This window comes from Polyangium sp. 15x6 (assembly GCF_029960785.1).
In the GTDB taxonomy this organism is placed as follows: domain Bacteria; phylum Myxococcota_A; class Polyangia; order Polyangiales; family Polyangiaceae; genus Polyangium.
On the sequence record NZ_JASBQE010000004.1, the window covers coordinates 1 to 115,343 of the forward strand.

Annotated in this window: 93 protein-coding genes and 2 pseudogenes (1 of these 95 running past the window's edge); 43 read left to right on the top strand and 52 right to left on the bottom strand. The window is 68.1% G+C overall.

Annotated elements, in window-relative coordinates:
* A partial coding sequence (locus tag QHF83_RS04350; protein WP_282416486.1) for a transposase occupies positions 1-354 on the top strand: 354 nt, incomplete at its 5' end.
* A 25-nt stretch (positions 355-379) separates the two neighbouring features.
* Here QHF83_RS04350 and QHF83_RS04355 read toward each other — a convergent pair.
* Positions 380-655 (bottom strand): hypothetical protein, encoded by a 276-nt coding sequence (locus QHF83_RS04355; protein ID WP_282416487.1) that lies wholly within the window; start codon positions 653-655, stop codon positions 380-382.
* Between the two features lie 136 nt (positions 656-791).
* Here QHF83_RS04355 and QHF83_RS04360 point away from each other — a divergent pair, with 136 nt between their 5' ends.
* Positions 792-1,211 carry a hypothetical protein gene (locus tag QHF83_RS04360; RefSeq protein ID WP_282416488.1) on the top strand — a complete coding sequence of 140 codons (420 nt, stop codon included), beginning with the start codon at positions 792-794 and terminating at the stop codon, positions 1,209-1,211.
* Between the two features lie 169 nt (positions 1,212-1,380).
* On the top strand, positions 1,381-2,631 hold the full coding sequence (locus QHF83_RS04365) for an alkaline phosphatase PhoX (RefSeq protein ID WP_282416489.1): 1,251 nt from the start codon (positions 1,381-1,383) through the stop codon (positions 2,629-2,631).
* 29 nt (positions 2,632-2,660) lie between these two features.
* On the opposite strand, the gene QHF83_RS04370 is transcribed toward QHF83_RS04365, so the two are convergent.
* The 4 genes from QHF83_RS04370 to QHF83_RS04385 all read right to left on the bottom strand — a co-directional run bounded on the left by QHF83_RS04370 (position 2,661) and on the right by QHF83_RS04385 (position 9,091).
* Entirely contained in the window at positions 2,661-5,309 is a 2,649-nt protein-coding gene (locus QHF83_RS04370) for a hypothetical protein (protein ID WP_282416490.1), read from the bottom strand.
* A gap of 62 nt (positions 5,310-5,371) precedes the next feature.
* Positions 5,372-6,688 (bottom strand): PEGA domain-containing protein, encoded by a 1,317-nt coding sequence (locus QHF83_RS04375; RefSeq protein WP_282416491.1) that lies wholly within the window; start codon positions 6,686-6,688, stop codon positions 5,372-5,374.
* A 58-nt stretch (positions 6,689-6,746) separates the two neighbouring features.
* Entirely contained in the window at positions 6,747-8,330 is a 1,584-nt protein-coding gene (locus QHF83_RS04380; RefSeq protein WP_282416492.1) for a serine/threonine-protein kinase, read from the bottom strand.
* 89 nt (positions 8,331-8,419) lie between these two features.
* Complete coding sequence (locus QHF83_RS04385; protein WP_282416493.1) at positions 8,420-9,091, bottom strand: START domain-containing protein; 672 nt, start codon at positions 9,089-9,091, stop codon at positions 8,420-8,422.
* Positions 9,092-9,771: 680 nt separating this feature from the next.
* Between QHF83_RS04385 and QHF83_RS04390 the strand changes: the two genes are divergently transcribed.
* A complete protein-coding gene (locus tag QHF83_RS04390) occupies positions 9,772-10,263 on the top strand; it encodes a hypothetical protein (protein ID WP_282416494.1) in 492 nt (163 codons plus the stop codon).
* 19 nt (positions 10,264-10,282) lie between these two features.
* Here QHF83_RS04390 and QHF83_RS04395 read toward each other — a convergent pair whose 3' ends face one another.
* Both QHF83_RS04395 and QHF83_RS04400 read right to left on the bottom strand, forming a co-directional pair.
* Positions 10,283-10,621 carry a helix-turn-helix transcriptional regulator gene (locus tag QHF83_RS04395; RefSeq protein ID WP_282416495.1) on the bottom strand — a complete coding sequence of 113 codons (339 nt, stop codon included), beginning with the start codon at positions 10,619-10,621 and terminating at the stop codon, positions 10,283-10,285.
* Positions 10,622-10,920: 299 nt separating this feature from the next.
* Positions 10,921-14,109 (bottom strand): amino acid adenylation domain-containing protein, encoded by a 3,189-nt coding sequence (locus QHF83_RS04400; RefSeq protein ID WP_282416496.1) that lies wholly within the window; start codon positions 14,107-14,109, stop codon positions 10,921-10,923.
* A 245-nt stretch (positions 14,110-14,354) separates the two neighbouring features.
* Between QHF83_RS04400 and QHF83_RS04405 the strand changes: the two genes are divergently transcribed.
* Together QHF83_RS04405 and QHF83_RS04410 are read left to right on the top strand one after the other, a co-directional pair.
* Positions 14,355-14,867 (top strand): DUF1993 domain-containing protein, encoded by a 513-nt coding sequence (locus QHF83_RS04405; protein ID WP_282416497.1) that lies wholly within the window; start codon positions 14,355-14,357, stop codon positions 14,865-14,867.
* Positions 14,868-15,058: 191 nt separating this feature from the next.
* On the top strand, positions 15,059-16,000 hold the full coding sequence (locus QHF83_RS04410) for a phosphotransferase (protein ID WP_282416498.1): 942 nt from the start codon (positions 15,059-15,061) through the stop codon (positions 15,998-16,000).
* Positions 16,001-16,022: 22 nt separating this feature from the next.
* On the opposite strand, the gene QHF83_RS04415 is transcribed toward QHF83_RS04410, so the two are convergent.
* The 3 genes from QHF83_RS04415 to QHF83_RS04425 are packed head-to-tail and all read right to left on the bottom strand — an operon-like array spanning position 16,023 to position 21,348.
* Positions 16,023-17,219 (bottom strand): PEGA domain-containing protein, encoded by a 1,197-nt coding sequence (locus QHF83_RS04415; protein WP_282416499.1) that lies wholly within the window; start codon positions 17,217-17,219, stop codon positions 16,023-16,025.
* Entirely contained in the window at positions 17,216-19,780 is a 2,565-nt protein-coding gene (locus tag QHF83_RS04420) for a VCBS repeat-containing protein (RefSeq protein WP_282416500.1), read from the bottom strand. The genes QHF83_RS04415 and QHF83_RS04420 overlap by 4 nt, the downstream gene beginning before the upstream one ends.
* The gene (locus QHF83_RS04425) at positions 19,780-21,348 is read right to left on the bottom strand and encodes a serine/threonine-protein kinase (RefSeq protein WP_282416501.1); all 1,569 of its coding nucleotides are present in this window, start codon (positions 21,346-21,348) and stop codon (positions 19,780-19,782) included. The genes QHF83_RS04420 and QHF83_RS04425 overlap by 1 nt, the downstream gene beginning before the upstream one ends.
* A 321-nt stretch (positions 21,349-21,669) precedes the next feature.
* Between QHF83_RS04425 and QHF83_RS04430 the strand changes: the two genes are divergently transcribed.
* Positions 21,670-22,233, top strand: a complete 564-nt coding sequence (locus QHF83_RS04430) for a hypothetical protein (RefSeq protein WP_282416502.1) — start codon at positions 21,670-21,672, stop codon at positions 22,231-22,233.
* A gap of 20 nt (positions 22,234-22,253) precedes the next feature.
* On the opposite strand, the gene QHF83_RS04435 is transcribed toward QHF83_RS04430, so the two are convergent.
* Entirely contained in the window at positions 22,254-22,457 is a 204-nt protein-coding gene (locus QHF83_RS04435; RefSeq protein WP_282416503.1) for a hypothetical protein, read from the bottom strand.
* Positions 22,458-22,562: 105 nt separating this feature from the next.
* On the opposite strand from QHF83_RS04435, the gene QHF83_RS04440 reads away from it, so the two are divergent.
* Entirely contained in the window at positions 22,563-23,405 is an 843-nt protein-coding gene (locus QHF83_RS04440) for an endonuclease/exonuclease/phosphatase family protein (protein WP_282416504.1), read from the top strand.
* A 66-nt stretch (positions 23,406-23,471) separates the two neighbouring features.
* Here the strand turns inward: QHF83_RS04440 and QHF83_RS04445 are convergent, their stop codons facing one another.
* Both QHF83_RS04445 and QHF83_RS04450 read right to left on the bottom strand, forming a co-directional pair.
* Complete coding sequence (locus QHF83_RS04445; RefSeq protein ID WP_282416505.1) at positions 23,472-24,047, bottom strand: L,D-transpeptidase family protein; 576 nt, start codon at positions 24,045-24,047, stop codon at positions 23,472-23,474.
* A gap of 26 nt (positions 24,048-24,073) precedes the next feature.
* Positions 24,074-25,027, bottom strand: a complete 954-nt coding sequence (locus QHF83_RS04450) for a PfkB family carbohydrate kinase (protein ID WP_282416506.1) — start codon at positions 25,025-25,027, stop codon at positions 24,074-24,076.
* A 62-nt stretch (positions 25,028-25,089) separates the two neighbouring features.
* Here QHF83_RS04450 and QHF83_RS04455 point away from each other — a divergent pair, with 62 nt between their 5' ends.
* Positions 25,090-25,389 carry a hypothetical protein gene (locus QHF83_RS04455; RefSeq protein WP_282416507.1) on the top strand — a complete coding sequence of 100 codons (300 nt, stop codon included), beginning with the start codon at positions 25,090-25,092 and terminating at the stop codon, positions 25,387-25,389.
* A 99-nt stretch (positions 25,390-25,488) separates the two neighbouring features.
* Here the strand turns inward: QHF83_RS04455 and QHF83_RS04460 are convergent, their stop codons facing one another.
* Positions 25,489-26,595: a putative sensor domain DACNV-containing protein gene (locus tag QHF83_RS04460; protein ID WP_282416508.1), complete on the bottom strand. Its 1,107-nt coding sequence runs from the start codon at positions 26,593-26,595 to the stop codon at positions 25,489-25,491.
* A gap of 299 nt (positions 26,596-26,894) precedes the next feature.
* Positions 26,895-27,743: a hypothetical protein gene (locus QHF83_RS04465; protein ID WP_282416509.1), complete on the bottom strand. Its 849-nt coding sequence runs from the start codon at positions 27,741-27,743 to the stop codon at positions 26,895-26,897.
* Between the two features lie 202 nt (positions 27,744-27,945).
* On the opposite strand from QHF83_RS04465, the gene QHF83_RS04470 reads away from it, so the two are divergent.
* From QHF83_RS04470 to QHF83_RS04500, 7 genes are all read left to right on the top strand, one after another.
* On the top strand, positions 27,946-31,122 hold the full coding sequence (locus tag QHF83_RS04470; RefSeq protein WP_282416510.1) for a serine/threonine-protein kinase: 3,177 nt from the start codon (positions 27,946-27,948) through the stop codon (positions 31,120-31,122).
* Positions 31,123-31,174: 52 nt separating this feature from the next.
* Positions 31,175-32,797: an amidase gene (locus tag QHF83_RS04475; RefSeq protein WP_282416511.1), complete on the top strand. Its 1,623-nt coding sequence runs from the start codon at positions 31,175-31,177 to the stop codon at positions 32,795-32,797.
* Between the two features lie 490 nt (positions 32,798-33,287).
* Entirely contained in the window at positions 33,288-35,603 is a 2,316-nt protein-coding gene (locus tag QHF83_RS04480) for a family 2 encapsulin nanocompartment cargo protein terpene cyclase (protein ID WP_282416512.1), read from the top strand.
* A gap of 21 nt (positions 35,604-35,624) precedes the next feature.
* A complete protein-coding gene (locus tag QHF83_RS04485) occupies positions 35,625-37,034 on the top strand; it encodes a family 2B encapsulin nanocompartment shell protein (protein ID WP_282416513.1) in 1,410 nt (469 codons plus the stop codon).
* 98 nt (positions 37,035-37,132) lie between these two features.
* Complete coding sequence (locus tag QHF83_RS04490; RefSeq protein ID WP_282416514.1) at positions 37,133-38,533, top strand: family 2B encapsulin nanocompartment shell protein; 1,401 nt, start codon at positions 37,133-37,135, stop codon at positions 38,531-38,533.
* A 14-nt stretch (positions 38,534-38,547) separates the two neighbouring features.
* Positions 38,548-40,233 carry a mechanosensitive ion channel family protein gene (locus tag QHF83_RS04495; RefSeq protein ID WP_282416515.1) on the top strand — a complete coding sequence of 562 codons (1,686 nt, stop codon included), beginning with the start codon at positions 38,548-38,550 and terminating at the stop codon, positions 40,231-40,233.
* Between the two features lie 91 nt (positions 40,234-40,324).
* Positions 40,325-40,732 carry a hypothetical protein gene (locus QHF83_RS04500; protein WP_282416516.1) on the top strand — a complete coding sequence of 136 codons (408 nt, stop codon included), beginning with the start codon at positions 40,325-40,327 and terminating at the stop codon, positions 40,730-40,732.
* A 50-nt stretch (positions 40,733-40,782) separates the two neighbouring features.
* Here QHF83_RS04500 and QHF83_RS04505 read toward each other — a convergent pair whose 3' ends face one another.
* The 4 genes from QHF83_RS04505 to QHF83_RS04520 all read right to left on the bottom strand — a co-directional run bounded on the left by QHF83_RS04505 (position 40,783) and on the right by QHF83_RS04520 (position 48,803).
* A complete protein-coding gene (locus QHF83_RS04505) occupies positions 40,783-41,865 on the bottom strand; it encodes an aldo/keto reductase (RefSeq protein ID WP_282416517.1) in 1,083 nt (360 codons plus the stop codon).
* 78 nt (positions 41,866-41,943) lie between these two features.
* Complete coding sequence (locus QHF83_RS04510; RefSeq protein ID WP_282416518.1) at positions 41,944-42,528, bottom strand: TetR/AcrR family transcriptional regulator; 585 nt, start codon at positions 42,526-42,528, stop codon at positions 41,944-41,946.
* Positions 42,529-42,581: 53 nt separating this feature from the next.
* Positions 42,582-46,253 (bottom strand): hypothetical protein, encoded by a 3,672-nt coding sequence (locus tag QHF83_RS04515; protein WP_282416519.1) that lies wholly within the window; start codon positions 46,251-46,253, stop codon positions 42,582-42,584.
* Between the two features lie 93 nt (positions 46,254-46,346).
* Entirely contained in the window at positions 46,347-48,803 is a 2,457-nt protein-coding gene (locus QHF83_RS04520; RefSeq protein ID WP_282416520.1) for an FAD-dependent oxidoreductase, read from the bottom strand.
* 456 nt (positions 48,804-49,259) lie between these two features.
* On the opposite strand from QHF83_RS04520, the gene QHF83_RS04525 reads away from it, so the two are divergent.
* The 4 genes from QHF83_RS04525 (at position 49,260) to QHF83_RS04540 (ending at position 53,637) form a co-directional block, all read left to right on the top strand.
* Positions 49,260-50,645 (top strand): PAS domain-containing protein, encoded by a 1,386-nt coding sequence (locus tag QHF83_RS04525; protein WP_282416521.1) that lies wholly within the window; start codon positions 49,260-49,262, stop codon positions 50,643-50,645.
* Between the two features lie 199 nt (positions 50,646-50,844).
* Positions 50,845-52,272: a PAS domain-containing protein gene (locus QHF83_RS04530; RefSeq protein WP_282416522.1), complete on the top strand. Its 1,428-nt coding sequence runs from the start codon at positions 50,845-50,847 to the stop codon at positions 52,270-52,272.
* Between the two features lie 59 nt (positions 52,273-52,331).
* Positions 52,332-52,679, top strand: a complete 348-nt coding sequence (locus QHF83_RS04535; protein ID WP_282416523.1) for a hypothetical protein — start codon at positions 52,332-52,334, stop codon at positions 52,677-52,679.
* 4 nt (positions 52,680-52,683) lie between these two features.
* Positions 52,684-53,637 carry an NAD(P)-dependent alcohol dehydrogenase gene (locus QHF83_RS04540; RefSeq protein WP_282416524.1) on the top strand — a complete coding sequence of 318 codons (954 nt, stop codon included), beginning with the start codon at positions 52,684-52,686 and terminating at the stop codon, positions 53,635-53,637.
* Between the two features lie 7 nt (positions 53,638-53,644).
* Here QHF83_RS04540 and QHF83_RS04545 read toward each other — a convergent pair whose 3' ends face one another.
* The 15 genes from QHF83_RS04545 to QHF83_RS04615 all read right to left on the bottom strand — a co-directional run bounded on the left by QHF83_RS04545 (position 53,645) and on the right by QHF83_RS04615 (position 71,335).
* Positions 53,645-54,520, bottom strand: coding sequence for a hypothetical protein (locus QHF83_RS04545; RefSeq protein ID WP_282416525.1), 876 nt, complete (start codon positions 54,518-54,520; stop codon positions 53,645-53,647).
* Positions 54,521-54,524: 4 nt separating this feature from the next.
* Entirely contained in the window at positions 54,525-55,136 is a 612-nt protein-coding gene (locus QHF83_RS04550) for a hypothetical protein (protein ID WP_282416526.1), read from the bottom strand.
* 116 nt (positions 55,137-55,252) lie between these two features.
* Complete coding sequence (locus QHF83_RS04555) at positions 55,253-56,899, bottom strand: DUF255 domain-containing protein (RefSeq protein ID WP_282416527.1); 1,647 nt, start codon at positions 56,897-56,899, stop codon at positions 55,253-55,255.
* Positions 56,900-56,937: 38 nt separating this feature from the next.
* Positions 56,938-58,107, bottom strand: a complete 1,170-nt coding sequence (locus tag QHF83_RS04560; protein WP_282416528.1) for an HAD-IA family hydrolase — start codon at positions 58,105-58,107, stop codon at positions 56,938-56,940.
* Between the two features lie 20 nt (positions 58,108-58,127).
* Positions 58,128-58,766 carry a sugar O-acetyltransferase gene (locus QHF83_RS04565; RefSeq protein WP_282416529.1) on the bottom strand — a complete coding sequence of 213 codons (639 nt, stop codon included), beginning with the start codon at positions 58,764-58,766 and terminating at the stop codon, positions 58,128-58,130.
* A 26-nt stretch (positions 58,767-58,792) separates the two neighbouring features.
* Entirely contained in the window at positions 58,793-59,644 is an 852-nt protein-coding gene (locus tag QHF83_RS04570; protein ID WP_282416530.1) for a hypothetical protein, read from the bottom strand.
* Positions 59,645-59,664: 20 nt separating this feature from the next.
* A complete protein-coding gene (locus QHF83_RS04575) occupies positions 59,665-60,660 on the bottom strand; it encodes a methyltransferase (RefSeq protein WP_282416531.1) in 996 nt (331 codons plus the stop codon).
* Positions 60,661-60,680: 20 nt separating this feature from the next.
* Entirely contained in the window at positions 60,681-61,880 is a 1,200-nt protein-coding gene (locus QHF83_RS04580) for a hypothetical protein (protein WP_282416532.1), read from the bottom strand.
* Between the two features lie 8 nt (positions 61,881-61,888).
* A complete protein-coding gene (locus QHF83_RS04585; protein WP_282416533.1) occupies positions 61,889-62,515 on the bottom strand; it encodes a DUF1349 domain-containing protein in 627 nt (208 codons plus the stop codon).
* Positions 62,512-63,357, bottom strand: a complete 846-nt coding sequence (locus tag QHF83_RS04590; protein WP_282416534.1) for an SDR family NAD(P)-dependent oxidoreductase — start codon at positions 63,355-63,357, stop codon at positions 62,512-62,514. Before QHF83_RS04590 ends, QHF83_RS04585 begins: the two co-directional genes overlap by 4 nt.
* Positions 63,358-63,369: 12 nt before the next feature.
* On the bottom strand, positions 63,370-64,767 hold the full coding sequence (locus QHF83_RS04595) for a glycosyltransferase (protein WP_282416535.1): 1,398 nt from the start codon (positions 64,765-64,767) through the stop codon (positions 63,370-63,372).
* Complete coding sequence (locus QHF83_RS04600) at positions 64,748-66,538, bottom strand: 1-deoxy-D-xylulose-5-phosphate synthase N-terminal domain-containing protein (RefSeq protein WP_282416536.1); 1,791 nt, start codon at positions 66,536-66,538, stop codon at positions 64,748-64,750. The genes QHF83_RS04595 and QHF83_RS04600 overlap by 20 nt, the downstream gene beginning before the upstream one ends.
* Positions 66,535-67,857, bottom strand: coding sequence for an aminotransferase class III-fold pyridoxal phosphate-dependent enzyme (locus QHF83_RS04605; RefSeq protein WP_282416537.1), 1,323 nt, complete (start codon positions 67,855-67,857; stop codon positions 66,535-66,537). The genes QHF83_RS04600 and QHF83_RS04605 overlap by 4 nt, the downstream gene beginning before the upstream one ends.
* Positions 67,858-67,885: 28 nt before the next feature.
* Complete coding sequence (locus QHF83_RS04610) at positions 67,886-68,923, bottom strand: phosphotransferase (protein WP_282416538.1); 1,038 nt, start codon at positions 68,921-68,923, stop codon at positions 67,886-67,888.
* Positions 68,924-69,541: 618 nt separating this feature from the next.
* Positions 69,542-71,335 carry a hypothetical protein gene (locus QHF83_RS04615; protein WP_282416539.1) on the bottom strand — a complete coding sequence of 598 codons (1,794 nt, stop codon included), beginning with the start codon at positions 71,333-71,335 and terminating at the stop codon, positions 69,542-69,544.
* 96 nt (positions 71,336-71,431) lie between these two features.
* Between QHF83_RS04615 and QHF83_RS04620 the strand changes: the two genes are divergently transcribed.
* The 3 genes from QHF83_RS04620 (at position 71,432) to QHF83_RS04630 (ending at position 73,383) form a co-directional block, all read left to right on the top strand.
* Complete coding sequence (locus QHF83_RS04620) at positions 71,432-71,818, top strand: DUF423 domain-containing protein (RefSeq protein ID WP_282416540.1); 387 nt, start codon at positions 71,432-71,434, stop codon at positions 71,816-71,818.
* A gap of 55 nt (positions 71,819-71,873) precedes the next feature.
* Positions 71,874-72,926 (top strand): hypothetical protein, encoded by a 1,053-nt coding sequence (locus tag QHF83_RS04625; protein ID WP_282416541.1) that lies wholly within the window; start codon positions 71,874-71,876, stop codon positions 72,924-72,926.
* 76 nt (positions 72,927-73,002) lie between these two features.
* Positions 73,003-73,383: a hypothetical protein gene (locus tag QHF83_RS04630; RefSeq protein ID WP_282416542.1), complete on the top strand. Its 381-nt coding sequence runs from the start codon at positions 73,003-73,005 to the stop codon at positions 73,381-73,383.
* Here QHF83_RS04630 and QHF83_RS04635 read toward each other — a convergent pair whose 3' ends face one another.
* A complete protein-coding gene (locus tag QHF83_RS04635; protein WP_282416543.1) occupies positions 73,384-74,082 on the bottom strand; it encodes a phospholipase in 699 nt (232 codons plus the stop codon). It abuts the gene before it with no gap.
* Between the two features lie 132 nt (positions 74,083-74,214).
* On the opposite strand from QHF83_RS04635, the pseudogene QHF83_RS53440 reads away from it, so the two are divergent.
* From QHF83_RS53440 to QHF83_RS04665, 7 genes and pseudogenes are all read left to right on the top strand, one after another.
* Positions 74,215-74,424 (top strand): annotated as a pseudogene (locus QHF83_RS53440) (SUMF1/EgtB/PvdO family nonheme iron enzyme); the annotation flags it as partial.
* Positions 74,425-74,549: 125 nt separating this feature from the next.
* Entirely contained in the window at positions 74,550-74,888 is a 339-nt protein-coding gene (locus QHF83_RS04640) for a helix-turn-helix transcriptional regulator (RefSeq protein WP_272458504.1), read from the top strand.
* 75 nt (positions 74,889-74,963) lie between these two features.
* Positions 74,964-75,797: a Sir2 family NAD-dependent protein deacetylase gene (locus tag QHF83_RS04645; RefSeq protein WP_282416544.1), complete on the top strand. Its 834-nt coding sequence runs from the start codon at positions 74,964-74,966 to the stop codon at positions 75,795-75,797.
* Positions 75,798-75,841: 44 nt separating this feature from the next.
* A complete protein-coding gene (locus tag QHF83_RS04650; protein WP_282416545.1) occupies positions 75,842-76,474 on the top strand; it encodes a hypothetical protein in 633 nt (210 codons plus the stop codon).
* Entirely contained in the window at positions 76,474-77,052 is a 579-nt protein-coding gene (locus QHF83_RS04655) for a hypothetical protein (protein ID WP_282416546.1), read from the top strand. The genes QHF83_RS04650 and QHF83_RS04655 overlap by 1 nt, the downstream gene beginning before the upstream one ends.
* Before the next feature lie 93 nt (positions 77,053-77,145).
* Positions 77,146-78,384: a hypothetical protein gene (locus QHF83_RS04660; RefSeq protein WP_282416547.1), complete on the top strand. Its 1,239-nt coding sequence runs from the start codon at positions 77,146-77,148 to the stop codon at positions 78,382-78,384.
* A 10-nt stretch (positions 78,385-78,394) separates the two neighbouring features.
* Positions 78,395-79,615 carry a PLP-dependent transferase gene (locus QHF83_RS04665; protein ID WP_282416548.1) on the top strand — a complete coding sequence of 407 codons (1,221 nt, stop codon included), beginning with the start codon at positions 78,395-78,397 and terminating at the stop codon, positions 79,613-79,615.
* On the opposite strand, the gene QHF83_RS04670 is transcribed toward QHF83_RS04665, so the two are convergent.
* On the bottom strand, positions 79,597-80,457 hold the full coding sequence (locus tag QHF83_RS04670; RefSeq protein ID WP_282416549.1) for a phytanoyl-CoA dioxygenase family protein: 861 nt from the start codon (positions 80,455-80,457) through the stop codon (positions 79,597-79,599). The two genes, QHF83_RS04665 and QHF83_RS04670, sit on opposite strands and share 19 nt — an antisense overlap.
* 117 nt (positions 80,458-80,574) lie before the next feature.
* On the opposite strand from QHF83_RS04670, the gene QHF83_RS04675 reads away from it, so the two are divergent.
* From QHF83_RS04675 to QHF83_RS04690, 4 genes are all read left to right on the top strand, one after another.
* The gene (locus QHF83_RS04675; protein ID WP_282416550.1) at positions 80,575-80,901 is read left to right on the top strand and encodes a hypothetical protein; all 327 of its coding nucleotides are present in this window, start codon (positions 80,575-80,577) and stop codon (positions 80,899-80,901) included.
* Positions 80,902-81,028: 127 nt separating this feature from the next.
* Positions 81,029-81,151 carry a hypothetical protein gene (locus QHF83_RS04680; protein ID WP_282416551.1) on the top strand — a complete coding sequence of 41 codons (123 nt, stop codon included), beginning with the start codon at positions 81,029-81,031 and terminating at the stop codon, positions 81,149-81,151.
* A gap of 65 nt (positions 81,152-81,216) precedes the next feature.
* A complete protein-coding gene (locus tag QHF83_RS04685; protein ID WP_282416552.1) occupies positions 81,217-82,716 on the top strand; it encodes a M14 family metallopeptidase in 1,500 nt (499 codons plus the stop codon).
* A gap of 84 nt (positions 82,717-82,800) precedes the next feature.
* Positions 82,801-85,854: a DEAD/DEAH box helicase gene (locus QHF83_RS04690; protein WP_282416553.1), complete on the top strand. Its 3,054-nt coding sequence runs from the start codon at positions 82,801-82,803 to the stop codon at positions 85,852-85,854.
* A gap of 15 nt (positions 85,855-85,869) precedes the next feature.
* On the opposite strand, the pseudogene QHF83_RS04695 reads toward QHF83_RS04690, so the two are convergent.
* From QHF83_RS04695 to QHF83_RS04715, 5 genes and pseudogenes are all read right to left on the bottom strand, one after another.
* Positions 85,870-86,253 (bottom strand): annotated as a pseudogene (locus tag QHF83_RS04695) (deiodinase-like protein); the annotation flags it as partial.
* Positions 86,254-86,265: 12 nt separating this feature from the next.
* A complete protein-coding gene (locus tag QHF83_RS04700; RefSeq protein ID WP_272419802.1) occupies positions 86,266-86,520 on the bottom strand; it encodes a hypothetical protein in 255 nt (84 codons plus the stop codon).
* Positions 86,521-86,855: 335 nt separating this feature from the next.
* Positions 86,856-88,043: a tetratricopeptide repeat protein gene (locus QHF83_RS04705; RefSeq protein ID WP_282416554.1), complete on the bottom strand. Its 1,188-nt coding sequence runs from the start codon at positions 88,041-88,043 to the stop codon at positions 86,856-86,858.
* A 58-nt stretch (positions 88,044-88,101) separates the two neighbouring features.
* Positions 88,102-88,575 (bottom strand): hypothetical protein, encoded by a 474-nt coding sequence (locus QHF83_RS04710; RefSeq protein WP_282416555.1) that lies wholly within the window; start codon positions 88,573-88,575, stop codon positions 88,102-88,104.
* A complete protein-coding gene (locus QHF83_RS04715; RefSeq protein ID WP_282416556.1) occupies positions 88,568-90,325 on the bottom strand; it encodes a hypothetical protein in 1,758 nt (585 codons plus the stop codon). Before QHF83_RS04715 ends, QHF83_RS04710 begins: the two co-directional genes overlap by 8 nt.
* 796 nt (positions 90,326-91,121) lie before the next feature.
* Here QHF83_RS04715 and QHF83_RS04720 point away from each other — a divergent pair.
* The gene (locus QHF83_RS04720) at positions 91,122-91,325 is read left to right on the top strand and encodes a hypothetical protein (protein WP_282416557.1); all 204 of its coding nucleotides are present in this window, start codon (positions 91,122-91,124) and stop codon (positions 91,323-91,325) included.
* Positions 91,326-91,728: 403 nt separating this feature from the next.
* Here QHF83_RS04720 and QHF83_RS04725 read toward each other — a convergent pair whose 3' ends face one another.
* The 3 genes from QHF83_RS04725 to uvsE all read right to left on the bottom strand — a co-directional run bounded on the left by QHF83_RS04725 (position 91,729) and on the right by uvsE (position 95,518).
* Positions 91,729-93,105, bottom strand: coding sequence for a hypothetical protein (locus tag QHF83_RS04725; protein WP_282416558.1), 1,377 nt, complete (start codon positions 93,103-93,105; stop codon positions 91,729-91,731).
* Positions 93,106-93,153: 48 nt separating this feature from the next.
* Positions 93,154-94,332, bottom strand: coding sequence for a hypothetical protein (locus QHF83_RS04730; protein WP_282416707.1), 1,179 nt, complete (start codon positions 94,330-94,332; stop codon positions 93,154-93,156).
* 256 nt (positions 94,333-94,588) lie between these two features.
* Positions 94,589-95,518, bottom strand: a complete 930-nt coding sequence (uvsE, locus tag QHF83_RS04735) for a UV DNA damage repair endonuclease UvsE (protein ID WP_282416559.1) — start codon at positions 95,516-95,518, stop codon at positions 94,589-94,591.
* 76 nt (positions 95,519-95,594) lie between these two features.
* Between uvsE and QHF83_RS04740 the strand changes: the two genes are divergently transcribed.
* The gene (locus QHF83_RS04740; RefSeq protein ID WP_282416560.1) at positions 95,595-96,677 is read left to right on the top strand and encodes a hypothetical protein; all 1,083 of its coding nucleotides are present in this window, start codon (positions 95,595-95,597) and stop codon (positions 96,675-96,677) included.
* 65 nt (positions 96,678-96,742) lie between these two features.
* On the opposite strand, the gene QHF83_RS04745 is transcribed toward QHF83_RS04740, so the two are convergent.
* The gene (locus QHF83_RS04745) at positions 96,743-98,569 is read right to left on the bottom strand and encodes a right-handed parallel beta-helix repeat-containing protein (RefSeq protein ID WP_282416561.1); all 1,827 of its coding nucleotides are present in this window, start codon (positions 98,567-98,569) and stop codon (positions 96,743-96,745) included.
* 207 nt (positions 98,570-98,776) lie between these two features.
* Between QHF83_RS04745 and QHF83_RS04750 the strand changes: the two genes are divergently transcribed.
* The gene (locus QHF83_RS04750) at positions 98,777-101,740 is read left to right on the top strand and encodes a kelch repeat-containing protein (RefSeq protein WP_282416562.1); all 2,964 of its coding nucleotides are present in this window, start codon (positions 98,777-98,779) and stop codon (positions 101,738-101,740) included.
* Between the two features lie 267 nt (positions 101,741-102,007).
* Positions 102,008-103,576 (top strand): hypothetical protein, encoded by a 1,569-nt coding sequence (locus QHF83_RS04755; protein ID WP_282416563.1) that lies wholly within the window; start codon positions 102,008-102,010, stop codon positions 103,574-103,576.
* 25 nt (positions 103,577-103,601) lie between these two features.
* On the opposite strand, the gene QHF83_RS04760 is transcribed toward QHF83_RS04755, so the two are convergent.
* The 3 genes from QHF83_RS04760 to QHF83_RS04770 all read right to left on the bottom strand — a co-directional run bounded on the left by QHF83_RS04760 (position 103,602) and on the right by QHF83_RS04770 (position 105,293).
* Complete coding sequence (locus QHF83_RS04760) at positions 103,602-103,901, bottom strand: KTSC domain-containing protein (RefSeq protein ID WP_282416564.1); 300 nt, start codon at positions 103,899-103,901, stop codon at positions 103,602-103,604.
* A 94-nt stretch (positions 103,902-103,995) separates the two neighbouring features.
* Positions 103,996-104,322, bottom strand: coding sequence for a hypothetical protein (locus tag QHF83_RS04765; RefSeq protein WP_282416565.1), 327 nt, complete (start codon positions 104,320-104,322; stop codon positions 103,996-103,998).
* A 560-nt stretch (positions 104,323-104,882) separates the two neighbouring features.
* Complete coding sequence (locus QHF83_RS04770; RefSeq protein WP_348980425.1) at positions 104,883-105,293, bottom strand: helix-turn-helix domain-containing protein; 411 nt, start codon at positions 105,291-105,293, stop codon at positions 104,883-104,885.
* Positions 105,294-105,506: 213 nt separating this feature from the next.
* Between QHF83_RS04770 and QHF83_RS04775 the strand changes: the two genes are divergently transcribed.
* From QHF83_RS04775 to QHF83_RS04790, 4 genes are all read left to right on the top strand, one after another.
* Positions 105,507-106,850, top strand: coding sequence for an erythromycin esterase family protein (locus QHF83_RS04775; protein ID WP_282416567.1), 1,344 nt, complete (start codon positions 105,507-105,509; stop codon positions 106,848-106,850).
* A 185-nt stretch (positions 106,851-107,035) separates the two neighbouring features.
* Positions 107,036-108,160, top strand: a complete 1,125-nt coding sequence (gene glf, locus QHF83_RS04780; protein WP_282416568.1) for a UDP-galactopyranose mutase — start codon at positions 107,036-107,038, stop codon at positions 108,158-108,160.
* Between the two features lie 243 nt (positions 108,161-108,403).
* Positions 108,404-109,837, top strand: coding sequence for an alkaline phosphatase family protein (locus tag QHF83_RS04785; protein ID WP_282416569.1), 1,434 nt, complete (start codon positions 108,404-108,406; stop codon positions 109,835-109,837).
* Positions 109,838-109,842: 5 nt separating this feature from the next.
* On the top strand, positions 109,843-110,619 hold the full coding sequence (locus tag QHF83_RS04790) for a hypothetical protein (protein ID WP_282416570.1): 777 nt from the start codon (positions 109,843-109,845) through the stop codon (positions 110,617-110,619).
* Positions 110,620-110,641: 22 nt separating this feature from the next.
* Here QHF83_RS04790 and QHF83_RS04795 read toward each other — a convergent pair whose 3' ends face one another.
* Positions 110,642-111,034: a hypothetical protein gene (locus QHF83_RS04795; RefSeq protein WP_282416571.1), complete on the bottom strand. Its 393-nt coding sequence runs from the start codon at positions 111,032-111,034 to the stop codon at positions 110,642-110,644.
* A 123-nt stretch (positions 111,035-111,157) separates the two neighbouring features.
* On the opposite strand from QHF83_RS04795, the gene QHF83_RS04800 reads away from it, so the two are divergent.
* Positions 111,158-112,903 (top strand): hypothetical protein, encoded by a 1,746-nt coding sequence (locus QHF83_RS04800; RefSeq protein WP_282416572.1) that lies wholly within the window; start codon positions 111,158-111,160, stop codon positions 112,901-112,903.
* Here the strand turns inward: QHF83_RS04800 and QHF83_RS04805 are convergent.
* The 3 genes from QHF83_RS04805 to QHF83_RS04815 all read right to left on the bottom strand — a co-directional run.
* Positions 112,900-114,108, bottom strand: a complete 1,209-nt coding sequence (locus QHF83_RS04805; RefSeq protein WP_282416573.1) for an acyltransferase — start codon at positions 114,106-114,108, stop codon at positions 112,900-112,902. The two genes, QHF83_RS04800 and QHF83_RS04805, sit on opposite strands and share 4 nt — an antisense overlap.
* A 28-nt stretch (positions 114,109-114,136) precedes the next feature.
* The gene (locus tag QHF83_RS04810) at positions 114,137-114,889 is read right to left on the bottom strand and encodes a hypothetical protein (RefSeq protein ID WP_282416574.1); all 753 of its coding nucleotides are present in this window, start codon (positions 114,887-114,889) and stop codon (positions 114,137-114,139) included.
* A gap of 66 nt (positions 114,890-114,955) precedes the next feature.
* Positions 114,956-115,343, bottom strand: the 3' end of a protein-coding gene (locus tag QHF83_RS04815) for a hypothetical protein (RefSeq protein ID WP_282416575.1). 3,500 nt of this gene lie beyond the right edge of the window; 388 of the gene's 3,888 nt are visible here — the last part of the coding sequence; the start codon falls outside the window, past its right edge; the stop codon is at positions 114,956-114,958.

Genomic DNA, 115,343 nt, shown 5'->3' on the forward strand with positions numbered 1-115,343 from the left:
CGCATTCGCTGCTTTGCGGAGACGACGTCTGTCGTGCCCGGCAGCAGCCTCGACAAGGCAATCCGCTACATGGTCGGGATGTGGAGCGGGCTCACGCGATTCCTGGAGGATGCGCGGATCCCGATCGACAACAACCATACCGAGAGAGCCGAGCGCGGCATCGTGGTGGGACGGAAGAATCACTATGGCTCACGGTCCCGTCGAGGGACCGAGGTCGCGGCGCTCTTCTATTCCTTCATCGAGAGCGCGAAGCTCTGCGGGCTCGAGCCGAAGGTCTACCTGCGCAAGGCGATTGGAGCTGCCTTGCGTGGGGAGCGCATTCCGCTGCCACACGAGGTCGCGGCTCGGGCGTAGGTCGCCAGCCTGACTGAGCGAGGGTCTATTTGTCCGCGCCGATCGCCGGCGTGAAGATGGCGATCGTGTGCACGGTTATTGTGCGGCTGCGACGAACCCGCCGAGCGCACGCCGGCGCGGCGAGCATGCGCGTGCCGCGCACGTGGCGCCTGCCATGGGCGCGGATGGTCGTCCAGACGGTGGTGGGCGAGGACTTACAGTGCTGCTCCATCTCGAGTCGTTTCGCGACGGCATCCTCAAGGTCGTCGAGGCCGGAAAAGAGCGCGGCAGCGTGGACCAGCAGCTTGTTGCGGAGCGCCATTGCGGCTATCATCCCGCCGCGCGAGTAGCGAGCAAAAACAGGTCATTCGCGTCCACCAACGGAAGCAACCGTGCAAGGTCCACGTTCCAAACGTTAAAGAGCACTCTTGGTACGTGGAACTCACAAAGGCCAAAAGATGACGCCGTACCGGGACCTGCCAGCAAACAGCGAGCAACCCATGCCGGACCGTTGGCAGCGAGCGCGTGCGGTCGCGGCGGACTACGGGCGTGACGAGGGATGGTTCGTGGAATGGCAAGGACGCCGCGTTGCCGAGCTGACGGACCCACGCTGGGAGGACATGTTCTGGGTGTCCTATCGATTCACTCTCCTGACGGATGAGCCGGAAACCGTCAGGGCAATTCAGTCGAGCGGCACGTGGGACCCCCGCGAGGTGAAGTTTCGAACACGAAACACAGACCTGCCGGCCCCCAATGCGTTCGCCAGTCACGCACCAAGAAATGGGCGAGTGACGATGCGCGCGCTGTACGTGGACCCAAACCTCACGCTGATGGAGCGGGCCTTCCTTCTGCTCCTTCGTATCGGTATCGTGAAGTGAGTCCAGGCCGGTCGCTGGACGCTCATCCCCAACATCGAGATCGTGGCGAAGCGCCGTGACAGGGAGATCCCGGTCGAGGACTTTTACGGTCTCATCACAAGAAAGCGACGATCCCTTTACGCATACGCAAGACTCGAACATCCCCTCCCAAGCCGGGTATCCTCCGCCCATGAACAAAACCCTCCCTCTCTTCTCTCGACGCGTGATCCTGCGGGGAGGCCTCGCTGGCCTCGCCGCGATGATGAGCCCCTCCCTGCTCGCGAGCTGCTCCTCGGAGGGCGGCGCTCCAGCTCCGCCGGCGACCCCCGGCGAGCCGCCGTTTGGCGTACCCATCGACGGGCCCAAGCTCGTCTCGCGCATCGCCGAGATCGGGCCGCTCGGCGATCCGGACGCGAATGGCGTCAAGCTGCCGCCTGGTTTCTCCGCGCGGATCGTCGCGCGAACGAACGCGAAACCCCTCGAGACCTCCGATTACGTTTGGCACATCGCGCCGGACGGCGGGGCGACCTTCCTCCTCGAGGATGGCGGTTACGTGTATGTATCGAACTCGGAGGTCCCCATCGCCGGCGGCGTGGGCGCGCTCCGCTTCGACGCCGCGGGAAAGCTCGTGGACGCTTATCCGATCCTGAGCATGACGAACATCAACTGCGCCGGAGGGCCGACGCCCTGGGGCACGTGGCTCTCGTGCGAGGAGGCCTCGCGGGGGCGCGTCTTCGAGTGTGATCCGCGCGGCGAACACGAGGCGATCGTCCGCCCAGCCCTCGGCATCTTCAAGCACGAGGCGGCCGCGATCGATCGGGTCAAGCACCACGTCTACCTGACCGAGGACGAGAACGACGGGTGTTTTTATCGATTCGTACCGGACAAGCTCAATCGACTCGGCTTCGCGGACATCTCGAGCGGCAAGCTTCAGGTGGCCGAGGTCGCGATGGACGGGAGCGTCAAGTGGCTGGATGTGCCGGATCCGCTCTTCGAAGGCCCGACCCCCACGCGAAAGCAGGTCGCGAGCGCGACGCTCTTCGACGGCGGAGAGGGAATCTGGTACCACCAGGGGATCGTGTACTTCTCGGCCAAGGGCGAGGGACGCGTGTACGCCTACGACACGATGACCGAGACGCTCGCCGTGATCTATGACGCGAGCCAAGCGGCGACTCCCATTCTGACGGGCGTCGACAACATCACCGTCTCGTGTTGCGGCGATGTGCTCGTGGCCGAGGATTCGGGTGACATGCAGATCGTGGCGATCTTGCCGAGCGGCGAGCTCAAGCCCATCGTGCAGGTGATGGGGCACGACAAGAGCGAGATCACGGGACCGGCGTTCGATCCTTCGGGGACGCGTCTCTACTTCAGCTCGCAGCGTGGCGATGGGAGCGGCGGCGTCACGTACGAGGTCACGGGGCCGTTCCACGCGCCTGCATAGCCGCGCGACCTCGCCGCGATCTGGCGTATTCAGCGTCGCGTACGGCGACGGCTTCGCGCGAGGGCGAGGAGAATGCCGCCCATGGGAATCAAGGCAGCGCCCGTGCCGGGGGCGGTAGAATCGCCCGCGGCCGAGCAGGTGCAGTCGCCCTCCGCGGATTCGGACGGGTTGGAAGGCGTGCCGCCACCGCTGCCGCCTTCGCCGCCCGCGCCACCGCTGCCGCCCTCGCCGCCCTCGCCGCCCTCGCCGCCCGCACCACCGCTGCCGCCCTCGCCGCCCTCGCCGCCCGCGCCACCGCTTCCGCAGGTCGGATGGGGGGTGCCCGGTTTGCAAACGCCGAGCTGGCAGGAATCGCCCACCGTGCACATATCGCTGTCATCGCACGGCGATCCATCCGGCGCCGAGGCATCGACAGGACAAGCGTCGGTGGCGCCGTCGCAGCTCTCGGCGACGTCGCAAGCACCCGCGGACACCCTGCATTCGGTGCCCGCGGCGACCTTCATATCGACGGGACAATCCGCGCTTGCCCCGTCGCAGCTCTCGGCCACGTCGCAAGCGCCCGCCGACGCGCGGCATTCGTTGCCCTGCGCCGCCTTCCCGTCCGCGGGACATGCCGTCGAGCTGCCGTCGCAGCTCTCCTCCACGTCGCAAACACCGGCCGATGCGCGGCATACGGTGCCCGCCGCGATCGCGCCGCACGTCCCATCCACCGCCGCCCCTGCAGCCACGCTGCAGGCTTGGCAGTCGCTCTCGACGCCGCCACCACAAGCGCTGTCGCAGCACACCCCATCCACGCAGAAGCCGCTCGCACACGTGGCGCCCGATGCGCAGGACGAGCCGTTGCTCGGGCCGAGTACGAACACGTAGGCCGAGCCGACGTAGTTGTCGTCCCACTTCGCCCCCACGAGTGCCGTGCTCCCCGACAGCGCGACGGAAGTGCCGAAGTTGTCGTACGACGCCCCGTCGCTCGCCAGGAGCTTCGTCTGCTGGGTCCAGGTGGCCCCGCTGCGCACGAATACATAGGCCGCGCCGGCGCCGCTCCCCTTGTCGTCGTCCCCGTACGCCCCCACGAGCGCCGTGTCCCCCGACAGCGCGACCGAATGGCCGAAGTAGTCGCCCTCCGCCCCGTCGCTCGCCAGGAGCTTCGTCTGCTGGGTCCAGGTGGCCCCGCTGCGCTCGAACGCATAGACCGAGCCGGAGCTGGTCCCCTTGTCGGCGTCATTGTACGCCCCCACGAGCGCCGTGTCCCCCGACAGCGCGACGGAATAGCCGAAGTAGTCGGCCCCCGCCCCGTCGCTCGCCAGGACCTTCGCCTGCTGGGTCCAGGTGGCCCCGCTGCGCACGAACACATAGGCCGAGCCGGAGTCGGTCCCCTGGTCGTCGTCATGGGGCGCCCCCACGAGCGCCGTGTCCCCCGACAGCGCGACCGAAAGGCCGAAGTAGTCGACCGCCGTCCCGTCGCTCGCCAGGAGCTTTGCCTGCTGGGTCCAGGTGGCCCCGCTGCGCACGAACACGTAGGCCGAGCCGGCCGAGGGCGCCTGGGTATCGTCCGCCCATGCCCCCACGAGCGCCGTGTCCCCCGACAGCGCGACCGAATTGCCGAACCCCCCAACAAGGCTCGCTCCGACGAGCTTTGCCTGCTGGGTCCAGGTGGCCCCGCTGCGCACGAACACGTAGGCCGCGGAGGCGGAGGGCGCCCCCACGATCGCCGTGTCCCCTGACAGCGTGACCGAAGCGCCGAACCGGTGCTCCGTTGCCCCGTCGCTCGCCACGAGCTTCGCCTGCTGGGTCCAGGTGGCCCCGCTGCGCACGAACACGTAGGCCGAGCCGGAGTCCTTCCCGTAGGCGTCGTCCGCGTCTGCCCCGACGATCGCCGTGTCCCCGAACAGCGCGACCGAACTGCCGAAGTAGGAGAAGAAGTCGTTCGGTTTATGATCGCTCGCCACGAGCTTCGCCTGCTGAACCCCGATCAGCGGATCGATCTCCACCGGATACGCCGCCCCCTCATCGTCGACGTGCAGCGTGATCTCCCCCGCCTCCACGGTCATCCACGCCGTGAGTGGCTTCCCCTTTGCGTCCTTTGCGAACAGGTCCGTATACGACAGCGCCACCCGGCCCTCGGCATCCAACAGCCGAATCGCCTCGCCGCGCCCGTCTCCGTCCGCGTCGTCGAGCTCCGCGCGCAGCGCGCCGCCGAGCGCGAGCTTCACCTCCTTCGTCCCGACGCACCCAGGCGCGCGCTCGAGGACAAACCCTTGCTCGAGTCCCAGCGGGCCGTTCAGATACCAGGCGGAGAGCTCGGGGTGCGTGTACGAAATCCGATTCCCCGACGCCACCGGCTCGACCTCGGAGACCGGCGCCGCCACCCCCTCGCAGCCGAGGGACGCCGTGCGCATTTCGAGCGACCAAGGTTTTTCCTTGGACGAGAGCACCACGCCTCCGCGGGAGAGCGTCGTCACGAAGCCCGAAGCCTCGTTCTCTGCCGCGATACGCCCCGGCTCCGCCACCCTCGCCCCATACGCCGCCGAAGCTCCCGACTGCACCGCCGCGATGTACGCCGCGCGCAGCTCCTTCGGGACGACGGTCGACGTCGCCTGTGCGGGCTTCGTCGATGGTTCGGATGGGCTATCGGGAAGGGTGTCGGAGCCGCAGGACGCGACGACCGTCGAGAAGGCCACGGCCGTGATAGGCCGGAGCCACGGAGTGGACAAGACCGTAGAGCTGCGCATTCTTTTTGGGATCAATCGAGCGAGAGGTACGTGAACGTCACCGATTGGTGGAAATCATTCCGGGCGTGCCCGAACCGTAGCCCCTGATTGAACGAGATCTCGTATTGACGTCGATCCCCGGCGCACATGGAGAGGAGCGACCATTCCGGGCCCACGGACGCCCCGAAGAGCACCGGGTCCTGCTGCAGATCCGCCACGAACCCAGCCGAGAGCCCCGCGGCCGACGAGAACCACGGGCTCCAGTTGACACGGAGCATCGCCGGCACGACGACGGAGACCTGGGTCACCTGATACTCCGGATCTTCGACGAATCGGTGCATGACGGTCAGCGTGCCGCCCGTCCGGAAATCGAACATCGGCGTGATGCCGATGTTCATCACGAAACCCGCCGCCGCGCCGAACATGAGCGCGCCGCCTTCGGTATACACCGCCATCCCGGGGCTGAACGACCCACCGAAATGGAGGCCTTTGCGGTGCCGCGCCACCTCATCCATGGGAGACGGCCGAAACTCCACGCGTTCGGTCTTGCCGGCGGCGACGGTCGCCTGCTTTTTTTCGTTCGTGCCGCCCGGATATTGGATCTCGACGTCGTGCACGCCCGCCGTGACGGGCACCTCCAGCGGCGTTGCGCCCACGGCTTTCCCGTCGATGAAGACGTTCCCCTCGTGCGCGGTGCTCTCGATGCGGAGCTTCCCGCCGCCCTGGATCGCCTGCGTGGGCAAGGCCGGCGGCGGCGTCTTGCCATCGGCCGGGACGAGCTTGAGCGTGACCTTCTCGTTCGCGCCTTCCTTCACGTTGACCGTCGTGCTCGCGGGATGAAATCCGCTCGCGGAGACGGTAATCGTATGGGAGCCCGGATTGACCTTGCGTGGAGCGGAGAGCGCCGCGGCCGGTATCGACGCGCCGTCCACGGCCACGGTGGCAACGTCGCTCGAGGCGCCGTCCAGTACGATGAGCAGGGACGGGATCCGCGGCGTGAGCTTCTGCGCGAGATCCGCGGCCTCTTCACGGGCTTTCGCGAATGCCGCCGGCTCCTTGTCGTCCTTGGGGTGACGTGACACCTGCAATAAAGTGTCGCGTGCCTCGACCAGCAGCCCGCGCTCGATCTGGGCTTTGGCGAGCGGAAGGCCCGTGGACGGGACCTGCATGATCGCGTGCGCCGCCTGATAAGCCTTGAGGGCGCCTGCGTAGTCCCTCGTGGCAAACTTCGCGTCGCCCTCTTTCATGAGGTTTCGGGCGGTCTCCTTGTCCGCCGAGGAGGGCTCCGCGGCCGCGAGGGGCGAGGCGAGGAGCGCCGTCGTGGCGAAAAACGCCGCGGCTCTCGACACCCTCGCAAAACCCCTGAAGAAACGTACCAGCGTGACGCGACTCGAAATCACCGACCGTTCAGAATCCATAGTCCTTCTCGGGTAGCGGAGTGCTTCGCGGCGTGCCGCCCGGCTTCGCCGACGGCTTCGGGCTTGCCGCCGGCGCGGACGCACTCGGAGCGGAGGCATTGGGCGCGGACGCGCTCGGCGCGGACGCACTCGACGCGGACGCGCTTGGCGCGGGCGTACTCGGGGCGAGCTCCACGCGGCTCGAGACCGGCGTGACCACAGGCGGGACCTTGTTGTCATTCGTGGTCGCGCTCGCGGGCGCCGCGGTCACACCGGGGTCGCTTTCAATGGCCGGCGTCGACCCACCGGCGAGCGGTGTCACGGGGCGCTTCAGGTAGACAAACCCCAGCGCGCCCGCACCAACGAGGCTCACCACCGCCGCGGCGATCACGGCCAGGCGCCGCCCCGAACCCTGCCGCCCCGACCCGTGGGCGGGAGCCTCACCGACGTACGTCGTCGCCGATGCGGCCCCCCCGATCGAGCTCGGATCCTTCTCCGTGTGTCGGGGGCTCGCGCCTTTGACGTCATGCGAGGAAGCCCCCGTGGAGAGGCTCTCGTCGTCGCCCGATGCTTCGCTCGTCGATGAAAACGTCCTGTAGTCGTGCTCGAGGACGGTAACTTTTTCTTCCTGCCGTACGCTCCCTCCGACCATGGATCCACCCGCGGTCGATTCTCCACGGGTGATGTGGCGCGAAGGCGGATCGCCCGCGTTGTGAGGAGCACGCGTGAGGGAAGGCGACGACGTCCTGCCGAGGGCGCCGTAGAGCGCGTTTGCCATCTCCCGGGCCGAGCCGAAACGCGCCGCGGGGTCGTGCGCCAAGGCCTGCTTGCACCATTCGTCGACCTCGGCCGGGATGGTGCCCACGATCTTGCTCGGCGGAACGAAGCGCCCCGCTTGCATGGCCAGGAACAATGCGCCGATCCCGTTTTCGTCCGTGAACGGGAGCTTCCCCGTCATCGCGCGGTAGGCGACGACCCCCAAGGACCAGAGATCGGCGCGGAAATCCACGCTCTTGGCGTTGAGAAGTTGCTCGGGGCTCGCGTAGAGGATCGTCCCCACGATCATCCCGGTGCTCGTCACGTCGCTCGATTCCCCGCCACCCGGCTTCGCAATGCCGAAGTCGAGCACTTTGACGAACAGATCTCCCTCCGTGTCGAGGAGGAAGATGTTGCTCGGCTTGACGTCACGATGGACGATTCCGAGCCGATGGGCCTTGCCGAGCGCCTTGCAGGTCTGCGAGACGATCTTGGCGACTTCGTCGAGGGGCAGGGGGCCCTCTCGTTTGATGCGCGCCGACAGGTCTTCCCCATCGAGCAGCTCCATGACCATGTACGGGGTCCCATCGCCCGTAATACCGTGGTCGTGGATATTTACGATGTGGGGGCTCCCTATCTGGGCCGCGCTCGTGGCCTCGCGCTGGAAGCGCATCCGCGTCGCTGGATCGCCGGCGTGTACATCCGAAACGAACTTGACCGCGACCTGCGTTTTGAGCCCGAGGTGGTCCGCGACCCACACGCTTCCCATGCCGCCCCTGCCGAGCAGGCGCACGAGCTTCACGTGCTTCGAGACCGAATATCCGGGACCGAGCCCCATGTACAAACGACTAACACAGCTCTCGGCCGGCAAGCTATTTTCGTCAACGCGCTGGCGGGAGAGCGCGGGGCCCGGGACGCGCGCGTGCGTCAGCGGTAGTTCGGCAGCTCTTTCTTGAGCCGAACGACGAAGTCGATGATGTCGTCCTTGGCCTGGCCCTTCCCGAGCCACGAAGGGACGGAGCCCGCGACGTCGAGGTGGAAGCGGTAGACGGCGCGGGTGCCCTTGCCGTCGGGCTCGAGCCGCCAGCCGCCTTCGTGCGCGGTCACGCGGACCACGTCGGCCACGGGCTTCGGCCCGCGCTCGTTGGCGGTGGCGAAGCGCATCCAGAGGATCGAGCCCTCGGCGCCCCAGGTGACCTGGATGGTGTAGTCGCGATCGTCGATGACCGGGAGGTCGAGCCGCTGATAGACCAAGAGAGAGTCGGCGCTGCGTGCGAGGACCTTGTTCTCCTTGAGGTGCTCTTGCCACTTCTGGTGGTTCGAGTAATCGAGCAGCGCGCGGCGCACCTGATCGGGCGGCGCCGGGAGGTTTGCCTCGGTCGCGAACTCGATGCCGGCGCGCTTCTCGCGGCGGTGGACGCGGACGCCCTTCTCTTCGCCGAGGAGCGTGAACCCCTCCGACGCGAGCGAGCTCGCGGGCGCCGGAGCGCGTCCCTGCGACGGTGCCCCCGCCTGCGCGGGCGAGGGCGGGGGAGGCTCGGCCGACGCGGCCAAGGGCACGAGGGAGACCAGGAAGGCGAAAAAGGTCCAGCGTCTCATTCGTCTGTGTCCTCGAAGTAGGTGTGGACAAAAGAGGTTCGACCACCGGCGCCCGAGGGGACTCCACGGCTCCCCCCTCCAGCGGCGAGCAGCCCTGTGTGCTGGCGCCCGCGGATGGAGCGTAAACGAAACGGACAGTCATGTCCACTTGTGTCCAGGAGTAGATCCGCGGCGTGATCGACGCTGGTGGCATCCTCTCCTCACCCTCCCCACCCAGGTTCGTCCCGGTGCTCCGCTTTCCCAGGACGTGGTCCGGACATTCCCGCGCGACCTCTCGACGCGTGCCCCACCCCTCTCGCACCACACCTCCAAGACAGTCGCACCACACCTCCAAGACAGTCGCCCCACCCCCGCCGCCCACTCCCACCCCGTCGCACATTCACTCCGGACAATCCCCGAAACATGTCCGAATTTGTCCGGATTTGTCCGGACATCTCCCCGTGACCTCTCTCACCTCTCGCCGCCCACAGTCCGGCGCCTCCATCCCCGAAAACCCTTTCCTTCTCCGCCACATCCGCACTTCGCCCCTCGAAACCTCGACCTCACCCCCGCCCGAATCCCACCACCGTTGTCGCTGGCATCCCCCTTGCACAAAGCTCCCGCACACACCGACGGCATCCACGTCGGACTCTCAATCGACGCACCATCACCCTTCCCCTGCGGAAGAGGAGACCATCCCCATGAGTGACTCCAAGCATCCCAAGCCCGGCGATCGCAGCATCGACGTCACCGATATCGACCTCGTCGACATCACCCCCGACTACATCGCCCGGTTGAGCAAGCTCCGCGATGGGCACCCGAGCGCCATCGAGGCCATTCTGCTCGCGGCCCCCGCGGCTCGACAGCGGGCCGGACTCAGTGAGCCCGAGGTCGTCGAGCTCGGAGCGGACTGGGAAGTGTCCAAGCGCATCGACGAGGTCTTGCCCGCGGTGGAGAAGCTCCTCGAGCTCCTCCACGAGACACGCCTCCTCCGGAATCACGCCATTGCATTCCGCCTCGGCGAGATGGCGCATCAGGTGCGGCGCCGGGCCGATCGGCTACCGAATGGTACAGAGGTGGCGGCCCCGTTCGAGCCGCTCCTCGCGTATCACTTCGCCGTCGGCCAGAAGATCGCCGCGATGCGCGAAAAGAACAAGAAGGAGGCGGAGCAGACCAAGCCCTCCCCGGCCTGACCCACAGGCCCCCGCCTCCTCAGGCCCTCATCTGTTTCAGCATCTCCCGCACCTCCGAGAGCTCGCGCGATCGTATGTCCGGCGGTAGCTTCCTCCAGCGCTCCACCAGCCGCGCCATCGGGTCTTCGTCCGGGAACGTGACCAGGATCATCGGCTGCACGCCGAGCGCTTGCGCAATCTGAACCAGCGTCCCGAAGTTGATTCGCACGAGCCCCTGCTCGATGCTCGACAGGTGCCCCTTGTTGAGCCCACTCTCCTTGGCGAGCTCGCTCAGGTTCATGACTCGTTCGGCTCGGAGCAGGCGGATCCGGGCGCCAATCTTGGCGGAGATGGGGTCGGGGGTCGTCCTTCGCGGCATGGGGTCTCCTCGGGCACATCGGTCGGGGGTTGCCCCGACAGACTCCCCCTTACCACCTTCAGCCCCCTCGACAAACGATTTTCGGTTGTCGGGGCACACGGGCGGGCGGCCCCTGGCGGACCGCCCGTCTCGGTTTGTCCACGGTTACCACTCGGCCCGCCGGCGTGTTGCATGCACCACGGAGCGCTTGGCTGTTGACATCCCGCCCGAGGTGAGGGGTGGGGGCTCCCTCCGCAGCCCGGAGGCGCGCTCGACGGCGTCGCCGCCGCCGCCCTCCTCATGCCCGTGGGCCCCCCGCGTCACCCCGCCGTCGCCCTGAGATACGGAAATGCAGGGATCGTGAGGTAAAGCCGCGCGCGTTGCACGTTCGTGAAGGACGGCTCGATCCCGAGCTCCGCGAAGACCTCGCCCATGATCCGGCTCCGATCGAACCGCTCGTGGATCGCGCGCACCGAGTCGTCCGGGACCGACGCCGGATACCGGATCGACCTCGGCGCGACGTGGAAGCGGCCGTCGGGGCCACGAATGTAGCTCCGCTGCTCCGTGACCGCGCGCTCGAACCGCGTTTGCAGGAATGCGGCGTTGAGCTCCTGCTCCGACCTCCGCGGCCTCGGCGCGTCCCTGCGCTGCAGATAGAACCACAGCATCGGCGACTTTTCGTGCATCAGGAGGTTCGACACGCGCCACCGGTCGAGGTCGGGCATCTTGTCGTAAAGGCGCTGGATGTCGGGGTCGGAGAAGGACATCTCCCAGGAGATGCTCTCCGCTCGGTACTTGGCATACAGGCTGATGCAGGGGCGGACGAGCTCGAGGTGGCAGCCCTCCGCCATTTCGGCCAGCGAATCGACGGTGTAGCTGTGCTCGACCGGGTTGATGAGCAGGTCGGCAAAGTCGGACTCCTCCCAGTCCCGGTGGCGGCTGATGAACCGCGCCATCGTATTGTCGAGCGCGAATCCCGAGGCGAGCCGCCTGGCCACGGCATAGTCGTTCGCCGACAGCCCACGCGTCATGATCCGGATCGCCTTCTGGAACGCGCTCGTGATCGTCCGGTGAAACCGGTTGTAGACGAGCAGCTCCAGCAGGCCGTCGGGCTTCATCGCGCGTGACAACCGCGAGAGCGCGTGAGCGGGATCGTAGGTGTGGTGAATGACGCCCGTGCACACGACGTGGTCGAACGCGCCCTCGTAGGGCGCATCATTGATGCTCTCCAGCTCGAGCTCCAGGTTCTTCACGCCGAGCTCGGCTGCGCTCTCCGCGCAGATTTCGAGCGACTTGGTCGACAGATCGGTCCCGAGCACCCGGGCCTTCGGGAAGCGCAGGGCCGTCAAGAGGGCCTGGTTGGTCCCGCACCCGGCGACCCAGATCGACGCCTCCCTGGGCAGGGTGCGATGCTGGTAATCGCCGACCTCCTGGCTCACCATGACCGTCTCGAAATCGGGGTCCGCGAGCGTCTCGAATTTGGAACAATTCCACGGCCAGGGAAAACGGCTGTAGAAGTCGCCGACCATGTCGTCGACCGCGGCGATGGACTCGGCGGACGCGAGGTTTTCCTCGTCGCTGCTCTTGCCCGCCCGCGCGCCCGGCGAGGCGCGCCGTTCTGCCTCCGCGAGGTCGAACGGGAGCGCCGGGAGGGCGGGCGGCGGCTCCGCGGGCGCCTCGTCGCCCCCGAGGCGCACGGCCGCGCTCGCGCGCGCTTGCTCGATGCTGCGGGCGAGCGCGGCGATCGTCCGGTTCTCGAAGATGCTGCGCATGTTGAGGTCGATGCCGAAGGATTCACGGATCTGCAGGATGATCCGGTTGCCGAGCAAGGAGTGCCCGCCGAGCTCGAAGAAATCGTCGTCGATGCCCACGTGCGAGAGCCCGAGCGAGCGAGCCCATATCGATGCGAGCTCGATCTCCGCGGGCGTGCGCGGCGGCGCCGACGCGCTCCCCACCGTTCGCCGCACGTCTTCGAGGGACGGCAAAGCGGCCGTGTCCACCTTCCCATTCGAGGTGAGCGGCAGGCTGGGCACGTGGACGAAAAAGCTCGGGACGATGTCCTGGCTGACGAGCGAGGTCATGAAGCTGCGCAGGACGCCGGGCGCGAGCGGCATTTCGGACGTGTAATAAGCGACGAGGGCGCCAGGGCCGCTCTCGTCCTCCCGGAGCACGACGACGCTGTCGCGCACCTCCGGGTGCCGCAGGAGGAGCGCCCGCATCCCCGCGAGCTCGACGCGATGGCCGGCGAATTTGATCTGCGTGTCGCTGCGACCGAGAAATTCGAGATCACCCTCCGGGAGTCGCCGCGCGAGATCGCCCGTCTTGTAGAGGATCTCGGATGGCGCCCGAGGGTTCTCGAGGAAGCTCCCCTTCGCCTCGATCGGCTCACCGATGTAGCCCGTCGCCAGACAATCGCCGGCGAGGTAGAGCTCGCCGATGGCGCCGTCCGGCACCGGCGCGCGCGACGGGTCGAGGACATGAGCCCGCGTATTCGGCAGCGGCCGGCCGATGGGGACGCTGTCGAGCATGTCCCGGTGCGGATCGAATTTGTGGACGATGCAGCCCACGGTCGCCTCCGTGGGGCCGTATTCGTTGAAAATCTCGAGGTGGGGCCCGAAGCTCTCCAGGGCACGCCGCGCGAGCTTCGTCGAGAGCGCCTCGCCCCCCACGATCATGCGCTGGACACGGCTGCTCCGGTTGTCGCGCGAAACGACGAGCGAGAGATGGCTCGGGGTGAGCTTGACGATGTCGATGCGCTCGTCGCGGACGGCGGCCATCAGGGACGCGATGGGCGACGAGCCTGGATACACGACGATGCGGCCGCCCGTGAGCAGCGGGACGAAGAGGGACGTCACCGTCAGATCGAAGGCCAGCGACGAATACAAGGGAAACGTCGCGGCGCCCGCGCCGGCGTAGAGCTCCTTCGCGCACCAGGCATAACTCGTGAGGGCGCGGTGCGGGATCACCACGCCCTTGGGATCCCCGGTGGTGCCCGAGGTATAGATGACGTACGCAGGGTCCTCGGGGGAGGGGACGGCCGGGAGGGGCGCGTCCTCGGCCGGGTCCCGCAAAAGCTCCGGGAGAAAGGCCACGCGCGCGGGGATCTCGCCGAGCCCCTGCGAGAGCGACGGCTCGGTCAGGAGGACCGAGAGGTCGGCGTCGCCCACGATGAACCTGGTGCGGGCGTGCGGATGCGTCGGATCCAGCGGCACGTACGCGGCGCCCGCCTTCAAAATGCCCAGAATGGCCACGGGGACATCCGCCGCGGGGTCGAGGAGAATGCCGACTTTGCTCCCCGGCCCGATGCCCCAGCGTCGGAGCCTGCACGAAAGCCTGTTCGCTCGCTCGGCGAGCTCCGCATACGTGAGGTTCACCTGCCCGCAGGTGACGGCGACCGCGCGCGGGGTCCGCTCCACCTGCTGCTCGAAGAGCCGGTGCACCGGCTCTGCCCGGGGATATTGCGCTGCGCTGTGATCCTGATTGAAACGTGAAGTCGTCCGCTCGTTCATCACATCACCGTCCCGTCCCACCCCGCCTCGCGCGCACCAACGGAACAGAGTCTTCCTTCCTGTCAAGGGAGGAGCAGGAAATCGCAATGCGGTGGATATGGCGTCCAATGACCACGCCGAGCGTCGGCACAGCGGACGTGCGAGGGACGGGCCCCAGCTCGGGTCCGACGCTCGGCTCGCGCGCCACCCTTTGGCATATCCGCGGCGCGTGCTACACCCGTCCCGCTCTACCCAGGAGACGAACCATGAACCTCTACGATCCTTTCGTTCCGCAACTCATCCAGACCGTGGGCCAGGCGCGCGCGTGGCTCGACAAGGCCCAGGCGCTCGCCGAGCAAAAGAAGTTCGACATCAACGTGCTCCTCGGCTGTCGCCTCGCGCCGGATCAGTATCCGCTCGTGAGGCAGTTCCAGGCCGTCAGCGACGGGGCCAAGTTCACGGCCGCGCGCCTCGCCGGGGTCACGCCGCCCGTCTTCGAGGACAACGAGAAGACCGTCGACGAGATCCGCGCCCGCCTCGACAGGACGATCGAGTGGCTGAAGACGCTCGAGCCCGCGCAGTTCGAGGGCGCCGAGGCCCGCACCATCACCCTGCCGTTCGCGCCGGGCAAGGGGCTCAAGGGCATGGACTTCCTCGTCAAGATGGCCCTGCCAAACCTCTACTTCCACGCCGCCACGGCTTACTCGATCCTTCGCCACAACGGCGTGGACGTGGGCAAGCTCGACTTCATCGGCGCTCTGCCGTTCTTCGACGTCTGACGTCGCTCCGCCCATCCCGCCGGACGACGGCCCTCCGCGGGCGTCCGTAGAAAGCACGCATCACCCCCCCACTTGCCGCTCTCGCGCCCGAGCACGGTCACGATCGCCGGATCGCGAGGACGGGCCGCCCCAAACGTGACACCCTGACGCACGCACGGGCCGCAATCCCTTCCCCGTCGAGCGAGCCGATCATGATCCTCGAAGACCTCCTTCCCCCGGACCTCAGAGGCCCCAACACCACGATCACCCCGATCGCCGCGGGGCTCTCGGGCGCCGGCGTCCACCGCGTCGACGCGGCGGGACAGGCGTTCGTGCTCAAGGTCGCCGCGGAGAGCGAGAGCGCCGAGGATTGGCGGAGTACGCTCCACATCCAGCGGCTCGCCGCAGACGCGGGGCTCGCGCCTCGGGTCATCCACGTCGACGAGCCGCGGCGCGCGGTCCTCACCGAATTCGTCGTCGACCGTTCGTTCGCGGCCTTTTATCGGGATCCGCGGACCCACGAAGCCGCGCTCACCCTGCTCGGCCGCACCGTGCGCCGCATCCACGCGCTCCCGATTCCCGGCGTCGCGCCCATGCGTGATCCCCGCGAGTTCCTCACCCAGCTATGGAACCAGGTCCTTTCCGGCTTCCCCCTCCCGGGTTTCATCGCCCGTGCCGTCGAGCGCGTGCTCGCCGAGCCTCCTCCGGTACGTGAGGGCGCCCTGGTCCTCGGCCACAACGACCTCAATCCCTCGAATTTCGTCTATGACGGGGAGGCGATCCTGGTGCTCGATTGGGCCGCCGCCGGGCCGATGGACGCGTATTACGATCTCGCGGTGATCGCCGTCTTCCTGCGCATGGACGGGGGCACCTGCCTGCGCCTGCTCTCGGCCTACGACGGCGCGCCGATCGCCGAGCTCCCGAAGCGCTTTCTGTACATGCGCCGGCTGGCGGCGGCGCTCGCCGGCGCGATGCAGCTCTTCCTCGCCTGCCAGATGAACCACGCGGGGGCCACCGGCGCCGAGACGCCCGAATCGACGCTCTCGCTCGGCGAATTCTATCAGCGAATGATGACCGGCGCGCTGAAGCTCGGCACGGCGGAGGGGCAGTGGGCGTTTGGTCTCGCGCTGCTGAAGGAGTGCATCACCCTCTGAGCCGCTCGGCGGCCGCAGGCCGTCAAAACCGCCCGCCCACGCCGATCCACGCCCCGCCCGGCATCGGCACCACCCGCGCAAAACGCTCCACGCGCGCCGTCTCTCCGGACCCGGCGGGAGGTGGCGTGGGGTTGTCGAACCAGTACGTTGCGATGGCGGCCACGCCGAACACGGTCGACATGGCGAACGATCCGATCGCCCCGGTGCGCAGCACGTCCCTCGACGTGCGCGCCGACTCGTAGGCCTCGAGCGTGCCGAGGTCGATGTGCCCCTGCTCGGTGCGGGAGAGCAGCCGCTCGGCCGCGTCTTCCTGCAACGCGGCGCTCACGGCGAGCGCGAAGCCGGAGACGAATGCCACGCCCGCGCCGGCCACGAGCCCGTACGAGACGCGACGCTGGCGGGTCGTCGCGAGGGAGACGTCGAGGCGGTTCGTCCCGCCTCGCTCGATCATCACGCGTAACGTGCGCGGTTCGTGGCCGCGTTGCGCGACGGTGACCACGTGCGCGCCGGAGGGCAGCTCGATCGGCGAGACGAGCGGCGCCTCGCCCTGCGAACGGCCGTCGACCTGGATCGAAGCGCCCCGCGGCGCCGTCACCGCGAGGAACGACGGACGCTCGCGCAGGTTGATCTCCACCGGCAAGATCGCCCCCTCCACGGCCACGATTTCACGCGTCTCGCCGACGAAACCAGGCGCCGAGACGACGACCGCGTGTTTGCCGGGGGCGATGGCCTCGATCACGGGCACCGTCGTCCGCTCCGTGCCGTCGATCGTGATGACGGCGCCCGGCGTCTGCGTCGTGATCAAGAGCCGCGCTTTCGACGCCGACGCCTCGATGTTCTTCTGTTCGAGGCTCGCCGCGATGGACTCGAGCTCCCCGAGCGCGGCCACGACGTCGGCGCGGCGCCCTCCCTCGGGCACGAGCTCGAGGTAGCCGCGGAAATGCGTGATCGCTGCCTGGAGCACGGCAGGATCGCGCGCGACCGTGAAATGACGGCGCTCGGCCTGCGCGAGCGAAAAAAGGACGGTCGGCCGCTGCGGCGTCAGGGCGTGCGCCGCGCGGAATGCGTCGACGGCGTCGGCATACCGACCCGCCTCATAAGCCTGCGCGCCCGCGGTGAACAGGATCCTCGCCTCCTCGACCGCATCCCCGGCGCGCGCCGGGGCCGCGAAGGCAAAGGCGAGCATCACCGCGAAGAGACCATACACGATGCGCTTCATTCGAGCTCCGGGATCGAGCGATACAGCTCGAACCCGTCCTCCGTCTGCACGGCGATGTCGTCGACGCCGTCGTGATCGAAATCGGCCGCCGCGAGCGCGCGCACGTGCGCGAGCTGCAAGACCTGGACGGGCTCGGCGGCCGCGTCCCTGCCCGCGTCGAGCTCGTACCGATAAATGGCCGTGTCACTCGCGACCAGCACGTCGAACCACTTTCCCCGCGGGGACTTTACGCACGTGATCGCACGCACGCCCGAGTCGTCGGGGGCGAGAGGCGCCGAGACCTGCGCGCTTTTGCCGAGGTCCCCCGCCTCGTTCCCCCACAGAATGACGAGAGTGCTCGGCGTGGCCGGGGAGCCGGTCCGGACGAGCGCGTCCTCGTGTCCGTCACCGTCGACGTCGGCGACGAGGAGCTCCGCGTCGATGGAGAGCGTCGCGCCGAACGGCTGCGCGGCGCGGGGCTGGAAGGTCGCCGACGCCTCGTCGTAATCGGCGATCATCAGGGTGGCCTGCTTGTCCTCGCCATGGGCTCCGACGATGACGACCTCGTCGATCCCGTCGTCGTTCAAGTCCGCCGCGGCGATGAGCGCGCCATGACGGAACAGGATCGCGTCCGTCCCCTCCACGGGGGAAAACCACGAATCGAGCGCCCCGCTCGCGACGGGCAACCCCGGCGGGCCGTCGTCGAAGGCCTCGACGCGGAACAGGCGCAGGTCGCGCGTCGCCAGATTCACGCCGAGCGCCGCGATGTCGGCCGTTTCATCGCCGAAATTCCCGAACGTGAGCGCGACGGGCAAAAACGACCTGCTCACGCCCCGCAAAGGCAAGGCCGGGAAGATGTTGCGCGACGTCCGCCCCTGGAGCACCGCCAGCGCATCCGACTTGTGCGCCTCGGCCTCGAAGACGACGGCCACCTCCGCCATCGCGTCCATCCCCGTTTCCCCGACGTAATGCCCCGCCGTGATCTGCTCGACCGCCCCGGCCTCCACCGCGGCGACCGCCGGCGTCGGCGGGCCGAACGGCACGCCGAAGCTCAGGGCGATCTGATCGACGAGCTCCCCGTTTTCCCCGTTCTGCTCGCTGAAGACGATATCGTCGAGCAAATCGCCGTCGACATCCCCGACCGTGAGGAGCCGCGTGGGGCCATGCGTCGAGATGACCGCCGGGGCGAACACGCCGTCGCCCGCGTTGTTCAAGAAATCGAGGTCGACCACGCCCGCCGTGCTCGCCACCACGTCGGGCGCGGCATTGCCGTTGAAATGTCCGATCACCGCCTCGGACCAGGTCGCCCCGAGGTTGGCATACGCGAGCTCGTACCCCTCGGGGCGAGAGATCACGATCCCGCGCGGGACGATGAAATCCACGCGGTCATCGGCGTTCAGGTCCGCCATCGCGAGGGGAAATCCCGCGTCGCTCGCGGCCCCCGGCAGCACGTACGGCGCCGCCTCGTTCGGCGTCCCTCCGGGGTTTTTCGAAACGAACGTGCCATCCCCGAGCCCGAACGCGACGTACGTCTGCCCGCCCGCGCCGGCGACGATGTCGAGGTGCCCGTCCATGTCCACGTCGGCGACGAAGACCCCACGATCGATGGGGGCTTCCGGCGTGAGCTTCACGTCGAAGAGCGTTCCTCCCGCATTCCACTCCACCGCGAAAGGCCCCAGCCTGCAAGGCGTGAACACGGGCACGGTCGTGGCCCCGCGATACGCGACGAGGATCTGCTTGCACGGCACGGCCTCGTTGAGCGCAGCGGCGAGCATGGGCACGGCGCCGATGACGTCCGCCTCGCCGCCCGGCATCGGCGTGAGCGCGGCGGGAGGGGACCCGTCCGCGGCGATCCCCGTGAGCAACGCGCCGGTCTCGACCGAGTCGGTGAGCGCCACGAGCTCGTCCCCCGGCGCATCCGGCAGGACGTCGACGAACAAGAGCCGCGCGGATGTGCCTTGGTTCAGGATGATCGAAGGGACCATCGCGTAGCGGGCCGCGTCTCCCGGGTATCCGCGCAGGATCGCCACGCCCTCGCGGTCCGCGAAGGCGACGTCGCGGTACGCTTCCCCCGTCCCGGCGCCGACGGCCGGAGCCGCGAGCTCGACAGGGAGCTCGGTGAGCGTCTCGGACAGGGAGAACCCATGCGAGGCGAGCGCGCGCGCAGGCCGGAGCCCCGCGGCGTCCGGCGCGCCGAGCAGCAGGAGATCGGGCGCGCCGTCGAGATTGAAATCCCCCACGCGCAAGGACGTCGGCCAGGTGAAACCCACACGCTCGCCCGTGGGCTCGATCGTGCCCGACGCGCGACGACAAACCCGATGGGACCCGCACCCGAAGCCAGCCGGGCAGCCGGGCTCCGGGAGCGCGGGGTCGCAGACGAAGCGGCACTCGTTCGTCGCGCCCATCGGCGCGCACGAGGCCGGCGCGGGCGCGTGGCCATCACAATCCTCGCCCGCCTCGACGACGAAATTGCCGCAAACGCCCACCGACAACGTGGGCAGCGGCGCGCATGCGTGCGCCGCGAGCGGGAGCACGAGTACGGCAAAGAGGCGCGCAAAGGACCCCAGACGCGCACGGCGCATCAGAAGGGCTCCAGGTCGCCCGGGACCTTGCCTTGGGTCCCGGTCCCGGCCTTCGGGACGCGCGGCGTGGGCTTCGTCGGCTTGAGCTCGACGGCGAGGACACGATCGACGTTCGGCACGACCGTGACCTCGGCGGGCGTGTATCCCTCCGCGACGAACCTGAGCTCGATCGGCGCCTCTCCTCGATCGAACACGAGCGGGCCGGGCACCGTCCCGAGGAGCTCGGCGCCGCGATAGACGCGCGTTCCCTTCGGCGCAGACGAGACGTTGATCGTGACCTCGACCCGCGCGGCCAAAGGCGCCGCGGAGGCCTGCGCCACCACGGGGAGCACCTGCGCGCTCTCCGCCGGCGCCACCGCTGCCGAAGGCTCGGGGGCGCGCGCGGACGCGGTCGTCGCGGGAGGAGGTGCGCGGTGCGAGAGGGTCACCAGAAGCCCGATCGAGGCCGCGAGGGCCGCTGCGATGCCAAAGACCCATCGCGAGGACCGACCGGACAAGGACGACAGGCGTCCGCTGCCCAGCGACCTGGAGAGGGGCGAATCGCTCGTGGTGTCTCGCGGCGCCGGCGCGCTGTCTCCATGCCCCGTTTCGCAGGCTTCTTCCGGCGCGACGACGTCCACCCGCGCCAAGCTCGGCGCGGGGAGCGAGGGTGCTCCGCCGGCTCCGTTTCGCGCCGAGATCCGCTCGATCCGCGCGACGAGCGCGTCGTTTCCCGGGGAAAACGGGGCGAGCGCGCGGGCGAGCTCCCCGACGTTCGTATATCTGTCGCTCGGCTCCTTTTCGAGGCAACGCACGAGGATCGCCTCGAGCCCGGGCGGCGCGTCCGCGCGGACCAGGGCGAGCGGCTGCGGCGGATCGCGAACGACGGCCGCCATCATGTCCGCCATCGTGCGCGCGGGAAACGGCAGGCTCCCCGTGACGAGCTCGTACAGCACGACGCCGAGCGACCAGATGTCCGCGCGCGCATCGACGTCGGCCGCGCTGCGGAGCTGTTCGGGCGCCATGTAACTCGGCGAGCCGAAGATCTGGCCCGACTGCGTGAGCGCCGACGGCGCCGACGGCGTGTTCTGCGCGGCCATCTTGGAGACGCCGAAATCGAGGACCTTCACGATCTCCGTCTCGTCCGGCTTGCGAGCGAGAAAGAGGTTCGCGGGCTTCAGATCGCGGTGCACGATCCCCACCGCGTGCGCCGCGGCGAGCGCGTCGCAGGCTTCGAGCACGTGGCCGACGGCGACGGCGACGTCGAGGGGGCCCTCGTCATGCAGCACATCGGCGAGGTCTTTCCCGTCGAGCAGCTCCATGACGATGTACGCGCCGCCTTCGGGCAGCACGCCGGCGTCCATCACGCGGGCGACGTGATCGCTCTGGATTTTGCCTGCGGCGCGGGCCTCGCGGATGAAGCGCGCGATCGCGTCGGCGTCGTAGGCGGAGTCCTCGTGCAGGACCTTGACGGCGACTGGCTGCTCGAGGTCGACGTGCGTCGCCAGGAGCACGAGCCCCATTCCTCCCCGGCCGATCTCCCGCTCGATGCGGTATTTGCCGGCGATGACCTCCCCTACGGTCGCCACGTGCTCATCCTCCCCTACAGAGCCGCGATCGACCGCAGCTCGCATCGCACGAGACTACACGAAGCGATAGCCCCCGGAGGCTCGTACGACTGTCAGAATTCTGCCTTCCCCCCATCGGGAGCTTGGCGGGGGCCGCCTGCGCAATTTCCCAACGCACGATCGAGACCCCCGTGAATCGGTCGTTTTCTTACAAAGACAGGAAACTCCTGACCTCGATCGTCGCGCGACGTTCCGACGATATCGGTGTGGCGTGTTCCGGAGGTAGAACCGTTTCCCATGACGAGGCGCTGAAAAGTTGGCCCACCCCGGGCGCCTGCTGTCATGCACGCGCAGGTGGATCTGCGCGCGCTCCCGCCCGATGTCCTGCTCGTCCTCCTCGCGGCGGCGGCGCTGCTCGCTTTGGTGCAGACCGCGCGGATTGCGTGGCGGGGCTTCTGGCGGCGGCGCACGATCGCGGTTCGGCGCGAGCGAGGCGCGGCGGGCGAGCTTCGCGCCGAGGGCCTCCTGCGCGACCTCGGCTTCACCATTCTGGGCCGGCAGGTGGCCGTCTCGTACGGCGTGCGGGTCGACGGCGATCCCGTGGCGATCGACCTGCGCGCCGATTACCTCGTGGGCTTTGGCGACAAGCGTTACGTGGCCGAGGTGAAGACGGGCCGCGCAGCGCCGCGGATCGACACGCCCGGCACGCGGCGCCAGCTCCTCGAATATCGCATTGCGTTCGATGTGGACGGTGTCTTGCTGGTCGACGCCGAGACGGAGCGGGTGCACGCCGTGGAGTTTCCGCTCGGCGAGAGCGAATCCCCGCGCCCCTCACGCCTGGCCTGGTTGCTCGCGGGCGCTGCAATCGGCGCCGTCGCCGCGGCGACCGTGCGGTTCGCGCTCTGATCGGGCGCTCCGTCCGCCATTCAAGCCGGGGTCACGAACACGGTCGCCAGGAGCTCACCTCCTGGTGCGGCCTTGTACATCACCCGGGTGACGCGGAACTTCGTCTCCTGCCCGCCCTGCTCGAGGAGCAAGAGCTCCCCTTCGCGCGGGATCGTAGGCCCACGGAAAACCTGTATCAGCTCCCAGGATTCGTGGCAGATGCGGTGCAACGACGAGGACAGCATGTGTGCGCCGGAGGCTAGCACGCCCTGTATGACGGCGGGGGTCCTTGCGGCTCGATCGGGCCGGCGTGTTCTGGGCGGGCACCCGAGACGGTGGTACGGTATGCCATGTCGTCGTCGGCCACGCCCACGGTCATCAAGCCTTACGCCTTTGCCCGAGGGGAATGGCAGGCAGCCGCTCCTCGGGCGCCCATCGCCGCCGGTCCCTTGAAGCTCGTCACGTGGAACGTGTGGTTTGGCGCCCACAAGTTTCGCGTGCGGCAGGAAGCGCTGCTCGCGGAGCTTTCACGACGGAGCCCCGACGTGATCGTGCTGCAAGAGGTGACCCAAAAGCTCCTCGCCGCCATCGTCGATGCCCCCTGGATTCGCGCCGGTTATCAGGTATCCGACGTCGATGGCAGTACCTTCGGTCGCTATGGCGTCCTCTTGCTTTCGCGCATTCCCATTCGACGCCTCGTCATGCTCGCTTTGCCGACGGAAATGGGGCGATGCCTCCTCTCGGCCGAGCTTTCGTGTGGGCTCACGGTCGCGACGATTCACCTGGAGAGTACGTCCGAGTGCACGGCCACGCGGGTTACGCAGCTCGGCATCATCCAGCCTTACCTGGCCGCGTCGAGCCCCGACGTGGTCTTCGCGGGCGACATGAACTTCGCGCCGGACGCCGCGGCCGAGAACGCCGCACTCGATCCCACGTTCGTCGACGTATGGCCTGTGTTGCATGGGGATCGTCCGGGGTACACGGTCGACACGAACATCAACTTCATGCGTTACGTCATGCACGCAGAGCATGCCCACAAGCGCATCGACCGTGTGTTCTTGCGCAGCCGCGCCTTTTCCCCCCGCGCGGCGACACTCGTCGGCGTCGAGCCGATCGATGAAGAGGATACGTTCATCTCCGATCACTTCGGAATCGAGGTCGAGCTTGCGCCTTCGCTTGCAGCGCGATCCTGAGAGGGTGTTCCACCGTCGCATCTGGACTCCCGGCGTGTGTCGGCGGGAGTCGTCGATGTCGCAGGATCAAGGCTTGATCGTCACCTTCGTGCCAACGGGGACGAGGGTGTAGAGCACGGCGACGTCTTCATTGGCGATCCCGATGCAACCGTCCGTCGGGCCCCAGACCTGCCCGAGCCCGGTCGCGCTCGACAGCCGGATCCATGCCCGCGCCAGGGCCGCGAGCTTCGGCTTGGTCCCGTGGATGCCAATGCCGCCGCCCGGTTTGTCGATACCGTTTTTCTTCGCCCGCGCGAGGTCTTCAGGCCCGGGGTAGGAGATCCCCAGGAATCGATAAAACCGCTCGCTCTCCGATTTGCTCGTGATGCGATAAACCCCCTCGGGCGTGCGCTCGTCGCCCTCGCGCTCCTTCTGTCCGACGGGCTGGGCCCCGAACGTGGCCGAGAACGTGCGAAACATTTTCCCGCCGCAGTGCAGGTCGAGCGCGGCGTCCTTCTTGCGAACGACGATCTCGGGCTTGTTGCAGGTGGCCGGTGTGGCGAGGCTCGAAGGCGGCAGGAAAAGCACGAGGAGGGCGACGGCCACGAGGACGAGGGCGGCGAGGAGGAGCGGGCGCTTCGAGAGCGTGCGGGGGCGAGGCATGGGGCGGAGCCCTGTGTTACCACACGTCAGCCGGACACGCCCTCTCGAAACGGGTTCTCCCGCATATATGCGAAGACCGCGTCGCGGCTCGGAATTCCGGCCACGCCGACCGCCTCGACGCCGAACGAGGCCGTGACGTTGGCGAAGCGCGCTGCCTCGACCGGATCGAGGGTCTCCTGGAAACGAATCATGAATGCCGTCGCGAAGACGTCCCCGGCGCCGGTGGGATCGACCTCCCGGGCCGGACGCGGCGGGATTCGCGTCACATGGATCGTCCCGTCGTCGCGGCGCCTGTAAAGCGTGCTCCCGTCCCGATATTCGGTGAGGAGCACGAGGGGGACCTGCTCGATCATGGGATCCAGGCGGCGGAGGTCCTCGCCAATGTCTTCGAGCGAGAGCACGATGGCGTCCACGCGCGGGAGAATCTCGCTCGCGCTCTCCCAGGGTTTGGCATGGACGCGCCCGGCCTCGTCGAAGCGCCGCATCCATCCCTGCGGCGTGGCCACGACCAGCGTCTCCTCGGCGAGAACGTGGGCCACGTCGGGGGTGATCTCGTCGGCGATCGGCCCGAGCAGCGCCGCCCGCGGCCGGCGGAGCGAGGGATCGACATCGGCGGCGGTGATCGGTCGCGCCCGCATGCTGCAATGCTGGATGCGCCCCGCCGCCGTATAAACATTGGCGAACGTGGTCGTGTCCTCGGAGGGGAGGATGTGGAGCTCCACCTCGCGCGGCAGCTCGGAGACGTCGAGCCCCGGCGCTGCCGACGTGAGGATCGTCGGCCTTCGCCCGAGCTTCACGCACGTGACGGCGGCGAAACTCACCGTGCCCCCGAGGCGGTAGCCGTCGTTCGGATCGGCGCTCCGCAGATCCCGGGCGACGTGCCCGATGAGCAAGATGTCCGGCGCGGCCATTTCTTCGCCCCCTCCCTCGGAGCATAGCACCTCGAGGTGCATGCCACGCGCCCCGCGGACGGCCTCCACGAGCTCGCTCGTCAGCGCGTGAGCTGGTTCCTGCGCGCATGGTTTCGTGCTAGACGGGCGACATGGCGGACGAACGTGCGGGGGGCGCCGCGAAGGTCGCCCTGGATCCGGAAGAAGAATGGAAGCGGGCGGTCGCGCGGCGGCGCGAGTATACGATCCGCAATACGAAAGCCATGGCGGCGGGCATCCTCGTCGCCGTCGTGATCAGCGGGGCCCTGATCGGCGGGCTTTTCAGCGTGATGGAGGGAGACTGGGACGGCTCGCGCCCGGGATCCATGGCGAAGCTCCTCGCGTTGCTCGCGACGCCCGGCGTGCTCGTGGGCGTGTGGGTGCGAAACAAGCTCAAGGTCCCGAATTCGTGACCTCGGGGCGCGGGGCTCGAGAGCCGGAGGCAGCGTAGGCCTATCGGCTTGCCACGTACGTGCACGTCGAGCGATTCGTCGAAGTGGCCGGTCCCCTCGTCACTCGTACAGCGTGACCTTTCCGTCTCGATTGCGTACGCATTTGATCGAGCCGTCCTGCGAGCAAACGAAGGCGACCCCGCGCGGGTACGCCGCGCAGAAGCGGAACGCGGAGCGATGCCGCGTGCCGTACGCTTCGACGTTCCGGGAGGCTCCATCCGGCAGGAAGATCGTTTCGAGCTCGGTCTGCGCCAGCACTTCGACCCCGAAGCCGAGCACCCGATATCGGTCCGTGATCAAGAGCGCCCCATCCACCGCCGTGAGACCGGGGAGCCGCTCCAGCAAGCGGCGCGCCTTGTCCTCCGCATACTGGAATTCCATGGCGCCGCGCCCCGGGGAATCCTCGTCGAACTGGAACACCGATTTCCGCAGGAGCGGCCAGACCGAATCGTCCTGGCACTGGTATTTGATCTTGAGGAGCTGCCGCCACGAGAGGGACTTGCATTCGCGGTCGGGGACGACGAGAACCGTGCCCCCGTGCCCGAGCTTTCGGATCGTCGAGAGGACGTCGTGCAGGTGCGCCGGGTAATTGACCTGGGGAGACCACGTGCCCCCGCGCCAGTTGACGCCGTCCCACAACGCGTCGGTCGCCTCGGAGAGCGCCTCGACCACGGACTGGAACACGCCGAGCCGCTCGCCTTCCGCGAAAATGTGCCCGTCTTCCAGGGCCACGAGGCTGCGCATGTTGCGCCCGACGGAGAGCTTGCCGGGCGCCATCACCGAGACGGTGAGCTGCATGTCCGCGCCATTGCATAGCCCCCAGATGAGCGGCTCGTCCCCGCTGGGATCGACGGCGAGCATGACCTTCGCGGCGTCCGCGGCCGGCGCGAGGCGCATGATTTCGTGGGGCGTGAAGCTACGCGGCGGGTCGATCCGGAGGGGATGATCGATCTCCGATTCGCGCAGGTCGGGGCTGCAAACGACGGCGCGGAACTGCGTCCCGCGGCGCTCGTCCGCCGTGTAACTCGCGTGGTATGCGACCTCGAGCAGCAGCGCGAGTTTGTCGTCGCTCGGCAAGGCCGGAGGCTCGCTTTCCTGCCGGGCCCACTCGTACCACCGCTCCTTCAGCGGCGCGAGCATGTCTCTGGGATACTTGAACGAGGTCATGTGCGCCCACGTAGGCTCGTCGGCCGATGAGACGGCGATCGGGGCCTTCGAGCTGGGAGGCTACAGCGAGGGAGAGGGGCAGGGAAGGGGGCGCGGGTCTGGACGGCCATCGTCGCCGCGCCGTCCGGAGCATCGGCTTTTCAGGAGCAAACGCGCCGGACGTCGCAATGGGACGAGGCGTGTGGGCGGGACATCGAGCGCGGCGTCGTGAGGCCGGCCTCGATCACCTGACGCTCGTTTGAGGTCTGAAGTCCTCGGGCGCCGAGACATGCAGGCATCAGCCTGCGCCTCGAACGAAGCTACAGCAGGCCGATACCGAGCACGTTGAGGTGCAGGATGCACAGGTCGCTCTCCTCGAGCGAGGTCTGGACGGCCGGCTTGCCGTTGCAGGTGAAGATGCCGTCCGAGCCGGTGCAAGCCGTGGCGCGATCGTCGCGAACCTGCACGCCGCAGGTGTTGAGGGACGAGCCGCAGATGCGGGTGACCCAGGTGAGCGATGTCACGAGCCCGCAGGTGTTGAGCAGGTCCACGTGGGGCCAGGCGTAGTAGATCGGGGTCTGGTTCGGGCCTTCGAGTTTCACCTGCCAGATCGCCTCCTCGATGGTGAACCCTCCCGCCTCCGGGCTCTCCGTCCCGGCGATGCTGGGCCCCGAGAGGAAGAACGGAACATGGGCGCCGAACGGGTTCAGGTGCGTCACCATGCATGTGAGCGCGTCCTCCTTCTGGGACGTCGTGAGGCCCGCGCTCGGCCATGATCCGGTGGTGGCGAGGATCCCGCCGCCCGTGTAGACGCGGGTCCCGCTCGTGAGCCGCGTCCCCGCCGGGAGCGTGCATCGCGCGGCGTACGAGAAGACCTCCCGCCCGCCTTCGGTGGCGAGCAGCCCCGTCGCCTCGATCGCGGGGTTGACTGCCGACGGGTTCTGTGGATCCGCAGCGGCGACACCCAGCGCAGTCACGAGCGCGGCGACGTTCGCGTGGTAGTCGGCCGGGCTCAGGCCGTTCAAGCCCCCCGAGCCGTTTCTGGGTCCTCCTTGCGGGGCGAGATCCGGGGCCTCCTCGAAATCGCCTGGATCCACCGCGGTGCCGCAGCCGGTGAGCGTGAGCACGGTTCCAAGAACAACCCCCTCGAGCAAGCGAAATGACAGCATGATCTCCTTCTTTCGGCTCGGTGCTGGGTGCCCTGGTCTGCGTTCCCGGACGTAAGTATCCTGACGATCCCGCCAGCGCCAGTGGCCTGGGCCTCATCCACAACCGAACGTTACGGTAGGCTTCTTGCAACCCTTACACCATGGGACCTTGGTCCCATGGTGTGCCCCCTTGACGATAGGTCATGGTGTCCAAGTGCGTTCTGTGACTCCTGTTGCAGGTCCGGAGACCACACAGCCGGACGCCACGCGGTCGAGCGCGCCGTCGGGCCCGCCGAGCATTCCGCTGGGTCTCCTCGCGCGTTTCGGGGACTTCGAGTTCCTCGGTTCCGGCGGGATGGGCTCCGTGTACCGCGCCAAGGATCGGCACCTCGGCCGCGACGTCGCCGTCAAATTTCTCCACCAGGCGGACCCGGAGACGAACCGGACGCTCCTTCGGGAGGCGCGCGCGCAGGCGCGAATCGAGCACGAGCACGCGTGCAAGGTCCACGAGGTGGGGACGGACGGCGACCGCCCGTATATCGTGATGCAATACATCGCCGGCGAATCGCTCGATTACGCGAGCGAGCGGATGACCCGCGAGCAAAAGGTACGCGCGGTCCAGCAGGTATCGATGGCGCTCCACGAGGCGCACCGGCTGGGAATCATCCATCGCGACGTCAAGCCCGGCAACATCATGGTCGAGCAGGGCGAGGACGGATCCTACAAGCCCTACATCATGGATTTTGGCATTGCCCGCGAAATGGGCAAATCGATCCAGGTGACGTATTCGCTCGCCGGGACACCCGCGTACATGGCCCCGGAGCAAGCGAGCGGAGATGCCGAGACGCTCGATCGGCGAACGGACGTGTATGGGCTCGGCGCGACGCTGTATGACCTGCTCGCGGGGCGGCCTCCGTTCGAGGGCTCCCATGTGCTCGCGATCATGCGGCAGCTCCTGACCGAGGATCCCCCGCCGCTCGGAAAGATTCGCCCGGACGTCCCGGAGGACCTCCAGGCCATCGTCATGAAATGCCTCGAAAAGGAGCAGGGGCGGCGGTACGAGTCGGCCCTGGCCCTCGGCGAGGATTTGCAGCGGTTCCTCGACGGCAAGCCCGTGCTGGCGCGCCGGGCGTCGCTCGCGTACGTCCTGCTCAAGGCCGCTCGGCGGCACAAGGTGCGCGTCGCGCTCGGGGCGGCGCTGCTCGTGGTGCTCTTGGTGTTCGGTGTCTTCTGGATCCGGCAGCGGCAAGCCCTGGCCGAGCAGACGGCCGTCGCGCGTGAGCTCGGCGAGGACGTGAAGGAGATGGAGCTCTTCCTGTCACGCGCGTACAGCCTCCCGCTGCACGATATCGAGCGAGAGCGGAGCATCGTGCGGCGACAGCTCCGGGACATCGAGGCGCGCATGGCGACCCTCGGGCGGGGGGGCGAGGGGCCGGGGCATTATGCACTCGGGCGGGGATTTCTGGCGCTCCAGGAGCCCGAGGAGGCGCTCTCCCATTTGCGCCGCGCCGAGGCCGCCGGGTACGCGCCGCCGGAGCTCCGTTATGCCATGGGCCTCGCGCTCGTGGAGCTCTACCGCAAGGCCCTCGAAGAGACGAAGCGAATCCAGGACGAGGCGCGCAAGAAGGCGAGGCTCGCGGCGATCGACGCCGAATACAAGGCCCCGGCGCTCGCCCACCTGCGCGCGGCGCTCGGGGCGAGGCTCTCGTCGCCGGCGTACGTGGAGGGGCTCATCGCGCTCCACGAGGGGCAAAATGACGTCGCGCTGGCGAAAGCGCGCGAGGCGTTCGCGCAATCGCCCTGGCTGCACGAGGCGAAGAAGCTCGAAGGCGACGCGCATTTCGCCGAGGGCAAACGTTTCGGGCGGGACGCCGCGTTCGATTACGACAAGATGATGCGGTCCTTCGAGCCGGCTGCGGCGGCCTATGCGGAGGCCGCGTCCATCGCGCGGAGTGATCCGGCGGTGCACGAGGCCGAGTGCGATCTCTGGACCCAGGTCGTCAATGTCGCCGACGCCCGGCCCGAGCTCCTGCGACCGAGCTTCGAGAAGGCGACGAACGCCTGCGGCAGGGCCCTCGCGGCGGACCCACAACGCGGCTCGGCGCGCCTGGCGATGGCGTACGCGCACATCGCTTTCGGCTGGCACACCGTCGGCGGCTCCGGGGGGGACGCGGATCCAGGGCCGATCCTCCGCACCGCCGTCGAGCGCGGCGAGGAGGCCGTCCGGCTCCGCGCGAGCGACCCGATGGCGCATTACGTGGTCGGCGCGGCCTACTGGATGGAGGTCATGCACCACATGAACCGAGGGCTCGACGCGCGGACCGCGACGGATCACGCCATCGCGGCGTACGAGGAGGCCATCCGGCTCGATCCGGGCTTTTTGTGGCCCTACAACGAGAGCTGCGCGGTGTATACCGAGCGCGCCAGGGGCGAGACCTGGCGAGGCGTCGATCCCAGCCGAACGGTCGAGCGCGCGGTCTCCCGCTGCGGCGAAGCCATTACGCAGAACCCGGGCTTCACGTTTCCGGCCATCAACACGGCGCACGCCCATTTCTGGAAGGGGAAGTTCCTCGTCGAGAAGGGGCGCTCGCCGGCGGCCTCCGTCGCGAGCGCGCTCGAAGCCGCCGCCTCGGTCGAGGAGAACAACAAGCTCGACGCGGCGTTCGTCTCCGCCTGGGCGCTCTGGCTCGAGGCCTCGTATGCCAGCGACGCGGGGGAGGATCCGAGTGGCTCGCTGACGCGCGCCGAGGCATTCCTCCAGCAAAAAGAGCGGGTCGCGCCCGCGTCCACGAACGACGAGATCCGAGGGCTCCTCGCGACGACGCGGGCGCTCCACCTCCTGCGCCGAGGAGACGACCCGACCTCGACCCTCGAGGCGGCGCGCTCCTCTTTCCGCAAGAGCGCGGAGGCATTGCCGTGGGACGTGGACTACCGCGTCGACCAGGCGCGCGCCGAGATCCTCGCCCTGCGCTGGGCCCTCACGAAGGGGAACGCCGATTCCGCGATGTTCGGCGCGGCCCTCGCGCCGCTCCTGCCCGTCCTCGACAAGGAGCGCGCCAATCCGCAGGTCTACGAGGCGCTCGCCGAGGTCTACGAGCTACGCGCCGGCTGGCTCCTCGGGCGGAAGAAAAACGCCGAAAACGACCTGACCACGGGGCTCGAGATGGCCGACAAGGCGCTCGCCATCCATCCGACCATGGCGACGGCGCTCGCGTCGAAGGGCGCCCTTTCCCTCCTGCGCGCCCGCGCCACGCGAGACGCAAAGGCAAGGACACAGTCGGCGCGGGAAGCCAAGGCCTCCTTGGAAGCGGCGCTCCGGGAGAATCCGCTGCTCGCGCGGGAGCGGGGCGCGGCGCTGAAGGAGGCGGAGCGGCTGCTCTCCCGGGAGGAGTCCAAGTAAGCTCCTTGTTTTCTCGGGGCACGTTGTGGCAGCCTCTCCACGGCGTGTGGTCATGAAAAACTCGCAATGGCTGATGGGCGCGGCGCTGCTCGGCATGGCACTCATGGGGGCATGTGGCGGGGGTGCGGCCCAAGGCGGCGCTGGCCTCGCCGACCCATCGAAAAGCGCCCGCAGAGGAGCCGCGACCTCCCTCGACGTCGTCGAGCTCAGCGCGGCGGACGCGCGGGATCGCATGGCCAAAGGCATACTCACCGCGCGGGAGCTCACGCAGGCCTACCTCGATCGAATCGCCCGAATCGACGACGCCGGGCCCCGGCTCGACGCGGTCATCGAGCTGAATCCGCGCGCGCTCTCGGACGCCGAGGCGCTCGACGCGGAGCGCAGGGCCGGAAAGGTGCGCGGGCCCCTGCACGGCATTCCCGTGCTGATCAAGGACAACATCGACGTCGCCGGGATGGTGAATTCGGCCGGCTCGCTGGCGCTCGCCGACCATCGGCCGAAAGAGGACGCCTTCCTCGTCGCCCGCCTTCGGGCGGCCGGCGCCGTCATTCTTGGAAAAACCAATCTCAGCGAGTGGGCGAATTTCCGGTCGACCCGCGCGACCTCCGGCTGGAGCTCGCGCGGGGGCCAGACGAAGAACCCGTACGTGCTCGACCGCAATCCCTGCGGTTCGAGCTCCGGCGCCGGCACGGCCATCGCCGCGAGCCTCGGCGCGATCGGGGTCGGCACCGAGACCGACGGCAGCATCCTCTGCCCTTCGGCGGTCAGTGGCCTCGTCGGGCTCAAGCCCACGGTGGGATTGGTCAGCCGCAGCGGGATCATTCCGATCTCGATCTCGCAGGACACCGCAGGACCGATGGCACGGACCGTGACCGACGCGGCCCTCTTGCTCGGCGCCCTCGCGGCCGTCGATCCGGCCGATCCGGCCGCGCCGAAGGAAGGCGGACTTCCGACCGATTACACGACGTTCCTCGCGCCGGATGCGCTCCGGGGCAAGCGCCTCGGCGTGCTTCGTCAGGCCATGGGAGATCACCCCGACGTGGACAGGGCCGCGGAAGCGTCGATTGCGACCTTGCGGGCGCAGGGCGCCGAGGTGGTCGATGTCGAGATGGCCACGTACGACCGCTGGAACGAGCCCGAACTCACGGTCATGTTGTACGAGTTCAAGGACGGCCTGAATGCGTATCTACGCCGGAGCGGCGCGCCGCACGCGTCGCTTTCGGCCCTCATTGCGTGGAACGAGGCCCACGCCGAGACCGTGATGCCGTTTTTCGGCCAGGAGCTCTTCGAAAAGGCGGCGGCGCTCGGGCCGCTCACCGATGCGGTGTATCTCGAAGCGCGCGAGGCCGCGCGGCGCCTCGCGGGCAAGGAGGGCCTGCTCGCGATCCTCGACGGCGGCAAGCTCGACGCCGTCGTCGCGCCGAGCACGGCCCCGGCGTGGCTCACCGATCACGTTTTCGGGGATCATTTCGTGAGCGCGAGTTATGGGGTCGCGGCCGTCGCGGGCACGCCGAGCATCACGGTGCCGATGGGCGATAGCCACGGCTTGCCCCTCGGCTTCGTATTCATGGGGCGCGCCTATTCCGAGGGGGAGCTCCTCGGCATGGCGTTCGCGTTCGAGCAGGCCACGAAGGCGCGGCGAGCGCCGACGTTCGAGCCGACGCTGCGGCGCTGAACGCAAGCCCCGACCTTCGATACGCACACGCTCGCAGAGTGTATTTTTATTCGGTGCTGTGCGTCACCGTGCAGGGGCGTTTGCAGACGATCTCGACAATTCTGGATAAATGTACGAATTTATCCAGTTTTCGGGCGCCGTCTGCAGAAGAACCACGCGTGTGGCGCCGGAAAAACATGCGTCCCCGTTCCATGGCCAAACGTCGATGCGTAAACCATTGAAGATAAAGAACATTTTCCGTTTGCTGGGTCGGGTGTTCAAAAAACGTCACGGACGGTCACATTTCAATTTACTTGCTGGAACTGACTGATCTAGATCCGCTCGTCCGGAAGATCCCGAACGGTCTGTATGGTCGAACCTGATGGGTGCCCTTGTCGCACATTCTCGTGCGAATAGGCCGGGGCGCGTCCGGGATACACATCGCCAAGACATACGGGTCACCATCGTTCGCGTCGTGAATGTCGACGACGCGCGAGAGAAGTCAGCGAACATGCAACCTTTCACGCTGCCCGACTTCTACATGCCGTATCCGGCGCGCATCAATCCCCACCTCGAGGGGGCGCGCGTGCATACCAAGGCATGGTCCTACGAGATGGGAATCCTCGAGGAGAACCCGCAGGGAAAACCCATCTGGACCGAGCAGGACCTCGACGCGCACGACTACGCGCTGCTCTGCGCGTACACCCACCCCGACGCGCCCCCGGCCGAGCTCGATCTCATCACGGATTGGTACGTCTGGGTGTTCTACTTCGACGACCATTTCCTCGAAATCTACAAGCGCACCAAGGACATGTCCGGCGCGAAGGCGTACCTCGATCGCCTGCCGCTCTTCATGCCGGTGGTGCCGACGGGCACGCCGCCAGAGCCGACGAACGTCGTCGAGCGCGCGCTCGCGGATCTCTGGGCGCGCACGGTGCCGCTCACCTCGGTCCATTGGCGCGAGCGTTTCCTCGAAGCGACGAAGAACCTGCTCCTCGAGTGCATGTGGGAGCTCGCCAATATCCAGGAGAACCGCGTCGCGAACCCGGTCGAATACGTCGAGATGCGACGCAAGGTCGGCGGCGCGCCCTGGTCCGCGGGCCTCGTCGAGATCGCGGTCGGCGCAGAGGTCCCGGCCGTCGTCGCGGCGACGCGCCCCCTGGAGGTCCTGCGTGACACGTTCTCGGACGGCGTTCACCTGCGAAATGACCTGTTCTCGTACCAGCGCGAGGTCGAGGAGGAGGGGGAAAACGCGAACTGCGTGCTCGTCCTCGAGCGGTTCCTCGGCGTCCCCACGCAAAAAGCGGCCGATCTGACGAACGAGATCCTGACGTCGCGGCTGCAGCAGTTCGAGAACACGGCGCTCGTCGAGGTGCCGGCGCTCTGCGCGGAGTACGGGCTTTCGCCGGCGCAAGCCCTCGATGTCGCCAAGTACGTGAAGGGCCTGCAGGACTGGCAATCCGGCGGCCACGAATGGCACATGCGGTCGAGCCGCTACATGAATGAAAACGCGGACAAATCCGCGTCCGTGCCCGATTTCCTCGGTGGGCCGACGGGGCTCGGCACCTCGGCGCTTCGGATCAAGCTCACACCCGGCGCGCTCGGTTTGCAGCGGATCAAGACGCTCACCCACACGCCGTTCCGGCCCGTGGGTCGGATGCCGCTCCCGAAGATTCACATGCCGTTCAAGCTCCGGTTGAGCCCGCATCTGCCTGCGTCGCGCCGGAACACCGTCGAGTGGGCCCGCAAGTTCGGGATGCTCGACGTGGTGCCGGGCGTCTTCGGCTCCGGGATCTGGGACGAGCGCAAGCTCATCGGCTTCGATTTCCCCCTGTGCGCCGCGGGCATTCATCCGGACGCGTCCCCGCACGAGCTCGACATCAGCTCGGGCTGGCTGACCTGGGGGACGTACGGCGATGATTATTTCCCGCTCGTCTTCGGCACGAGGCGGGACATGGCGGGCGCGAAGCGGTTCGTCGCACGGCTCTCGATGTTCATGCCCCTCGACTGCGCCGGCGCCCCGGTGCCCGAGAACCCCTTGGAGAGTAGCCTCCTGGATCTCTGGATTCGTACGGCGTCTCCGATGTCGATGAATGCGCGACGGACGCTTCGCCAGAGCATCGAGACGATGTGCGGGAGCTGGCTCTGGGAGCTTTTGAACCAAACCCAGAACCGGATCCCGGATCCGGTCGATTACGTCGAGATGCGCCGCAAGACGTTCGGCGCCGACCTCACGATGGGTCTGTCCAAGCTCACGCTCGGCGACGTCGTCCCGGCCGAACTCTTCCGCACCCGAACGATGCGGAGCCTCGACAACACCACCGCCGACGTCGGCGGGTGGACCAACGATCTCTATTCGTACCGCAAGGAGATCGAATTCGAGGGCGAGCTCAGTAACTTCGTGCTCGTCGTCGAGCGGTTCCTCGAATGCGACGCGCAGCGGGCCAAGGAGGTCGTCAATGACATGCTCACGGCGCGCATCGTGGAGTTCGAGCACATCGTCGCGACCGAGCTGCCCCGCATTCTGGACGAGTTCAAGCTCGAGAAGGCGGCTCGCGACGCCGTGCTCGGATACGTCGAGAAGCAGCGATTGTACATGGCCGGCGTGCTCAACTGGCACGTCCTGACGAGCCGGTACGTGGACACGGAGCTCGAGCGCCACCCGCTCGAGCGAGCGATCGAGGGCGCGCGTGGGTTTGGCGCGTCGGCGGCGCGCATCAGCAGTTTGTTTGGCACCGGAAAGACCGGTGCTGTGGCTCCTGCCGCGAAGGCGGATCTTTCGATGGGTACGGCGCGGGCCGTGCCGTGGAAGCTCGGGCGGTCCTAGCCGTCAAGGAAAGAGGGATTCATGTCAATCTCAGGGAAGTTGGGTTCGGGAATCGATCAGCAGCAGACGAGCCTCGCGACGGCGGCCGCAAGGCAACTCGCGACGACGACGAAGTCCGTCCCGCAGATGCAGGGCATCTCGTCGCGGTGGCTGCTCAAGCTTCTGCCGTGGGTGCACGTGAACGGCGTGTACCGCGTGAACCGCCGCTTGAGCTATGCCGTCGGCGATGGTCGCGTGACGTTCACGAACACCGGCGCCAAGATCCAGGTCATCCCGCAGGAGCTCTGCGAGCTGCCGCTCCTCCGCGGCTTCGAGGACGTCGAGGCCCTCACCGCGCTGGCGAACCGCTTCGTGCAGCGCGATTACAAGCCCGGCGATGTCATTACCGAGCGAGGCAAGGAGGCCGATCACATCTGCCTCATCGCGCACGGCAAGATCAACAAGATCGGCACGGGCAAGTACGGCGACGAGACGGTGATCGCGGTCCTCGCGGACGGCGACCATTACAGCTACCAGGCGCTCCTCGAGACGCAGGACTACTGGACGTTCACGGCCAAGGCGGTCACGGCCTGCACGGTGCTGACGCTCCAGCAGAACGTGTTCGAGGAGCTGGTCGCGCAGTACCCGTCCCTGAAGAAGCACCTCGAGAACTTCAAGGCGCTCGCCACGAAGAAGCAGGACAACACGGGCGAGGCCGCGATCGAGATCTCCGCGGGCCACTCCGGCGAGCCCGTCCTCCCCGGGACGTTCGTCGATTACGAGACCTCGCCCCGCGAGTACGAGCTCAGCGTGGCGCAGACCGTGCTCCAGATCCACTCGCGCGTCGCGGATCTCTTCAATGAGCCGATGAACCAGACCGAGCAGCAGCTCCGCCTGACCATCGAGGCCTTGAAGGAGACCCAGGAGCACGAGCTCATCAACAACCGCGAGTTCGGCCTCCTTCACAATGCCGACCTCAAGCAGCGCATTCACACCCGCAGCGGCCCCCCGACGCCGGACGACATGGACGAGCTCCTCGCCACGGTCTGGCGTGAGCCGTCGTTCTTCCTGGCGCACCCGCGCGCCATTGCGGCGTTCGGCCAGGAGTGCAGCCGCCTCGGCATCTATCCGCAGAGCGTCGAGGTGAACGGCAACCACGTCCCCGCGTGGCGCGGCGTGCCGATCTTCCCGTGCAACAAGATCCCGGTCTCGGACACGCGGACGACCTCGATCCTGCTCATGCGCGCGGGCGAGAAGAACCAGGGCGTCATCGGCCTGCACCACGCCGGCATTCCCGACGAGGTCGAGCCGAGCCTCAACGTGCGTTTCATGGGGATCAACGAGAAGGCCGTCATCTCGTACCTCGTCAGCCTCTATTACTCGGCGGCCGTCCTGGTCCCCGACGCGCTCGGCGTTCTGGAGAGCGTCGAGATCGGGCGCGCCCACGAATGAGCCGTGCGCGGTAGGCGCTCCGCGTGCGTCCCTCGGAGACGCGGGGGACACGCGGAGCGCTCGCTGCTCTCCGAAGCTCGCAGAAGGAAAGGTACGTCATGGCAAACGCCGAAAAACCTGGGATCGGGAACGAGGGGGAGCGTTCGAGCCTCGGGACGCTGGGGGCGCGGAAGCTCGCGACGACGACCAAGTCGCACCCGCAGATGCAGGGCATCACGCCCCGGTGGCTCCTCCGGGCCTTGCCCTGGGTCGAGGTCACGGGCGGCACGTATCGCGTGAACCGCCGCCTGAGTTATGCCGTCGGCGACGGCCGGCTGAGCTTCGGCAACATCGGGGCGAAGGTGCAGGTGATTCCGCAGGAGCTCACGGAATTGCCGCTCCTCCACGGCTTCTCGGACGACGCCTTGCTCGAGACCCTGGCGAGCCGGTTCGTCCAGCGTGAATACAAGCCCGGCGCGCTCATCGCCGAGCGCGGAAAGCCGGCGGAATCCATTTTCCTGATCGCGCACGGAAGGGCCCAGAAGCTCGGCGTGGGCAAGTACGGCGACGACACGATCCTCGACACGCTCGCGGATGGGGACCATTTCGGGGACCAGGCCGTCGTCGAGTCGAACGATCTCTGGACCTATTCGGTCCGGACCGTCACGCCGTGCATCGTGCTCGAGCTCCCGCAGCGCGTGTTCGAGGAGCTGATCGCGCGCTCCCCGGCGCTCCACGCGCACGTCGAGTCCTTCAAGGAGCGGCTGAAGAAGCCGCAGGACAAGATGGGGCAGGCGGCGATCGCGCTCTCCGCCGGTCACAAGGGTGAGCCCACGCTGCCGGGGACGTTCGTCGATTACGAGACCGCGCCGCGTGAATACGAGCTCAGCGTCGCGCAGACGGTCCTCCGGCTCCACACGCGCGTCTCGGACCTCTTCAACGATCCGATGAATCAGCTCGAGGAGCAGCTCAACCTGACGGTCCAGGCCCTCCGCGAGCGGCAGGAATACGAGCTCATCAACAATCGCGATTTCGGCCTCCTGCACAACGCCGATCTCAAGCAGCGCCTCCATCCCCGGAGCGGCCCCCCGACGCCCGACGACATGGACGAGATCCTGTCCCGGCGCCGCAAGTCGCAGTTTTTCCTGGCGCACCCGCGCACGATCGCCGCCTTCCACCGGGAATGCAATCGCCGCGGGGTTCACGCGACGAGCGTCGAGATCTCCGGCTCGAGGGTCTCCGCGTGGCGCGGCGTCCCGCTCCTGCCGTGCGACAAGATCCCGATCAACCCGGATGACACGAGCTCCATCCTCGTCATGCGCACGGGGCAGGAGCATCAGGGCGTCATCGGCCTCCATCGCACGGGCCTCCCCGAGGAAATCGAGCCCGGCGTCTCGGCACGCAAGATGGACACCGACGAGAAGGCCATCAGCTCGTACCTCGTGAGCACGTATTTCTCCGCCGCGGTCCTCGTGCCCGACGCCCTCGGCATCCTGGAGAACGTCCAAATCGGGCGGTAGTCACGGCGGCCCCGATGACCCTGCACCTCGACCTTCTGGCCCACAATCTCATCGCCCTGTGCATCACGATCGTGGTGCTCTTGCTCCTCTCGGAGCTTTTGGTCAGGGTGATTCATCGGGGCTATGCCTTCATCTTGCGCTCGCCGACGCTGGACCACGTCACGGCGGACGAGCGCAAGGCATTCCGTCGCCGCGTTCGTCGTCGCGCGATCGTCTGGGTCGCGTTCATCGTCGCGGTGCTCATGGCCGCCGCGGCCTTCGCCACCTATCGAGGAATCTGGGCCCTCGACGTGGCGAAGAGCGCGCTCGTTGCGCTCGCCGGCGACGATCCCGCGCTCATCAAGACCCGGTTGCTCACGACGTTCGGCATTGCCGCCGGCGCGCTCTTCGCCGACGCCCTCGCCCGGGGGCTCGCGGAGGTGCTGGGCCAGGCCGTCGCGCGCTCGGAGTGGCTCGAAAAACGGCGTGATGCGCTCGCCGAGGTCACGGTACGCCTGCGCAAGGCGCTGCGCGTGGTCGTCCTCGGCGTGGCGGCGGTCCTCCTGGTCGAGAAGCTCACGCTCGCGCCGGGGACCCAGCGCTCCGTCCTGCTCGCGGCCTACACACTCGGGGCTTTCTACGTCAGTCGCCTCGCGACGGGCGTCGGATACCTCCTCCTCGACGTCGTCTTCGACAACTCGACGAGGCTCGCCCGCCTCGAGAGCCCGCTCAGGTACCTCGGCAACCTGTCGCACCTGCTCGGCATCACGAAGCGGGTCGTCGATTATTGCGTGTACCTGACGGCGGCGACGTGGGTCGCGGACGCGCTCACGCCCGACACGTGGCTCTCCCTGGCGGGGCGCGTCGGCATCCGGATCATCGCGATCTTTTATGCGAGCCGGGTCCTCGTCGAGCTCTGCACGCTGCTCATCAACGACCTCTTCCTCGGGAAGGTCGCCGAGGCGAACCCGCAGACGCTCCAGCAACGAAAAACCCTGGTCCCCGTGGCCATGGGTTTCGTGCGGTATGCGATCTATTTCTCGGCGCTCGTGATGGGCCTCCGCGAGGCCTCCATCGATCCCACGCCGCTCCTCGCGGGCGCCGGCGTCCTCGGCGTCGCCATTGGCTTCGGCGCGCAGACGTTCGTCGGGGATATCGTGGCCGGCTTCTTCATCCTCTTCGAGAACCTCCTGCTCGTCGGGGATCTCGTGGAGATCGGCGGCATCCAGGGGCGCGTGGAGGAGATCGGCGTTCGTATCACCAAGATCCGCGACGAGCTCGGCGTGCTCCACTCGATCCCCAATGGCGAGGTCCGCAAGGTCGCGAATCATTCGCGCTCCTTCGTGAATGCGGTGGTCGACGTGCACCTGCCTTACGAAGAGGATCTGCCGCGTGTGCGTGAGCTCCTCACGACCGTCGCCGAACAGGAAGTCGAGGCGCGGACGGGCGCACCCGCGCGCGTGGAGGTCGGCGTGGAAGAGCTGAACGAGGGATCGATCGTCCTGCGTGTCAGCGCGCGCGTGCCGCCCGGCGAGAACAAGGACACGAACGACGCGCTGCGTGGGCGCATCGTGGAAGAGCTTCGCAAAGCCAAGGTCGGCGCGCCGCGCCCGCGTCGCGCGGTCCTCATCGAGAGCACGCTCGGGGTCAAGAACCCGCCCAAGCGCGAAATCGAGGAGTCCGCGCCCATCACGCCGTTCTCGCCGGCGCAAGACGACTGACCCGCCGAGCCGCCTGCCGCGTCGCGGCCTTGCGTCGGGGAGGATTCGGACGTACCCATGTCTGGATCCATCCATCGGCGAGGGGCCACCGATGCACGAAGAGATCGACCCGCAGTACGAGCAGAAGCGCCGCGATCTCACCCGCAAGGGCAAGTTCGCTCTCTTCATGGGATTCACGGTGGCCCTCATCGGAGGGATCACCTTCGCGAGCTTCGCGCTCATGGCCCTGTTCGGGCACTCCTTGTTCCACGTAAAAGCCGAGGCTCAGGGGCTCATGACGCTCGGCTTCGCGGCCTTTCTGTACCTCCTCGGCATCGTGCTGATGGTCGCCGGAGGGCTCGTCGCCCTCGGCGGCATCGCCGTGCTCCTGTTCGCGAACACGGGTCGGATGATGAAGTTCCAGGCCGCGGGCACGCTCCCGGTCGCCAGGGCCGTCGTGCGGCAAGTGAACGCGATGCACCAGGAAACGAGGCAGGACCCCGAGCGCCGCGGCCCCTGAACGTCCGACGCTCCGGGCCCTTTGCGCCGGCACCGTATTCCTTCAGGCACTCATGGCCGTGTATACCCCACCGGTTTGTCGCTCACCGACGCCCCGCCGTGCAGCATCGTCTGGTAGGCATCGCCGAACATCTTGTAGGGGAACGGCGGCGGGAGCGTGCTCGCCTGATCGAGCGCCCGGCGCAGCTCGGCCGGAATCTCGAAATCGAGCGCGGCGAGGTTGTCCTCGAGCTGCGCGAGCTTGGTCGCGCCGAGGATCACCGAACCGACGCCCGGCTGCGTCGCCGTCCAGTTCAACGCCACCTGCGCCATGCTGCGCCCGAGCTCCTTCGACGCCGTTTCCACGGCCGCCACGACGCCCCAGTTGCGCTCCGTGAACAGCCCGAGCTGGGTGCCGGCGTCGCCCTTCGTGAGCCGCCCCTCGCCCTCGCCGCGGCCCTCGCTCGGCCGGTATTTGCCCGAGAGCAGGCCCCCGCCGAGCGGGCTCCACGCGGTGATGCCCATGCCGAGCGTCTGCGCGAGCGGCGTGAATTCGTGCTCGATGTGGCGCTCCACGAGCGAATACTGGAGCTGCAGGTTGACGATCGGCGCGAGCGCGTGCGCCTCGGCGAACGTCTGCGCGCGCGCGGCATACCAGGCGGGCACGTCGGACAGACCGGCATAACGAATCTTGCCCGCGCGCACGAGGTCGTCGAACGTGCGCACCACCTCCTCGGCGGGCGTGAGGCGATCCCACGTGTGCAGGAGGTAAAGATCGATGTAATCGGTCCCGAGCCGCCGGAGTGACGCCTCCACCGCGCGCATCATGTTCTTGCGGCCGTTGCCGCCGGCGTTCGGGTTTCCCGGTTCGAGGCCGTAGGTGTACTTGGTGGTCAAAACGACGCGATCGCGCGCGCCGCGCTCGGCGATGAACTTGCCGAGCATGGTCTCGCTGGTCCCTCGCGTGTAGAGGTCCGCGGTGTCGAGGAAGTTGCCGCCCGCGTCGAGGTAGCGGTCGAAGACGGCGCGGGCGGTTTCTTCGGACGAACCCCACGCGCCCCAGGCCCCGTCGGTGCCGAACGTCATGGTCCCGAGGGCCAGGCGGCTGACACGAAGCCCCGAGCGGCCGAGCAAAAAGTATCGATCGAGAGACATCACGGACTCCTTGGTTGTTGATGGATCAGTCCAGAATGAAGCGAACGAACGCGGGCGCCCTCGCACCCGCGCATGGAACTAGCGAGATTTCAGGGAGGTGAGCGCGACGGCGGCGATGTCGCGGAGGGCCTCGGGCGTGGCTCCCGCTTTCGCCATGACCCGCAGGCCTTGCACCGTGGCGAGCAGGAAGCGCGCGACTTTCCGCTCGTCGACGCACCGATCGACCTCGCCCTTGCGCTTGGCTTCCCGCACGATCCGTTCGAACGCGGTCTCGCAGAGGATCGTCCCGGACTTCGCGAGCGACGCGACCTCCGGATCCTTTTGCGCGAGCTCCACGATGGAGCTCACGTACATGCAGCCCCGCGCTCGCTCGGCGGGCGTCTCGGCGGCGACGGCCATCAAGACCTCCTCGATCGCCCGGACGGGTGATTCCCCGGCCTGGAGGCGCTCGATGAGCTGCGCGCCGCTCTCCGCTTGATACCGCTGCAGCGCTTCGAGGTAGAGCCGACGTTTGTCGCCGAAGGTGTCGTACATGCTCTGGCGCCCGATGCCCATCGCGCGCAAGAGATCCTCCGTCGAGGTCGCCTCGTACCCCTTCTCCCAGAAGACGGCCATGGCGCGCTTCACCACCTCGTCGCGGTCGAACTCCTTCGGGCGCGCCATGCTCGCACGGAACCTTCTAGCCGTTCTGGACTGTACTGTCAAGTAGCGGGGAGCTAGGGCGTCTTTCCTCGCGACCGCATCAAGTCGAGATCGAGCTGCTCCTCGGGTTGCCCGGGCTGGATGCGCGACTCGATCTCCACCGCGTGGCGCACTTCCTCTCGGTCGAACACCTTCTCGGCTTCCTTTTCGAGCTCGGCGTCGCCCGCGAGGCGCGCGAGGATCCAGTCCGTGAGGACCGGCCGTCCGTCGAGCTTGCCCCGCAGCAGGGCTACCGCCTCGGCGAGCTCCGGCTGCTTGCGCAGCGCCGCGAGCACCTCGGCCCCGTCCGGCCCGAGGCTCGCGCGGTAGGCGAGCCGCAAGCTCGAGAGCCGCCGACCCTCGGCCTGCCACGCCTTCGCGAGGGCCGGCGAGATGGCCTTTGCCCGGCCAAACGCCGCGGCGGAGAGGCCGTTCGCGAGGGTCCACGCCGGGATGCCCTCGGGCCAGAGTTCGTGCGCGCGCCGATAGGCCTTCGCCATCTCGTCGAGGTTCTCCGCGGAGTCGTCGACGTACATCCGCGTCCGCAAGAGCTCCGCGAGCGTGAACCACGCGGCCGCCGCCGCCTCCGCCTTGCGCGACTTCGTGAGCTCCGGAATGCGCCTCCGCCAGGTCTCCGCCTCGGCCTTCGACGAGCGGTCGAGCTCCGCGTCCTGCTGCCCCGTGAGCCATACCGCCGCATCCGCCGCGGTGTTTTGCCGGTCGATCGGCGGCATCGTCTGCAGCCGCGCCAAGAGCTCCGCGAGCCCTTTCCCATCCGCGCGCAGGCCGAGCCACGTGGATTCGCGCCGGTACGCCGACTCCTTCTGTGGCGCCAGGATCTGCTCCCTTCGCGACAGCTCCAGTGCGCGCCGCTGGTTCGGGTCCTTCTCCAGCGCCGCGAGAAGGTCCCCGCGCAGCGGACCGTCGGCCATCGCCCACGCGAGCCTCGACGCGTCGTTCCGATCGAGCCGCAAGGCTTTCATGTCGACCCACCGCTCGAGCACGGTCACGACCGACTGGTACTCGAGCGCGTCCGCCAGGTTGCCGATCACGATCGCGCTGTCGCCTTCGAGCCGCATCGCGACCTCGAAGCCTTTGATCGCCGCGCGCAAGTGGGCGACGTCGCCCGTCGCCTCGTAACGCCCGCTGTGCGCCACGGCGGCATTGTTCGCGGCGGTGGCGGTGCGCGTGGCGTCCTTCTCGTGAAACGCCGCTTCCGCGGCGAACGCCTTGTCCGCCTCCGCGAGGTTGCCCTCCGCGATCGCGCGCGCTCCCTTCACCTGAAGAAGCTGCACCTTGATGTAAGGTGAGCTCGGATCGGCGAGGCCCAGCCACTTCTCCCGGTCCTCGAGGCTCGTCGAGATGTTCGCGCGGAGGATGGCCGCGCCGTAGCGTTTGTCCTGCTCCACGCTGGTGTCGTTGTACACGGCCTCCACCACCTGCCGCGCTTTGGGCTCCAGGCCGAGCTCGCGGTAGGCGTTCGCCACGCCGAGGGACAGCGCAGGATCCTTTTTCTGGAGGACCCCTTCGAACTCCGCGTCGCCGTCCGCGGCCCGCCCGAGCCGGTGATACACCTGTCCGAGCCCGAGGTGATACAGCGGATCCCCCGCGGCCTCGCCGCGCAGCGCGAGGAATGCGCGCTCCGCCTCTTCGAGCAGCGCCCGCTGCGTGTCGCCCGTCGTCGTCGCGGCCCGCCGGAGCTTGATCATGCCGAGCGAGATCGACGCGGGGATCACCGCCTCGTGCCGCAAGAGCGCGGCCTGCAGGGACGCGAGCGCGGGATCGCTCCGGAACTGCTCGGCGATGTAGCCCTGGATGAGCTCTCGCTCCTCTGCCTCCGTCGCGCCCTGGAGTTTGGCCAGGAGATCCCCCGGCACCTTGCCCGTGCGGAGCTCGTCGTCGATGCGCTTCTCGATCGTCAGGCTCGCCGCGCGGAACGCGCGCTGCACCTCCTGGAAATCGGGCAGGCGCTCCTTCACGAGGGCCGTGAGGATCGCGTCGGCCTCGTCGAGGTTCCCCGCCTCGGCGTGTGTATCGGCGAGCGCCTGCTGCGCCAGCGCCGTGAGCCGGCCGGGCGGACCGAGCCCGCCGAGCAATTTCAATGCGGCCTTCGTGTCGCCGCGGCTCCGCTGCCCCGCGGCCATCCCGATGGCGAGCTCCTGGTGCCCCCGTCGCTGCGCGATCGCCACCACGAGCGCCACTTCGTCGTTCGCTTCGAGGATCGCCCGATCCTCCGCGAGCTTCTTCCGCGCTTCTTCGAGGCGCTTCTCCACGTCGGCCGCGGCGTCCGCCTGGCCGTGCTTCGAGGCCTGCCTCGCCCACGCCATCGCCTCGGTTTCGGCCTCGATCCAGAGCGAAGGCGCCGGCCCGAAGCTGTCGAGGGTCTTCTTCGCCGCCTCGATCGAGGCCACGTCGCCGAGCGCCACGTAATGGCGTAGCGCGCCGATCGGTCGGCTCTCCGCCATTCCGTCGGCGAGGTGTTTCCGGAGGCGCGCGCGCCGCGTGATGATGGCCGTCGCCTCCGCGCGACCTTCGACGGCGCTCGCGGCCATGTCGAGCACGGTGAGCGACGCGGCCGCTTTTTCGGGCGTATCCTCGCCGATCTGATCGGCGAACGCGGAGAGCCGCTCGGCGAGCAGGACGCCCGCCTTGCCGTACCGCGTGCCGATCGGCAGCTCGTTGAAGGCGTTCATCACGCGGCCGATCGCTTCGAGCGACGCCACGGTCGCCGGCTCGCGCACGCCTTCCGCGGTCACGAGGCGCACGATGGATGCGGCGACCTCGTCCTTGTCGACCTCGCGGGGATAGGTCCCGAGCACGAGACGATAGTGCGAGAGCGCGCCCTCGTAATCCCCCTTCGCCTCGGCCTCGCGCGCCTCCGCGAGCGCGATGGACGCTTTGCGCGCGGGGGAGTCGAGGTAACTCGATACGCCCACCGAGGCCACGGCGCCGAGCGTCCCGAGCAGGGCGAGCCCGCGCCAAACCTTGGCGATCGGGCCGAGCGGCTCCTTCGCGAGGAACTGGTAGGTCGTCGAGTCCACGTCGCGGACGCGGTAGGCCGCGACGGGAACGATCGGAACGAACAGCACGCAGAAGCAGTACGTCGCGACGTACGAGCCGTCGGGCCAGCGGTCGCGCGCGCCGTAGAGCCGGAAGCCGATGCCGTTGAGGGTGAAGAGCGTCGGCGCGCGTTCGAGCGGGCGTGGGGCCTTCTCCGCCTCGCGGAGGGCGTCGCGGAGCGCGCGGCTCTTCACCGCGCGGCGAGCTTGCGCGAGGGCGCGATCGGCCCGCTTGAAATGGCCGGCCCGCTGGAGCCATCGCGCATGCGTGAGCCGAGCGAAGACCGGGAGCTCCTCGGCGGCCGCCTCGTACTCGGCCCGCACCTCGGGCGCCTGCGCGAGCCTCAGGGCCTTTCCGAGCAGCCGCCGCGCCCCGTCGAGATCGCCGCTCGCGGCGCTGAGGCCCGCGACCTCGCCGAGCAGGACGGCCACGCGGCCCTTGATGCGCGGCGCGAGCTCGGCGTCGGCGGCGAAGAGCGCATCGTCGAGCTGCGAGAGCACGTCTCGTTCGAGCGTATCGCGGACGAACGTGACGCGCGGGCGCGCGCGGGCCCAGTCTTCGCGCTCGGGATCCGGCTCCAGGATGGTCTCGGCGAGGATTTCGTCGACGGTGCTGACGCCCTCTGCGAGCGTTTCGATCGTGGCCATGGCGCCGTAGGAGAGACAAACGGCGCACCGCCGTCAACCAGAATGCTTGTCCCGCTCACACCTTCTTGGGTCGAGGGCGGGATGAACCCGGACTCACGCCTTCACGCGCTTCGCTTCGGGATCATAGAGCGGCTTGAGCGAGGCGACGGCCGGATAGAGCTTGCCGGCGATGTCGACCTCCCACGTGGCGTTTTCGAGGTACTTCGTGTCGACGGGCTCGCCCGCTTCCACCATGACGAGGCCGACGGCGCCGCCCACGGTGTGCCCGTACGAAGCCGCGCGCACGTAGCCGATGGGCTTTCCATTGCGACGCACGACCTCCGCGTGGAACATCAAGGCCTCCGGATCCTTCACGAGCACCTGCACGATCCGGCGCTTGAGCGGCCCCGCGGCTTTCTTCGCGAGCACCGCTTCCCGCCCGAGGAAGTTCGGCTTCTTCAGGTCGACCGCGAAGCCGAGCCCCGCCTCGAGCACCGAATCGGTGTTGTCGATGTCGTGCCCGTAATCGCGGTAGCCCTTCTCCATGCGGAGGCTCGCCAGCGCCTTGAGCCCGGCGTGCTTGAGGTCGACGCGCTTTCCCGCCTCGACGAGGCGATCGTAGACGTGCGTGGCCTGCTCCGTGGGAATGTAGAGCTCGTAGCCGAGCTCGCCCAGGTACGTGATACGCACGCAGAGCGCGCGGGCGAACCCGATGTCGATCTCCCGCGCGGCGCGGAACGGGAACGCCTCGTTCGACAAGTCCTGGGACGTCACGAGCTGCATGAGCTCGCGCGACCGCGGGCCCTGGATGTTGATCTGCGCATACCCGGACGTCACGTCCGTCACGAATGCGTGCATGTCCGGCGACGCATGCCGTCGCATCCACGTGAGCACGTGGCGGTGCGCCGTGTCCGAGGCGACGACCCAGTATCGCTCGTCGTCGAGCTTCGTGACCGTGAGGTCCGCCTCGATCGTGCCGCCCGCGTTCAGCCATTGCGTGTACGTGATGACGCCCGGCGCGCCGTCGACGCTGTTCGCGGAGATGTAATCGAGCAGCTTGCCCGCGTCCCGGCCCTGCACCAGGAATTTCGCCATGAACGACATGTCCATGAGGATCACGCCCTCGCGGCAGGCGCGGTGCTCCGCTTCCCAATACGGGAACCAGTTCTGCCGGCCCCAGGAGAGGCGCTCCACCTTCGGCGGGACGCCGGGCGGCGCATACCAGTCCGCGCCTTCCCAGCCGCTCACGTCCTTGAAATAGGCGCCCTGGGCCGCGAGCCTCTCGTGAATGGCCGAGGTCTTCGCGCCGCGCGCCGTCTGCATCGAGCGCGTCGGGTAATGGCATTGATAGACCATCCCGAGCGACTCGACGGTGCGCGTGCGGCGGTATTCGGGGTTCGCCTGGTACGTGTGCAGCCGGTCGATGTTCATTCCCGTGACGTCCACGTCGGGCCGGCCGTTGATGATCCAGTGCGCGAGCACGCGCCCGAGCCCGCCGCCCGTGAGAATGCCGATCGAGTTCAGGCCCGCGGCGACGAAGTAATTCTTGATTTCCGGCGCCTCGCCGACGACCGGCGCGAGGTCCGGCGTGAAGCTCTCGGGCCCGCAGAAAAACTTGCGGACGCCTACCTCCAGCGTGACGGGCACGCGCCGCATCGCCTTCTCGACATAGGGACCCATCCGATCCCAGTCCGGGGTGATCTCGCCGAAGGAAAAATCATCCGGCACGCCCTCGATCTTCCACGGCGCGCAGAGGGGCTCGAAGAGGCCCACCATCATGCCGCCGACCTCTTCGCGGTAATACCCGTACGAGCCCGGATCCTCGAGCACCGGCATCGATTTCGGCAGGTCGGGGATCTTGGCCGTGATCAGGTAATAATGCTCGGCCGATTGCAGCGGGATGTTGATCCCCGATTTCGCGCCGAGCTGCCGCGCCCACATGCCCGCGCAGTTCACCACGTACTCGGCCTCGATGTCGCCGAACGGCGTCTGCACCCCGGCGACGGCGCCGCGCTTCGTGAGCACGCCGGTGCAGGGCACGTTTTCGAGGATCGTCGCGCCTTGCATCTTCGCGCCCTTCGCGAGCGCCATCGTGATGTCGACCGGGTTCGCCTGGCCGTCCTCCTTCACATAGAAGCCGGCCAGGATGTCGTCGGTCCGCGCGAGCGGGAAGAGCTCCTTCACCTGCGAGGGCGAGATCTCGTGCACGTCGACGCCGCAGTGGCGGTTGAACGCCGAGACGCGCCGGTACTCCTCGAGCCGGTCCGGATCCGCCGCGACCTCGATGAACCCGACGGGCTTGAACCCGGTGCCGAGGCCCGTCTCCGCTTCGAGGCGGGTGTAGAGGTCGCGCGTGTACTTGCGCATCTCGGTCGACGTCTCCGACGTCGAGCCGAACGTGACGATGAGCCCGGCGGCATGCCAGGTCGTGCCGGAGGTGAGGCGGTCCCGTTCGAGCAGGACCACGTCCTTCCAGCCCATGTGAGCCAGATGGTAGGCGACGGAGCAGCCAATGACCCCGCCACCGACGACGACGACACGCGCGCGTTTCGGCAGAACCGGTACGGACATGGCGTGCTCATGCCTGAAACCGTCGCCCGCGTCCAAGTCCATCGATGCCGAACGTGACGATTCACACCCGAAGGTGGGGTCGTGATGTGAGATGAAAAACGTTGCTGCGCCGAAGTCGGTCGGCGGATCCCGAGCGGCCGAGGAGCCACGGCGCCTGCCCGACCGTGGGCGCGCGCGCGCCGCGATAGCGCGTGGCGGGCCGGGTCGACCGTTCGTCCTGAGCGCTCCGCGCCAGCGCATACGAGCCGAGCGCGACGGCGGGCGGCAGGTGTTGCCATTCGGGCACGATCCTTTGGCGCGGAGTCGAAATCGTGCGCAGAGCCATCGCTCGCGCAGAGCCGTTGCGCGGCGCCGGCAGGCACGTCTCCGACGCGTCAATCCGTTGACGAGGTAGCGACGTGTTCGTAGATTGATCGGATTCCACTCCATCTGCGTGGACGCGAGGGGGAGGACATCGTGTATCTTCCGATGGAAAACGAGTGCGCGGCGCTCCGCGCGCGGGTCGCCGAGCTGGAGGCGCGACTCGCTGCTCGATCGCCCGTCGTGACGAATGGCCACCATCGCGAGGTGATCCCCGCCGATCACGAGGCCGAGACGCGGCTCCTCCGGGCGGCGCTGCATAGCCTCGCCGACGCCGTGGTGATCTGCAACCGCGAGGGCCGCACCATCCACTTCAACGCGGCCGCGACGGGCATCTTCGGTGAGCTATCGAGAGAGGTCACCTCCGAGGAGCTGTCGACGCGATACGGCCTCTTTCATCCGGATGGCGTGACGCGCATCGCGGCGAACGATCTGCCGTCCCACCGCGCCCTTCGGGGCGAGAACGTCGACGGCATCGAGCTCGTCGTGCGAAGGGAGGGCCTGCCGGCCTGCATGTACATCGAATGCTCCGCGCGTTGCATTCGCGACGCCGAGGGATCCATCTGCGGCGCCGTGGTCGTGTGCCGCGACCTCGGCGAGCGCAGGCGGTACGAGGCCGAGCGCGAGCGGCGGCTCCGCGCCGAGAAGGAGCGGCTCGCCGCCGAGAACGAGCGGGTCCGCATGGCGCGGATCCTGAGGAGCCTGCTCGATCACCTCGACATCATCGTCTGGGCGACCGACGAGAAAGGTACCTTCACGTTCCACGACGGCCGCGGCGCCGAGGCGGCCGGCCTCACCCGGGGCTGGCTCCTCGGCAAGAATGCGCACGACGTCTACCCCGAGGACATGCTCATCCACCGCGCATTGTCGGCGGGGGTCCCTGGGCACGACCGCAACGAGGCCCACGGGATCGCCTGGGAGCATTGGGCCATTCCGACGACCGACGACGGGAAGCCTTCGGGCGTCATCGGGCTGAGCCTGAACGTCACCGAGGCCTATCACGCCAAGCTGGAGCTCGAAGCGAAGCTCGCCCTCATTCAGCGGCAGCAGGAGGTCATCTTCAACCTGGAGACCCCGATCATCCAGGTCTGGGACCGCGTCCTCACGCTGCCGATGGTGGGCGTCGTCGACAGCCAGCGCGCCGCGCGCGTCACGGACAACGTCCTCGCGGAGGTCTCGCGCACGCAGGCGCGCTTCGCGATCCTCGATTTGACGGGCGTCGACGTGGTCGATACGGCCACGGCTGGCCACATCCTCAATATCATCGCCGCCGTTCGCCTCCTCGGGGCGGAAGGGATCATCACGGGGATTCGCCCGAACATCGCCCAGACCATGATCTCCCTCGGCCTCGATCTGTCGCGCGTGCGCACGCTGGCGACCTTGCGCGACGGCCTCTCCCTCGCCATTCGAGAGCTCAACGGGGCCTCCGGCGCCACGTTCGGGGCTGGAGCGCGGACGGCCCGCAGCGCCCGACCCGGTTGAGTCACGGCCACGCACGAATCCCCCCGTACCCACGAGTATCCCTCAATCAGGCAAATCCCGACTTGCAGGCGACACGCGTGCATTCGTGCGCACGTCTTCGACGGCGTCACTCCGTTGACACCGCCACAGGTTCACCGATAACGTGAACGACAATTGGTCTCGTGCCCTCGTTCGTGTGGGACCAAGGGGGGAGGACAGCGTGTCGTATATTGCCTACGAACAGGAGTGCGCGGAGCTACGCGCGCGGGTCGCCGAGCTCGAAGCACGTCTCGCCGAGCAGGCGCCCGCCACGACGAATGGCCATACGAATGGCCATACGAATGGACATACGAATGGACACCACCACAACGAGAGTCCGTCCGACCAGGACGGCGAGACGAGGCTTCTCCGCGCAGCCATTCACAGTCTGGCCGACGGCGTGGTGATCTGCGACAGCGTGGGCCGCCTTCTTCATTTCAACGCCGCCGCGACGGCGATATTCGGGGAGCGGAGCGAGGCCACGCCCACGGAGTGGTCGGCGCGATACGGCATCTTTCATCCGGATGGCTCGACGCCCTTCCCGGCGCCCGAAATGCCGCTCGTCCGGGCGTTGCAGGGCGAGAGCGTCGACGCCGTCGAGCTCTTCGTGCGGAGCGAGCAACTGCCGACGGGCAGGTACGTCGAATGCTCGGCGCGCGAGATCCGCGACGCGGACGGCGAGATCTGCGGCGCCGTCGCCGTCTGCCGCGATCTCGGGGAGCGAAGGCGCTACGAGGCCGAGCGCGAGCAAAGACTGCGCGCCGAGGAGGAGCGGCTCACCGCCGAAAAGGAGAGGCTCCGTATGGCGCGGATCCTCCAGAGCCTCCTCGACCACCTCGACGTGGTCGTCTGGGTGACCGACAAGAAAGGGGATTTCACGTTCCACGACGGCCATGGCTGCCCAGCCGCCGGATTCGAACGGGGCTCGCTCGTAGGGAAAAACGTCTTCGAGATTTCTCCGGGCGATCGCCTCGTGCAGCGCGCCCTCCTGGGCAACGCGGCGTACGAACGCACGCAGACGAACAGTACCTTTTGGGACAACTGGGTCATTCCGTTCGGCGAGGACGACAAGGAGGCCTCGGGTGTTCTCGGCTTGAGCCTGAATGTCACCGAGGCGCATCAGGCCAAAGCGGAGCTCGAGGCGAAGCTCGCCGTCATTCAACGGCAGCAGGAGGTCATCTTCAACCTGGAGACCCCGATCATCCAGGTCTGGGACCACGTCCTCACGCTCCCGATGGTGGGCGTCGTCGACAGCCGGCGCGCCGCGCGGGTCACGGACGACTTGCTCGCCGAGGTCTCGCGCACGCAGGCCCGCTTCGCCATCCTCGATTTGACGGGCGTCGATGTCGTCGACACGGCCACCGCCGGCCATATGTTGAATATCATCACCGCGGTTCGCCTCCTCGGGGCGGAAGGAATCATCACCGGGATTCGTCCGAACGTCGCGCAGACGATGGTTTCCCTCGGCCTCGACCTGTCGCGCGTGCGCACGCTGGCGACGCTGCGCGACGGCCTGTCGTTCGCGATTCGAAGGCTCACCGACGACGGCAGCGCCGTGCGCCGAGCCGCCGCGTTGCCCCGCCCGACCCGCAGCGCCGAGCCCGAGTGAAATGATTTGTCGAAATCCTCTTGACTAACGCACGCGAGGGCGGTGTGGTACGCGAGGCCATGGACTCCTCGCTCCAGAATGATCCAGACATTGCCGCGCTCGAGCAAGCGGCGGCGCGCCAGCGCAGGAAGAAGCTGCTCATCGTCGGCGGCGTGATCTTGATCCTCCCGCTCTACTGGGGCATGGGTTTTTCGAGCGTGCGCGCCTCGCTCGCGGAGGAGGGTTATACCGACATCGAGGTCTCGCCGTCGGGGCCGTTCGACTGGAGTTTCGAGGGGAAGAAGGGCGCCTCGACCTGCAGCGGCAGCGTCACCCGCCTGCCGTTCTCCTCCTCGAAGAGCACCTTCTGTTATTCGATCGACGCCTCGGGGCGCGCGAGCGGGTCCCTCGGCACGAGCAAGGATTGACGCGATGATCGTCGCGACGTCCCGTTCGTCCCGCGAACCTTTGCGCTCCGTCGAGCTCCCCTCGCGCCCGCTCCGCCCGGACGAACTGCGCGTCCGCGTCCGGGCCATCGGCGTCAACCCCGTCGACTGGAAAATGCGCGAAGGGGGGCCGCTCGGTACGGCCCAGCGAATCATCGGTCCGTCCGGGCCGCTCGTCGTCGGTATCGATTTCGCCGGCGAGGTCGTCGAGGTCGGGAGCGCCGTCGAGAAGCCGAAGCTCGGCGACCGCGTCGTCGGCGGCACCGATTTTTCTCGCAACCAGCGCGGGAGTTATGCCGACGAGGTCATCGTCCGCGCCGACCAATGCGCCGAGCTGCCGGTATCGGTTTCGTTCGACGACGCCGCGTGCCTCCCGGTCGCCGGTGTGACGGCGTGGCGCTGGCTCGAGGAGGCCGGGATCCCCTCGAAGCCCGGCGCGCGCGTGCTCGTGCTCGGAGGCTCGGGGGGCGTCGGGCTTTTTGCTTTGCAGCTCGCTCGCTCGTATGGCGCGACCGTGGCGGCCGTGTGCTCGGCGCGGAACGTACCGCTCGTCACGCGGCTCGGCGCCACGGCCATCGATTACAATGCAGGCGACCCGTTCGAGTCCGCTGCTCGCCTCGGCCCCTTCGATCTCGTGCTCAATGCCATGGGCTCGGCGGTGTACCCGTCGTCCGCGTGCCGGAAGCTCTTGACAGCGACGGGTTTGCTCGGGCTCGTGGTCGTTCGGCCCGCCGATTATCCTTCCCTCTTGCTCTCGCGGCGGACGAAGACGCTCCTCGGCAAACCCACGCGCGCCGCCCTCGAACCGCTCGTCGCCGCGCTCGCGAAGGGCGAGATCGAGGCCATCATCGAGGCGAAGTTCCCGCTCGCGCAGGCCGAGGAGGCGCACGTACGGTCCCGCGCCGGCAAGGTCGTCGGAAAGCTCCTGCTCGTTCCCTGAGCCGATTTTACGATTCCGGATCGTCCTGCTCCAGCAATGCGCCGAGGTGCGCGATTTGCCAGGCATGTTCCTCGCTGCGCGCCTGCTCGGCGCGGGCGCGGGTCGCCGCGGAGTCGGGGGGCGGAGTCCGGGGTGTCCACAGGGACCGAAGCCACGACGTGAACCCGCCGGGCGCCGTTTCGTCGGGTATCGAGGCCGCAGCGTCCTCGGCCGCGCGGCTCGCGGCGAGGCGAGACACCTCGATGGCGGCGCGGCTCGCCGCTGCCTGTCGTCGCTGAACCAGCCGGGCCGCAATGGCGCCGGCATCCAGCTCCGATTTCGCGGCCCACGCGGCCGGTCCCCGTAGAGCGGCCGCTTGCATCGCGGCATCGAGCTCGACGTCGGTCCACATTTCTTCGGCCTTCCATTCGTGCTCCGCGTCGGCCTCGGCCGCGGCCATCTCGGAGGCCGCCTCCACGACGATTGCCGCCGCCTCGGCCGCGGCTCTTGGCGCGCGAGCTTCCCACGCCTCGACGGCCCGGCGCGCCTCCGCGCCGACGTCTGCGAGGACGCGCGCCGGGGACAGATTCCGCTTCAGCATGGCGTCGGCCAATGCAATGTTCCCGAAGAGCCCACCCGGGGAAGGTTTGTCCTCATCCGGCGCCGGCTTCCAGGGCCATTGCCCTTCGATCCATTGCCGGACCCGTCGGATCGCCTCGTAGCTCGACGTCTCGGGCTCGCGCCGCGCTTCTCGCTCCCCGTCCAGGGCCCGGGCGGCACAATCGCAGGCAAACCGCAGGAGCACGGATGCAGGAATACCCCCCGCGTCGATCACCCGTGCGAGGCGTTCGTCCGCCGCAATCGAACCATCGGCGAGGAGATCGAATGCGTCTTTCTTGTTCAAGGGCTCAGCGACAATGATCCGGCGGCAGCGGGTTGACCGCGTCTGCCGGGGAAAACGGATACCACACGACGGCGATCGTGCTCACGCGACCCGAGCTGCACATCAAGGTCACGTCGAGGAACAGGTCCTTCTCGTAATGCTTGCAGGTCGTGTACGCGCCCACCGAATCTGTGAAATCGAGCGCCGCGGCGGCCTCCTCGCAGGTTTTACCCCAGATGGACAGCGGCCCGTCCGCGTGCTCCTTCACCCAGTCCGCCGCGCCCAGGTGGATATCGATCATCAGCCCTCCGGAGGGCATGACCGACACCGTGGGCCCGTCCTTGTATCGGATCTTGTCGCTCTTCCGTTCCCCCTTGCCCCAGGCCGCCTCGACGTCGTCGAGCGTGGCCCTGGCGCGCACGCCTGCAATGGAGAGGAAATCCCGATACCCGAAGACCTTCGGCGTGGGCGCAGGGGGCGGAGGCGGCGGTTCGGAGGGCGGCTCGGCGGTCTTTTGTTCCTGCGCCGTCGTGGTCACGGGCGGCGCGGAAGTGGCCACCGGCGGCGGGGGAGCGCTCGCGCAGCCAAGGGCGCCGAGCATCAGCACGATCGGTAGAGATGGTATCGAGGGTTTCACGCGTCCTCCTGCACGAAGCGGCGACGCAGTGTTCCACGAGGCGGCGTGCCCCTGCAAGACCCACGAGGGGCGCTGCCTCGTTGGGATCATGGTGCCCAGGAAGCCCCGCGTTTGCTTTAGCGCGCACCCGGCCAAGGAAAAACGCCCGCCTCGTCGAGCGCGAGCAAGAACTCCCCGACCATTCGGCCTTGCTCCGCCACGCCTCGCGGGCTCCCGATGGCCACGAGCGTCCGCTTGGCGCGCGTGAAAAACGCTTGATCTCCCGTGATCCGTCCGAGCCCCGCGAGGAACCGCGCGGCCTGCGCGTTGCTCACGAACGGCCGCTCGCGTCGCGCGAACACGCCCACCGCGGAAGGGTCGTTCGTGTGCGCGAAATACGCCCCCGTCGCCTCGTCGAGCAGCGTCTTCTCCATGGTCTCCGCAATCCGGAGCGCCGTGTCGCGATACGTTGCGTTTTGCGTGACCTCGAAGAGCCGCACGAGCGCCCGGCCAAACCCGGCGGCGTCCGCCAGGTAATGGACGGGCGAACGCTGCTTTGCGTCGTGCTCGATCGCGCCGCTTTGCCCCACGTGGCTTGCCATCACCAGGGCCGCGGCCCGCGTTGCCCGTGCAAGGGCGTCCTTGTCGCCCGACGCCTCGAACAGGGTGCACATCGCCGCGATGGCGAGCCCATTCTCGTAGGCATACACGTGATCGTCGACGCGCGGAACCCCGAGCTTGCGCCGCCCGGCGTCGTCGAGACGATAATACACGTCCCCGTCGATGAACGGTTTTCCCTCCTCGTGCGCGCCCACGTCCGCGTCCTGGCTCACGAGAAAACCGCCCTCGGCATTCGACAGGAAGGTCGAGAGGTACCGCGCGATCCCGCGGGCGTCCTCCAGCAGATCCTTGCGGCCCGTGGCCTTGTGCGCGGCGGCGTACGCTTCGAGGTTTGCCGCCTGGTACGGCATCAATTTCTCGTAATGAGGCTCGACCCAGGTCGAGCCCGCGGAATACTGGTAAATGCCGCCCCAGACCGGATCGAGGATCGCGCGCTGTTTTTCCAGCGTGAACACGGCGCGCCGGAGCGCGAGCGCGTCCCCGTGCGCCGCGCGCCTGAGCTCGAACAGCACGTTCGCGCCGAGCGGAGATTTCTGAAAATCGCCCCAGCTCCCCTGTTCTCGGTCGAAATAGCGGTCCATGTCGATCGAGACACGCGCGGCGATCCACGGAAGCGCCTCGGGCGGGGGGACGATCCGCGCCGGATCCGGCGCCTTCTCCCCACGCTCCGCGTCCGCCTGGGCGATCGCTTCGAGGATGGGCAAGAGCTCGTCCGGCGGGAGATATCCGCGATATTTGCCGATCTCCTCGGCGTCGGGCGAGAGCAGGATCGTCGCCGGCCAGCCCCAGTCGGCATACCGTTCGCCGATGTCCGGGCGCTCGTCGATGTCCACGCGAATGGCGACGAATTTCTCGTGGAGGAGGCGGCCCACGCGTTCGTCGAGGTACGTCGTCTCGTCCATCACGTGGCACCAGTGGCACCACGAGGCGGCGCCGTCGAGCAGAATGAATTTCCGCTCGGCGCGAGCGCGCGCGAAGGTCTCCGGCGAGAACGACTGCCACGTGAAGACTTGCTTCTTCTCCTTCGAGCGCGCGAGCGCGAGGTTCACCGCGTCCGGCGTCCCCTCGCGCACGAGCCCGCGCGGAGCGACGGGGGCCTTGGGCGCGGCGCCGCAGCCGAGGACGAGGACGAGGACGAGAGCAGGAAGCAGAAGACGTCCCATCACGCCCCACGTACGCGCGGCCCCGCGCCGCGGATCCCTCACGGATCGCCCGTGGGCTGAATGGCCGTCGTCTCGACCATCAGCATGACGGTCCTTCCCGGCGCCCTCGGCCGATGCATCACCCCCTTCGTGATGGTCACGCCTTGCTGCGGCCCGAGCTCGATCGTCCTATCCTCCAGGTCGATGAGCAGCTTGCCTTCGAGGACGAAAAAGAACTCGTCGTCCTCGTCGTGCTTGTGCCAATGGAAATCGCCCTCGATCACCCCGAGCCGCACCACGCTGCCATTGACCTGCGTGAGCGTCCGGTTCTGCCATTTCTCGGTGCACGCGGCGACGACGGCGGGAACGTCGATGCGATCGAGGTGCTGGAACTTCACGTCGAGGTTGATGTTGTACTTGTCGCGGTCGGTCATGCGAGGGCTCCTCCCTGGGCGCGATGCTACCGTCGTTCGTCGGGTTCCGCTAGGGTCCTGGGACCAGAGTTCGTCGAAATTCTCAGCACATTGGTACGAATCCTCGACCTGACGACATATACCCGAGGGGGCGAGGAACAACCGCGCAGGGTCCAGGTCCGTCAGGTCCTGCAGCACCTGGTCGGCGGCCGAGTAGTCGCACATCCTGGTCAGTTCGGTGGGTACGGCGATCACCCGCATGCCGGCCGCTCGTGCGGCTGCGACGCCGGTCAGCGAGTCCTCGACGACCACGCAGTGGCGGGGAGCCACGCCGAGCGCGGCGGCTGCTACGAGATGCACCGCGGGGTCGGGCTTCCTGCGCCGGACCTGGTCTCCGGTGACCACCGCGTCGAAGAAGCGCTCGATGTCGTAGTACCGCAGCCACCTGCGCACCCAGTCCGCGTCCGACGACGACGCCACCGCCAGGGCCGTTCCGGCGTCCCGCAGCCGGGCCAAAAGCTCCCGCACGCCGGGCATCAAGCAGACGTGTTCGGGGACGAAATGCTTGTCCCACAGCTCGGTGAGCCGTTCGCGCAGCCGTTCTGTGGTCTGTCCGTGGCCGGTGGAGGTCAACAGAATGTCGAACAGCCGGGAGTAGCCGTCGGCGTTGCCGCAGACTTCGCGAGCCCATAACGTCGCCGGGAGGGCGGCGCCGTGCTCGGCGAAGAGCGCGGAGCACGCGAGGAAGTCGGCTGCGACGGTGTTGACCAGGATCCCGTCGTGATCGAAGATCACGGCTTTGACCGGGCCGGTCACAGCGGCGGGCCTCCGTGCATTCACGTGGTCACGCTCCTTTCGTCCGAGGGGGACAGGTGGCGAATGACGCGGGCGGGGTTGCCCACCGCGACCACGCCGGGCGGCAGGTTCTTGGTCACCACGCTTCCCGCGCCCACGACTGTGTCGCGACCGATGGTCACGCCGGGCAGGACGATGACGCCGGCGCCGAGCCACACGCCGTCCTCGATGGTGATGGGGCGGGCTTCTTCCCTGCCGGCACGCCGCAGCTCGGGATCCAGGCTGTGACCACCCGTGAGCAGCTGGCACCTGGGAGCGATCATGACGTGGGAGCCCACCGTGATGGGGGCGCAGTCGAGCAGGAGCACGTCAAAGTTGATTTTCGTTCCGGCGCCGATCCGGATGAAGAAGCCGAATTCGCAGATGAACCGTGGCATCACCCAGCCTCCCGGCCCGAGCTCGTCCACCAGATTGCCGAGGATGTTCTCGCGGGCCGCGAAATCGGATAATCGCGTATCGTTGAACTCGTCGAGCAGTTCCATGCAGCGCCTCCGATACGGGCGCAGCACCGGGTCGTACGCGTCGTACGGCAGACCGGAGGCCATCCGCGCCTTGAACGCGTCGATTTCTTCCCGGAGCGTTTCACGCGGGGTGTCGCCGGTCGTGTCGGTGTCAGCCATGGGTGTTTCTCGGTCTTTCTCGGTCGTCATCGTCGGCGCAGCCGAAGTGTGATGGGCACGTGGTCGGACGCGGCCGGTGTGCCGCCGGAGGGAGCCAGTCGCGCGTCGTCGACCGGCTGGTAGGATTCCAGCGACCCCACAAGCGAGGGCGAGAGCAGGAAGACGTCGCTGCGGCGCGCCGCATCTCCGGGCGGATGCAATCCGTAGGTCGGTCTGCGGTCGCCGGTGTGGGCGCCGGCATCAATGAACAGCGGATCGTCGGGGTCCCCGAGGAGCCGCTGCAGCGGAGCGCGGTCGGCGTGTTTGTCTCCCGGCATCAGGTGGTCGGCGCGGCGGTGCCGCGGTAGGGCGGTCCAGTCCGGTTCGAGGTCGCCGGGCGGAACGGTGTTGGCATCCATTGCCAAAACCGTGGTCGTGTCCGGGGCGGCGAACTGGCGCAGCCGGTCGGATTCGATCAATCGGTTCACGGGGCTGAAGGGATCCAGGTGAGCCACCGCGAAGCGCAGGGGGTGGGACCAGCCGGGTAGGTGCAGGGTGACACTGCCGTGACCGTGCCAGGCCGAAAGGTCCGGCCGGCTCGGCTCCACCGCGACGACTCGGGCGCCGGGCTCCCAGAAGATGGCCATGTTGCAGCCGGTCTTCGCGGTGAACAGGGCGCCGTCCATGCCGAGAGCGGCCTTGGCATCCTTGAAATACGCCTCCTCACCGAAATGCCAAGCCCAGCCTTCGGTCGTCATCAGGACCCGGGGACGTAGCGCGGAGATGAGGTCGCGCTGCAGGTGCCAGCGACGGTTGTCGCCGTACAGGCGGTCGATTCCCGCCTCGTGCAGGTTCCAGAACATCACCACATCGGTGTGTGCGTCACGGCCGTTGATCACGCGAGCACCTCCCTGCCGGCTCACTTGATGGCTACGATCATGGATTCGGGACCGTCGAGCTCTTCGACGCGCACCTTGCAAAATCCAGCCTCGGCGAGCCAGGCTCGGCATTCTGCGCCGGTGTAATCGTATCCGCCGGGCACCTCGGCGTGCATCATCAGGCTGAGGATGAGGCCCAACGCATTGCGGCGCCGATCGTCGTCGATCAGGGTTTCGTAAATGAGGAGCGCGCCCCCCTGGGGCAGCGCCTGGTGAGCCTTGCGCAGCAGCTGAAGTTTTTCCTCGCGGCCCCAGTTGTGCAGGACGTGGCCGAGCACCAGGACGTCGGCGGAAGGAAGCGGGTCGCGGAAGAAATCACCCGGCTGGAAGGCCATCCGGTCGGCGAGGCCGAGATTGCGGGTGTACGCCTCGAAGCCGGGTCGGGCCTGCGGCAGGTCGAATCCGATCGCGGTCAGGTGGGGATGCTGCCGCAGCACCTGGCCAGCGAGCGCGCCTTCGGCGCAGCCGATGTCAGCCAGGGTGCGATACTGCTGCCAGGGGAAGCGCTCGGCGATCGCCAGCGCCGACCCCATGCTCAGCGCTGTCATGTCCCGCTGAAAAGCACGAGTGGATTCGGCGGAGTCGTAGACGGCCTGGTAGAAGTCCTGGCCGTCGCGTGCCCCGCGCAGCGCTTCCCCGGTGCGCAGCACATTGGTCAGGTCGTCTGCCCATCCGGAGCATTGGGCCAGGTAGCTGTCGCCGAGATAGGTGGCCGGCTTGTTCGCGTCCAGATATTCCGCGGACTCGGGCACGTTGGTGTACCGGCCGTCGGCACGGTCGAGCAGGCCGAGGGCCACGAGAGCGTCCAGGAAGTCGGTCACCGCCGCGGGGGTGATGCGCAGCCGGTTGGCGGCTTCGGCGGCGGACAACGGCTCCTTGGCCAGCTCGGTGAACACCCCCAGAGCGATGGCGCTGAGCATGGTCTTGGTCTTCCAATGCGCCCAGAACAAATCCGAAATGGGTTGGGGCGAGGTCATGTGGTGAACTCCTTCCTTCGTCATCGGCCGACCGCCTTGACCGGCGGCGCCGAGGGGACGGGGTCCGGCCGGACGTCCGCCGCCGTCCGGGCGAGCCGGGCTGCGACTGCGACCGCCAGGCCGGCGAGCAGCGTCAGTGCGACGATCGACAAGGGGATCAGGGCCGGGCGCCGGGGATCGGCGACCAGGCCGATGAGGTACGGCAGCAGGCTGCTGCCGCACAGGTTGGCCAGCAGCAGCACGGCGCTCACCCGCCGCGGCACGAGCAAGGTGGCGTTCGCCCAGGCCAACAGCGTGGAGAAGACCGGGCCGAGGGCGATGCCGGTCACCGCGTAGGCCCCGGCCGCCCATCCGCTGGCGGCGGTGACCAGACCCGCGGCCCCGGCCGACAGGCAGAGCAGGATCATCCGGGGCGAGGCGAGGCGAGCTGCGGTGAACGGCAGCACCAGGCGACCCACCACCAGCCCGGCCCAGAACAGGCCGCTCAGCCGTGCCGCGTCTGCCGAGGAGTGGCCGATGGCGTGCAGATGCGTGGATTCCAGTGCGCCGATCGAGCTCTCGATGCCGGCGTAGGCCAGGGCGGCCAGGCCGAGGATCGCCAGGAATCGCCGGGGGGCCCGATCCACGACCACGACGGGTGCGGCGGCCGTCTCCGGCGCGCCGAGGGCTTCCGCCGTCCCGGGGGCGGAGCCGTCGGCGCCCGCCCAGGGAAGGAGCGCGGCGGCCAGCACGGCGGTGGCCAGCAGCAGGCCCGAGACCTGGTGCCGTTCGCCCACCAGCACGGGCCCCAGCACCGCGCCCGCACCGAAACTCGCGTGCAGCACGTTGAGCAGCACGATTCCGGTGCGTCCGGGGTACCGGCCAAAGAGGGTGTTCTGGTGCAGGATCAGACCGCCGTAACCGGCTCCGCACACGGCGGCGCACACGTTCAGCGTCGGCCACGTGGGCGCGTACGCCATCCCCACACATCCGCTGACGAAGGCGGCCAGCACCACCGTCACGGCCCGCCGTGAAAGCACCTGCCTCCGGCCCGGCCCGCAGAGCGCGATCGAGGCCAGCGCGCCGACGTTGTACAGCACGACCAGCTCGGTCCCGCTCGCCGCGGGCATGTCATAGACGTCTCTGAGCAGCGGCAGCGCGGCCCCCAGGGCTCCCGTGACGACGCCCAGCAGCACCGACAGCAGAAGCTGTAGGGCGAGCCCGGACCACCGAAGCGGCAAGGGGGGTCTCATCGGTGATCCCGCCAGGCGGTCGAACGGAGCCGCATGGGCTCGAACTGCGCCGAGGCGGCGTCGGAGAACGGAGCCTGGACGAAGATGCCGAGCCGCACCTGCCGCGTGGTCCGGGCGAGGTAGGTCCGCACGAAGCGCCAGTCCTCGTGACGGTGTTGCCGGAAGAGGACGGCGACCCTGCGGCCTTCGCGGGTGACCATCACGTCCGCCGCGGGCTGGTCCAGGGCCGGTCCCATGGCTTCGTCGGACTCCGGCCGCGACAGCACCGTCACCACGGCCCAGCCGCCGGTCCGGGGCCGTTCCACACAAACCTTCAGCCAGCCGTCGTCGCCGTGCAGGGCGATACCGCCGGCGTCGCCGAATGCGCTGCCGTCGACCGTGATTCGACTCCAGGCGGTGAAGTCGCCGTCCACCGGCCGCTGCAGCAGCGGCAACCGGTCGATGTCGTAATGGCCGGGCATCGCGTACAGGTCGCTCCGACCGGGGGCCACGACGGTCAGGGATCCGCCCGCCCGTGACCAGCGGGCCGGCGCGCGCGACCAGGACCAGCCGTCGCCGTAGTCCTCCGTGGCGGTGTCGAGCGGTCCGCCCGTGGCGTCAGGGGGCAGGGGGGAGGTGCTCACGGCGCCGTCATCCCCCCGTCCACGCTGATCGCCTGGCCGGTGATTTTGGTAGCGCAGGCCAGGAAGACCACCGCCTGCGCAATGTCCTGGGGGGTCTGGGTTTGGCGCTGCGGCACCATCTGTCGCATGCGCTCCCAGCACTCGTCCTCGGTCTCGCCGGGCCGGGTGAATTCCGACAGCAGATAGCGCCACATATTGGTGCGGATGATCCCCGGGCACACCGCGTTCACGCGGATGTGGTCCTTGGCGACCTCCAGGGCGAGGGAGGCGGTGAAGCCGATGACCCCGAACTTGGCGGCGCAGTAATGGGCAACCTTGCCGAATCCCGCGCGGCCGGAGACCGAGGAGAAGTTCACGATCGCCCCGCCGCCGGCAGCCCGTAGCAGAGGCAGGGCATACTTCGACGACAGGAACACTCCGTCGAGATTGCCCGAGATGACCTGCTGGAACTCGGCCAGCTCCATCTGCTCGACCGGGCTGACATGCGTCACGCCGAACGCGTTGACCACCACGTCGAGCCGACCTACGTCCCGCATCAGGTCCGCGTACAGCCTGCGGACCGCCGCTTCGTCGGTGGCGTCGGTCTCCACGGCGCGGACGCTCAGCCCGGCCTCGGTCAGCCGAGCCGTAAGCTTCTGGGCGTCCACGAAGCCGCCGACCCGGGTCGATTCGTACTGGTTGAAGGCCGAGGGCAGCCGATTCGTGTCGACGACGACCACGTCGGCACCCAGTTCGGCCAGCGCCTCCACCACGGCGGCGCCGATGCCCCGGCCGCCGCCGACGACCAGCGCTTGTTTGCCGGTGATGTCGTTCAGCGCCCGTACATGTTGAGAATTATTCATTTTTTTTTACGCTCAACGGGTGAGGGTTGGTGCGCCGACCGGTTCGGGAGCGAGCGAGTACGTCAGCGGCGGCAGGACGAGCGCGTCCATCAGCCGGGGAAAAGCCCGGTAGTCGGCCAGGTTGCGCTCCGGCTGGGTCACGATCCGGCGCAGTGCCTCGCGATCGCCGCCGGTCTCCTCGCCGAGGGCCTCGATCGCCGCCAGGACCTCGTCGTCGCGCCGCTGGAAGTAGTCGATGAACAGGCGCTCGGCTCTTCGCAGGGCCCAGGAGAGGTCGACGCCGGCCCGCGGGTGTACCCTGAGCCGCTCGGCCACGGTTCGGTCATGGTCCGCGTCCGCCACCTGGCTGTCCGCGCAGGGCGGGGGATGGGCTGCGGTCCCCGCCAGCGCGTCCAGGAACGTCCGCTCCTCGTACGGTCGCCGAGAGCGCACCTGGGCCGGTGCGAAGTCGCGGCGGAGGAGCTTGTCGACCAGGACCTCCTCGTCGATCCGGCCAAGGGGCTCGGACCTGTTCATCGTGAACGCGGTGGTCGCGTCGAGCACGGTGGGCAAAAGGTTGCGGGCGGGCAGCAGCTCGACGGCCGGGCCGATGTCGGCAGCCAGCACCGGCACCCCGTGGGCGAGGGCCTCGAGCACCACGCGGCCGAGGGTTTCCCGGGACGCCGTGCTCGGAAAGAGCAGGACGTCGATGCCCGAAAAGAAGGCGTCCAGTTCGCTCGGATCCAGGATCCCGAGCAGCCGGACCACATCGTGCGGCACGCCCTCCTGGGCGAGCTGCTCGCGCACCGGGCCGGACTCCCACCGCGGATGGTTGGGTTTGCCCGCGTATACCAGACGCGCACGACCGTCGCTTTCGCGATGACAGCGGGCGAAGACCGACAGCACCTGGTCGAAGTTCTTCGCCAGGGACAGGGCGCCGAGGTAGCCGATTCGCAGAGGCTCGTGCGCGGAGCGGACCGGGGCCGCGGGCCTGCGGGGCAACCGGTCCAGCATCGGGTAGGCCACCGCTGAATTGGCCTCGGTGATCGACGGGAAGGCGCTGATGTACAGCTGGCGCGTGTACTCCGTGGGGAAGAGCACCAGGTCATGCTCCTGGAGCAGGGGAGCGCACAGTTCCTCCTGGGCCCAGTAGCCGGACCACAGCGCCGTGTGCACCTCGCGGACGATCCGGAAGGCCCGGCCGGTTCGCTTTCGCCAGCAGTGGTAGAGGAACGCGTACGGGCCGCTGCCCGCGTACACGGTCTCGCCCCGGCAGGCGTGGCGGATACTGGCCGGGCCACGGGTCAGGTCGTGCCAGGATACCTGGCAGCGCCGGGGGAGCAGGCGGGCCATCTCCTGGTGCATGAGGATCGCGCCGTCGACGATGCCCCCGGTGTCCGCGGAGCGGTAATCATGCATATGCAGGCACATCGTCCACCTCCTGGGAGCCGAGCCGAGTGAGCAGTCCGCGCAGCGTCTGCGGGTCCATGCCGTGCAGCGCCAGCTGCCGGGCGTGGACGCGGTTGGCGATGTCGTGCCGGATGCCGTGCACCTCGAGGGGCAGCAGGTACTTGGCGCGCAGCCGTTCACCGAAGCCGCCCTGGGCGCCGTTGTATTCGACGCTGGCGATCCGTCGGCAGCCGGCAAGCACGGCGAGGGTGTCGGGGGGAAGCTCGGGGTCGAGAGCCGCGCAGTGCAGATGCGGCAGACCGACGTCCCGGTTGGCCTCGGCGACGAGGACGGAGGCATACCCGAAGGTCACCAGGGCCGCCCGAGGGCGCGCCGTTGCGGGCGGGGTCATCCACACCGCGCCGTCCAGCCTTGAGGAGCAGTCGATGCCGGGCGGGGTGAAGCTGGCGTCGACCATGCTGGCCACGTGGGCGGTGCCGGGGTGTGCGGCCAGCCGGTCCAGGACGGCGTTGAACTCCGCGGGCGTGATTGGCTCGTAGACCCGGACCCCCAAAAGCAGGCCGAGCAAATTGGTCGCGTTGTGCGCGCCGCCCCAGGCACCCCAGCTGCGACCGGCCAGCACGAGCAGATTGCGGACGCTCGTGCTGGCCTCGGTGACCATGCTCAGGGAGTCCATGTAGTACATCGCATCGGTGGCGATGACCTTGAGGGTGTCCTCGGGCAGCAGGAGGGTCAGACCCACGCTGAGGGTCTCGGCCAGCCCGGTGTTGTCGTATGGGAGGTGCCCCCGCAGGCCGAACCGGGCCGCCATGTCGGCCGTGAACACCGCGAGCTCCTGACCGGTGCGCTGCTGGTATGCCGCAAGCATCCGGCCGCTGGTGCCGGCAAAGGACGGCATGGTCGGCTTCGCGTTGCCGTTGGCCGGCTTCGCGGCGCCGTTGGCCGGCTTGAAGCTATGTTCGCCTTTGCGGGTGTGGCACACCAGCGCGGCGGATCCCGGTCGGTGAAGCAAGGCGCCCAGGGCGTGCTGGATGGCTTCGGCGTCCTGGCCGTCGACCTGGTGGACCTGGGGCAGGAAACTCGCCAGGTAGTTGGGGTTGAGCGGTTTCCGTAGGGGTTCGATACCGCATCCGTTGGCGTCGACGACCAGGACCAGGTTGCTCAGGCCCATTTCGTAGGCGAAGCGGAGGCATTCGAAGGTCACGCCCTCCTGGAGTTCGCCATCGCCGGCCAGGCAGACCACCTTGCGCTCGTCCCCTCGCCGGGCCAGGTCCATGGCGAGGCTGACGGCCTGGGCCACGCCCACGCCGAGGCTGTAGCGCATGGTGTTTTTGAAGCCGAGGTCCCGGTGGATCACCCCGGTCAGCCCGCCCTGGTGCAGCGTGGTGAGAGGGGCCAGCGGGAAGGAGCCTCGGACGTAGGACTCGGCATAGAAACCCGGCGCGATGTGTCCGCGGCCGACGATCAGCTCTGCCGGAGCCTTTCCGACCTCGGGTATGAGGTCGAGTTCGAAGCAGGCACGGATCAATTGCAGGGACGACAGGCAGCTTTGGTAATTGCCCGACCCGGCGATCTCGTGCATGCGCAGCAGCACCTGGGCGCTGTCGTGGTAGGCCCGTTCGGGCACGGCGGCGGCGAGCTTGCGCAGCTCCTCCACCAGGGGCTGGTGCCCGTCGTAATCACCTTCGGCGATCTCGGCGAGCTCGCGTTGCACCAGCGCGCGCTCCTGCGGTGTCAGCTTGGGCAGGGCGGCCAGGGCCGGCTGCTCGAAACGTTTCCTCAGCGTGCTCATTGGCAACCTCCGCAGACCGCGTCGAGGGCGTCGCCCAGGATGTCCAGCATCTCGTCGGCCTCCGTTTTGCTGGTGACGAAGGCCGGGGCCATGACGATCCAGTCGTCCTGGCCGCGGATGACCAGCCCACGCTTCAGGCACGCCCGGGCGACCGCGGCACCGATGCCCCTGCCATGAGCGCCGCTTTCGGCCAGCTTGACGCCATAGAGCAGGCCGATGGCGCGCAGGTCGCCGCGCCCGGCAATCGTGGACCGCAGCCGCGGCTCGAGGTACTCCGATAGGCTCTGGATTCGGGTCAGGAAGGAGCCTTCGTGGAACAGCCGCACGGCAGCGGCACCCGCGGCGGATGCGATCGGATTGGCCGCGTACGTGTGCGAGGGCGCGAAGGACAGCTGTCCGCCCGATGTACCCAGGATCTCCGCGACCTTTTGGGACATCAGCACGGCGGCGAGCGGGCTGTAGCCTCCGGATATTCCCTTGCCGACGCAGAGCATGTCGGGGCTGACGTCGAAGGTTTGCGCGGCGAAGGGCTGCCCGGTGCGCCCGAAGCCGGTCACGATTTCGTCGAAGACCAGCAGAACGCCGTATCGGTCGCAGATCTCCCGCAGCCGGGACAGGTAAGCCGTGGTGGAGACGGCCATACCCCGCAGATGGATCACGGGCTCGACGATGACGGCGGCCACCGAATCCGGCCCTTCCGCCTGGATGGTCCGCTCGATCATCGAGGCCGCGAGATTCTGAGCGATCTCGGCATCGACGCCCCAGAACTCCTCCAGGCAGTCCGGGGGCCATACGTGAACGATGCCCGGGACGCCAGGGCCGAACCGCGTGACGTCGGGCCGTCCGGTCAATGACAACGACCCGAAGGTGGAGCCGTGGTAACCGTGGTAATGGCTCAGGATCTTGACCTTGCCGGGATTGCCGTGGGTTCGGTGGTACAGCCGGGCCAGCCGCATGGCCGCTTCGATGCTCTCCGAGCCGCCATTGACCAGTTTGGCGGCGGTGATCGAGGCCGGAGCCAGATCGACCAGGGCGCGGGCCAGCTCCAGCGCGGGGCGGTTGGTGCCGTGTAGCGGTGGATTGAATGGCAGCACGCGCAGCTGGTTTTTGATGGCGTCGATGATCGGCTGGCAGTCGTAGCCGAAACAGGTGACGAACACACCGGATAGTCCGTCGAGGTATTGCCGGCCCGCGGTATCGAACAGGCGGATTCCCTTCGCCGAGTCGAACAGCACCGTGTCGGAGGAGTATGGCACCTCGAAGCAGTAGGCGGACAGGTCGGCGGGCCAGGTGGCGGACGCAGCCGTGTCAGGGCTCATGATGAACTCCGTGTGGGTGGTTGAGGGTTCAAGCGACTGGGCAGGCCGTAAGAAGGGCGTGAAGGTGAAGCCTCCGGGTCGATGACAGCAGCTCGAAGTAATCGCTCCACAAGCGGCTGAGAATGCCGCGGACCAGGATGTCCTTGGCGATGTCCACGATGACGGGAAGCGAATGGGCCAGCAGCAGCGGCATGAGCAGCCGCGCCTCGCCAGGCTGCAGAAGGCCCCGCGCGCGGGCGGCTGCCAAAAAGGCGCTCAGGCCGTCGGCCCGCGCCGAGGGATCCGCCACGCCTCCGGTCACTTCCGCTATCCAGGCCAGATCCAGCAGCCGATCGCCGACGTGCAGGTTGTCGAAGTCCAGAATCGCCAGGACGGTCGGCTGTGCGCCGGAGGCGGGCACAAGGAAGTGGTGATAGTGCAGGTCGCTGTGGACGACGGACGGCCTGTCGGGCGACTCTCCGACCACGGGGATCCCGGCCTGGTGCATCAGGGCTCCCGCTCGAATGACGCCACGCAGGGCGGAGGCCGCCGCGCGCGACCATGCGTCGTCTCGGCGCTCCGCCATCGGCAGCAATCGTTTCTCGGCATCCGCCAGAGCGACAGGCCAGCGTTCCTCCTCGACCATCCGGGGCAGAGGAATGGGGGCGAGGTCCGCCATGACACCGTCAGGCAGCCGGTCCAGGGCGTAGCGAAGGTCCAGCCCGGCGCGCGCGACGGCGGCGGCCTGGGCGGGTGTGCTCCGGCGGGCCGCAATGCCTGGACACCGGGGCAGTAATTCGCACACGAGCCCGTCGCACCACACGCTGGTGCTGCCGTCCACGGCTGGAACGGCCTCGAGGACGGGCACGCCGTGGGCCCGGCAATGTGCCATGACGTTTTCCTTCAGCGGATAGAACTCGGGTTTTCGCGCCGCGCCGCGATTGAGCTGGACCTTCAGAACATGCCCGGCTCCGGCGGAGCCGATGTGCCATAGGCCGGCGGTGTGGCTGAGTGGCTCGGCGTTTTGCACCGACAGGGGGCTCACCGGCAGATCGGACCATCGGGTTCCCCAGAATGTCCCGAGCACGGTGCGGACCCATTCCTCGGAGCCGGGGGGAATACGGCCCGCTGCCGGTAGGCCCTCCGCTCGTGCCATTGTACGGTTCTGCTCGCTGCGCATAACGAAACGTCCCTGGGTGAGCTGGTCCGGCGCGCTCGTCCCCCGCGCCCGTCCCATCGACCCAGTGCAGTCCGCGTGCCACGCGGATTTACGCCGTAAACGACGCCCTGAACGACGCTCGTATCAACGGACTGTGGCGTATGGCTTGCGCGACCGCGCAACCTGGCTTGCGCGATCGCGCAACGGCCGAGCAGCCTCCGTCCCTCGAACGGATCCAGTGCCAGCAAAACCTCCAAACCTTCGTCTCGACCCTCTCCGAATGGCCTGCCCACCCGCACACCAGCCCCGCCCCCGATCCTCCGCGGGTATGGCGACGCGCTGCTGCCGTCGTCGAGAAGGGAGCTGGCTTTGCGGGGGCTCGTTCAGAGGTCGAGGAGATCGTCACCCGAACGCTGGAAACCACGCCGCAAGCCTGCACGCATGGGAGCACGCGGCAAAAAGACGCCGCTCATCCAACGATGGCTCGCTCGGCATCCGAGGTTCCACGTGCACTTCACGTCGATCCACGGCTCATGGCGAGTGCTTCTAGAGGTTCAGCATATGGAGCGCGATCGCCGCGGCGCGCTCCGTTTTTCGTTCTTCGAGGTACGCCGTGATCTCCGGGACGAGCCCGACGAGCTTCCCGTATTCGCCGAGCGCGCGCGTTCGGGCCCTGGACACCTCGCCGAAGTAGATGTGCGTGACTTTCTTCTGATCGGCCGGGTCGACGGGCTGCATGTAGCCGCGCAAAATCGCGCGCGCCGTATCCATCGATGCGCCGGGCGCGCCCGAGGCGTGGAACGCAATCACACGCTCGAACGAGGGCTGGAAATTCGTCCAAACCTGCGCCGTCGCGGCATCGGTCGGAATCGGCGCGAGGGCCTTTGGTTCGAGCCAGGCGCGCACCTCGGCGTGCCGCTCGATCCATTCCGGATGAACCAGGAGGGCGCTCGCCGCGACCGACCACAAGGGCTGCTCGTACGCAGGGTAGGCAATCGCCGGATGATGTTCGTCGCGGCTCCGGTCACGCGGGCCGACTTGCTCGGGCTTCGCCGTGAGAAGCTTTTCGAGGAGCTTCACGCGCCGCGCCTCGTCCACGCCTTCGAGACCCAGCGCGACATCCATGCGGCAAACGGACTCGGTGTCGAGGCGGATGCGCTCTCCGTCGAAGATCGGCGCGATGAACGCGTCGAAGCGTCGTGACGCCTCGGCGGGTGGCATCCAGTGGCCAAGCTCCCTGAGGACGTAGCAGCGGGGCGCATTGAAGCGCAGCGTCTCGAGCTCCTGGTCGAGCTCGCGCACGCGGGCGAGCGCGGCGGCCTCCGAGACCTTTCCAACCCCGGGCTCGACGTGGAGCAATTCCTCCCGGACATGGTGTTGCTCTCGCCGCGGCCGCGGGAGTTCCGCCGTTCCGACCGATTTCTGGGGAGTATCGAGATCGAAGAGCGCCGCGCGCGCCACCTCCGCGAGGTCCCGCGCCGCGCCCGGAATGCCTCGCGTCAGCGGCACCTCGCCTCTCGCCGCGAGGATCTCGTTCACGAGCGCCCGCGCCTCTTGCTCCAGGCCAAACCGCACGCCGAAGGCGCCTAGATCGTTGATCTGCAGGATCACGAGCTCCAGCGAGGCCGCGTCCGCCGGCCCATCGAGCCGCCGCTTGATTTCGGGGAGGGTGGCGCGGAGGAGCGCTGGCCCCTCGGCGCCTTCTGCGCGCTCGGGATGTCCCCAGAGCATCTGGGCATAAATGGCGGAGGTCGCGCCGTGCAAGAGGATCTGCTCGCGCGCGTCCTTGCTCGTGCGCACCCGTTCGAGCAGGAGCCGCCGGCCCTCCGGGACATTGTCGACCACCCAGTACGCTGGAATGCTGGCGAACGCGAGATAACGGACGAGGGATTTCGGCGGGCGCGGCCCGGGTTCGTCCGGACCGAGCTCGTACTCCGTGATGCTCGCCTCGTCTCGCTTGGCGAGCGCCATGAGGATCTCCGCGTCGTGCACGGTGCGAATGCGCGCGACGAGCAAGCGTGAGAAGGCGAGGGTTTTTTCGTCGAACGCCGCCGCGCTCTCCGCTTCGAGCTCTTCGCGGCAAGGCGGCGCGAGCAGCAGATCACTCACGTCGGGGAAAAGCCGCGGGAGCGTTTCGAGGATATGGGCTCGAACGAGCGGCGAGGCGCGCTCGGCTCGTTCCCGCTCGCGCCGCATCAGGGCGAACATCTCGTCGGGGACGGGACGGCCGACCTTTGGGACCGCGCCGGTGAGGCACGGCGGAGCGCTCATCCACTGCGTGGCCGAGCAGGCCGAGAGCGCGAGGGCGAGGGCGATGGGGACGGCGGCACGGACTTTCATCGGGCGGGCAACATACGCGACAACCGGGCTCCGTCCCAGGTACTTTCGTGCTTCCGGGGCCGTGCACGAACGCCGCGCGCGCGTCACGCTCCACGCATGGAACGTTTTTCCCTCCTGCTCGCCGGCGTGGTCGGCTTCCTCGGGGTCGCGCTCGGCGCGTTCGGGGCGCACGGCCTCAAGAAATGGGTCACGCAGTTCCCGGACGCCGAGCAGCGCCTCGTCTGGTGGCAGACCGGATCCCAATACCACCTCCTCCACGCCATTGCGATTGGCCTCACGGCACTCCACCCCACGCCGACGAAGGAGGGCAGCGCCCTCGCGCCCTGGTTCTTTCTCGGCGGCATTTTTCTATTTTCGGGCAGCCTCTACATCATGACCCTGACCGGTCGCCGCGTGCTCGGCGCGGTCACGCCCCTCGGCGGCCTCTTGCTCCTCGCCGGCTGGCTCGCCATTGCGTTGAACGCCCTCTTCGCGACGGCATGACTCCTGCTAGGGCCGGCATTGCCGGGGCGCGGATGGGCGCCCCGAAGGAGCCAGAATGATCCTTGCTTTGACCTCCAAGTCTCGTCGTTCGTCTCCTGCGGCCCGCCGGCGTGCCACTCTGCGCCACGGGCGCTCCCTGATCGCCAGGGAGAAAGCGCGCCTCGTCGCCCATTTCCGTACGGTCCTCGCCGAGCTCCGCGCCCGTGACACGAGCCACCTGTCGACCGAGCAACGCGCGGCGCGCGCGGGCCTGATCGTCGAGCTCCAGCGTTATGCCCGCACGGGGCGTTTCCCGCGCAACCTCGATTTCCCCGTGATCCGCATGCCCTATTTCGTCGACGCGTTCGGCACGCGTTGCGCGATGGCGCACCTCATCGAGTCGACGGGCGATACCGATCTCGTGGCGCGCGTGGCAAGGACGGCGAACAACGCGTTCATTCGCGAGATCGAGGGAGACGCTGCGCTCCGCGCCTGGCTCGATCGGGCCGGGCTCACGGCGTCCGAGGCGGCCCGGATCCAGCCGTCGTATTGCTTCGTCACCAAGGCCGAGGCCTGCTTCTGCCAGAACACAGGCATCGATCCGGTCGCCGTGGCCGAGGCGACCGTGACGGCGATCCAGTCGGACGGCAGTGGCAAAGCGAAGGTCGACGTCCTCCACGGCGATGCCTCCACCTCCACGATGGTGGGCGACACCATCGACGTCTACAACGCAGGGCCCGTCGGTTCCCCGCTGCTCGTTGCCATCAGCAACAACGGCCCCTCGGGAAGTGCGGTGCGGCTCGAAGCGGATGGCAACGTCCAGCTCACCTGCTCGTTCGACGTGCCCAAGATCTCGAAACAGGACGCGATCAATGCAATGCTCGCGACGCCGAGCGGCGGCGAGGTTTCTGGCTGCACGGACTACCTCACGAAGAAGGACGCTGTCTGGGGCGAGTCGCAGTGTGGAGGCGAGGTCGACGACGACGGCGGCTGCGCGCTCACGGCCGGAGGCGGTGGAGGCGCGTCTTCGTTGCTCCTCGGGTCGCTCGTGCTCGCCGCGGCGACGTTCGCGCGGCGGAGGCGTGCCCGGAGGCGGAAGGCGTCGCCGCAGGCCACATCCAATCGCTGAAGCATCCACGAACGAGCTCCGGGGCGTCCGGTCTGGACAGGCCCCGGAGGCTTCGGTATATCCGCTTCGAGGACGGATGAAGCGGCACGCACCCACGAACGCGGCCGGAGAAGGCAAACCCCGGAAACTCGTGAAGATCGGCCCGAGCGGGAAAGCTCGCGTCGCGCCGATGCCCGAGCGTGCGCCCGTGGTGATGGCGAGGCCTCGCGCGCCCGCCGAGCGCCATTCCCTCCCGACGCTCGCCTCCCGGCGGAGCGGAGCGGTCCGTGGCGTGGGCGCTTGTCATGCCTGCGCGGTGCTCGGGGACGTTCGCCTGTACGAAGCGGTCGACGTGGGCAAGGTGCTGCTCTGCGGCCCTTGCGCGGACAAGGCGCGCAACGAGACGTTCGGCCGCCCCGAGCCGCTCGATCACGCCATCATGGTCGGCGGGTTCGAGACGAATCGCCGGCGCCATTGATCACGTCTTCGCGCTCTGGAGGATGTCCATCGCCTCCCGGAGCATCCCCTGGGGCACGTAATGGCCCCCGGCGAACTCGCGGTACGTCACGGCGTATCCCGCGGCTTCGAGGGAGGGGACGATGTTCCGGCTGCATCGAACGGGCAGGACGGGATCGTTCACGCCGTGGCTGATGAAGACCTCGGGCGCGCCCACCTGCGTGAGCGGCCGCATGAATCCGGGGGAGAACGCGAAGACGAACCGGAAGAGGTCGCCGTTCGTGAGGCCGAGCGAAAGGGCATACGAAGCCCCATCGGAGAAACCCTCGATCGCGATCCGCGTGGGGTCCACGGCGAGGCAATGAAAAGCGGCGCCGAGCGCGCGATCGATGCGGGCGACGTCCGAGCCGTATCCGCCGCGGAGCAGGTCCCAGGTCGAGCCCATCGAATCGGGCGCGACGAGGATGACGCCGTCGCGCTCGGCCTCCGGGCGAATGGCGTCGATGCGATGGCGAGCCTCGCCGCCGGCGCCGTGCAGGCAGAGCATCAGCGGGGTCGGGCGGGCGGGATCGTAGCTCGACGGGATGAAAAGGATCCCGTCCCGTTTGTCGCCGAGGCCGAGCGGCCTGTCGCCGCGCTGGGCGTCGTCGCGGGGGCCGGGCGTGGGGCGGGCGTGCAATCGGCCGAGGTCACGCGGATCGAGCTTTCGTGCAGCGGGCATGGTGATCTCCCCGAGGGAGGTGGTGCATACGCCGGGCCAGACGGAAGGGGGCTCCCGCTGCACCTGTGGAGCTGGACCACGGGCGAGGCGACCTCTTCTTCGACGGCGCACCCTTCCCGTCGAGCCGCGTCGATGCGCGCGTGGGGCGCCGGGTGGGAGAAGGCCGCCCGTGGCGGGCTCGTCGGTCGCCGTTATCCGTGCCGACGATCCGCCCACGCCCGAGCTTTGCGACTTCGGTCGATTCGAGGCGTCTCGATCCGTCCGCCGCAGGGCTTCCCGCCGAACGGGTACGGTCTTCGCGGGATGAGCCGTGGCGTCCGGGAATGGACCGCCGACGGATACGACGCCGAGAGCCCGCGCGCGCCCCACGGGCCCCGCCACGGCGAGGCGGCAGCAGCGCGTGGTCCGCGCCACCCGCTGCCAAACTTTCGTTTGTCGCCGGAGCAGGATTGTGGCATCGTAACGTCATGCCCAGACGAACCATACCTTCTCCTGCAGCCGCCAAGGTCGGCGCGCGCATCCGCGCGCTTCGCCTCGAGCGAGGTCTGTCCCTCCAGCACGTTGCCGATGTCGGACAACTGTCGAAGGGGCACCTCTCCAGCATCGAGCACGGCCTCGCGGCGATCACCATCGAGACGCTCGTGCGCATCGCGCAAGGGCTCGATCTATTGCCGATGGACCTGCTCACGTTCCCGGAGGACGACGAGCGCGGTCGCATCGCCGACATCATCCGCACCAAGATCGGAAAGAAAGAGCTGCCGAAGCTCCGGCGTGAGCTCTCGGCGCGCGGCGCGGGCAAGGCCTGAGATCGCCCCGGGGGGGGTCGCTCCGTTCTTCCCGCCGTTTCTCCTCGCCACGCCTTCCGTGCTACCATCCCGTCCATGCAGGACGCTCTCGCCACGCTCACGGACGCCGTGCGGTCCACGCAAGCCGATCAGATCTTGATCGTCACGGGCGCCGGCGTCAGCCACGCCAGCGGGATCCCCACGTTCCGCGGCAGCGATCCCGACGCCATCTGGAAGCGCGACGTCACCGAGCTCGGCACGCACGCGTTTTTCTGCGAGGACCCGGCGGGCTCGTGGCAATGGTATCTTTCGCGATTCGAGAACCTCGAAGGCAAAAAGCCGAACCCGGGGCACCACGCCATCGTGGCGCTCGAGCGATTCCAGATCGAAAGGGGCGGCGAGTTCCTCCTCATCACGCAGAACATCGACACCCTGCACGAGCAGGCCGGGTCACGGCGCATGATCAAGGTCCACGGTACGAGCGATCGGTATCGGTGCTCGCGGGTCGGCTGCGAGCTCGGCGCGCCCGAGGGATCGATCGCGGCGAGCGAGGTCGATCTCACGGCGTTCCGGGCAAACCCCGTGGAGGCGAACGTGCCTCGTTGTCCCTCGTGTGGCTCGTTTCTGCGGATGCACGTCCTCTGGTTCGACGAGACGTACGCCGGCCACCACGATTACCACTGGAGGCGGGTGGGCTTTGCCGCGCAGGTGCAGGCGCAGCTCGTGATCTTTGCGGGCACGTCCTTTTCGGTTGGCGTGACCGATCTCGTGACGAAACTCGCGCTCCGGCGGCACGTGCCCGTCTTCAACATCGACCCCACGCCCCGCGTCCACGAGCGGGGCATCATGTCCATCGCCGCTGGCGCGGAGGTGGCGCTCGTCGAGGTGTGCAAGCGGCTCGGCGTGGCCGTTGGAGCGGGCACTGCCTGAACCCTCTTGCCTCCGCGCGGCGAAGCTCGTAGATGGGCGCCACCTTGGGTGCACTCCGCGGTAGCCTCACGTTCTCGCGCTTCTACGTCACCGGTGATATCCCCGACGATGTTCCCGGAACGACGCTGAAGCGCATCCGTGCCAACGCTTTCCAGCCCCTCTCGCCCGACGACGAGAAGAACGAGGGCGCGGGCTGGGCCAACATCGAGGATCCCTTCGATACGGACCTCGATCACGAGAAAGTCTTCTACAACGAGTACGTTTGTCTGGGCCTGCGCCTCGATCGCTGGGTCGTCCCCGGGCCGCTGCTCAAGGCCCACCTGCGTGAGGCCGAGCAGGCGCTCCTGGCCAAGCGGGGGCTCGAGCGCCTCGGCCGGCAGGCGAAGGCCGATTTGAAGACGATGGTCGTGCGCAAGCTCCGGCGCCAGCTCGTGCCGTCGCTCAAGAGTTACGACGTCGTGTGGAATCTGCGGACGAACGTGCTCCACCTGTACAGCCAATCCGAGCGTATCTCGGCCCTGCTCGACGACCTCTTCAAGCGCACGTTCAAGGTCGACCTCGTGCCCGAGAGCCCGGGCACGGCTGCCGATCGCCTGGGCCTCGACGCCAAGGAGGCGCGGGCCTTCGCTGGGATCGAGCCGATGATGCTTGCCCGACTGGAAGAGGAGGCGCGCTGATGGAGCTCTTGGATCTCATCGAGGGGCGCCGCTTCATGGGGCGCGAATTCGTGGTTTGGCTCTGGTTCGAGAGCGAGATGCAGGAGACGAACCTGCACCCGACGGGCGCCGATCCGGTCTCGATGTGGCTGGAGGCGCAGATCACGCTGGTGCTGGAGAAAGAAGAGAGCCGGCTCAAGGGCGCGATCCCGGCCTCGTCGCCGGAGGCGAAGGAGGCGCTCCGGCAAGGCAAGCTCCCGAAGGAGGCGAAGATGCGCCTCGTGCGCGGGGAGCGCGAGTATGCCTGGACGCTCAAGGCCGATTCGCTGGGGCTCTCGGGCCTCAAATTGCCCACGCAGCTCAAGAAGAACGACGAGAAACACGAGGTGTTCTACGAGCGCATGATGCTGCTCGAGGACCTCGAAACCTCGCTCTCGGCGCTCTATGCGGACTTCGTGCGCATGCGCCTCGCCGATCCCTGGGACGACGAGGTCGTGCCGCTCATCAAGAGCTGGGCGCACGGCGAGAAGCCGGACGCGGGGGCGTACCTCGCCACGAAGCGCGCGGTCCTCGGAGAGAAGCGGAAAAAGAAGCGGTAGCCGCAAAGCCCCCGGCGCTCCTTGACAGGGAATGGCATTGGACGATAGGACTCGTACGGGTCGCTACAGCGCTTGCTTTTCCTGGAGGAAGTCATGAATCATCGTGGTTCGAGGGACCGGTGGATTCCGCTCGTTCTGGCAGGCGTGGCCGCCGTGCTCGCGGCGTCCGGATGCTCGGATGACCCGTCGTCGTCGAATACGGGCGGCGCAGGCGGGACCGGCGCCGGGGGGAATGGCGGCGCGGGCGGCGGCGGCGCTGGCGGCGTGGGCGGCACCGGCGGGACGGGCGGCACCGGCGGTGCGGGGGGTGGGCTCACGGAGCGCGCGTCGGCGCGCATGTTCCTGTCCGGGCACAGCCTCACCGACAATCCATTGCCGGATCACGTCCTGACCATCGCGCAGAGCCTCGGGAAGGATTTCAATTTCAACGAGCAGATCGGCATCGGCTCGCCGATCCGGGTGAGGACCAAGGGCGGGAGCTTCGACGCGCCGGGCTGGCCCGGATACAGCACCGGGAAGAACCGCGAAGGCAGCGACATGAACGTGATCGAAGAGCTGCTCTCCCCGAAGACGCTCGGGCCCGGCGAGCGCTACGACACGCTCGTCATCACGGAGCGGCACGACATCCTGGGCACGATCTGGTGGGAGGATACGTTCGGCTTCCTGCGCCATTACCACGACCGATTGATCGACGGAAACCCGGCCGGGCACACGCTGTTTTACCATAGCTGGCTCGACGTCGACAAGAATGCCCCGACGACGTGGATCGACCACGAGAAAAACGCGCTTTACGCGTGGGAATGCGTGGCGACCAAGGTGAACCTCTCGCTCGCGGCCGAGGGGCGGACCGATCGGGTGGAGGCGCTCCCCGCGGGCGCGGCGCTCGTCGATCTCGTGGAGCACATCTTGAACGACGAGGTGCAAGGCATCACGGGCACGACGTCGCAGAAGCTCGACAGGATCTTCAGCGACAACGTACACATGACGCCGCTCGGCGCGTATTACCTGGCGCTGGTCACGTACGCGTCGATCTTCCGCGCCTCGCCGGTCGGCGCGGCCGTCCCTGCGGAGGTCGACGCCGAGCCGACGGCCGACATGCAGAAGATCGCCTGGGACTTCGTGCGCGCCTATTACAGCCAGCCGACGCCGGGCGAACATACGATGGAGGAATGCCGGACCTTCATCTCGCAGAACGTCTGCGCGTCGTTCTGGACTTTGCTCAACGACCCCGGCAAGATCGGGCCCTGCCAGGCGGATTTCGCGAATGCGAGCGCGGCGCAGAACCCCTTCCGCTGGCCGGATCCGCAGATGAAGTTGTGGCCGGATCCGTGAGAGGAAAACCGTGAAATCGTCGCCGCAGCGCCCCGCCACCCTCGCGCTCCACGCAGGTTTGCCCGAGGGCGCCGCGCGTGCCGTGGGCGCTCCCATTTCGCCCCCCATCACGACCACGACGAGCTTCCACACGGCCCCGGACGCCGTCGGTTTTTCCGCGGCGGATCTCCAGGACGCGGCTCCGCATTTCTATACGCGCTGGGGCAATCCCACGATCGAGCTTCTGGAGGGGCGGCTCGCCGCGCTCGAAGAGGGCGCGGCGGCCGTCTGCTTCGCGAGCGGAATGGGAGCGCTCTCGGCGCTCTTCTTCGCGAGGCTCGGCGCGGGCGCGGATCTCGTCCTGTCGGACGTGTGTTATGCCGGCGTCGCGGAGCTCGCGCACGAGACGCTCCCGCGCTTCGGGATCGAGGTGACCACGACGAACACGGCCGACCCGGCGTGTGTCGCGGCCGCGATCCGGCCCGGCGCGACGCGCCTCGTGCACATCGAGACGCCGGCGAACCCCATCTTGAAGCTCTCGGACATCGCGGCGATCGCGGAGGTCGCGCACGCGGCCGGGGCCGAGCTGTCGGTCGACTCGACGATCGCGACCCCCATCGCGACCCGCCCCCTCGTGCTGGGCGCCGATTACGTCGTGCATTCGCTGACGAAGTACATCTGCGGCCACGGCGACGCGATCGCCGGCGCGGTCGTGGGGCGGAGCGCCGAGCGGATGGCGGCGCTCCGCAAGGAGGCGTTGATCCATTACGGCGCCGCCCTGCACCCGTTCGCGGCCTGGCTCGTCCTGCGCGGGCTGGAGACGCTGCCCGCGCGCATGCGTATCCACGAGGAGAACGCCCGGCGCGTGGCGACCTGGCTCGGCGCGCATCCGCGGGTCGCCGCGGTCCACTGGCCGGGCTTGCCGAGCCACCCGCAGCGCGCCCTCGCCGAGAGGCAGATGCAAAATGCGTCGGGCCTGCTCGCGTTCACGGTGAAGGACGGCGGCCCGGCGCTCGCGAAAGAGCTCGCCGCACGGCTGCGGGTCGTCTCGTATGCCGTTTCGCTCGGAAAAACGAAGAGCCTGCTTTTCTACATCCCGACGGACGACATCCTTCGCACGTCGTTTCGACTCGCCGGGGAGCAGGAGGCCGCGTATCGGGCCGCGGCGGGCGAGGGGGTCTTTCGTTTGTCGGTGGGCCTCGAGGACCCGGACGATCTCATCGCCGATCTCGATCAGGCGCTCGGGGGCTGAAACCCGCGTAAAGGAAGGTCCGGCCGCTGTAGCCAGTTGTCCGCGGGGTAAAACGCGTCGGCCTCGACGACGTGCACCGCATAGGCATGCCGCGATCGATCCGAGCGATTCTCCTCGCTTCGATGCGGCAAGAGCCCATGCAGCACGACCAGCGTCCCGGCCGGGACCTCGAGGGGAATGGCGCCCTCCTCGACGAGAGGCACTTCGTCCAGCACCTCGAAGCGCGTGCCTCCGCGCCCGTCTCGCAAAAAGCGCTTCTTGAGCCCCTGCCGATGGCCGCCGGGCACCGCCCACAAGCAGCCATTCTCGATCGTGGCGTCCTCCAGCGCGAACCACAGGCCCGTCACGGTCACGGGCTCCGTGTAGAGGAACGTGGCGTCCTGGTGGCAAACGACCTCGCCGCCGATGTGGGGTTGCTTGAAGATGTACATCGATTGAATCAAGACCGGCCGGGACAGGCCGAGCTCGGCCGTCAGCGCGGCGAGCTCGGGCGTGCGCGAGAATCGATCGAAGACCGGATCTCTGTCGTGCATCGCGTGGCCGATCTTGTTCAGCGCGCGCTCCTTGGGCACGCGCAGGTTGCCGTCCGGCCCGAGCGCGCCCTCCTCGAGGAAAAAACGGATCTTGTCGCCCGATTCGAGAAAATAGTCGTCGGAGGTGCGCGTCTGCTCGTGCGTGCTGAAGACCGAGCGGTGCGCCTCCGGGTCGAAGGCGGCGACGAGCTCCTCGGCGCGGCGCTTCAGCGCGAGGCATGCTTCGACCGTGACGAATCCGGACAGGACGAGGAAACCGTCACGCTGGAAGGCGTCGCGGCGCTCGGACGGGGCGATGGGCCGGGGCATGGCTCGATTTTCGTAGCCTCCCTGGACTCGGCTGTCCACGGCTCCGCGCGACGTCACGCCGAGCCGTCGTGCGCGGCAGGTGTTGCGCAGGGGCGAATCGAGGCTTACGCTGCACCCATGCATCGGCACCCCTGGCGAATCGTGCGCGCGCTCCGCGTGCTCTTCGCCTGCCTCATGCTGATGCTGCCGGCCACACCGGCGCGTCATGCGCAGGTCGTTCCGGACACGGTCGTCTTTGTCGCGTATGCCGCAACCGCGCTGCAGGTCGCCGCGGCGGCGCGCGAGGTCGCGCCGGAAAACGCCGAGGCGGCGCACACTGCGATCGAGGTCCGCCCCGCGAAGGCGGCCTCGTTCGTCCGGGCCACGGCGCCTCTGCCGGCCGATCCGGGCGCCGGGTTCGTCCCCGCGGATCGCTGGCTCCTTCATTGCGCTCTCCTTTGCTGAATTCGACGGCCTTTTCCGCGGCCTTCGATTCCACAGCAAGGAGAAAGCGATGTCGCCTTTGGCTGAGAGCCCTCGGAGGAGGGCCTGGCGGCGCTTCGTCCGCCGTCTGCTCCATTCGTTTCGTTCGATGGGCCGAATTGGCCTCGTGCTCGGCTCGGCCATGTTCCCCGGTATGCCGCCGCCGCCGCCGCCCCCGCCTCCGCCGATCGAGGAGCAGGCGTCCGGCGGGAAAAAATTGTCCGAGCTCTAATCGTTCGCGGCGGCATAACGACGGGCCCGTCCACGCGGCGGTCGTTCTGTGCTACCTCACGCCGCATGCTGCTCACCCGCGCCGAGTCCACCTCCTTCCGCGAGACCTCCCTCCATGCCGACGTGATGCGCTTCGTGCGCGCGCTCGAAGCGCGGAACGACCCGCGCCTCCACGTCACGACCTTCGGCACCTCGCCCGGCGGCCGCGAGATGCCCCTCTTGATCCTCTCGAAGGACCGCGTCCGCACGCCCGAGGAGGCCCGGCGCAGCGAGCGTCCCGTCATTCTCATGCTCGACGGCATCCACCCCGGCGAGGTCGAGGGCAAGGAGGCGAGCCTCGCGCTCGTGCGCGACCTGCTCGACGGTCGCCGTCCCGATTGGCTCGACACGATCACGCTGCTCGTCGTCCCGCTCTTCAATCCGGACGGCAACGACGCGCTCGATCCCGTCAATCGACGGCTCGATCTGAAAAAGCTCACCGGCCAGGCCGGCCCCGTGGTCGGGACCCGCACGCAGAGCCAGGGCATCAACCTGAACCGCGATTACATGCGCCAGGCCGCGTCCGAGATGCGAGCCTTGCAAGACAACGTCTGCATTCCGTGGTCGCCCGACCTCACGATCGACAACCACGCGACGAACGGCTCGGTGCACCGCTTCCACATGACCGTCGACGTGCCCCACACCGTCGAATCGGGTCGGCGCGAGCCGATCGATTTCATGCGCGAGCGGCTCGTCCCGGAGGTCATCGCCGCCGTGCGCGCGCGCGGATTCGAGAGCGGCTGGTATGGCAATTTCGTCGAGGACGAGCGCGTGCTCGACGCGGGCGGCGAGGTCGACGCGGCGTCGGCCGTGGGCCTCGGCTGGATGACGTACCCGCACCACCCGCGGTTCGGCTCGAATTATCGCGGCCTCACGAACCGGCTCGATCTGCTGCTCGAATGTTATAGCTACCTGCCATTCGAGGAGCGCGTCCGCACTGCGACCGCGTGGCAGATCGAGACGCTCTCCTGGGCCGCGAAGCATGCCGACGACATTCGCCAGGTCATTGCCTCGAGCGCCGCGCCGCCGGAGAAGGTCGCCGTGCGGTATCGCCTCGATCGCATGGAGGCGCCGGTCGAGGTCCTCACGCGTTCGCCCCGCACGCTCGACGGCGCGTCCGTCGCCGTGAAGATCCCTTATCTCGGGCGATTCGTGGGCACGGTCGTCGTCGATCGGCCCCGCGCCTACCTCGTCCCGCCCGCGCTCGCCGAGCACCTGCGCCGCCACGGATTGCGCGTCGAGGCGGCCGAGGGGGCGTACGACGTCGAGGTCGCGCGCGTCACGTCGCTCGGCACGGAGGGAGGGCGCGGGATTCTGGAAGCAGCGGCCGTCGGTGAGGTCGCGGTGGAGTGGCGGGAGGATCGACGAACCGTGCCTACGGGATGGTCGCGCGTCGATTCGAACCAGCCGCTCGGCGCGATCGCGGTGTATCTCTGCGAGCCCGAGAGCGACGACGGCGCGGTCGAAAACGGGGTTTTGCCGGTGCCCGCCGTCGGCGACGAGCATCCGGTGCTGCGCGTACGTTGATGGCTTGCACGACAAACCGCGCTGGGCGCCGGTTCCCTGCGCGAGGTGCTCGACTTCCCTTCCCAACGGCTCTATCCTGCCGGGGTGAACGTTAGCCCCGGGCTTTATGATCAGATTCTCACGGACGCACTTCGCAGAGCTGTCGAGGCGGAAGGCCTCCTGCTGAGCAAGGTTGCGCTTGATCCTACGGAAGCCCACGAGCAACTTGCGCGCGCTCTTTCTGGTTTGCTCCGGAGGGCGCTTTATGCCGTTCCCGAGGAGAAGCGCCCTGCCCTCCAGGTTCGTGTAGCGAATGAGATGATTGCTTGGCTTAGCGAGCGGCTCCAAGAGCCATCGCTTCTGCGGGAGACGCTCGACAGCGAGGGCGCCGTCCTCGAAGAAATTCGGCGCCCCGGCGAGCCGCAGCGGACACGCCCGCTCTTGCCCCTCTCTTCGTCGGCCTTGCTCGTGAACGGGCATGGCGAGCCGCGCATCGGCGAAGAGCTGCGACGAGAGATTGCCTCCGCGGACCGCATTGATCTTGTTTGCGCGTTTATCAAATGGGTGGGTATTCGTGTGCTGGAGGGAGCGCTCGAGGCCTTTCTCGAAGCGGGTAAGCCGCTCCGAATCATTACTACGACGTACCTCGGCGCTACCGAGCTAAGGCCACTCGATTGGCTCATGAAACGTGGCGCCAAGGTGAAGGTATCGTACGATACCCAGGTCACCCGCCTCCACGCGAAAGCTTGGTTGTTCCACCGCGCGACAGGGTTCTCGACGGCCTACGTGGGGAGTTCCAACCTGTCCCGGTCGGCCCTCCTGGACGGCGTCGAGTGGAACGTCCGCCTTTCGGCGCAGTCGGCGCCCGCCGTCGTCGAGAAGTTCTCAGCGACGTTTGAGACCTACTGGAACGATCCGTCTTTTGAGGATTACCATCGTGAGCGCCTCGTGGAGGCCCTGCGCGCGGAGCGGGGGGACAACGAGAGCATCAACCTCGCATTTCTGGATGTCCATCCGTACCCGCATCAGCGCGCCATCCTCGAAGCGCTGGAGGTCGAGCGGATGCGACACAGTCGTTGGAAGAACCTCGTTGTCGCCGCCACGGGAACAGGAAAGACCGTGGTCGCCGCACTCGATTACAAGCGGCTGCGTGGGAGCCTCTTGCGGGCGCGGCTCCTCTTTGTCGCGCACAGGAAGGAGATCCTTGAGCAAAGCCTCCGGACATTTCGTACCGTGCTTCGGGATGGCGCGTTCGGGAGCTTGTGCGTGGATGGGGAACGCCCGGAGGCATGGGAGCACGTGTTTGCGTCGATCCAATCGCTATCGAGGATGGGCCCGGAGAAATTCGGCCCCGCAGATTTCGATGTGGTCATCGTGGACGAATTCCATCACGCGGAGGCTGCCACGTATCGCGCGCTGCTCTCACGCCTCACGCCTCAGGTGCTCCTCGGGCTCACGGCCACCCCAGAGCGCGCGGACGGGCAGGACGTCCTCGGCTGGTTCGACGGACGGATCGCCGCGGAACTCAGGCTCTGGGACGCGCTGGAGCGTGGACTCTTGTGCCCGTTCCATTATTTCGGCGTGCACGACGATGTCGATCTCTCGCGCCTTCGTTGGTCGCGTGGCGCATACGATCGCGCTGAGCTCGAAGCCTTGTACACGGGTGACGACGCGCGGATCGGAAAAATCCTAGAGCAAGTCCAGCGCCTCGTTCCCGATCCGCGGAGCATGCGCGCACTCGGGTTTTGTGTGGGCGTCAAGCATGCCCACTACATGGCGCAACGCTTCGTGGAGGCGAACATCCCAGCCATGGCTTTGCATGCAGAGAGCAGCGCCGAGGAGCGGAGTAACGCGCTACGAAGATTGCGAAATCGTGAGATCAACGTGTTGTTCACGGTTGATCTCTTGAATGAGGGCGTCGACATTCCGGAGGTTGACACGGTGCTGTTCCTCCGGCCCACAGAGAGCGCCACCGTATTTCTGCAACAGCTCGGGCGGGGACTACGTCGCACGGAGGATAAGGCCTGTGTGACGGTGCTGGACTTTATCGGCGCGCAGCACGCGCGGTTTCGCTTCGACGCCCGTTATGCGGCCCTTCTCGGCTGTCCTCGGCTCGCGGTCGAGAAACAAGTGAGGGAGGGGTTTCCCGTGCTGCCTGCAGGCTGCCATATTGAGCTGGACCGCGTCGCGACGCGTGTTGTGCTGGACAATCTGCGCCAGTCTGTGAAGGGACAGCAGGCACTCGTGCGGCTCCTCGCGAGCCTCGGGAATGTGTCTCTTGGTGCATTTTTACGGGAAGCTCAGATCGGCCCCGAGGATCTCTATCGCAGCGAACGCACGTTTTCTTTTCTTCGACGCAAAGCAGGGCTGCCCACGCCGCCGTCGGGCCCCGAGGAGTCCATCTTGAGCAGGAGCCTGGGACGGCTGCTTTACGTCGACGACGCGGAACGAACGAAGTTCTACAGAGAGGTGCTCGCCGAGCCGAAGCCTCCGCGTGGAGGTGCCGTCAGCCTGAGGCAGGCGCGTCTGCTGCGGATGTTGGGTTTGGGGTTGTGGGGCACGAAGCGTTCCTGGCCCTCGATCGACGCCGCGCTCGCGCGTTTATGGGAGCATCCAGCCATCTTGGAGGAGCTTCGCGAGCTCCTCGGCATCCTCGACGAGGGCGCGAAAACCTTGGCTCGTCCGTTACCCGAGCTGGGGAATATTCCGATATCTGTGCATGGTCGTTACCAGCGTACCGATGTGCTCGGGGCATTCGATATGATGTCCATCGAGAACCCATTTTCGCATCAATCGGGCGTTGCGTGGTCGGAGGCCCATCAGACGGACATCTTGTTCGTGACGCTGCGAAAGCATGCGGCAGACTTTTCGCCGTCTACGATGTACCGTGATTACGCAATTGGTCAAAAGCTCTTTCACTGGGAGTCGCAGTCTCGCACAGCAGAGGCGTCGACGATGGGGCAACGATACATCCACCATGAAAGCCGCGGCACACGCGTGATGCTTTTCGCACGAGAAACCAAGGACGACCCCTTCGTGTCGCTTGGCCCGGCGCGGTATGTGCAGCACAGCGGTGAACGACCGATGGGTATCGTCTGGGAGCTCGCGCACGAGATGCCTGAAGAGCTGCTCCGCACGGCGATGCTCGTCGCGGCCTGAGGAGCAGCCCGCCTCCTATTCCCCCGGAAACCTTCGAGCCAGCCACGCCTCCACCTCTTCCGGGTGGAACTCGAACGGGCCCATGCCGCCTTTGTAAACGACCTGCCCCTTCTCGTCGATCACGTAAAGCCGCTCCGGCCAGGCCGCGTACGCCGCGTTCGCGGGGTTCTCGATCGGATCCACGAGGAGCGGGATGTCGTACTGGAACCGCTTCACGAAATCGGCGGCGATGGCGACGCGCGCCTCCGTGCTCCGCGGCTGCGGGTAGCAGACGCTTTGCTGCTCGTTCACATCCATCTGCCATTCATCGGTCGGGTGGGCCTCCTTGATGTAAATCGTGAGGAAACGGGCGCTCTTGCCATAACGCCCGGACATCGCCTTCAGACGCTCGACCGAGCGCCGGAACGGCGGTCATGTGAAGCTGCCGAAGATCAAAACGAGCGGTTTTTCCCCGATGTACGCCGCGAGCTTCTCCCGCCGCCCCTCCGCGAGCGCGACGAGCTCCACGTCCGGCGCCGCGTCGCCGACCTTGAGTCGCCCTTCCTCGCGCTGGTCGTACCGCAACATGCCGATCACGTTGCGCGGGCCCATCCACCCCACGAATGCCGCGCCCCCCGCCACGAGGAGCGCGGCGACCGCCACGAGAGCCTTTTTCGTCCGCGTCATGGCCTCTTCGCTTACCACGTTCGCGAAGAGGTGGGAAGGGGCACGTGCTAGCGCTTCTGATATCGGGGCTGGTAGAGCTCGACCTCCACGCCGCCCGGCATGACGAAGTGAATCACGAGGCCATACCCGCGATCCGTGATTTCGTCCTTGAACTCCACGCCGCGGCCGCGTCGCTGCTGTAAAACATCGCGTGAACGCCCTTGATCACGGAGACCTCCCTCGCGCCGTTCGGCGCAGCGACGAACGCTAGCAGCTCACGCGGAGCAAAGGAATCCGAAACGACAAACCCACACGCGTCGGGTTGTCCTGTCAACCGTTTGTCGGTTGCGAAGCATCTAGAAAGGATTCTGCTGTTTTTCTTTCGGACGAGGCGGCGCCGCCGGGCCCGCCGAGGCCGACGCGGACGCGGCCGGCGCCGCCGAGAGCGCCGTGACGCGGCTCTGCGCTTGTCGTTGCAGATCCGCGACCATACGCCCGTCGGGGCCGCTCGGCGTGAGCGCGAGGAGTATTTGGTAGAAGGCGAGCGCTTGCTCCTTTTGCCCGAGATCCTCGTTCGTGATGCCGGCTCCGAGGAGCGCGGGCGCCGAGGTCGCGTCGCTCGCGAGCACGCCGCGGAAGACGTCGAGCGCGGCCGCCGCCTTTTTCTGTCGCACGAGCGCAAAGCCGAGCGCGTTCCTCGTCTCCGGATCCGGGCGCATCTGCGTCGCGGCCCGGAGCGCACGCTCCGCGTCCTCGAGCTTGCCCGCGCCGAGCAGCGCCTGGCCGAGCGAACCCATGGCCTCCGCGCTCTTCGGGTCGAGCTCCGCCGCGCGCTGGAAATGCAGGATCGCGTCGACGTTCTTCTGCTGCGTCGCCCGCGCGCGCCCGAGGGCCATACGCGCGTCGAAGCTCTCCGCGATCCGGAGCCCCGCTTCGAGGTGCTCGGCCGCGCCCGCGATGTTACCCTCGGCGAGCTCGATCTGCCCGAGCCCCACGAGCGCCCCGGCATCGGCAGGCTTCACCTTCAGCGCGAGCTGGAATTCGGATTTCGCGCGCGCCGCGTCCTCCTTGCGGCTCATCAAAACGAGCCCGAGCGCGGTATGCGCGAGCGGAGAGGTCGGATCGATCGCGAGCGCCTCGGTGAACTTGGCCTTGGCCCCTTCGGCGTCGCCCTGCCGGGCCAGGATGTTGCCGAGCGCGGTCAGATATACGGCCGCGCGTGGTTTGTCCGTGTCGAGCAACAATTGGGCCTCATAACGAGCGTCGTCGATGGCCTCGGGGGCGATACGCGCGGCGCTCTCGGCAATGAGGTGGACGCGCGCGCGCATGAGGGCGCGTTGCACGTCCGGGTCCGTGGGCGCGAGCTCGCGCGCGTGGCCGTACGCCGTGAGGGCCTGCGGGTAACGGCCGGCTTCGAGGGCGGCGTCGCCCTGCGCGAGGTGCTGCCGCGCGAGCTCGGGGGTGCGATCGCAGGCCCAGAGCATCGCGGCGCAAACGAGAAGCGAAGGCAGACGGAAGGCGCGGGCGAGGGGCCTCGGGATCATCGGAGGGCCGTTTTACGCCCGAGTTGGTCGGGAGAAAAGGTCACTCGACGCGGTTGTTTCAGCGCTCGGCGGGCGCAGCTTGGACTTCCAGGACGCGAGGTGGGAGCGGCTCCGTGGTCATGGCGCCGCGGGGAGAGACCTCGGCGTTCACCTCGAGGACGCGCGGGGCGAGCGGCTCCGCGGTGAGCGGGCCGCGCGGGGAGACCTCGACGTCCACGCGGAGCTCGCGGGGCAGGATGGGCTCCTTGGAGCCGTTTCGTACGTAGTCGTCCGGATCGAGCGGCTTCCGTGATTCTTCGGGAGAAGCGCTCGCGGGCTCCGGGATCGCCGCGTTCGTCGCCCCCATCGCCGTCGTCCTCGTCGTCCCCGGCGACGCGACGGGCGCGTGCTCGACGCCCACGGGGCTCGCCGCCGGATCTCGCGCCTCCGGCGCCTCGGCGAAGCGCGAGCGGACAAGCAGAGCAGCCCCGACGACGAGGCCCGCGAGCGCGACGATGGAGACGATCCTCGCGCGCCCGGCCTTGTCATTCATTGTAGGTGGAGTTGTTGGCGCAACGGAAAAAGCGGCTGTCGTTCTTGTCGCACTCGCCTTCGAAGTTGCTGGCGTTGGTCGTATTGTTGACGCAATAGGCGTCGTCGTCGCCGGCGCGGTGCCCGAGCCAATCGCCATTGTAGAGCTGGCCCGCCGTGCCATGCGCCTGCACGATCCTGTAGGTCTCGTTGTAGGTCGCGATGTGCCCGCCGAGCGCGGCGCAGACGTTCTGCGCGTTGTTGAAGGTCTGCGGGGAGAAGAACGGCGTGACGCAGATCGTGTTCGAGCGCGCGATGCCTCCGAGGGTCGTGTTGGTGGTGACACCGTAGGCATTGAACGGCGCCGTGCACGCTCTCGGGCCCGCGCCGATGAGCTGCGACCACGTGGTGTTGCCGGCGTTGTTCGTCTTGCGGAACCAGAGGTCCTGGTCGAAGAAGCTGCCGCCGATCTGCATGGCGTAGTTGTTGCCGCCATTCGAATGCCGCACGTCGATGAGGTGCTGCCAGCCCGACGCGTTCGGATAGTAGTTCACCGGCGCGGAGGTCTCGAAGAAGCCGCTCCGCGAGCCCGTCGCGTCGGCGTTGTCCTTCGTCTCCGTCCGCGTGAGGCCATTGCCCCAGTACACGATTCCGTCGGCCCGGATGTTGCCGGTCGCGTGGACCTGCTCGCCCGGGCTCGCCGTGCCGACGCCGATGGTGCCGGGGAAGTAGTTGATGTTCGACGTGCCGCCGTCGTACTGCAGATACGCGGCCGTGTCGTTGTGGATGCCGCCGCGGAACTGCGCCTGCGCCGTGAAGTAGACGGTGCCCGCGTTGAAATAGGCGCCGCCGGGGACGATGACATACGAGCTCGCGACGATGTACGGGTTCGCCGCGGTGAACCGGATGTTGCCAGCGCCGTCGGCATTGGAGGCGATGCGCAGGTAGCCGTTCGCGTGGATGTTCGACGCGGCGAACTGCTCGTAACCCGTGCCCGGGTTGTTGTACGTGCGAATGATGCCGTCGCTGCCCATGCCGAGCTGCGAGGCGACGACGCCCGGCCAGTGGAAGGAGATGCGCGGCGTCGCGGTCGTGCGGACCTCGATGGACGCGGTGTCGTAGACCGTGCCCGCGCCGCCCGTGACGTCGAACCGGCCGGTGGTGGTCACCGTGGTGGCGTCGTCGGTGATGCTCGAGTTTCCGCCGGTCGTGGCGCCGGTGAATTTGATGACGGTATTGACCGTGCCATTGATGTTGGCCGAGCCGGCAGGGCCTTGCGGGCCGACCGGACCCTGGGCGCCTTGCGGGCCTTGCGCGCCGGTGACGCCTTGCGGGCCTGCGGGGCCTTGCGCGCCGGTGGGGCCGATCGGGCCCTGGATGCCCTGGGGGCCTTGTGCGCCGGTCGCGCCGGCGGGGCCCGCTGGGCCTTGCGCGCCTTGCGCGCCGGTGGCGCCGACGGGGCCTTGTGCGCCGGTGGCGCCAATGGGGCCTTGCGCGCCGGTCGGGCCAATGGGGCCTTGTGCGCCGGTCGCGCCGACGGGACCTTGCGGACCGACGGCGCCCGTCGCGCCCGTTGCGCCAGCCGGACCTTGCGGACCAATGGCGCCCGTCGCGCCCGTTGCGCCAGCCGGACCTTGCGGACCAATGGCGCCCGTCGCGCCCGTTGCGCCAGCTGGACCTTGTGGACCAATGGCGCCCGTCGCGCCGGTAGCACCTACGGGACCTTGAGGACCGACGGCGCCGGTGGCGCCAGTCACACCCTGCGGCCCCATGGGCCCAACCGGTCCGGTGGGACCTACGGTTCCTTGCGGGCCCATTGCGCCCGTCGGTCCCATGGGTCCGACGTCACCCTGAGGACCGGTCACACCCTGTGGCCCGATGGGTCCAACCGGTCCGGTGGGACCCACATCCCCCTGGGGACCCATTGCGCCCGTCGGTCCCATGGGTCCGACCTCACCCTGAGGACCAGTCACACCCTGTGGCCCGACGGGTCCAACTGGACCGGTGGGACCCACATCTCCCTGGGGACCCATTGCGCCCGTCGGTCCCATGGGTCCGACCTCACCCTGAGGACCGGTCACACCCTGTGGCCCGATGGGTCCAACTGGCCCGGTGGGACCCACATCCCCCTGTGGCCCCATTGCGCCCGTCGGTCCCATGGGTCCGACCTCACCCTGAGGACCCGTCACACCCTGCGGACCGATGGGTCCAACTGGCCCGGTGGGACCCACATCCCCCTGGGGACCGATTGCGCCCGTCGGCCCCATCGGGCCCGCCGGACCGATCGCGCCCGTCGCGCCGGTCGCACCGGTCGGACCCACCGGGCCCATCGGTCCAATCGGTCCCGCGGGACCCATTACGCCCGCCGGCCCCATTGGACCCATGGGCCCCACCGGACCCACGGCGCCCTGCGCGCCCGTCGGCCCCACCGGCCCCATCGGCCCCATCGCGCCCGTCGGACCCGCGGGGCCCATCACGCCATCCGCGCCTACCGGACCTTGCGGACCCGTCGCACCCGTCGGCCCCATGAGCCCCGTCGGCGGACCGACCCACTCGCCGTTGTTGTTGATGACCTCGGTCCCGTTGATCGAGACGCTCGTCGGGTGGATGTCCCCGTTCACGTCGTTCGCGAGCAGCGCATACGGCACGCTCTGGATGGGCGCGCGCGGCAGGAGCTCCGGATCGCTGTCGATCGTGATTCCCAGGTACCGGACCGAGCCGTCGAATACTTTGTCCCCAAACGGAACGATCGAACCGAGCGAGACCGAGTAGAACCCCTCGTCGAAGGCCACCTTGTGCTCTTCGCTCCAGAGCGGCGTTTGCGCGTCCGCCACGTCGTAGATCGCGAAGGTCACGGTGAGCTCGCCGTTGATCGGCGTGTCGTCCGCGTCGAAGAGCCGTCCCTGGTTGGTGATCGTCAGGGGGACGGCCGCGTCCGCGCTGGAGACGGCAGAGAGGCCAGCCACCAGAACCGTAGCCGCGAGCAGGCGTCGAATCGTGCGAAACCTCATGGGGACGTCTCGTCCTTGCGGGGGCCGCCGCCGGGGAAAACCCGCGCGAGATCCCGCTTGGCATTTTTAGGCTACGCGTGTCCAGGGAGTCACGTCAATGCCATCGCGCCCCGTTGAGAACGACGCCTCGCGTCAGCCACTCGCCGGAGGTCTGCCGTCCTCGTTCAGCCCACCTGGGGGATCATCCCGTCCGCGAGCTTTTCGAGCGCCTCGCGCCTCGTCATCGTCACGCGGGCGATGGCGCGGGCGAGCGCGGCGACCGGCGGGCAAGCCTGCGTGGCCAGCCAATCCCGCGCCGGGACCCGCCCGCGGATCCACGGCCGCGTGGATTCGAGCCGCTCCATCAGCGCGCGCTCGCCGAACGACCGGTAAAGGAACGCAGTGTACGGCGAGGCCCCGAGGTCGAAGCTCGAAGGGCTCGCGCGGCCCTGTTCGAGCAGGCGCAGCAGGACGGGATCGAGGTCCGCCGAGGAATCGGGGGCCCGCTCGAGGAAGAGCTCGGCCCGCACGGGGTTCGTGTTGTTCTCGTCCGGAATGCCCCCGAGGAAGAGCTCGATGGGCGCGTCCCCGCCCGTCGCGCAGGCGAAAGCCTCGACGAGCGCGATCGTATAAAGCTTGGCCCGCAGATATCGCACCGCGAGCGAGATGTTGCGTCGGGCCTGGGCGATCCGCCGGGCGTGCACCTCGGGCGAAGGTTCGCCGCGGAACGCGTGAAAGACGCGCTCGGCGGCGAGGGTCGAGAGAAAGGCCTCCATGCGCTGCAGCGCGAGCCGATACTCGCCGTTACGATAGACGTTCGGCATGTGGAGCGCGGGGTTCGTCTCGGGGAGGAGCCGCCAGGTATTGTCGAGGAAACGCGCCGGATCGGCCTCGGCGAAGTTCTCGACGTCGCGGTTCGCGAGCCGCACCGCGGCGCGCACCGCGTCCTCGCAGGCATTCGCGTCGAGCCCGGGGATCCCGAGCTCCCGCAGGCGCCCCGCCAGGCGATCGAACGCGGCCGTCTCGCGGAACGGGGTCGTCGCCTCGATCCCGGCGGCGATCTCGGCGAGGTGGCGGGGCGGCAGGAACGGCGACAGGCATTTGACGGCGACGAAGGCGCTCGCGAGCTCGTTCAGGCCGGTCAGCGGCGTGAGCTCGTCGCCGGGCTCGCGGCCGAAGATGCGGGCGACGAGGGCCGTGGCCGGGTCCTCCAGCACGCCGAGGCCGATCCGGTAACCGGTCCCGTCCACGGATGCGAGCAGCGGGCGCAGGATGTCGCTCACCATCCGGGGAAAACCCTGATCCACCTGCACGTACACGACGTCGTGGAAGATGCCCGCGAGCGTCTCGATCGGGCTCGTCCCCTCCGTGAGCGTGAGCACGTGCGCGTGGCTGTGGAATTCGCGGGACTGACCCGACAGGGCCTCGTGGACCAGGAACGTCGGCCGCTCGAGCTCGAGCGCGCTCGGGCGACCGCCGAGCCGCGTGAGCGCCTCGTCGAACCGGACGAGGAGCCGGTGGATCGTGGGGAGCGCCGCATCCACGGTCGGCAGAGGGAGCATGCCGTCCCTTATCACATGTGTCTCTTCGCGTGAGCCCGTTTCTTTTCGTCACATCCACATGCGAACGACCACTCCATACGTCCCCGGCCCCGGGGTCATCCCCACATCGGCGCCGCCGAGGAGAACCCGATTGCCCGGGTGGAGCCGGACCGTATGCAGGACCCCGTTCTCCCCGAGGTATACGCGCAGGATGCCGTGAACGCCGAACGTGGTGTCGACGCGGCCGTCGCATGTGTACCGCACGAGGACGGGCGAGACGATTGTTTCGTTTTCCGGGGAATTGCCGACGACGAGGATACCCCCCCCGGGCAATACCACCATGTCCTCGGCTCGCATGCTGCCCGCGTGGCGTGGCCCTTCCGCGCGGCCCTCGGAGCCGAACGAGAGGTCGGGGCTGCCGTCCGCGAGGAAGCGGCGGACCACGAAATCTGGTTCGTCCCCTCCGGTGTCGCCGGCCACGACAATGGTGCCGTCGGCAGAAGGCGCGACGGACACCGCGCGCTCGCGGTTCGTGTCACGGCCGGCTTCGATCACGCCATCGCCGCCGAACGAGGGATCGAGCACGCCGTCCGCCGTCAGGCGAAGCACGACCATGATGGTTCCCTGGTCGAGGTCCGCGGTGCCGGCCACGAGAATGCGGCCGCTCGCGTCGAGGGCGACCGATCGGGCGTGCGCGGAGACGCCCACGGGGACGGTCACGTATCCCTTCGGTGCAGCGAACGTGGTATCGAGCGCGCCGGTCCGGGTGGCGCGGGCAATGAGAATCTCCTGGCTGCCGCGCCCACCGACCACGAGGATCTTGTCGTTCGGAAGAACGAGGCCATCCGTGACGGACTCCTCGCCGCCGAGGTCGATCAGGCTCTTCCCGTCGGTGCCGAACCCGGAGCCCCCGATCGACCCGTCCGGCTCGAAACGCACGAGCGCGATGTTCGCGGATTCGCCGTGGAACTTGTCACGGTGGCCCATCGCGACGATTCCACCGTCGCTCTGGTGACCGACGGCGACGGCAAAGGAGGTGTCGGAGATCGCCGGCGAGAATCCCGTGCCGCGCGTGCCACTGCCACCAAACGTCGGATCGAGCCTCCCGGACGTGGTGAGCCGCGCCAGGCGGAAACGAACGCCCCCGAGCCCTCCCGCGGCCCAGCCCGCCGCGAGGATTCGATCGCCCGCGACATCGAGCCCAAAAAACGCTCCGTCGTCGTCGGCCCCGAAGCTCACCCGGGCCATTCCGTTCACGCCGAAGGTGTCGTCGAGCCTGCCCGCGTAAACGCTGGGCGCGGGGCACGAGGGTTCGACATCATTTCCGAAGAGGGGGCTCTCGTTGCGTTCGGTGGGCGCGGAATCCGTTCCGCATCCGGCGAGCGTTGCGAGGGACGAAACGACCAGACGGGAAATCGCGCTGCGCGACAGCCTCATGCCCGGGAACGTCGGGCTGCGCGGCGGGCACGTCAAAGCCGCATCCAGGTCTCCCGCGTTTTCCCGTTCAGGCGCGCGATACGACCGCGGCGCGCTTCGGCTTGGCCGGTTCGAGGCGCGTGCGCTGGAGCCTGAAGAGCGCGAGGTCCTTTTGCTTCGCCTCGATCATGAAATCGCTCGGCAGCTCGAGCGCGGCAACGGCCTCGCGGTAATCCTTGGGATCGATGTAATCAGCGTGCGCGCCCGGAGGACCGTCCTTCTTCTGGCTGGCGAGGTGGTGCTTGGGCCGCAGGCCGAGCGGCAGCCAGGTCGTGTTCGCCATGCGGAAGAGCTCGTCGATGGGGACGACGGGATCCGAGGGCAAGACGGCATTGTGCAGCGGATCGGCGAGGAACGGCAGGCCGTGCGCGCGGGCGAGTGGAAAAACCTCGCGAGCGCTCCACGTGCGGTCGTCGTGCTCGACGGCGATGCGGCGGCGCGCGTCGTCGGGCAGGGCGTCGAGCATCCGGTGCGCGGCATCCATCGCGGTCGCCCGATCGGGCGCGGCCCCGCCGACGTGGAGCACGACGCGCGCCTCGGGGCCCTGGCCGAGCATGTCGAGGACGCGCGTCGAATAAAGCAATTCCTTCTCGGCGGCCAGGCGGACCTCGGGGCGCGCCGAGGCGAGCGAGGCGCCGGCGGGCGAGGGGTGCATGGACAGCCGTTGCCCCGAGCGCCTGGCGATCGCGCCAATCTCGTCGAAATCCCGCGCGAAGTGTTTCCACCAGTGGAGCTCGTTCACGGGGTGCGAGGCGAGCGGGACGAGGCTGGAGCCGATGCGGAAGACCTGGATACCGTGTTTCTCGTTGAACAGGAGGATCTGTTCGAGCTCCGCGAGGTTCTGCGCGATGAGGTCGAGGAGGCGGGCGGGCGTGGCATTGGCGACGCGGCAGGTGTGGCTCGCGCCGATCTTCAAGGACAAACACTGGGCCACGTAGCCAAGGCGATGCTTTCCCATGGAAGCGAGCAACTAAGGCCAAAGCTGCGATCCGGGAGCCCTCCCGTGCATCCATTTCGAGCCCGATGGGTTTTTCATGGGAGCGGCGGCGGAGAAGCGGATCGAGCAAGCCGAGGCGTGGCCCGCGGATCCCGCGGCGATGGAGGCCGGAAGGGCGCTCGTCCGGGCCCACGCGCGCGGGCGCTTCGCGCTCGTGCCCGACGGAGACGTCGACGGTTTGTCCGCGGGAGCGCTCGCGTTTCGAGCGCTCGAACGACTGGGGGCCGAGGTGGTGCCGGTCCTGCCCGGCAAGGGGGAGCACGTGCACATGGACGCGCTGCGAGCGCGAATCGTCGCCGCGAAGCCGGATGCGCTCGTGGTGCTCGACATGGGCAGCCGCGGCGAGCCGATCCTCCCGGGCCTGCCGACCTTGCTCGTGGATCACCACGCGCCCACGAGCGGTTTTCCCCCGGGCGCGACGGTCGTGAGCGCGTTCGGCCATCCGCCGGTGGCCGCGACGAGCCTGCTCGCGTGGCACCTCTTTCGTGAAGTCGCGGATGTGCGGGATTCCGCTTGGCTCGGGCTGCTCGGGGCGATTGCGGACCTCGGGGCCGCGCCTTTGCCCGACGTGGTGAAGGGCATGATGGGCGGCATTCCGCGCGCGAGCCTCCGGGAGGCGATCGTGCTCTTGAATGCGCCGCGGCGCTCGGCCGCGCACGACATCGCGGCGGCGTGGGAGGTGCTCCTCCGGGCGCGGGAGCCGGCGGACGTGGCGAAGGGGCGCGTGCCGGGCGTGGACAAACTCCGCGAGATCCGGGCCGAGGTCGCGGCGGAGGTGCAAAGGTGCGCGCGCTCGAGGCCGTATTTCGCGGGAAACGTCGTGCTCCTGCCCTTCCGCTCGGAGGCGCGCGTGCACCCGCTCGTGGCCCAGCGCGCGGCCGCGCGGTTCGCCGATCGGATCGTGATCGCCGCCAATTACGATTATTTGCCGGGCCGGGTGAATTTCGCCATGCGGAGCCGCGCCGAGCCGGACCTGTTACGTTACCTGCACGGCCTCGGCGCGCCGCTCACCGGAGACTCGGGCCACGGGCACCCGGGCGCGACGGGCGGGAGCATGCCGTTCGACGATTTCGATCGCCTGCTCGCGGCGATGGGCTTCAAGGCACCGCCGCGCCCTTGAAGCGTGTCCCGGGGCAGGGGAGGGGGAGCGCGCCCGCGGCGGAGCGCGCTCCTCCCGTCCATCCGTCAATCCTTGCCGAATCCCGCGCGGATGTACGTGATGGGCCCTTCCGCCGTGTATTCGTATCGATAGTTGTAGCGCGATTGCTTGCGCGCCTCGGCGATGTAGGCCTCGATCGTGGCCTCCTTGCCGAGCGATGCGTGATACGTGCCGAGCTTGCGCTCCGGATCCGGGTACGAGACCGCCGTATTCGTGGATTCCGTCTCCTTGGACTTCGAGACCCACTCGGTGAACGAGATGCCCGTCGCCTGCGGGCCGAATTCGAACCAGCTCTTCTCGGGCGCGCTCGAATACCAGCGGTTCTGGCCGAACGTCACGCCCGCGTTGAAGTCCTGGTTGAAGAACCGCACGAGCTCCTCGCCCCGGAGCGGCGACTGGAAATCGTTGGCCTCGATCTTCACGTTCGTGAGCGCCGTCGTGGAGAAGCGGATCCCGCCGCGCCAGTCGTAAACGATGTTGTTCCGGAGCGTGAGGTCCTTGATCGACTCGTCCGGCACCTGCATCGGGTCGTATTTGCGCGTGAGCTCGAACGCGATGTGATTGCCGCCCGCGCTCTTGTCGTGCGCGAGGATGTTGTCCTCGACGACCGCCGACTTGATGTTCCCGAGCTGGACCCCGATCCCGCGCGGCTCGGCCTCCGTGATATCGCCCGCGTCGTGCACCACGTTGCCGGTCACCGTGCCCGTGACGCCGCCCGGGACCGGGGTCGCCGGGCCGTTCGTCAGGCCGTACGAGAAGCCGATGGGATTGTCGATGACGAGGTTCTTGTCCACGACGCCGCCCGCGCGCGCCTGCAAGCCGTGGCTCGCCGCGCGCGTCGTGATGTTGCCGCGGATCGTCACCTTCGAGCACGACGACTGGACGTAGACGTTGTGGTTGTGGATCGTCGCGTTCGCGCCGGGGACGTCCGCATTCCAGCCGTTGTGGTCGAAGACGTTCCCTTCGAGCACGAGCACGTCGACGTTCGTCGCATAGAAGCCCTCGGAGTCGTCGAGGGTCTCGTTCGGATCCGGAGCTTCGAGCTCGTACGCGTCGACGATGACCGAGCGGCGCAGCCGGACGTTGTTGATTTTGCCCTGAATGCCCTGGATGCTCATGTTGCCCGTGTAGGATTGGATCATGAGGTCCTCGAAGAGCAGGTCGCCGCCCTGGGCAAGCCACACCACGCCCTCGTCGCCCGCCGGGCCCACGAAATCGGAGCTGGCCGGGTCGCGGGTGTTCGCATGGAAATGGATGCCCACGAACGCGAGGTGCTGGAGCGTGGCGGCCGCGTCCGCGGAAAGCCCGCGCTTCGCGCCCGTCTCGAGCAGCGGACGCGCCACGGCGTCGCCGTACGTCGAGACGAGCATCGGCTCTGTCGTGCTCCGCCCCGACAGCATCCACGTGCCGAGCCCCTCGTTCCAGACGTCGCCGCGCTTCAGGAGCAGCCAATCCGGGAAGCCATCGCGCAGGAGTTGCTTACCCTTTGCGATCGTCTTGACAGCCTTCTCCGGCGAAAGGCCGTCGTTGTCGTCGTTCCCGTCCGAGCTCGATACGTAGATCTTTTGTGTGTCGGCGCTCTCCTCGAAGTTGGTCCATCCGACGGTCGGATCCCAGGGCGGACCGGCATCCATGCCGCCGGTCCCGCCGGCGCCGCCGAGGCCGCCCGCACCCCCGCTGCCGCCCGTGCCTCCGCCGCCGGCGCCGCCCGCGTTGGTCCCCGAGGAGGACGATCCGCTCGCGCCCGGGCCTGGATCCGTGCCGCAGCCCTGCGTGAGCGCGAGCGCCCCGAGGAGCCCCAGGAGCACGGGGGCCACGGCGAATGAAGTCGAACGAGAGATCTTCGCAAGCATGAGTATCTCCAGCGCGCGCCCCTCGCCGGCATGGCGGGGGAAGGCATTCATCTCACGGAGTTTCGCGTGGATCGTCAAGCGTCGTGGAGGTCGTTTCCGTGCGATACGAACTTCGGCGTCCCGCCATTGACGCGGCAGGGTCTTGACGCCGCGCGTCCCCGGGTCTTCGATGCATGCTTTCCGACTCGATCCAGGAGATCCACCGCCATGCAATCGATTCGCCTCTGCAGGCGTGCTCTCGCCGTGCCGCTCCTCCTGCTCCCGCTCGGCGCTGCCTGGGGCGGCGCGGGGTGCAGCGGCGAGGAGTCGCAAGGCGCGTCGGGGAGGGCCGGGAGCGCCGCATTCACGCCCGGCGTGAGCCCCCGCGAGGCCGGGGCGCTGCGCGAGCGTTTCCCGGCGCAGGCGGCGCGGATCCTCGACGCGGACGCGCTCTTCGTGGGAAGCGACGAGGGTTTTTCCCCGGCGCCGAGCGGCGTGCAAAAGGCGCGCGTGGCGCGCTCGCCGGCCGTGCCCGGCGAGGCCCCGAGCGAGGGGACGCACACGGAGCCCAGGCCTTTGCCGAGCGGGCTTTCCATGCATTTGCCGCGTCGCGCCGAGGATCCGGTGCGCTTCGTGTTGCCCGGTGATGTTTCGGTGCACGTGCGCGAGATCGGCGTGGGCGGCGAGGGCTCGATCGCCGCCCACGCGGTCGCATACGAGCGGGCGGGCGGGACTTCGTTCTGGACGGTGACGGCGGCGGGATACGAAGAATGGTTGTGGCTCGAACGGGGCGTCGCGACGCCGGATCGAGCGGCGGCCGCGTGGACGGTCGAGGGCGCCACGGTGCGGCAGGCGGGGGACGCGGTGGAGCTCGTCGATGGACGCGGCGTCACACGAATACGCGTGACGGCGCCGGAAGCGGTCGCGGCTTCGGGGAAGCCCGTCGCGGCGCGGCTCGTCGCGCGCGGCGAGACGATCGAGCTGTGGGTCGACGCGAACGGGGAGGAGGTGCTCGTCGATCCGGCATGGACGCCGACCACGGACCTCAATGCGGTCCGGGCCTATCACACGACAAACGTGCTCCCGAGCGGCAAGGTCCTCGTGGCCTCGGGGCACAATGGGATGAATTACCTGACCTCCACCGAGCTTTACGATCCCGCCTCCGGGACCTGGACGTACGCGGGGCCCGTGACATACGGGCGTTCCGGGCATCAATCGGTGGTCCTCGCGACAGGCCGGGTGCTCCTCACCGGAGGCTGGGACGGCGGCTCGGATTGCCTCAAGGACACCGAGATCTATACGCCGACGACGAATACCTGGTCCCATGCGGCCCTGCTCGGCGTCGCGCGCTGCGTCGTCTCGCTCACGCTGATGGCCAATGGCAAGGTGATGGCCTCGGGTGGCATCAATTATAACCAGGCGGCGCTCGGGTCGGCGGAGGTTTACGATCCGAACACGAACACCTGGTCGCCGACCGGCCCCATGACCGTGCCGCGCGTCAACCACGCGCTCCAGGCGCTCCCGAATGGAAAAGTGCTCGCCATCGGCGGCGCGCCGACCACGAATTCGCCGACCTATGTCTCCGTGGAGATCTATGATCCGGCGACGAACGCCTGGACCGCCGTCGCGCCGATGGACGTGGCGCGCGCGCAGCACACGTCGACGCTCCTGCCGTCGGGCAAGGTGCTCGTCACGGGCGGGACGAGCACTTCGAATGGGGCCCTCGCCTCCGCGGAGCTTTATGATCCGGCGCTGGACACCTGGGCGTCGGCGGGCGTGATGAGCCATGCGCGGCGCCTCCACACGGCCACGTTGCTCCCGGGCAACCAGGTGCTCGTCGTGGGCGGGTTGCTCCCGGATAGCACGTCGTCGGGCACCGCGGACATCTACCATGTCGAGACGAACGACTGGACCCCGGCGGCCTCTCTCGTCAGCGCGCGTCATCGCCACGGGGCGGCGCCTCTCGGCAATGGCGCGGTCCTCGTCGCGGGCGGGCAGCACAACCTCGCGTACATCGGCAGCGCCGAGCTTTTCGCCGGCGGCAGCCTGCTCGGCGCTTCCTGCGCCGCCGCCCTCGATTGCCAGAGCGGATACTGCGTCGACGGCGTCTGCTGCGACACGCCGTGTAATGCCGGCACCTGCGATGCCTGCTCCGTCGCCGCCGGCGCTGCCGCAAACGGCACCTGCGCGCTGTTCACCGGCCCCTTGTGCGACGACGGCAATGCTTGCAGCCAGAAAGATGTTTGTCAGAACGGCATGTGTGTCGGGAGCGACCTCGTCGTCTGTGTCCCGCCGAGCGACGCCTGCCACGTGCAGGGCACCTGCAATCCGCAGACCGGTATCTGCTCGAATCCGATCGCGGCGGACGGCGCGCCTTGCAGCGATCAGAACGCCTGCACCACGGGAGAGGCTTGCCAGGCGGGGACGTGTATGGGCGGGAGCTCCGTGGTCTGCGCCCCGTCGGACGATTGCCACGAGGCCGGCGTGTGTGATCCCGCGACCGGCTGCTCGAACCCCGCGAAGCCCGACGGCGCCTCATGCAATGACGACGATGCTTGCAGCCAGACGGACGTCTGTCTTTCGGGCACGTGTGTCGGGAAGAACCCGGTCGTCTGCCCGTCGAGCGATGCTTGCCATGACGACGGCGTCTGCAACCCGGTCACCGGGCAATGCTCCGCGAAGGTCATGCCGGAGGGCACATCCTGCGACGACGGCAATGCCTGCACGCAGATGGACACGTGCCAGGCCGGCACATGCCACGGCTCGAGCCCGATCACGTGCGCGCCGCCCGACGATTGCCACGAGCAGGGCACGTGCAATCCCGCGAGCGGCGCGTGCTCGTACCCGGCCAAACCCGACGGCGTTTCCTGTCCGGCCGGCACGTGCCAGAGCGGCGTGTGCAAGCCCGACGGCACGGGCGGAGGCGGAAGCGTAGGCGGTAGCAGCGGCGCGGGCGGCAGGGGAGGAGCAGGCGGCAGCGGAGGCGCAGGAGAAGGCGTGGGCGGCAGCGGCGGCCCGGGCGGCAGCGGCGGCCCGGGCGGCAGGGGGGGCGCGAGCGGGAGCGACGTGCGCGTGAGCGGCGGCGGTTGTAGCTGCACGACAAGCGAACCCACGGAGGCCGGCCTTCCGGCGGCAGCGGCGGCGGTCCTCCTCGGGTTTGCCTTGCGGCGGCGACGCGGGCGGGCGGGGTAGGCCGTTCCGTATGATAGGGTAGTGCCCAAACGCAAATTCCTTGACAAGCGCGGGTCACATCGCAGACGGTGGCCCGCAATGCGTCCGGACAATCATTTTACAAGGTGGGTTCTCCTCGCCGCCCTTCTCGGGGCCGGCGTGGGGGGGTGTGGGAACAAGGAGGGCGCCTCGGGGGGCGCTGCGCCGGGTGCTTCCGGCGCGCCGTCGGCCGCCGCGCCGGCATCGACGGGCGCGGCAGCTGCCGCGGGGGGAAGCGAGGGGGCGGCCGTGCAGCCGACGACGCCTCCCTCGACGAAGAGCATCCAGGTCAGCATCAAGGACCTCCAGCTCTTCCACCCGTACTCGTCCGAGCGCGCGATGCCGAGCGTGCGCGACAACGGCAGCTTCAGCACGCGCGACCAGAACTCCGCGTATGGCCTCGGCATCATCATCGAGGCGACGAACGACACGGGCGAGGTGCTCTCCGACGCCTGGTTCGAGGGCAGCCTGCGCTTCGTCAATGGCGACCGCGAGGTCGAGTGCAAGTTCAGCCCCGATTCGGTGGGCGACCTCTACAACACGACCTACACGCTTCATTTCAACAACGTTCCCGACGACGCGAAGGCCGATCCGTTCACCGGCGAGAAGCCCTCGGCGTGGCGGAACGAGTCGAGCTCGACGAACGAGAGCGTCTGGCGGCCGGGGGAGAAGATCCGGCTCGTGTCGCGCAAGAACGAGTGCGAATCGATCGTGATCGCGGACATGCCGCCCTCGCAGATCCGCGGCCGCATCGTGGTCAAGGCGAACAAGGTGTTCGTGAAATCGTACGCCTCCGTGTTCGACGAGAGCGCGTTCGATCTGGCGCTCGTCGGGGACTCCGTGCGCATTCGCGACAAGGCGTCCGGGCACGTCGCCTTCGTGCCCGTCCGCGAGGAGGCGGACGGCAATCGGAGCGCGCGGTACAACGTCCTCACGATGACGGCGGCCAAGGACGCCTCGAAGGACGCCCCCTCCGTGCCGCTCTCGCACCTCGAGCTGCGGTATCCGATCCGGTACACGCGGGCGGACATCCTCGAGAGCCCGCCGCTCGAATTCGATCTGCCGCCTCCGTCGATGACCATGCAGATGGTGAAACTCCCGTCCGGGGAGTTGGTGCACGCCTCGGGCAACGTCCTCGTGTACGTCAAGGAAAACAAGGTCGTCTACCAGGACATGGCGAAGGCAAAGCTGAGCCTGCTCGGCGTCTCGCGCGAGGACGTGCCGGGGTCGATGCCGGCGGTGACGTTCACGAAGAACGAGCTCTCCGGCTCCGTGAAGAGCGCGACGCTCACCGATCACGTGGACGATTCGGCGCTCTCCAAGGGGCAACGCAAGCTCAGCGTGACGTGGAATCTGCATTTGCAGGGTGACGGCATCGACAGGCGCCTGCGTGTTCCGTTCGACATCGCGTCGAGCGAATACGAGAAGGCGGCCGCGGACCTGCAGAGGGTCGACGGCGGAGACGCCGCGGCGGTGGCGGAGGCGAAGGGGGCCGAGGCGAAGGCGAAGGCCGCGAAGAGCGCCGCCGAGACGAAATACAAGAGTGGCCTGAAGGGCGAGCGCGAGAAGCTCGCGAAGGCCTTCTCGTGCGCCGAGGTGAAGATCGCGACGAACCGCGGGACGAAGAGCCCGTCCAATGGAAAGGCCGTGGGCGAGGCATGCAAGGCGCTCGTGACGGGGAGCGACGACCTCGAGGTGACGATCACCTATACCCTCGACCGATACGAGATCCCGGTCGCGCTCGTGTACTCGCTCGGCGGTGATTTCACCTGGAACCCCATCGCGAGCGCGCCCCTGCTCCGCCTCGACGCGCGCTGAGCTCGTCCCCTCCGGCTCTCCCGCTTCAGCAGAGCCGCTCGCACGGGTACTGTCCACGCACGTTCGCCAGGAAATACCTCCCCAGCGAGGGTGCGTGGAGCAGCCCGTCGTGCACCTCGGGGGGCACGCCGCTGTAGCGGTAGAGCCTGCCATCCTTGAATTCGAGGTCGAGCTCGCGCGCTTCGGGGTTGTATCCGACGCTGCGCAGGCTCGTCGACGTCACCGGGACGCGCGGCGGGAAGTCCTCGGCTGCCTCGGTTTCGCACGGACGAACCCAGTCCGCGGGCAAACCCTGATCACCGATGCTCGGGCGGCGGTTCTGCATGCAGACCACGTTCCGGGACGAACGTGCCCTGCCTCCTCCGTTTGTCCGCGGCTCTCCGGCGAACCGGGTTTGTCCGCTGGCGCCGGGCGGGCTGTCAGGGCAAGATCCACTCCGTGATGGACTGCTCGCACATGGGGGCGCACTCTTCGGACGGAGCGGTCGGCACGTACGTGGGGACGATGTCCCGGTTCGCGACGAGCTGGCCGTCCTTGTGGAGGCGTAAGCTCGCGTCCTTCGGTTTGCCGCGCGTCCAGACGAGCAGCTCGAACTTGCCGGGGATGTCGTCGCAGGTCGTGTTCGGCCCCGAGGTGACGCATTGCCTCTGTTTCGCCAGCTTGGCGAACACGGGGCCGTCGAGGTTGTAGAAGCCCTGGACAGAGTTGTTGAAGACGAAGGAAAAGAGCGTCGTCGTGCCCTCCACCGTGACCTCGAGGAGCCACTCCCCTGGTCCCAGGAGTCGTCGGGGTTCTGGATGATCACCCGGAGTTCGTCGTGGCAGGTCCGGCCGTCGAGCACGCAGGGATCGCTGTCGCAGCCGGCACCGAGGGGGGCGAGGGGGAGAAGGAAGGAGAATGCGGTTCGCAGGGGCCTGGAAAGCATGCCCCAGGGTATCACTGCGTTTCGGTGGGGTGAATGGAGGAAGGGTTCAGGCCGCGTGGCGGCCCGGTTTTCGCCGCGCCGCGGCGAAGCGGACGGACGCGAGGGCATTCGGCATGGCGTCTGCATACCGAGGCTCGTCCGGGCGCGAGAGGACGCGTCCGCGGCATACAGGAGCGAGAAGGTGATGCGGAAGGAGAAATCGAGACCCGACGATCGAAGCGAGCCCGAGGTGCCCCCGAGCGGCCCGGCTCGTGCACCAAAGGCCGATGCCGAGGGCCACATTCCCCCGAACGCCCTGCATACGCCGACGCCCCCGGAGACGCAGCCCTCGGATCCGAGATATTACGAAAAAATACCCAAGCTGCCCGGGGACAGCTGAGTCTAAGCGCGGGCGCTCGTGCGGCGACGCGTGGGCGCTTGCGCCTCGACCGGGGCGCGCGCCTGCATCTCGCGACGCAGCTTCAGCAGATCTTTCTTCGGCAACCTGCGCACGAGGTCCGCGATCCGGCCTCGATCGTCCTCTTCGGGGAACGTCACGAGATCCATCGGGAGCGCTTCGAGCGCGAGCGCGATGCGCTCCAGCGTCTCGACCGTGATCGCCGCGAGCCCGTGCTCGACGCTGGAGAGATGGCCTTTCGATAGACCACCCGCGTCCGCGAGCTGGGCCAGGGACATGTTCCGCTCGACGCGGAGCGCGCGGATACGGGCACCAATCTTGGAAGTGAAGGGAGCGGCAGTCTTTCTTCTAGGCATGCGCGAGACTATGCCACAACCAAGAGCCCAGCCAAACATGATTTCGTCATTCCGATGAAGTTTTACTTAGGCGAACATTCTGCTGTTCTGGCGAGGAGATGCGCCGCGTCCAAGGCCTGGATCGCAGGCGCGCGGGCCGCGCCGGCGGGCGCGCGAGCAGTGTCGGGAACGCCCGACGCCCGCGCGGGCTCCGCGCACGGGAGACATCAATGGCGGCTTGTGATTCCGACCATGACGTACCATGACGCGCACATGGCTACGCATGCGCCGCTTCAAGCAGCACTGCCTCGCACCGTGGCGGCGTGCGCTCTCCCGCTCGAGGGGAGGCGGCACGACCATGATGCATTGCTCCATGCCATCGGGGATTCGACGCTCGTCCTGCTCGGGGAAGCGTCGCACGGGACGCACGAGTTCTACGACGAACGCGCGCGGCTGACGCGCCGGCTCATCGAGGAGAAGGGCTTCTGCGCGGTCGCTGTCGAGGCCGACTGGCCCGACGCCTATCGCATCAATCGTTTCGTCCGAGGCAGGGGCCCGGACCCCGGGCCGCTCGAAGCGCTCGGCGGATTCGAGCGCTTCCCCGCGTGGATGTGGCGAAACACGGACGTGCTCGATTTCGTCAAATGGCTCCGGGAGCACAACGACGCGCACCCCCACCGCGCCGCCGGGTTCTACGGGCTCGATCTCTACAGCATGAACACGTCGATCGAGGCCGTGCTCGCGTACCTCGACAGGATCGATCCCGAGGGGGCCGAGAAGGCGAGGGAGCGATACGGGTGCTTCGAGGTCTTCGGTCACGATACGCAGGCGTACGGGTATGCGACGAGCGTCGGGATGGCGGAGTCGTGCGAGGACGAGGTTGTCCGGCAGCTTCTGGAGATCCAGCGGCGCGCGCCCGAGTATGCCCGCCGCGGCCCGGACGAGGAGGGCGAAGACGAGGCGTTCTTCGCCGAGCAGAACGCGCGCCTCGTGAAGAACGCAGAGCGTTATTATCGCGCGATGTTCCGCGGCGGGGCCGCCTCCTGGAACCTGCGCGACGAGCACATGGCCGAGACGCTCGATGCGCTGCGGGCGCACCTCGGGCGCCGGCGCGGCTCGCCCGTCAAGGTCGTCGTGTGGGCGCACAACTCGCACCTCGGCGACGCGCGAGCGACCGAAATGTCCCGCGAGGGCGAGCTCAACGTCGGCCAGCTCGTGAAGGAGCGCCACCCGGACGTTTTTTCGATCGGGTTCACCACGTATGCGGGGATGGTATCCGCCGCGTCGGGCTGGGGCGCCGAGGTCGAGCAGAAACGCGTGCGTCCCGCGCGTCCCGACAGCTACGAGGCGATCATGCACGCCACGGGCATCGAAAAATTCGCGCTCCTCTTGCATGATCCGAGGCTCTCGCCGCTCCATGCGCGGCGGCTCGAGCGGGCGATCGGGGTCGTGTACATGCCGGCGACCGAGCGGGCGAGTCATTACTTCTACGCCGACCTCGCTGCCCAGTTCGACGCGGTCATTCATTTCGATCTGACGCACGCCGTCGAGCCCCTCGAAAAGACCGCGCGCTGGGAGGCAGGCGAGGCGCCGGAGACATACCCGACCGGCCTCTGAGCCGCCTCGCTCGAGGAAGGGGCTTCCCGCCCGCGCGGCGAGCCCTAGAGGGCCTCCATGCCCCCGACGAGGCGCGAGGACATGGCAATGGATCGCCCGTGCGCGCGCGGGGCCGAACCCGGGGAGGGCGCGCCGTTCGACCGGGGCGCTCCTCTCGGCGTGCATTTCGATGCCACGGAGGGGCCATGTTCGACTGGATGATCGTGGGCGCTGGGTTCGCGGGCAGCGTGCTGGCAGAGCGGCTCGCGCGCGGATCCGGCAAGCGGGTCCTCCTCCTCGACAAGCGGCGCCACATCGGAGGCAACGCGTACGACCATCACGACGACGAGGGCCTCCTCGTCCACGCGTACGGGCCACACGTCTTCCACACGAACTCGAAAGAGGTCTTCGATTACCTCTCGCGGTTCACCGCGTGGCGGCCGTACGAGCATCGCGTGCTGGCGTCCGTGGACGGGCAGCTCGTCCCGATCCCGATCAACCTCGACACCATCAATCACCTGTACAACCTCCGCCTGACGTCGCTCGAGCTCGAGGCGTTCCTCGCCGAGCGCGCCGAGAGAATCGCGCACGTGCGGACGAGCGAGGACGTCATCGTCGGCAAGGTCGGGCGCGAGCTTTACGAGAAGTTCTTCCGGAACTACGCCCGCAAGCAATGGGGGCTCGATCCCTCCGAGCTCGACGCCTCGGTGACCACGCACATCCCGGTCCGCACGAGCCGCGACGATCGGTATTTCACGGACACGTACCAGGCGATGCCGCTCCGCGGTTACACGCGGATGTTCGAGCGCATGCTCGACCATCCGAACATCAAGGTCATGCTCGGCGTGGATTTCCGGGAAGTGGAGAGATCGATTCCGCACGGTCAGGTCATCTACACGGGGCCGATCGACGCTTATTTCGATTACCGACACGGCCCGCTCCCGTACCGCTCGCTCGAGTTCCGCTTCGAGACGAAGAACGCCCCGGTCTTCCAGCCCGCGCCCGTGGTGACCCACCCGAACGAGCACCTCTACACGCGCGTGACCGAATTCAAGTACCTCACGGGGCAGGAGCACCCGAAGACGACCCTCGTGTACGAATACCCGCGCGCCGAGGGCGAGCCCTGCTACCCGATCCCGCGGCCCGAGAACGTGGAGCTCTACCGGAAATACGAGGCGCTCGCCGCGGCCACGCCAGGCGTCCATTTCGTCGGCAGGCTCGCGACGTACCGGTATTACAACATGGACCAGGTGGTCGCGCAGGCGCTCAAGCTCTACGCGAAGCTCACCGGGCTGCCGCGCGAACTGACGACCGTCGCGACCGCGGCCTGACGGAAGCTCGAACGAGCGGTCCCGACTGTATATCGGGCGTTCCGGGAATCTGCGGTTTCCCGCGACGGGGCGTTCGACGTCCCCTGCCGCGATATCACTCCGTGACGTGAGATCCTCGGATTCCCGGAGGCAGAAAGCCTCATGCGTGGACGATCGAGCTTGCTCGTCCTCGAAGTCGTGCTGATGTTTATGCCGAGCTCAGGCATGGCACGACGAAATTCTTTGCGAGGGCTTGCGGGACAGGTGTCGCGTCGCGCGGCGTTGAAAGGGCTCGGGGCCGGGATCGGCGCCGCGGCGCTCGGGAGCGGGTGCGCGCCGGAGCCCGATCGTTGCGAGGCCGGACCCACGGCGCCGGTCGTGGGCCCCGATTTCGATGCCCATGGCGCGCCGACGCCGAGGCAGCTCCTCGCCGGTATCGACACGTTCGTGGTCGTCATGATGGAGAACCGCTCCTTCGACCACTTTTTCGGCGCGCTCGCGTTCGATCCCGATTATCCCGCGCGGGAAGCCGTCGACGGGCTCGAAGGCGGCGAGACGAACGAGGACGACGACGGCACCACGATTGCCATGCAGCGGGCCGAGGCGCCGTGTGATCACCACGGCCCGCTGCACACCTGGGATGCGGCGCACACGGCGTTCGCCGGAGGTCGAACCGACGGGTTCTTGCGGGCGAATACGGGTAGCCCGGTGCGGCAGCGGGACGCGATGACGTACCACGATCGGAGCCAGATTCCGCTGTTTTATGCGCTGGCCGATCAATACGTGGTCTGCGACCGGTGGTTCTCGTCCGTGCTCGGGCCGACCTGGCCGAATCGGTTTTTCCTGCACGCCGCGACGTCCCAGGGCATCACCACGAACGATCCGATCACGGACGGGCCGGCGACGATCTGGGAAAGGCTCGGGAAGGGCTGCTGGTCCTCGAAGGCGTATGCCGCCGGGCCTGCGCACTGGTATCACGCGGGCTTCCGGGGTCGTCCGCTCGGGGGGAACGATCCGATGGTCTGCACGCGGGTCGAGACGTTTTTCCACGACGCGCGCGCCGGCAACCTGCCGAATTTCTCCCTGATCGATCCCGATTTCTGGTCCTCGGACCTCCACCCGCCGCACAGCCTGGCCCTCGGCGAGGCCCTGCTCGGCAGCATCGTGCGTTCGATGCAGGAGAGCTCGCAATGGGGGCGCTCGCTCCTCGTCATCACCTTCGACGAATATGGCGGTTTTTTCGACCACGTGCCCCCGCCGACCACGGTGGATTCGCGCCCGGCGTTCCGCCAGCTCGGTTTTCGCGTCCCCTCGCTCGTGATCGGCCCGTCCGTTCGCGCGGGCGAGGTCGTCTCCACGCAGCTCGAGCACGTCTCGATCGCGGCCACGCTGGCCACGCGGTTCGGCATCGAGAGCCTCGGACCACGCATGGATGCGACCGCGGACCTCTCGTCGTGCATCGACCCGATGAGGGTGGGTTTGCCCCCGGGGCCCGTGGGCAGGCTGCCGCGCATCGACGTCGACCGGAGGCGCGTGGAGGAGGTGAGCTTCCGTTTTACGAGCCAACCAGGTATCGAAGCCGCGCTCCGCGCGGGCGCCATTCCCGTCGATCGGATCGACACGCGCTCGCACGAGGAGCGCCTCGGCTCCTTGCTGCGCCACGCACAGGAGCTCGAGGTCGCGAGGGTCTACGGATGAGGCGCATGTTGCTCCACGCAGCCGCGCTCGTGCTTTCCCTCGTCGCGGGGGCGGCGCGGGCCGAGGCCGAGGAAGCGGCCGCGCCCGAGGCCAAGCGGCCCCTGATGCTCCCGCCGCTCGCGCGGAACATGGTGCGCGTGCAGGGCACCGTGCGTCCATTCTTCAACCTGATCGGGCCGGGCGGGGGCGCGATCGGGGATCTCTCGGTCGAGTACTACTTTCAGCGGCCTTTCAAGCTCGGCTTCGAGCTCTCTCCTTTTGCGTTCGTCCTCGTCCCCGAGGGGCCGGGCACCATCGTGCATGCCCGCCTGCGCGGGGCGTTCTCCTCCGATTACGTCGAGGTCGGCCTCGGAATCGGTGGGCGAATGCAGTATTTCGGCCCGAGTGGCCTCTCCGTCGCGCCGGCGATGCGGCTCGGCAGCCTGGACGGCTTGCATCTGCGGGCGGAGATGGGGTATTCGCTGATCCGCAACTATTACACGCGGCAGACGCAGTTCGCGCTGTCGCACGTGACCGGCGGCCTCGACGTCCCGGTGACGCGACGATTGGCGATCACCCTGGACGGCGGGTATGGCGTCGACCTCTGGGCGTATGCGACCCTCGGCGTGCGGCAATGGATCACGGGGCACGGCGAGCCGGGCTCGCTCGCGATCGGAGCGTCCGCGGGGGCCGCGTGGGTGGTCGATCGATTTCCCTGCCAGTATGGTGACATCGACCCCTGCCGCGGGGCCGCCTGGGGCCTCGGGCCGACGATTGCCGTCCGGGTCGATCGGAGGTTCTGAAGCCGCGTTGGGCCCCGAACCGTCAATACATGGGCGTGCCGCCGGTGCCGCCCTGCCCGGTCGGGCAGGAGGTCGAGCCGACGACGTAGCAGGACTTGGTCGGGACGTCGCAGCAGTTCGCGCCGCCTTGCGGGGCCGCGGGACAGCTATTCTGGCAGTCCGCGTCGGCGAAGCAGTCCTCGACGCAGACCGGCCCGCCGCCGCTGGTGCTGCTCGAGCTCGAGCTCGACGCCGTGTTTCCGGCGCCGCCAGCGCCGCCTATGCCGCCGCTGCCGCCGCTTCCGTCTTCGCCGCCGTAGCCGCCGTCGCCGCCGGAAGGCTGGTTGCCGAACTCCGGCCGCTCGGAGGTCGCGCAAGCGGTGAAGCTCGCGGCGAAGAGACCAAGGACCAACCAGGTGACGCTAGCGTATTTCACGAGTTTGTGGTCTGAGAGTACCCGAATGCGGCGCTCTCCACAACTACCTCCTTGTCGACAATGACGAACGAAGCGGCCCCTCGCTCCTCCCGCGCGCCGCAACTCCGCGCGACAATTGCAGCGTTGTCAGAAGGTCGCCGCCCCTGGATCGGCCTCGCGCTCATTTTGCTGCTCGGCGTCATCGTCTACCTGCCGGCGATCCGCACGCCCTTCCTGCTCGACGATTACCTCCAGGCCTCGATGATCGAGGGCACGTTCCCCGGCAAGCGGGGTCCGTTCGACCTCTACGACTTCATCAACGACGCCGATCGCGCGGCCCTCGTCGAGCGCGGCATGCTCCCCTGGTGGGCGCACCCCGATCTCCAGATCCGCTTCTTCCGCCCGCTCGCGAGCGCGCTCCGTTACTTTGAGCACCAAGCGCTCCGCGGCGTGCCGCTCCTCATGCACCTGCACTCGTTCGCCTGGTGGGCGGCGATGGTGCTCGGCGCGCGCGCCCTCTTCCGGCGCGCGCTCTCGGCGCGGGCCGCGGCGATCGCGACGGTCGCGTTCGCGCTCGCGCCCGCCCACGCGATTCCCCTCGCCTGGCTCGCCAACCGCGAGGCGCTGCTCTCGCTCACGTTCGGCATCGCGGGCCTCGCCGCGCACGCGCGTTTCCGCGAGGAACGAAGGCTGAGGGACGCCGCGCTCGCGATGGGGCTCTTCACGCTTTCGCTGCTCTCCGGCGAGTACGCCGTGTGCTTCGGCGGTTACGTGCTCGCCCTGGAGATCGTGGGCAAACGCGAGAGCCTGCTCCGGCGCGCCGCGTTCGTCTCGACGTTCGTCTTGCCCACGGTGGCGTACCTCTACGCGCGGCACCGGGGCGGGTATGGCTCGTTCGGCTCGGGCTTCTACACGGATCCGTTCCGCGAGACGGGCTCGTTTTTGCGCGCCGTGCCGCGCAGGTTCGTCACGCTCCTCGCGGATGGATGGCTCGCGCTCGACGACGAGACGCTCCTGCCCAACAACACCTCGATCGTCCTGCCCGTGCTCCTCGCGGTCGGCACCGCGGCCCTGCTCTACGTGCCGCTGCGGCGCGCGTACGCGGCGCAGGACGAGGCGCGCCGACCGAAGATCGCGTGGCTGCTCCTCGGATCCGTGCTCGCGCTCGTGCCGGTGCTGCCCGTCGTGCCCTCGCCGCGCGTGCTCGGCGCGAGCTTGCTCGGCATCGCGCCCGCGGTCGGCATGCTGCTCGAATACGCGTGGTTCTCCGCGCCGAGCGACGAGGACGCGCGCCGGCCGAGGAACATGGCCGTGCAGCTCACGGGGCTCGCCGCGATGGCGCTCGGCTTCGCGCACCTCGTGCACGGCCCCGGGACCGCGTGGCTCATGGCGCGGAGGCAGCAGAGGTCCGCCGACGATTTCACGAAGCACTCGGCCGAGCTGCGCGGGCAGATCGAGGCGCCGGAGAACGCCGAGGTGGTCGTGATCCGCTGCATGGCGAGCGCGTTTTTCCTGCCGTTCGCGCTCGACGATCGCGGCCGTTTGCCCGCGCGCTGGCGGATCCTCGCGCAGACGGGTCACGCGCTCGTGCTCCGGCGCGACGCGCGCACGCTCGACGTCCGCGTGCCCCCGGAGCACAGCCTCTTTCCGATGGGCCCAGGCGCGCTCTTCCGCAGCTACGATGCCCCGATCGCGCCGGGCGAGGTCTTCACGGTGCCGGGCATCCGCGTGACGGTCCTCGACGTCGGCCCGCGCGGCCCGCGCTCGGCGCGCTTCGAGCTCGATCGTGATCTCGATGAGCCCTCGCTCACGTGGATCACCGAGGGCCGGAAGGGTTTTTCCTTCGCGGAGCTGCCGCCGCGCGGGTTCGGAAAAGCCTTCGATCCCTAGCCCGCAAATCGCTCTCGTAGCCAGAGCGACGGCTTTTCGATGAGCACGTGCATCGCGTAGCCGATCACGAACGAGATCAGCATCGTGGCCGCGAGGGACGCGGGCCAGACGAGGAGGAGCGAGACGCGCTTTCCCTGGAGGAACTTCGCGGCGGGCACGATGACGTGGTCGATGATCGGGATGTGCACGAGGTAGACGCCGTACCCGAGCGTCGCGGCGCGGCGGAAGAAGGGCGCCGAGAGGCCGCGGTGGAGGAAGCCGTCGCCGTGGAGCAGGAGCGGCAAGGCGCAGAGGTACATGAGGCTCGTCACGGTGCCCCAGCAGAAGACGTGCACGAGCTGGACGTGCTCCTCGCCGAACATCGCGGGGTTCAAGAGGAGCCAGAGGCACGTGAGCGCCGGGATCGCGAGGAGCGCGCGGTGGAACGGCCGCGAAAGGAAGCGGCCGACGGCCTCGCCGTGGCGCTGGTGCACGAAGGCGAGGAGGATCCCCGCGATGAGCGTGTCGAAGCGCGTGTGCGTGCGGAAATAGAGCGCGCCGTAGAGGATGAAATCGTTCCACGGGCGGTAGCGGAAGTAGATGACGAGCCGCACGACGAGCGCCGCGAAGAAGAGCGCGCCGAGCAGGACGAAACGCGCGCGCTCGCTGCGAAGGCGGTGGAGCACGAAAAAGAGGAGCGGGACCGTCAGGTAAAACTGCTCCTCGAGCGAGAGCGACCAGCCCCAGAACATGATGATGTCGGGCCGGTGCAGGGAGACGAAGTTCGTGAGGTACGTGTACTCGTAGGGCAGATGCGCGCGTTGCGTCGCCGTGAGCGGGAGCGCGAGCGCGAGGATCGTGAGCACCACGTAGTACGAGGGGAACGTGCGGAGGACGCGGCGCAGATAGAAGCGGCGCAGATCCTGGGTGCCGCTCTTCTGCAGGGAGCGGAGCAGGATCGAGCCGATGAGGAAGCCGCTCAGGAGAAAGAAGAGATCCATCCCGAAGAAGATCGAGAGGGATCGGTCGACGAAGCCGCGATCGAGCGGGATGCCTTGCTCGCCCCAGAAGATCCACGTGACGTGGTACTGGACGACGCTGACGATCGCGAGGACGCGCAGGCCGTGGAGCGCGGGATAACGATTGTCGAGGAGATCGAGGGCGAAGAAGGCGCCGAGCCCGGAGGGTTTCGCGGGCGCGCCGAGGGCTTGGGCAGGCGCGGACATCGAGAGGCGATGGCGAGCTCTAGGAGGCTCACTCCTCCGGCTTCACGCCGCACATCGCCGCGACGTGGTTCACCTTCGCCTTGAACTCCTCGCCCGCCGGGTCGACCTTCTTCGACTCGGCGAGGAGCACCGCGAAGCGACGCATCGGCGGGACGCCTTCCTTGAGCGCGCCGAGCATGGCCGTGAGGCTCGACTTCACCTTCGCGTCCTTGACCTGGAGCTTCTCCATCGCCGCGATGAACTTCTCGATCGCGGCGGCGTGCTCGGCAAACTTCTCGCCCTCGATGCGGGGGACCTTCTGGAGCTCGACGCCGAGGGCCTCGCACTCGGCTTGCGGACCGTTGTTACAGGTCGCGTCGAACGCGTTCGCCGTGGACGTGACCTTCTTTTCCCAGGCGCTGAGCTGCCCCTTGATCTGCTCCATCTCGTCGACGATCGGGCCCATCGACTTGAGCTGGTTGCCAAAGCTCTCGGCTTGAGCGGCGAGCTCGGCGACGGCTTCCTTGAAGTCGGGCGTCGCGATGGGCTCTTTTTTGAGATCGTCGGCGAGGCGGAGGAAGGCGCCCGTGAGCGAGCGCATTTCATCGGCCGGGCCCTTGCCTTTCGGCCGATCTTCGAGGGCGACGAGGTGCTTGCCGACGGCCTCGCACTCGGCCGGCCGGGCTTTGTCTTCGCCGCTGGCCGCGTCGGCGGACGTCTTCGGATCTTGGGCGGCCCCGCCGCCACAGGCGACGAGGAGGAAGAAGAAGGGGGCGAGGACGAGGCCCGAACGCGTTCGCATCGCGCGGGGATATCCTAGCCCCGAGGCGCGGTCAACCGCGGGAGCGGGCGGGCGTCGGCGAGGCCTTCAGGGCACCACGAGGCAGGCGCCGAGCCTGCGGAAGCCGTTCGGGTTGGGATCTCCGACGCTCGTCGTGGTGACCGTGTCGTAGGTGCTGTCCCAGTTTTTTCGATAAAGGAGATCGTAGACGCCGGGCAGGAGGCTCGCGGTCCAGGTGGGACCATTGAGCATGTACCCGCTACCGCTGTAGTTGAAGTACGCCACGGAATGCAGGGCGCCCGTATCGATGGCACGGAGGTAGAACGTGGCGCCTGCGTAATAACTCGTCGGTGGGATGGGCTGGCCGGCGAGCGTGATCGGGACCGACAGGGTGGTCATGGGCACGTCGATGTCGAGCGTGTTGTTCCCGGGCGTGATCGTGACGTCGAGGTCGAGGATCCGCATGCCGTTCGGG

Bases quoted from the DNA above. Each gene is read 5' to 3' on its own strand.
- QHF83_RS04640 (WP_272458504.1), top strand. From the start codon at position 74,550: ATGCCCAGACGAACCATACCTTCTCCTGCAGCCGCCAAGGTCGGCGCG.
- QHF83_RS04600 (WP_282416536.1), bottom strand. From the start codon at position 66,538: ATGAGCACGCTGAGGAAACGTTTCGAGCAGCCGGCCCTGGCCGCCCTG.
- QHF83_RS04395 (WP_282416495.1), bottom strand. From the start codon at position 10,621: ATGCCGCGAAGGACGACCCCCGACCCCATCTCCGCCAAGATTGGCGCC.
- QHF83_RS04440 (WP_282416504.1), top strand. From the start codon at position 22,563: ATGTCGTCGTCGGCCACGCCCACGGTCATCAAGCCTTACGCCTTTGCC.
- QHF83_RS04365 (WP_282416489.1), top strand. From the start codon at position 1,381: ATGAACAAAACCCTCCCTCTCTTCTCTCGACGCGTGATCCTGCGGGGA.
- QHF83_RS04805 (WP_282416573.1), bottom strand. From the start codon at position 114,108: ATGTCCGCGCCTGCCCAAGCCCTCGGCGCGCCCGCGAAACCCTCCGGG.
- QHF83_RS04540 (WP_282416524.1), top strand. From the start codon at position 52,684: ATGATCGTCGCGACGTCCCGTTCGTCCCGCGAACCTTTGCGCTCCGTC.
- QHF83_RS04685 (WP_282416552.1), top strand. From the start codon at position 81,217: ATGCTGCTCACCCGCGCCGAGTCCACCTCCTTCCGCGAGACCTCCCTC.
- QHF83_RS04775 (WP_282416567.1), top strand. From the start codon at position 105,507: ATGGCTACGCATGCGCCGCTTCAAGCAGCACTGCCTCGCACCGTGGCG.
- QHF83_RS04475 (WP_282416511.1), top strand. From the start codon at position 31,175: ATGAAAAACTCGCAATGGCTGATGGGCGCGGCGCTGCTCGGCATGGCA.
- QHF83_RS04360 (WP_282416488.1), top strand. From the start codon at position 792: ATGACGCCGTACCGGGACCTGCCAGCAAACAGCGAGCAACCCATGCCG.
- QHF83_RS04445 (WP_282416505.1), bottom strand. From the start codon at position 24,047: ATGCCTCGCCCCCGCACGCTCTCGAAGCGCCCGCTCCTCCTCGCCGCC.
- QHF83_RS04700 (WP_272419802.1), bottom strand. From the start codon at position 86,520: ATGACGCGGACGAAAAAGGCTCTCGTGGCGGTCGCCGCGCTCCTCGTG.
- uvsE (WP_282416559.1), bottom strand. From the start codon at position 95,518: ATGGGAAAGCATCGCCTTGGCTACGTGGCCCAGTGTTTGTCCTTGAAG.
- QHF83_RS04465 (WP_282416509.1), bottom strand. From the start codon at position 27,743: ATGCTGTCATTTCGCTTGCTCGAGGGGGTTGTTCTTGGAACCGTGCTC.
- QHF83_RS04655 (WP_282416546.1), top strand. From the start codon at position 76,474: ATGGAGCTCTTGGATCTCATCGAGGGGCGCCGCTTCATGGGGCGCGAA.
- glf (WP_282416568.1), top strand. From the start codon at position 107,036: ATGTTCGACTGGATGATCGTGGGCGCTGGGTTCGCGGGCAGCGTGCTG.
- QHF83_RS04680 (WP_282416551.1), top strand. From the start codon at position 81,029: ATGGGCCGAATTGGCCTCGTGCTCGGCTCGGCCATGTTCCCCGGTATG.
- QHF83_RS04490 (WP_282416514.1), top strand. From the start codon at position 37,133: ATGGCAAACGCCGAAAAACCTGGGATCGGGAACGAGGGGGAGCGTTCG.
- QHF83_RS04620 (WP_282416540.1), top strand. From the start codon at position 71,432: ATGGAACGTTTTTCCCTCCTGCTCGCCGGCGTGGTCGGCTTCCTCGGG.
- QHF83_RS04380 (WP_282416492.1), bottom strand. From the start codon at position 8,330: ATGGGGCTCGGTCCCGGATATTCGGTCTCGAAGCACGTGAAGCTCGTG.
- QHF83_RS04515 (WP_282416519.1), bottom strand. From the start codon at position 46,253: ATGGCCACGATCGAAACGCTCGCAGAGGGCGTCAGCACCGTCGACGAA.
- QHF83_RS04460 (WP_282416508.1), bottom strand. From the start codon at position 26,595: ATGACCTCGTTCAAGTATCCCAGAGACATGCTCGCGCCGCTGAAGGAG.
- QHF83_RS04710 (WP_282416555.1), bottom strand. From the start codon at position 88,575: ATGAATGACAAGGCCGGGCGCGCGAGGATCGTCTCCATCGTCGCGCTC.
- QHF83_RS04595 (WP_282416535.1), bottom strand. From the start codon at position 64,767: ATGTGCCTGCATATGCATGATTACCGCTCCGCGGACACCGGGGGCATC.
- QHF83_RS04605 (WP_282416537.1), bottom strand. From the start codon at position 67,857: ATGAGCCCTGACACGGCTGCGTCCGCCACCTGGCCCGCCGACCTGTCC.
- QHF83_RS04565 (WP_282416529.1), bottom strand. From the start codon at position 58,766: ATGGCTGACACCGACACGACCGGCGACACCCCGCGTGAAACGCTCCGG.
- QHF83_RS04645 (WP_282416544.1), top strand. From the start codon at position 74,964: ATGCAGGACGCTCTCGCCACGCTCACGGACGCCGTGCGGTCCACGCAA.
- QHF83_RS04750 (WP_282416562.1), top strand. From the start codon at position 98,777: ATGCAATCGATTCGCCTCTGCAGGCGTGCTCTCGCCGTGCCGCTCCTC.
- QHF83_RS04705 (WP_282416554.1), bottom strand. From the start codon at position 88,043: ATGATCCCGAGGCCCCTCGCCCGCGCCTTCCGTCTGCCTTCGCTTCTC.
- QHF83_RS04630 (WP_282416542.1), top strand. From the start codon at position 73,003: ATGAAGCGGCACGCACCCACGAACGCGGCCGGAGAAGGCAAACCCCGG.
- QHF83_RS04635 (WP_282416543.1), bottom strand. From the start codon at position 74,082: ATGCCCGCTGCACGAAAGCTCGATCCGCGTGACCTCGGCCGATTGCAC.
- QHF83_RS04670 (WP_282416549.1), bottom strand. From the start codon at position 80,457: ATGCCCCGGCCCATCGCCCCGTCCGAGCGCCGCGACGCCTTCCAGCGT.
- QHF83_RS04510 (WP_282416518.1), bottom strand. From the start codon at position 42,528: ATGGCGCGCCCGAAGGAGTTCGACCGCGACGAGGTGGTGAAGCGCGCC.
- QHF83_RS04410 (WP_282416498.1), top strand. From the start codon at position 15,059: ATGATCCTCGAAGACCTCCTTCCCCCGGACCTCAGAGGCCCCAACACC.
- QHF83_RS04725 (WP_282416558.1), bottom strand. From the start codon at position 93,105: ATGCTCCCTCTGCCGACCGTGGATGCGGCGCTCCCCACGATCCACCGG.
- QHF83_RS04480 (WP_282416512.1), top strand. From the start codon at position 33,288: ATGCAACCTTTCACGCTGCCCGACTTCTACATGCCGTATCCGGCGCGC.
- QHF83_RS04400 (WP_282416496.1), bottom strand. From the start codon at position 14,109: ATGAACGAGCGGACGACTTCACGTTTCAATCAGGATCACAGCGCAGCG.
- QHF83_RS04790 (WP_282416570.1), top strand. From the start codon at position 109,843: ATGTTGCTCCACGCAGCCGCGCTCGTGCTTTCCCTCGTCGCGGGGGCG.
- QHF83_RS04810 (WP_282416574.1), bottom strand. From the start codon at position 114,889: ATGCGAACGCGTTCGGGCCTCGTCCTCGCCCCCTTCTTCTTCCTCCTC.
- QHF83_RS04355 (WP_282416487.1), bottom strand. From the start codon at position 655: ATGGCGCTCCGCAACAAGCTGCTGGTCCACGCTGCCGCGCTCTTTTCC.
- QHF83_RS04505 (WP_282416517.1), bottom strand. From the start codon at position 41,865: ATGTCTCTCGATCGATACTTTTTGCTCGGCCGCTCGGGGCTTCGTGTC.
- QHF83_RS04455 (WP_282416507.1), top strand. From the start codon at position 25,090: ATGGCGGACGAACGTGCGGGGGGCGCCGCGAAGGTCGCCCTGGATCCG.
- QHF83_RS04745 (WP_282416561.1), bottom strand. From the start codon at position 98,569: ATGCTTGCGAAGATCTCTCGTTCGACTTCATTCGCCGTGGCCCCCGTG.
- QHF83_RS04770 (WP_348980425.1), bottom strand. From the start codon at position 105,293: ATGTTTGGCTGGGCTCTTGGTTGTGGCATAGTCTCGCGCATGCCTAGA.
- QHF83_RS04415 (WP_282416499.1), bottom strand. From the start codon at position 17,219: ATGAAGCGCATCGTGTATGGTCTCTTCGCGGTGATGCTCGCCTTTGCC.
- QHF83_RS04625 (WP_282416541.1), top strand. From the start codon at position 71,874: ATGATCCTTGCTTTGACCTCCAAGTCTCGTCGTTCGTCTCCTGCGGCC.
- QHF83_RS04660 (WP_282416547.1), top strand. From the start codon at position 77,146: ATGAATCATCGTGGTTCGAGGGACCGGTGGATTCCGCTCGTTCTGGCA.
- QHF83_RS04590 (WP_282416534.1), bottom strand. From the start codon at position 63,357: ATGAATAATTCTCAACATGTACGGGCGCTGAACGACATCACCGGCAAA.
- QHF83_RS04760 (WP_282416564.1), bottom strand. From the start codon at position 103,901: ATGCAGAACCGCCGCCCGAGCATCGGTGATCAGGGTTTGCCCGCGGAC.
- QHF83_RS04405 (WP_282416497.1), top strand. From the start codon at position 14,355: ATGAACCTCTACGATCCTTTCGTTCCGCAACTCATCCAGACCGTGGGC.
- QHF83_RS04430 (WP_282416502.1), top strand. From the start codon at position 21,670: ATGCACGCGCAGGTGGATCTGCGCGCGCTCCCGCCCGATGTCCTGCTC.
- QHF83_RS04420 (WP_282416500.1), bottom strand. From the start codon at position 19,780: ATGCGCCGTGCGCGTCTGGGGTCCTTTGCGCGCCTCTTTGCCGTACTC.
- QHF83_RS04615 (WP_282416539.1), bottom strand. From the start codon at position 71,335: ATGAAAGTCCGTGCCGCCGTCCCCATCGCCCTCGCCCTCGCGCTCTCG.
- QHF83_RS04555 (WP_282416527.1), bottom strand. From the start codon at position 56,899: ATGGGACGTCTTCTGCTTCCTGCTCTCGTCCTCGTCCTCGTCCTCGGC.
- QHF83_RS04500 (WP_282416516.1), top strand. From the start codon at position 40,325: ATGCACGAAGAGATCGACCCGCAGTACGAGCAGAAGCGCCGCGATCTC.
- QHF83_RS04485 (WP_282416513.1), top strand. From the start codon at position 35,625: ATGTCAATCTCAGGGAAGTTGGGTTCGGGAATCGATCAGCAGCAGACG.
- QHF83_RS04390 (WP_282416494.1), top strand. From the start codon at position 9,772: ATGAGTGACTCCAAGCATCCCAAGCCCGGCGATCGCAGCATCGACGTC.
- QHF83_RS04675 (WP_282416550.1), top strand. From the start codon at position 80,575: ATGCATCGGCACCCCTGGCGAATCGTGCGCGCGCTCCGCGTGCTCTTC.
- QHF83_RS04520 (WP_282416520.1), bottom strand. From the start codon at position 48,803: ATGTCCGTACCGGTTCTGCCGAAACGCGCGCGTGTCGTCGTCGTCGGT.
- QHF83_RS04715 (WP_282416556.1), bottom strand. From the start codon at position 90,325: ATGGGGCCGCAGGGTGTGACTGGCGCCACCGGCGCCGTCGGTCCTCAA.
- QHF83_RS04730 (WP_282416707.1), bottom strand. From the start codon at position 94,332: ATGGCCCGGGTGAGCTTCGGGGCCGACGACGACGGAGCGTTTTTTGGG.
- QHF83_RS04495 (WP_282416515.1), top strand. From the start codon at position 38,548: ATGACCCTGCACCTCGACCTTCTGGCCCACAATCTCATCGCCCTGTGC.
- QHF83_RS04575 (WP_282416531.1), bottom strand. From the start codon at position 60,660: ATGACCTCGCCCCAACCCATTTCGGATTTGTTCTGGGCGCATTGGAAG.
- QHF83_RS04720 (WP_282416557.1), top strand. From the start codon at position 91,122: ATGACCTCGGTCCCGTTGATCGAGACGCTCGTCGGGTGGATGTCCCCG.
- QHF83_RS04385 (WP_282416493.1), bottom strand. From the start codon at position 9,091: ATGAGACGCTGGACCTTTTTCGCCTTCCTGGTCTCCCTCGTGCCCTTG.
- QHF83_RS04435 (WP_282416503.1), bottom strand. From the start codon at position 22,457: ATGCTGTCCTCGTCGTTGCACCGCATCTGCCACGAATCCTGGGAGCTG.
- QHF83_RS04535 (WP_282416523.1), top strand. From the start codon at position 52,332: ATGGACTCCTCGCTCCAGAATGATCCAGACATTGCCGCGCTCGAGCAA.
- QHF83_RS04740 (WP_282416560.1), top strand. From the start codon at position 95,595: ATGGGAGCGGCGGCGGAGAAGCGGATCGAGCAAGCCGAGGCGTGGCCC.